Source organism: Pseudomonas sp. SYWMCR5 (assembly GCF_057197165.1).
The window spans coordinates 1-115,343 of sequence record NZ_JBXUNH010000001.1 but is presented as its reverse complement, the minus strand read 5'-3'; the positions used below and the strand labels follow the sequence as shown (position 1 = coordinate 115,343).

General features: G+C 62.8%; 95 protein-coding genes (1 of these 95 running past the window's edge). 62 read left to right on the top strand and 33 right to left on the bottom strand.

What is annotated here, in order from left to right:
- Window positions 1–1,303 carry the 5' portion of an electron transfer flavoprotein-ubiquinone oxidoreductase gene (locus AC2CGW_RS00475; protein ID WP_186666247.1) on the bottom strand. Its footprint begins 362 nt before the window's first position, so 1,303 of the gene's 1,665 nt are visible here — the first part of the coding sequence; its start codon is at window positions 1,301–1,303; its stop codon lies off the left edge, out of view.
- Window positions 1,304–1,843: 540 nt separating this feature from the next.
- On the opposite strand from AC2CGW_RS00475, the gene AC2CGW_RS00470 reads away from it, so the two are divergent.
- From AC2CGW_RS00470 to AC2CGW_RS00430, 9 genes are all read left to right on the top strand, one after another.
- Window positions 1,844–2,593, top strand: coding sequence for an electron transfer flavoprotein subunit beta/FixA family protein (locus AC2CGW_RS00470; RefSeq protein WP_186711010.1), 750 nt, complete (start codon window positions 1,844–1,846; stop codon window positions 2,591–2,593).
- Window positions 2,594–3,523: an electron transfer flavoprotein subunit alpha/FixB family protein gene (locus AC2CGW_RS00465; RefSeq protein ID WP_186666242.1), complete on the top strand. Its 930-nt coding sequence runs from the start codon at window positions 2,594–2,596 to the stop codon at window positions 3,521–3,523.
- An 83-nt stretch (window positions 3,524–3,606) separates the two neighbouring features.
- Entirely contained in the window at window positions 3,607–4,428 is an 822-nt protein-coding gene (locus tag AC2CGW_RS00460) for a substrate-binding periplasmic protein (RefSeq protein ID WP_186707975.1), read from the top strand.
- 9 nt (window positions 4,429–4,437) lie between these two features.
- On the top strand, window positions 4,438–4,791 hold the full coding sequence (locus AC2CGW_RS00455; protein ID WP_065864902.1) for a DUF4398 domain-containing protein: 354 nt from the start codon (window positions 4,438–4,440) through the stop codon (window positions 4,789–4,791).
- Entirely contained in the window at window positions 4,788–5,603 is an 816-nt protein-coding gene (locus tag AC2CGW_RS00450) for an OmpA family protein (RefSeq protein WP_186707977.1), read from the top strand. The genes AC2CGW_RS00455 and AC2CGW_RS00450 overlap by 4 nt, the downstream gene beginning before the upstream one ends.
- Before the next feature lie 179 nt (window positions 5,604–5,782).
- Window positions 5,783–7,225, top strand: a complete 1,443-nt coding sequence (locus AC2CGW_RS00445) for an aminotransferase-like domain-containing protein (RefSeq protein WP_186666236.1) — start codon at window positions 5,783–5,785, stop codon at window positions 7,223–7,225.
- Window positions 7,226–7,285: 60 nt separating this feature from the next.
- Window positions 7,286–7,738 carry a hypothetical protein gene (locus AC2CGW_RS00440; RefSeq protein ID WP_186720093.1) on the top strand — a complete coding sequence of 151 codons (453 nt, stop codon included), beginning with the start codon at window positions 7,286–7,288 and terminating at the stop codon, window positions 7,736–7,738.
- A 107-nt stretch (window positions 7,739–7,845) separates the two neighbouring features.
- Window positions 7,846–8,100 (top strand): YkgJ family cysteine cluster protein, encoded by a 255-nt coding sequence (locus tag AC2CGW_RS00435; RefSeq protein ID WP_186666234.1) that lies wholly within the window; start codon window positions 7,846–7,848, stop codon window positions 8,098–8,100.
- Between the two features lie 28 nt (window positions 8,101–8,128).
- On the top strand, window positions 8,129–8,737 hold the full coding sequence (locus AC2CGW_RS00430; RefSeq protein ID WP_426352170.1) for an START domain-containing protein: 609 nt from the start codon (window positions 8,129–8,131) through the stop codon (window positions 8,735–8,737).
- Window positions 8,738–8,808: 71 nt separating this feature from the next.
- Here AC2CGW_RS00430 and gltA read toward each other — a convergent pair whose 3' ends face one another.
- Window positions 8,809–10,098: a citrate synthase gene (gene gltA, locus AC2CGW_RS00425; RefSeq protein WP_054894257.1), complete on the bottom strand. Its 1,290-nt coding sequence runs from the start codon at window positions 10,096–10,098 to the stop codon at window positions 8,809–8,811.
- Between the two features lie 351 nt (window positions 10,099–10,449).
- On the opposite strand from gltA, the gene sdhC reads away from it, so the two are divergent.
- The 11 genes from sdhC (at window position 10,450) to AC2CGW_RS00370 (ending at window position 24,477) form a co-directional block, all read left to right on the top strand.
- Window positions 10,450–10,836 carry a succinate dehydrogenase, cytochrome b556 subunit gene (sdhC, locus tag AC2CGW_RS00420; RefSeq protein WP_023628897.1) on the top strand — a complete coding sequence of 129 codons (387 nt, stop codon included), beginning with the start codon at window positions 10,450–10,452 and terminating at the stop codon, window positions 10,834–10,836.
- A complete protein-coding gene (gene sdhD, locus AC2CGW_RS00415) occupies window positions 10,830–11,198 on the top strand; it encodes a succinate dehydrogenase, hydrophobic membrane anchor protein (RefSeq protein ID WP_054894255.1) in 369 nt (122 codons plus the stop codon). The genes sdhC and sdhD overlap by 7 nt, the downstream gene beginning before the upstream one ends.
- 3 nt (window positions 11,199–11,201) lie before the next feature.
- The gene (sdhA, locus tag AC2CGW_RS00410) at window positions 11,202–12,974 is read left to right on the top strand and encodes a succinate dehydrogenase flavoprotein subunit (protein WP_054894254.1); all 1,773 of its coding nucleotides are present in this window, start codon (window positions 11,202–11,204) and stop codon (window positions 12,972–12,974) included.
- Between the two features lie 11 nt (window positions 12,975–12,985).
- Window positions 12,986–13,690 carry a succinate dehydrogenase iron-sulfur subunit gene (locus AC2CGW_RS00405; RefSeq protein ID WP_012315348.1) on the top strand — a complete coding sequence of 235 codons (705 nt, stop codon included), beginning with the start codon at window positions 12,986–12,988 and terminating at the stop codon, window positions 13,688–13,690.
- Window positions 13,691–13,934: 244 nt separating this feature from the next.
- Entirely contained in the window at window positions 13,935–16,766 is a 2,832-nt protein-coding gene (locus tag AC2CGW_RS00400; RefSeq protein ID WP_186666232.1) for a 2-oxoglutarate dehydrogenase E1 component, read from the top strand.
- A 42-nt stretch (window positions 16,767–16,808) separates the two neighbouring features.
- Complete coding sequence (odhB, locus tag AC2CGW_RS00395; protein WP_426352169.1) at window positions 16,809–18,026, top strand: 2-oxoglutarate dehydrogenase complex dihydrolipoyllysine-residue succinyltransferase; 1,218 nt, start codon at window positions 16,809–16,811, stop codon at window positions 18,024–18,026.
- A gap of 95 nt (window positions 18,027–18,121) precedes the next feature.
- Window positions 18,122–19,558 (top strand): dihydrolipoyl dehydrogenase, encoded by a 1,437-nt coding sequence (lpdA, locus tag AC2CGW_RS00390; protein ID WP_054894251.1) that lies wholly within the window; start codon window positions 18,122–18,124, stop codon window positions 19,556–19,558.
- A 170-nt stretch (window positions 19,559–19,728) separates the two neighbouring features.
- Window positions 19,729–20,895: an ADP-forming succinate--CoA ligase subunit beta gene (sucC, locus tag AC2CGW_RS00385; protein WP_011534748.1), complete on the top strand. Its 1,167-nt coding sequence runs from the start codon at window positions 19,729–19,731 to the stop codon at window positions 20,893–20,895.
- Complete coding sequence (gene sucD, locus AC2CGW_RS00380; protein ID WP_016393102.1) at window positions 20,895–21,779, top strand: succinate--CoA ligase subunit alpha; 885 nt, start codon at window positions 20,895–20,897, stop codon at window positions 21,777–21,779. Before sucC ends, sucD begins: the two co-directional genes overlap by 1 nt.
- 388 nt (window positions 21,780–22,167) lie before the next feature.
- On the top strand, window positions 22,168–23,481 hold the full coding sequence (brnQ, locus tag AC2CGW_RS00375) for a branched-chain amino acid transport system II carrier protein (protein WP_054894250.1): 1,314 nt from the start codon (window positions 22,168–22,170) through the stop codon (window positions 23,479–23,481).
- 246 nt (window positions 23,482–23,727) lie between these two features.
- Complete coding sequence (locus tag AC2CGW_RS00370; protein ID WP_186707981.1) at window positions 23,728–24,477, top strand: DUF599 domain-containing protein; 750 nt, start codon at window positions 23,728–23,730, stop codon at window positions 24,475–24,477.
- A gap of 82 nt (window positions 24,478–24,559) precedes the next feature.
- On the opposite strand, the gene AC2CGW_RS00365 is transcribed toward AC2CGW_RS00370, so the two are convergent.
- Entirely contained in the window at window positions 24,560–24,835 is a 276-nt protein-coding gene (locus AC2CGW_RS00365) for a hypothetical protein (protein WP_054894248.1), read from the bottom strand.
- A gap of 155 nt (window positions 24,836–24,990) precedes the next feature.
- Here AC2CGW_RS00365 and AC2CGW_RS00360 point away from each other — a divergent pair, with 155 nt between their 5' ends.
- The 4 genes from AC2CGW_RS00360 (at window position 24,991) to AC2CGW_RS00345 (ending at window position 28,840) form a co-directional block, all read left to right on the top strand.
- On the top strand, window positions 24,991–25,467 hold the full coding sequence (locus AC2CGW_RS00360) for a PaaI family thioesterase (protein WP_186666228.1): 477 nt from the start codon (window positions 24,991–24,993) through the stop codon (window positions 25,465–25,467).
- Window positions 25,464–25,922: a PaaI family thioesterase gene (locus AC2CGW_RS00355; protein WP_186666227.1), complete on the top strand. Its 459-nt coding sequence runs from the start codon at window positions 25,464–25,466 to the stop codon at window positions 25,920–25,922. The genes AC2CGW_RS00360 and AC2CGW_RS00355 overlap by 4 nt, the downstream gene beginning before the upstream one ends.
- Before the next feature lie 88 nt (window positions 25,923–26,010).
- Window positions 26,011–27,918: a molecular chaperone HtpG gene (htpG, locus tag AC2CGW_RS00350; protein ID WP_054894245.1), complete on the top strand. Its 1,908-nt coding sequence runs from the start codon at window positions 26,011–26,013 to the stop codon at window positions 27,916–27,918.
- 196 nt (window positions 27,919–28,114) lie between these two features.
- Window positions 28,115–28,840 carry a dienelactone hydrolase family protein gene (locus tag AC2CGW_RS00345; protein ID WP_151925645.1) on the top strand — a complete coding sequence of 242 codons (726 nt, stop codon included), beginning with the start codon at window positions 28,115–28,117 and terminating at the stop codon, window positions 28,838–28,840.
- 125 nt (window positions 28,841–28,965) lie between these two features.
- Here the strand turns inward: AC2CGW_RS00345 and AC2CGW_RS00340 are convergent, their stop codons facing one another.
- Complete coding sequence (locus AC2CGW_RS00340) at window positions 28,966–29,829, bottom strand: pirin family protein (protein WP_186707985.1); 864 nt, start codon at window positions 29,827–29,829, stop codon at window positions 28,966–28,968.
- A gap of 118 nt (window positions 29,830–29,947) precedes the next feature.
- On the opposite strand from AC2CGW_RS00340, the gene AC2CGW_RS00335 reads away from it, so the two are divergent.
- Window positions 29,948–30,952, top strand: coding sequence for an amidohydrolase family protein (locus AC2CGW_RS00335; RefSeq protein ID WP_484573357.1), 1,005 nt, complete (start codon window positions 29,948–29,950; stop codon window positions 30,950–30,952).
- A 78-nt stretch (window positions 30,953–31,030) separates the two neighbouring features.
- Here AC2CGW_RS00335 and fabB read toward each other — a convergent pair whose 3' ends face one another.
- The 5 genes from fabB to AC2CGW_RS00310 all read right to left on the bottom strand — a co-directional run bounded on the left by fabB (window position 31,031) and on the right by AC2CGW_RS00310 (window position 37,907).
- On the bottom strand, window positions 31,031–32,251 hold the full coding sequence (gene fabB, locus AC2CGW_RS00330) for a beta-ketoacyl-ACP synthase I (RefSeq protein ID WP_484573356.1): 1,221 nt from the start codon (window positions 32,249–32,251) through the stop codon (window positions 31,031–31,033).
- 11 nt (window positions 32,252–32,262) lie between these two features.
- The gene (fabA, locus tag AC2CGW_RS00325) at window positions 32,263–32,778 is read right to left on the bottom strand and encodes a 3-hydroxyacyl-[acyl-carrier-protein] dehydratase FabA (protein WP_054894238.1); all 516 of its coding nucleotides are present in this window, start codon (window positions 32,776–32,778) and stop codon (window positions 32,263–32,265) included.
- 214 nt (window positions 32,779–32,992) lie between these two features.
- Window positions 32,993–34,909 (bottom strand): response regulator, encoded by a 1,917-nt coding sequence (locus tag AC2CGW_RS00320; protein WP_426352694.1) that lies wholly within the window; start codon window positions 34,907–34,909, stop codon window positions 32,993–32,995.
- Complete coding sequence (locus AC2CGW_RS00315) at window positions 34,906–35,796, bottom strand: ABC transporter substrate-binding protein (RefSeq protein WP_484573355.1); 891 nt, start codon at window positions 35,794–35,796, stop codon at window positions 34,906–34,908. Before AC2CGW_RS00315 ends, AC2CGW_RS00320 begins: the two co-directional genes overlap by 4 nt.
- The gene (locus tag AC2CGW_RS00310) at window positions 35,796–37,907 is read right to left on the bottom strand and encodes a TonB-dependent receptor plug domain-containing protein (RefSeq protein ID WP_186666665.1); all 2,112 of its coding nucleotides are present in this window, start codon (window positions 37,905–37,907) and stop codon (window positions 35,796–35,798) included. The genes AC2CGW_RS00315 and AC2CGW_RS00310 overlap by 1 nt, the downstream gene beginning before the upstream one ends.
- Before the next feature lie 238 nt (window positions 37,908–38,145).
- Here AC2CGW_RS00310 and AC2CGW_RS00305 point away from each other — a divergent pair, with 238 nt between their 5' ends.
- Genes AC2CGW_RS00305 through sixA form a run of 3 tightly spaced genes read left to right on the top strand, consistent with a single transcriptional unit; the run spans window position 38,146 to window position 40,011 of the window.
- Window positions 38,146–39,171 (top strand): NAD(P)H-dependent glycerol-3-phosphate dehydrogenase, encoded by a 1,026-nt coding sequence (locus AC2CGW_RS00305; RefSeq protein ID WP_186666218.1) that lies wholly within the window; start codon window positions 38,146–38,148, stop codon window positions 39,169–39,171.
- A 37-nt stretch (window positions 39,172–39,208) separates the two neighbouring features.
- A complete protein-coding gene (locus AC2CGW_RS00300) occupies window positions 39,209–39,556 on the top strand; it encodes a DUF4389 domain-containing protein (protein WP_411382926.1) in 348 nt (115 codons plus the stop codon).
- Window positions 39,553–40,011, top strand: coding sequence for a phosphohistidine phosphatase SixA (gene sixA, locus AC2CGW_RS00295; RefSeq protein ID WP_426352696.1), 459 nt, complete (start codon window positions 39,553–39,555; stop codon window positions 40,009–40,011). Before AC2CGW_RS00300 ends, sixA begins: the two co-directional genes overlap by 4 nt.
- 92 nt (window positions 40,012–40,103) lie before the next feature.
- On the opposite strand, the gene AC2CGW_RS00290 is transcribed toward sixA, so the two are convergent.
- Window positions 40,104–42,056, bottom strand: coding sequence for a hypothetical protein (locus AC2CGW_RS00290; RefSeq protein WP_426352697.1), 1,953 nt, complete (start codon window positions 42,054–42,056; stop codon window positions 40,104–40,106).
- 212 nt (window positions 42,057–42,268) lie between these two features.
- Between AC2CGW_RS00290 and AC2CGW_RS00285 the strand changes: the two genes are divergently transcribed.
- The 11 genes from AC2CGW_RS00285 to AC2CGW_RS00235 all read left to right on the top strand — a co-directional run bounded on the left by AC2CGW_RS00285 (window position 42,269) and on the right by AC2CGW_RS00235 (window position 55,476).
- The gene (locus tag AC2CGW_RS00285) at window positions 42,269–43,057 is read left to right on the top strand and encodes an alpha/beta fold hydrolase (protein WP_484573354.1); all 789 of its coding nucleotides are present in this window, start codon (window positions 42,269–42,271) and stop codon (window positions 43,055–43,057) included.
- Complete coding sequence (locus AC2CGW_RS00280; protein ID WP_186666208.1) at window positions 43,054–43,908, top strand: alpha/beta fold hydrolase; 855 nt, start codon at window positions 43,054–43,056, stop codon at window positions 43,906–43,908. The genes AC2CGW_RS00285 and AC2CGW_RS00280 overlap by 4 nt, the downstream gene beginning before the upstream one ends.
- 107 nt (window positions 43,909–44,015) lie before the next feature.
- Complete coding sequence (locus AC2CGW_RS00275) at window positions 44,016–44,810, top strand: DUF4892 domain-containing protein (protein ID WP_426352698.1); 795 nt, start codon at window positions 44,016–44,018, stop codon at window positions 44,808–44,810.
- Between the two features lie 12 nt (window positions 44,811–44,822).
- Window positions 44,823–45,869 (top strand): AI-2E family transporter, encoded by a 1,047-nt coding sequence (locus AC2CGW_RS00270; RefSeq protein ID WP_186666204.1) that lies wholly within the window; start codon window positions 44,823–44,825, stop codon window positions 45,867–45,869.
- A gap of 182 nt (window positions 45,870–46,051) precedes the next feature.
- Window positions 46,052–46,141 carry a K(+)-transporting ATPase subunit F gene (gene kdpF / locus AC2CGW_RS00265; RefSeq protein ID WP_426352699.1) on the top strand — a complete coding sequence of 30 codons (90 nt, stop codon included), beginning with the start codon at window positions 46,052–46,054 and terminating at the stop codon, window positions 46,139–46,141.
- 9 nt (window positions 46,142–46,150) lie between these two features.
- Window positions 46,151–47,845 carry a potassium-transporting ATPase subunit KdpA gene (kdpA, locus tag AC2CGW_RS00260; RefSeq protein ID WP_426352700.1) on the top strand — a complete coding sequence of 565 codons (1,695 nt, stop codon included), beginning with the start codon at window positions 46,151–46,153 and terminating at the stop codon, window positions 47,843–47,845.
- Window positions 47,846–47,855: 10 nt separating this feature from the next.
- Window positions 47,856–49,907 (top strand): potassium-transporting ATPase subunit KdpB, encoded by a 2,052-nt coding sequence (kdpB, locus tag AC2CGW_RS00255; protein ID WP_484573353.1) that lies wholly within the window; start codon window positions 47,856–47,858, stop codon window positions 49,905–49,907.
- Between the two features lie 13 nt (window positions 49,908–49,920).
- Complete coding sequence (kdpC, locus tag AC2CGW_RS00250) at window positions 49,921–50,484, top strand: potassium-transporting ATPase subunit KdpC (RefSeq protein ID WP_186720043.1); 564 nt, start codon at window positions 49,921–49,923, stop codon at window positions 50,482–50,484.
- Between the two features lie 147 nt (window positions 50,485–50,631).
- Complete coding sequence (locus AC2CGW_RS00245) at window positions 50,632–53,286, top strand: sensor histidine kinase (RefSeq protein ID WP_186666196.1); 2,655 nt, start codon at window positions 50,632–50,634, stop codon at window positions 53,284–53,286.
- On the top strand, window positions 53,283–53,984 hold the full coding sequence (locus tag AC2CGW_RS00240) for a response regulator (RefSeq protein ID WP_186666194.1): 702 nt from the start codon (window positions 53,283–53,285) through the stop codon (window positions 53,982–53,984). Before AC2CGW_RS00245 ends, AC2CGW_RS00240 begins: the two co-directional genes overlap by 4 nt.
- Before the next feature lie 139 nt (window positions 53,985–54,123).
- Window positions 54,124–55,476 carry a spinster family MFS transporter gene (locus AC2CGW_RS00235; protein WP_484573352.1) on the top strand — a complete coding sequence of 451 codons (1,353 nt, stop codon included), beginning with the start codon at window positions 54,124–54,126 and terminating at the stop codon, window positions 55,474–55,476.
- A gap of 95 nt (window positions 55,477–55,571) precedes the next feature.
- Here the strand turns inward: AC2CGW_RS00235 and AC2CGW_RS00230 are convergent, their stop codons facing one another.
- The 7 genes from AC2CGW_RS00230 to gloB form a co-directional block, all read right to left on the bottom strand.
- Window positions 55,572–57,179 (bottom strand): ABC transporter ATP-binding protein, encoded by a 1,608-nt coding sequence (locus AC2CGW_RS00230; RefSeq protein WP_484573351.1) that lies wholly within the window; start codon window positions 57,177–57,179, stop codon window positions 55,572–55,574.
- 1 nt (window position 57,180) lies between these two features.
- Complete coding sequence (locus tag AC2CGW_RS00225; RefSeq protein WP_186666185.1) at window positions 57,181–58,200, bottom strand: ABC transporter permease; 1,020 nt, start codon at window positions 58,198–58,200, stop codon at window positions 57,181–57,183.
- A 1-nt stretch (window position 58,201) separates the two neighbouring features.
- Window positions 58,202–59,275: a microcin C ABC transporter permease YejB gene (locus AC2CGW_RS00220; protein ID WP_186666183.1), complete on the bottom strand. Its 1,074-nt coding sequence runs from the start codon at window positions 59,273–59,275 to the stop codon at window positions 58,202–58,204.
- A 1-nt stretch (window position 59,276) separates the two neighbouring features.
- Window positions 59,277–61,118: an extracellular solute-binding protein gene (locus AC2CGW_RS00215; protein WP_288375975.1), complete on the bottom strand. Its 1,842-nt coding sequence runs from the start codon at window positions 61,116–61,118 to the stop codon at window positions 59,277–59,279.
- Window positions 61,115–62,944, bottom strand: a complete 1,830-nt coding sequence (locus AC2CGW_RS00210) for an extracellular solute-binding protein (RefSeq protein ID WP_186708006.1) — start codon at window positions 62,942–62,944, stop codon at window positions 61,115–61,117. The genes AC2CGW_RS00215 and AC2CGW_RS00210 overlap by 4 nt, the downstream gene beginning before the upstream one ends.
- A gap of 192 nt (window positions 62,945–63,136) precedes the next feature.
- Window positions 63,137–64,570 (bottom strand): lytic transglycosylase domain-containing protein, encoded by a 1,434-nt coding sequence (locus tag AC2CGW_RS00205; RefSeq protein ID WP_186708008.1) that lies wholly within the window; start codon window positions 64,568–64,570, stop codon window positions 63,137–63,139.
- A gap of 100 nt (window positions 64,571–64,670) precedes the next feature.
- Window positions 64,671–65,450, bottom strand: a complete 780-nt coding sequence (gene gloB, locus AC2CGW_RS00200; protein ID WP_186666176.1) for a hydroxyacylglutathione hydrolase — start codon at window positions 65,448–65,450, stop codon at window positions 64,671–64,673.
- An 86-nt stretch (window positions 65,451–65,536) separates the two neighbouring features.
- Between gloB and AC2CGW_RS00195 the strand changes: the two genes are divergently transcribed.
- From AC2CGW_RS00195 to AC2CGW_RS00180, 4 genes are all read left to right on the top strand, one after another.
- The gene (locus tag AC2CGW_RS00195; RefSeq protein ID WP_186666175.1) at window positions 65,537–66,295 is read left to right on the top strand and encodes a class I SAM-dependent methyltransferase; all 759 of its coding nucleotides are present in this window, start codon (window positions 65,537–65,539) and stop codon (window positions 66,293–66,295) included.
- A gap of 46 nt (window positions 66,296–66,341) precedes the next feature.
- Window positions 66,342–66,788, top strand: coding sequence for a ribonuclease HI (rnhA, locus tag AC2CGW_RS00190; RefSeq protein WP_186666174.1), 447 nt, complete (start codon window positions 66,342–66,344; stop codon window positions 66,786–66,788).
- A 97-nt stretch (window positions 66,789–66,885) separates the two neighbouring features.
- A complete protein-coding gene (gene dnaQ / locus AC2CGW_RS00185) occupies window positions 66,886–67,638 on the top strand; it encodes a DNA polymerase III subunit epsilon (RefSeq protein ID WP_288375970.1) in 753 nt (250 codons plus the stop codon).
- Between the two features lie 72 nt (window positions 67,639–67,710).
- The gene (locus AC2CGW_RS00180) at window positions 67,711–69,963 is read left to right on the top strand and encodes an Orn/Lys/Arg family decarboxylase (protein ID WP_411382917.1); all 2,253 of its coding nucleotides are present in this window, start codon (window positions 67,711–67,713) and stop codon (window positions 69,961–69,963) included.
- Here the strand turns inward: AC2CGW_RS00180 and AC2CGW_RS00175 are convergent.
- The gene (locus AC2CGW_RS00175) at window positions 69,947–70,165 is read right to left on the bottom strand and encodes a hypothetical protein (protein ID WP_054894341.1); all 219 of its coding nucleotides are present in this window, start codon (window positions 70,163–70,165) and stop codon (window positions 69,947–69,949) included. The genes AC2CGW_RS00180 and AC2CGW_RS00175 overlap by 17 nt on opposite strands.
- Window positions 70,166–70,321: 156 nt before the next feature.
- Between AC2CGW_RS00175 and AC2CGW_RS00170 the strand changes: the two genes are divergently transcribed.
- Complete coding sequence (locus tag AC2CGW_RS00170; RefSeq protein ID WP_288375965.1) at window positions 70,322–70,882, top strand: NADPH-dependent FMN reductase; 561 nt, start codon at window positions 70,322–70,324, stop codon at window positions 70,880–70,882.
- Window positions 70,883–70,966: 84 nt separating this feature from the next.
- On the opposite strand, the gene phnX is transcribed toward AC2CGW_RS00170, so the two are convergent.
- Window positions 70,967–71,794 (bottom strand): phosphonoacetaldehyde hydrolase, encoded by an 828-nt coding sequence (gene phnX / locus AC2CGW_RS00165; RefSeq protein WP_426352706.1) that lies wholly within the window; start codon window positions 71,792–71,794, stop codon window positions 70,967–70,969.
- Between the two features lie 35 nt (window positions 71,795–71,829).
- Window positions 71,830–72,936, bottom strand: a complete 1,107-nt coding sequence (locus AC2CGW_RS00160) for a 2-aminoethylphosphonate--pyruvate transaminase (RefSeq protein WP_186666168.1) — start codon at window positions 72,934–72,936, stop codon at window positions 71,830–71,832.
- Window positions 72,937–73,046: 110 nt separating this feature from the next.
- Between AC2CGW_RS00160 and AC2CGW_RS00155 the strand changes: the two genes are divergently transcribed.
- From AC2CGW_RS00155 to AC2CGW_RS00110, 10 genes are all read left to right on the top strand, one after another.
- Window positions 73,047–73,910: a LysR substrate-binding domain-containing protein gene (locus tag AC2CGW_RS00155; RefSeq protein WP_186708018.1), complete on the top strand. Its 864-nt coding sequence runs from the start codon at window positions 73,047–73,049 to the stop codon at window positions 73,908–73,910.
- Between the two features lie 85 nt (window positions 73,911–73,995).
- The gene (locus AC2CGW_RS00150) at window positions 73,996–78,468 is read left to right on the top strand and encodes an NEL-type E3 ubiquitin ligase domain-containing protein (RefSeq protein WP_426352707.1); all 4,473 of its coding nucleotides are present in this window, start codon (window positions 73,996–73,998) and stop codon (window positions 78,466–78,468) included.
- Window positions 78,469–78,537: 69 nt separating this feature from the next.
- On the top strand, window positions 78,538–79,575 hold the full coding sequence (locus AC2CGW_RS00145; protein ID WP_484573350.1) for an AraC family transcriptional regulator: 1,038 nt from the start codon (window positions 78,538–78,540) through the stop codon (window positions 79,573–79,575).
- A gap of 54 nt (window positions 79,576–79,629) precedes the next feature.
- Window positions 79,630–84,084 carry an NEL-type E3 ubiquitin ligase domain-containing protein gene (locus tag AC2CGW_RS00140; RefSeq protein ID WP_426352709.1) on the top strand — a complete coding sequence of 1,485 codons (4,455 nt, stop codon included), beginning with the start codon at window positions 79,630–79,632 and terminating at the stop codon, window positions 84,082–84,084.
- A gap of 101 nt (window positions 84,085–84,185) precedes the next feature.
- Window positions 84,186–88,640, top strand: a complete 4,455-nt coding sequence (locus AC2CGW_RS00135) for an NEL-type E3 ubiquitin ligase domain-containing protein (RefSeq protein WP_484573349.1) — start codon at window positions 84,186–84,188, stop codon at window positions 88,638–88,640.
- A gap of 139 nt (window positions 88,641–88,779) precedes the next feature.
- Window positions 88,780–90,426 carry an AMP-binding protein gene (locus tag AC2CGW_RS00130; RefSeq protein WP_186666158.1) on the top strand — a complete coding sequence of 549 codons (1,647 nt, stop codon included), beginning with the start codon at window positions 88,780–88,782 and terminating at the stop codon, window positions 90,424–90,426.
- A gap of 12 nt (window positions 90,427–90,438) precedes the next feature.
- Window positions 90,439–91,206: an SDR family NAD(P)-dependent oxidoreductase gene (locus AC2CGW_RS00125; RefSeq protein ID WP_484573348.1), complete on the top strand. Its 768-nt coding sequence runs from the start codon at window positions 90,439–90,441 to the stop codon at window positions 91,204–91,206.
- A 12-nt stretch (window positions 91,207–91,218) separates the two neighbouring features.
- The gene (locus AC2CGW_RS00120; protein WP_484573347.1) at window positions 91,219–92,412 is read left to right on the top strand and encodes an acetyl-CoA C-acyltransferase; all 1,194 of its coding nucleotides are present in this window, start codon (window positions 91,219–91,221) and stop codon (window positions 92,410–92,412) included.
- Between the two features lie 8 nt (window positions 92,413–92,420).
- Window positions 92,421–93,548, top strand: coding sequence for an acyl-CoA dehydrogenase (locus AC2CGW_RS00115; RefSeq protein WP_484573346.1), 1,128 nt, complete (start codon window positions 92,421–92,423; stop codon window positions 93,546–93,548).
- A 13-nt stretch (window positions 93,549–93,561) separates the two neighbouring features.
- The gene (locus tag AC2CGW_RS00110) at window positions 93,562–94,335 is read left to right on the top strand and encodes an enoyl-CoA hydratase (RefSeq protein WP_484573345.1); all 774 of its coding nucleotides are present in this window, start codon (window positions 93,562–93,564) and stop codon (window positions 94,333–94,335) included.
- A gap of 36 nt (window positions 94,336–94,371) precedes the next feature.
- On the opposite strand, the gene AC2CGW_RS00105 is transcribed toward AC2CGW_RS00110, so the two are convergent.
- On the bottom strand, window positions 94,372–98,901 hold the full coding sequence (locus AC2CGW_RS00105) for a hypothetical protein (RefSeq protein WP_484573344.1): 4,530 nt from the start codon (window positions 98,899–98,901) through the stop codon (window positions 94,372–94,374).
- A 371-nt stretch (window positions 98,902–99,272) separates the two neighbouring features.
- Here AC2CGW_RS00105 and AC2CGW_RS00100 point away from each other — a divergent pair, with 371 nt between their 5' ends.
- Both AC2CGW_RS00100 and AC2CGW_RS00095 read left to right on the top strand, forming a co-directional pair.
- Window positions 99,273–99,677 carry a TraR/DksA family transcriptional regulator gene (locus AC2CGW_RS00100; protein ID WP_186666151.1) on the top strand — a complete coding sequence of 135 codons (405 nt, stop codon included), beginning with the start codon at window positions 99,273–99,275 and terminating at the stop codon, window positions 99,675–99,677.
- Between the two features lie 187 nt (window positions 99,678–99,864).
- Window positions 99,865–100,059, top strand: coding sequence for a hypothetical protein (locus AC2CGW_RS00095; protein WP_186666663.1), 195 nt, complete (start codon window positions 99,865–99,867; stop codon window positions 100,057–100,059).
- Here AC2CGW_RS00095 and AC2CGW_RS00090 read toward each other — a convergent pair.
- Window positions 100,056–100,253 carry a hypothetical protein gene (locus tag AC2CGW_RS00090; protein ID WP_186666683.1) on the bottom strand — a complete coding sequence of 66 codons (198 nt, stop codon included), beginning with the start codon at window positions 100,251–100,253 and terminating at the stop codon, window positions 100,056–100,058. The two genes, AC2CGW_RS00095 and AC2CGW_RS00090, sit on opposite strands and share 4 nt — an antisense overlap.
- A 314-nt stretch (window positions 100,254–100,567) precedes the next feature.
- Here AC2CGW_RS00090 and AC2CGW_RS00085 point away from each other — a divergent pair, with 314 nt between their 5' ends.
- Together AC2CGW_RS00085 and AC2CGW_RS00080 are read left to right on the top strand one after the other, a co-directional pair.
- A complete protein-coding gene (locus AC2CGW_RS00085; RefSeq protein ID WP_186666150.1) occupies window positions 100,568–101,038 on the top strand; it encodes a hypothetical protein in 471 nt (156 codons plus the stop codon).
- Complete coding sequence (locus AC2CGW_RS00080) at window positions 101,035–101,247, top strand: hypothetical protein (RefSeq protein ID WP_186666149.1); 213 nt, start codon at window positions 101,035–101,037, stop codon at window positions 101,245–101,247. The genes AC2CGW_RS00085 and AC2CGW_RS00080 overlap by 4 nt, the downstream gene beginning before the upstream one ends.
- Window positions 101,248–101,277: 30 nt before the next feature.
- Here AC2CGW_RS00080 and AC2CGW_RS00075 read toward each other — a convergent pair whose 3' ends face one another.
- The 7 genes from AC2CGW_RS00075 to AC2CGW_RS00045 all read right to left on the bottom strand — a co-directional run bounded on the left by AC2CGW_RS00075 (window position 101,278) and on the right by AC2CGW_RS00045 (window position 108,430).
- A complete protein-coding gene (locus AC2CGW_RS00075) occupies window positions 101,278–101,643 on the bottom strand; it encodes a Na+/H+ antiporter subunit G (protein ID WP_186666148.1) in 366 nt (121 codons plus the stop codon).
- Window positions 101,640–101,918 carry a K+/H+ antiporter subunit F gene (locus AC2CGW_RS00070; RefSeq protein ID WP_054894322.1) on the bottom strand — a complete coding sequence of 93 codons (279 nt, stop codon included), beginning with the start codon at window positions 101,916–101,918 and terminating at the stop codon, window positions 101,640–101,642. The genes AC2CGW_RS00075 and AC2CGW_RS00070 overlap by 4 nt, the downstream gene beginning before the upstream one ends.
- Window positions 101,915–102,403 (bottom strand): Na+/H+ antiporter subunit E, encoded by a 489-nt coding sequence (locus AC2CGW_RS00065; protein WP_484573343.1) that lies wholly within the window; start codon window positions 102,401–102,403, stop codon window positions 101,915–101,917. The genes AC2CGW_RS00070 and AC2CGW_RS00065 overlap by 4 nt, the downstream gene beginning before the upstream one ends.
- Complete coding sequence (locus AC2CGW_RS00060) at window positions 102,400–104,076, bottom strand: monovalent cation/H+ antiporter subunit D (RefSeq protein ID WP_186666146.1); 1,677 nt, start codon at window positions 104,074–104,076, stop codon at window positions 102,400–102,402. The genes AC2CGW_RS00065 and AC2CGW_RS00060 overlap by 4 nt, the downstream gene beginning before the upstream one ends.
- Complete coding sequence (locus AC2CGW_RS00055; protein WP_186666145.1) at window positions 104,073–104,417, bottom strand: Na+/H+ antiporter subunit C; 345 nt, start codon at window positions 104,415–104,417, stop codon at window positions 104,073–104,075. Before AC2CGW_RS00055 ends, AC2CGW_RS00060 begins: the two co-directional genes overlap by 4 nt.
- Window positions 104,417–107,329 (bottom strand): monovalent cation/H+ antiporter subunit A, encoded by a 2,913-nt coding sequence (locus AC2CGW_RS00050; protein ID WP_484573342.1) that lies wholly within the window; start codon window positions 107,327–107,329, stop codon window positions 104,417–104,419. Before AC2CGW_RS00050 ends, AC2CGW_RS00055 begins: the two co-directional genes overlap by 1 nt.
- Window positions 107,330–107,479: 150 nt before the next feature.
- Window positions 107,480–108,430 carry a DMT family transporter gene (locus tag AC2CGW_RS00045; RefSeq protein ID WP_186708042.1) on the bottom strand — a complete coding sequence of 317 codons (951 nt, stop codon included), beginning with the start codon at window positions 108,428–108,430 and terminating at the stop codon, window positions 107,480–107,482.
- Window positions 108,431–108,513: 83 nt separating this feature from the next.
- Here AC2CGW_RS00045 and AC2CGW_RS00040 point away from each other — a divergent pair, with 83 nt between their 5' ends.
- Complete coding sequence (locus AC2CGW_RS00040; RefSeq protein WP_186666142.1) at window positions 108,514–109,077, top strand: helix-turn-helix domain-containing protein; 564 nt, start codon at window positions 108,514–108,516, stop codon at window positions 109,075–109,077.
- Window positions 109,078–109,086: 9 nt separating this feature from the next.
- Here AC2CGW_RS00040 and AC2CGW_RS00035 read toward each other — a convergent pair whose 3' ends face one another.
- Window positions 109,087–109,635, bottom strand: coding sequence for a cysteine hydrolase family protein (locus tag AC2CGW_RS00035; protein ID WP_484573341.1), 549 nt, complete (start codon window positions 109,633–109,635; stop codon window positions 109,087–109,089).
- Between the two features lie 85 nt (window positions 109,636–109,720).
- Here AC2CGW_RS00035 and AC2CGW_RS00030 point away from each other — a divergent pair, with 85 nt between their 5' ends.
- On the top strand, window positions 109,721–110,704 hold the full coding sequence (locus AC2CGW_RS00030; RefSeq protein ID WP_288375941.1) for a GlxA family transcriptional regulator: 984 nt from the start codon (window positions 109,721–109,723) through the stop codon (window positions 110,702–110,704).
- Here AC2CGW_RS00030 and soxR read toward each other — a convergent pair.
- Complete coding sequence (soxR, locus tag AC2CGW_RS00025) at window positions 110,674–111,165, bottom strand: redox-sensitive transcriptional activator SoxR (protein ID WP_186666139.1); 492 nt, start codon at window positions 111,163–111,165, stop codon at window positions 110,674–110,676. The two genes, AC2CGW_RS00030 and soxR, sit on opposite strands and share 31 nt — an antisense overlap.
- Window positions 111,166–111,252: 87 nt before the next feature.
- Here soxR and AC2CGW_RS00020 point away from each other — a divergent pair, with 87 nt between their 5' ends.
- Complete coding sequence (locus AC2CGW_RS00020; RefSeq protein WP_186666137.1) at window positions 111,253–111,633, top strand: antibiotic biosynthesis monooxygenase; 381 nt, start codon at window positions 111,253–111,255, stop codon at window positions 111,631–111,633.
- Window positions 111,634–111,792: 159 nt separating this feature from the next.
- Entirely contained in the window at window positions 111,793–113,601 is a 1,809-nt protein-coding gene (locus AC2CGW_RS00015; RefSeq protein WP_186666135.1) for an aminopeptidase P family protein, read from the top strand.
- 46 nt (window positions 113,602–113,647) lie between these two features.
- Here the strand turns inward: AC2CGW_RS00015 and AC2CGW_RS00010 are convergent, their stop codons facing one another.
- Both AC2CGW_RS00010 and rhtA read right to left on the bottom strand, forming a co-directional pair.
- A complete protein-coding gene (locus AC2CGW_RS00010; RefSeq protein ID WP_054894309.1) occupies window positions 113,648–113,929 on the bottom strand; it encodes a hypothetical protein in 282 nt (93 codons plus the stop codon).
- Between the two features lie 184 nt (window positions 113,930–114,113).
- Window positions 114,114–115,001, bottom strand: coding sequence for a threonine/homoserine exporter RhtA (rhtA, locus tag AC2CGW_RS00005; protein ID WP_186666133.1), 888 nt, complete (start codon window positions 114,999–115,001; stop codon window positions 114,114–114,116).
- Window positions 115,002–115,343 lie beyond the last annotated feature (342 nt).

The window sequence follows — 115,343 nt, the reverse complement described above, 5'->3', positions numbered from 1 at the left end:
TCAGGCAGGCGTAGTCCGGCTTGGTGTCGTGCAGGGTGAAGGGCAGCTTGCCGCCGAACCAGTTCTGGTCGATATAGTTGAACGCTGCTCCGAACAGCGGGCCGAACTTGTGCATGGCCGGGCCGAAGTTGCGGCTGGCGTACAGCTCCTCATACAGCCAGCTGGCCTTGAATGCCTCGACGTAGCTGTTGAGGGCGTCGCCGCCTTCGCTGCCGGCGAACAGGGCGTCGGCCACTGCATCGGCGGCCAGCATGCCGGACTTCATTGCAGTGTGGCTGCCCTTGATCTTGGCGAAGTTCAAGGTGCCCAGATCGCAACCGATCAGCGCGCCACCGTTGAACACCATCTTCGGCAGCGAGTTCAGGCCGCCCTTGCAGATGGCGCGGGCGCCGTAGCTGATGCGCTTGCCGCCTTCCAGATATTGGCTGATCACCGGGTGGTGCTTCAGGCGCTGGAACTCGTCGAACGGCGACAGGTAAGGGTTGGCATAGGAGAGGTCGACGATCAGGCCGACCACCACCTGGTTGTTCTCCAGGTGATAGAGGAACGAGCCGCCGGTGTTCTCGGCGCTGACTACATCCAGCGGCCAGCCGGCGGTGTGCACCACCAGGCCCTGTTCGTGCTTGCTCGGGTCGATCTCCCAGATTTCCTTGATGCCGATACCGTAGTGCTGCACATCGGCTTCGCTGTCCAGGTCGAAGCGCTTGATCAGCTGCTTGCCAATGTGGCCGCGGCAACCTTCGGCGAACAGCGTGTACTTGGCGCGCAGCTCCATGCCGGGGGTGTACAGGCCGTCCTTGGGCTGACCTTCGCGGTCGACACCCAGGTCGCCGGTGACGATGCCACGGACCACGCCGTTTTCGTCGAACAGCGCTTCCTGGGCGGCGAAGCCGGGATAGATTTCCACGCCCAGGTTCTCGGCCTGCTGGGCCAGCCAGCGGCACAGGTTGCCCAGCGAGATGATGTAGTTGCCCTGGTTGTGCATGGTCTTGGGCACGAACAGGTCCGGCACCTTGACCGAACTGCCCTGGTCCTTGAGCACATAGATGTCGTCGCGCTTGACCTCGGTGTTCAGCGGGGCGCCGAGTTCTTTCCAGTCGGGGAACAGCTCGTTCAGCGCGCGGGGTTCGAAGACCGCACCGGAGAGGATGTGGGCGCCGACCTCGGAGCCTTTCTCGACCACGCAGACGCTGATCTCGTTACCGGCTTCGGCGGCCTTCTGCTTCAGGCGGCAGGCGGCAGACAGGCCCGCCGGGCCTGCGCCGACGATGACCACGTCGAATTCCATGTATTCGCGTTCCACAGGTTCTCTCCTACTCAAGGCTCATCGCGTTGCTTGTCTTATGGGTGTCGGATGCCCGCTCACGGTCGGGGCAGCTGTAGCCGTGCCGGTGGCGGACTACACCGTTTTGTCTTGGCCGCGCATTATATCTACACCACTTGGCGGGTCCAATACAAACGTTTGTTTGAATTTGCCGCAGCCCAGTAAAATCACAGGAGGGCGGCTGGAGGCTGGCCAATTTGCCGTATTGACCGGATTGGGTGTTACGGTCAAGATACGAGCGGTTTTACGCTCGCCGTAGGCTGACCGTCGGGCGCAGGTGCACCTCTAAAAACCAGGCGTAGAGCAGGGAATACAGGCCGAAACCCTTTTTGTAGTGGAGTCTACACGCCACGACAGGAAATGACCCGCGGGTTTTGCCCCGCCAGTCCGCACAGGACTGATCGGTCATGGCAAATTTCGCTCGACCCGGAACGTTTTCAGAGGTGTCCTTGTACCCACGCGCATTCGCCGGGCACGCCCCAGGCGACATTCTTTTCACCGGAGAGTAACGAGGAATCCATGAAGGTTCTTGTAGCTGTCAAACGAGTGGTCGACTACAACGTCAAGGTTCGCGTCAAGGCGGACAACTCCGGCGTCGACCTTGCAAACGTCAAGATGTCCATGAACCCCTTCTGCGAAATCGCCGTGGAAGAAGCCGTACGCCTGAAAGAGAAGGGCGTTGCGACCGAGATCGTCGCCGTTGCCGTCGGCCCGACCGCTGCCCAGGAGCAACTGCGTACCGCCCTGGCACTGGGTGCCGATCGTGCCATCCTGGTCGAGACCGCCGAGGAGCTGAACTCCCTGGCCGTGGCCAAGGCGCTGAAGGCCATCGTCGATAAAGAGCAGCCACAGCTGGTCATCCTCGGCAAGCAGGCCATCGACAGTGACAACAACCAGACCGGCCAGATGCTGGCTGCGCTGACCGGCTACGCCCAGGGCACCTTCGCCTCCAAGGTCGAAGTGGCTGGCGACAAGCTGAACGTCACCCGCGAGATCGATGGCGGCCTGCAGACCGTCGCGTTGAACCTGCCGGCGATCGTCACCACCGACCTGCGCCTGAACGAGCCGCGCTACGCGTCGCTGCCGAACATCATGAAGGCCAAGAAGAAGCCGCTGGAGACTGTGACTCCAGACGCGCTGGGCGTATCCACCGCCTCCACCACCAAGACCGTGAAAGTCGAAGCGCCTGCTGCACGCAGCGCCGGTATCAAGGTCAAGTCGGTGGCCGAACTGGTCGAGAAGCTGAAGAACGAAGCGAAGGTAATCTAAATGACTATCCTGGTTGTCGCTGAACACGAGAACGGTGCCGTTGCCCCGGCTACCCTGAACACTGTCGCTGCTGCCGCCAAGATCGGTGGTGATGTACACGTGCTGGTCGCAGGACAGAACGTCGGTGGCGTCGCCGAGTCCGCTGCCAAGATCGCGGGCGTTGCCAAGGTGCTGGTTGCGGACAACGCCGCCTACGCCCACGCCCTGCCTGAAAACGTAGCGCCCCTGATCGTCGAGCTGGCCAAGGGCTACAGCCACGTGCTGGCCCCGGCCACCACCAACGGCAAGAACATCCTGCCACGCGTTGCTGCGCTGCTGGACGTCGACCAGATCTCCGAGATCGTCTCGGTCGAATCCGCCGACACCTTCAAGCGCCCGATCTATGCCGGTAACGCCATTGCCACCGTGCAATCGAGCGCTGCGGTCAAGGTCATCACCGTGCGTACCACCGGCTTCGACGCCGTGGCCGCCGAAGGTGGTTCGGCTGCGGTGGAAGCCGTGGCTGCTGCCCATGATGCTGGCAAGTCGGCCTTCGTCAACGAAGAGCTGGCCAAGTCCGATCGTCCCGAGCTGACCGCTGCCAAGATCGTCGTCTCCGGCGGCCGTGGCATGGGCAACGGTGACAACTTCAAGCACCTGTACGCCCTGGCCGACAAGCTCGGTGCTGCGGTCGGTGCTTCCCGTGCCGCCGTCGACGCGGGCTTCGTGCCGAACGACATGCAGGTCGGCCAGACCGGCAAGATCGTCGCGCCGCAGTTGTACATCGCCGTCGGTATCTCCGGCGCGATCCAGCACCTGGCGGGCATGAAGGACTCCAAGGTGATCGTCGCGATCAACAAGGACGAAGAAGCCCCGATCTTCCAGGTGGCCGACTACGGCCTGGTTGCCGACCTCTTCGAGGCGGTGCCGGAGCTGGAAAAGCTGGTCTGATCCGAGCGCTTCACTTATAAAGAAGCCCGACCCTCGTAACAGGGGTCGGGCTTTTTTTTGCATGGCTGGCAAGGAGTAGGGTAATGGCGTTTGGCAGAACGGGTCGGTTGCTGGCCTGCATGGTGGCCTTGGCATCCTCGCAGGCGATGGCCGCCGGCAAATGTGAAAAGCTGGTGGCCACCGGCAGCCCGGATGCACCGCCGTACTCCTGGCAGGACCCGAAAGACTCTCGGCACCTGATCGGTGCCAACGTCGACCTGCTGCGTCAGGTGGCGGACGAGTTGGGGGTGCGGGTCGAGGTGCTGCATGCCGGGCGCCGCGAGCAGGCGCTGGAAGAGGTGCGCAGCGGGCGGATGGACCTGTTGCTGGACACGCCGATGCAAGTCGGTCAGTTGACCGCGCTGGACTACATCCATCCACCCCTGCAGCTCAACGAGTACCTGGTCTGGACCCGCCACGACTCCGCACTGGATTTCGACGGTCCGGCGGATCTGGCCCGCTATCAGGGCAGCCTTTCGGAGAAGGCCCGGCTGACCCCGGCGTTCGAAGCGTTCGCCAAGTCCCAGCTCAAGCTGGTGCCTGCGCAGAATCTTACCCAGGCCTTCCAGAAGCTGGTGCTGGGGCAGGTCGATTACGTATTGGCGGGGCGCTATTCGGGGATGGCCATGACCCAGAGCCTGGGCATGAGCAACGACCTTGTCGCGCGCGGCCTGCCAGTGGATCGTCCGGGGCTGTACCTGGCTGTGTCGCACAATTCGGCCTGTAACGATGCCTGGCTGCGTGGGCAACTGGCTAAAAAGCTGACAGAATTGCCGATCTCTGGCGCCTCCGAGTCGGTGCTGCAGCGGAATGTGGAGCGCTGGAAAGCGCAGATGCAGATGACCGGGGACGCCCCCAAACAGTAGGAAGAATGCGTGAGAACCCAACCACTGATCCTGGTCCTGGCTTTTGCAGCCCTGGCCGGTTGTGCCAACGATCCGGCTCCTCATGAGCAGATGCGCCTGTCCGAGCAGGCGCTGGAGCAGGCCAAGGCTGTCGGCGCGACTGAGCAGGTCGAGGCGTTCAAGCTGGCCGAAGACAAGTTCGCTCGGGCCAAGACCAACATGGCCAGCGAAGATTTTCGTGATGCGCGCATGCGCGCCGAGCAGGCCGAGCTGGATGCGCGCCTGGCCGAGGCTCAGGTGTTGACCCAGAAAAGCGAAGAGCAGTTGAAGGTGACCGAGTCGCGGATCAAGCGCCTGCGCAAGCAGCTGGAGGTACAGCCATGAGCCGTACATTCAAGCCCGGCGCCGCCTTGGTCGTGCTGGCGTTGGCCGTCGGCCTGCAGGGTTGCGCGAGCCAGCGCAGCGAGTCGGCGCTGGACGATGCCACGGCTGCGTTCCAGAAGGTCAAGGACAACTCCGACGTGCTGCGCAGTGCGCCGCGTGATGTGATCCGTGCAGGTGAGTCGCTGGCGCGAGCAGAGCGCCTGGCCAGTTATGTCGGCAGTGGCACTGACGTACGCCACTATGCCTACCTCAGCCAGCGCTACAGCGAGATCGCCCGCGAGCACGCCAATCTGGCGCTGAACCAGGAACGCCTGGCCAAGCTCGACCTGGAGCGCCAACGTCTGCAACTGGCGCTGCGTGAAGCGAAGCTGGCCAGCGTGCAGCAGCAGGGCAAGTGGGTCGAATCGCAGATCGCCGCACTGGCATCGGAGCAGGCCGATCGCGGCCTGGTGATGACGCTGGGGGACGTGCTGTTCGACACCGGCGAGGCGGAACTCAAGAACTCCGCCAGTCGCACGGTGCTCAAGCTGGTGCAGTTCCTGCAGCTCAATCCGCGCCGCGTGGTACGAATCGAGGGCTACACCGACAGCACCGGGGCGGCTGAAGACAACCTGAAGCTGTCCCGTGACCGCGCGCAGTCGGTGGCTGACATGCTGGTCGACCTGGGCATCGACGAGAAACGCATCGAGGTCCAGGGGTATGGCGACCAGTACCCGGTCGAGGTCAACGCCTCGGAGCGGGGCAGGGCGCAGAACCGCCGTGTGGAGATCGTGTTCTCCGATGAGAAGGGCAAACTCGCGCCGCCGCGCTGAGGGCTGTTCGGGTGCTGCCTGGCACCCGTGCTGACGGTTCGTCTGTTCGCCGCTGTCAAGCAAGTGTAATGTCGACTATTCTCGGAACTGTCCCAGTACACTTTGCAACTGTTACGGTATTCTGTCTCGACTGTGAGTCGTACAAGAACAACGAACCCGTCCGCGCTTCGAGAATCACCATGACCAACCTGCTGTTGTATCAGCGCATTGCCCAGCAACTGGCCGATGACATCCGTCGCGGTGTCTACCAGCCAGGCGAGCGCGTGCCTTCCGTGCGCAAGATGAGCGCCCAGCTCAATGTCAGCCATGCCACGGTGCTGCAGGCCTACGCCAACCTCGAGGATCAGGGCCTGATTCGCGCCCGTCCGCAGTCTGGCTACTATGTCCACCAGACACCCGCCCTGACCGCGCAGACCCCGGATATCGCCCGGGTCGAACGCCCCGGGTTGGTTACCCGTGCCAGTATCATCCAGCAAGTACTCACTGAAGCACGCCGCGACGGTGTGTTCCCTTTCGGGGCTGCTGTTCCGCATGTGGACTACTTGCCGGTTCGAGCGCTGCACCAGCAGATCGCCAAGGTGACGCGGTTCCACAGCCCGCGTGCCTTCAGCTACATGTTCAGCCCGGGGTTCGAGCCGCTGCGTCGGCAGATCGCCATTCGCATGCGTGACGCTGGCGTGCTGGTCGACCCGCGCGAGGTGATCGTCACCCATGGCTGTGTCGACGCCCTGCAGATGGCGCTGCGCGTGTTGACGCGTCCTGGCGACCTGATCGCCGCAGAGTCACCGACCTACTATGGGCTTCTGCAGTTGGCGGACCTGCTGGGTCTGAAGGTGATCGAGATCCCCAGCGACCCGTCCACCGGCATCAGCCTCGAGGCGCTGCAACTGGCCGCCAACCAATGGTCGATCAAGGCCCTGGTGCTGACGGCGCGCCTGAGCAACCCTCTGGGCGGGACCATTCCGGAAGAGCGGCAGAAACAGTTGCTGCGCCTGGCGTCAGACTTCGATATCCAGATCGTCGAGGACGATATCTATGGCGAGCTGATGTTCGAGCAGGGGCGAACCAAGGCGCTGAAGGCGTTCGACCGGCTGGATCGGGTGATTTACTGTTCGAGCTTCTCCAAGACACTGTCGCCAGGGGTGCGCGTCGGCTGGATGATTCCTGGGCGCTACCAGGACGAAATCCAGCGCCTGCAGACCTTCACTACGCACTCGGCCTGCAGTGTCACCCAGATGGGCGTAGCGGCCTATCTCGAGAACGGCGGCTACGACCGTCACCTGCGCTTCATCCGTCAGGAGTACCGCAAGAACCTCAGTGCCTATCAGCTGGCGGTGCAGCAGCACTTCCCGGAAGGCACGCAGATGACTCGGCCTACGGGTGGGTTCATTCTCTGGGTCAGCCTGCCGGGGCGAGTCAATACTCAGGAGCTGCATGTTCGGGCGCTGGAGCAGGGCATCAGCATCGCGCCTGGCCTGATCTTCAGCAACACCGAGCAATTCAATCACTGCATCCGCCTCAATTGCGGGATTCCCTGGAGCAAGGAGGCTGAGCGGGCGGTGATGACCTTGGGGTTGCTGGCCCAACAATTGTGTCGAGAGTCTGCTGTCTCGATTTTGTAGCTTGTCATAAGGGCAGGGAACAGGGAGCATAAGCATTTTTATGCCATGCTCTTGATGCCCATGAATGCGTTTCGCCCTACTGCCCTGATGCTGTGTCTTGCGCTGTCCTGGTTGCCGGGGGCATCTGTGCAGGCTGCGCAGACGCATGCAAAGAGCGAAGTGTCCCAGGGCAAGACCGCCAAGCAAGCGGTAAAAACCCCGGCGAAGGCGGCCAGCAAGCCGGCAAGCAAGCCTAAGCCAAAGAGCAAGCCGGTCAGCAAGCCACTGCCCAATCCCAAGCTCGATCTCAGCCTGCCGAGCGAGATGGTGAAGAACCTCAAGCCGGATGTCGGCAATGCCCCGTTGACGCGCAAGCCCTTGCTGCCGTCGATGTTCCCCGAAAAACCCGCATCCGATGACAGCCCGTTCCAGCTCAATGGCCGGCTGATCAGCAACGAGATGCAGCTGCAGTTGCGCAACGACAGTCGCCGTGATGTCGAGGGTGCTGCCATCGATTTCGAATTTCGCAACTGACTACCGAGTCACTTCGGATTTCATCGGCTCGGTAATTTCAAACATATGTTTGAGCGGTTAGTATCCAGGGATGTCCGTCCCGTTCAGCTCCAGGGAGTCCAGTTGTCATGAAATGCCGTGAGGGCTGCGGTGCCTGCTGCATTGCCCCGTCCATCAGTTCGCCGATCCCCGGCATGCCCCAGGGCAAGCCGGCGGGCGAGCGTTGCCTGCACCTGTCCGTGGACAATCTTTGCGCCTTGTTCGGCAAGCCCGAACGGCCAAAGGTCTGTGGCGGGTTCAAGGCGGAGGTGGATGTCTGCGGTAGCGATCGCGACGATGCGATCAGGATCATTGGCTGGCTGGAGCAGATGACGGCGGCGTGACGTTTGGATCTTCGACAAAAGGAACAAGATGATGAGATCGATCAAGCGCGTTGTACTGCTGTGTGGCATGGGTGTATTGCTGGCGCCGACGGCCTGGGCTGAGAATTGGCAGGTGGCCAAGGACGAGGAGGGCATCAAGGTGTTCCTCAGCGAGGTGGCGGGCTCCAAGTACAAGGCCTACCGCGGGGTGATCGTCATCAAGGCGCCGCTGGCCAAGGTCAAGGCGTTGCAGGAGGATGTAGTCGGCGCCTGTGCCTGGGTGCATGAGTGCAAGTCGCAGAAGTTGCTCAAGCATGAAGGTGACCAGAGCTGGACCTACACCCAATTCAATACGCCATGGCCCGTGACGCCGCGCGATTCGATCCTGCATGTCACCACGGTGCAGGAGGCTGATGGCAGCCTTACCCGCAAGCTCGAGGGTGAGCCGAAGTACCTGCCGGAGGAAAAGGGCTTCGTGCGCGTGGCGCAGGTCGAGGGCTTCTGGAAGCTGGTGCCCAAGGGCGACAGTACCGAGGTGACCTATCAGGTGCACACCGAGCCGGGTGGTAGCGTGCCTTCGTGGTTGGCCAACAAGTTCGTGGTGGATGCGCCGTTCAATACGCTGAAGGGCTTGCGTGAGCGGGCCGAGAAGAACTGAGGTTCTTTCGTCTAAAGGCCCAATGAAAAAGGCTGCCCGAGGGCAGCCTTTTTGCGTTCAGCCTGGGCGGCTTACTTGCGGTCTTTCAGTGCGGTGATGTCGCGCTGCGGCTCGCCGGTGTACAGCTGGCGCGGACGGCCGATCTTGTACGGGCCAGAGAGCATTTCCTTCCAGTGCGAGATCCAGCCCACGGTACGTGCCAGGGCGAAGATCACGGTGAACATGCTGGTTGGAATGCCGATCGCCTTGAGGATGATCCCCGAGTAGAAGTCGACGTTCGGGTACAGCGAGCGCTCGATGAAGTAAGGATCGGTCAGGGCGATCTCTTCCAGGCGCATCGCCAGTTCCAGCTGCGGGTCGTCCTTGATGCCCAGCTCGCGCAGGACTTCGTCGCAGGTCTGCTTCATCACGGTGGCGCGCGGGTCGCGATTCTTGTAGACGCGGTGGCCGAAGCCCATCAGCTTGAACGGATCGTTCTTGTCCTTGGCCTTGGCGATGAACTTGTCGATGTTCGAGACATCGCCGATTTCATCGAGCATGGTCAGGACCGCTTCGTTCGCGCCGCCGTGGGCAGGGCCCCACAGTGCAGCGATACCGGCGGCGATACAGGCGAACGGGTTGGCACCCGAAGAGCCGGCCAGGCGCACGGTGGAGGTGGAGGCGTTCTGCTCGTGGTCGGCATGGAGGATGAAGATCCGGTCCATCGCCTTGGCCAGCACCGGGCTGATCGGTTTGATCTCGCACGGGGTGTTGAACATCATGTGCAAGAAGTTTTCCGCGTACGACAGGTCGTTGCGCGGGTACATCATGGGCTGGCCCATGGAGTACTTGTACACCATCGCTGCCAGCGTCGGCATCTTCGCGACCAGGCGCACGGCGGAGATTTCGCGGTGCTGCGGGTTATTGATGTCCAGCGAGTCGTGATAGAACGCCGACAGGGCGCCGACCACGCCGCACATGACGGCCATCGGGTGGGCGTCGCGGCGGAAGCCGTTGAAGAAGGACTTCAGCTGCTCGTGGACCATGGTGTGGTTCTTCACGGTGCTGACGAACTGGGCTTTCTGCTCTGCGTTCGGCAGTTCGCCGTTGAGCAGCAGATAGCAGGTTTCCAGGTAGTCCGATTGCTCGGCGAGCTGTTCGATCGGGTAGCCGCGGTGCAGCAGCACGCCCTTGTCGCCGTCGATGTAGGTGATCTTCGACTCGCACGAGGCGGTCGCCATGAAACCAGGGTCGAAGGTGAAGTGACCGGATGCCCCCAACCCGCGGACGTCGATAACATCGGGACCAACGGTGCCGGTTAAAATGGGCAGCTCTACGGGGGCTGCGCCCTCGATGACCAACTGCGCTTTTTTGTCAGCCATGTGGCCTCCTATTAATGCTTGAAATCATCAGACAGACCCCCCACGCAGGGCCCGCACCACTATAGAGGGATAAATTCGAATGTCAATTTGCCTAAAGGCTGGTTGAAACACCCTCCAAGCCCATGATTTTCACGAAATTGCCGCCCATTTACGCCTTTTGTTCGCTAAAGGCAATGCGCTATTCGGGCGAGCCCCTCACGTTGTCATAAGCAGCCTAACTGTCTATACTCGGCAGCCGACTCCCAGGGGCTTTCCAGCCCGCCCTGCTGGGTGTCGTGTTCTCTTCGGTGGTGGGTACCTGACCAGTACACTTACCAACAACTTTGCCCTGTTCGCTAGGGGCTCTTCAGTGTGAAAAAAGCCGTGAAAAGCCAACGACCTGTAAACCTAGACCTAAGGACCATCAAACTCCCGATCACCGCGTACACGTCCATTCTTCACCGTATTTCCGGCGTCATCCTGTTCCTCGGCCTTGCCATCATGCTGTACGCATTGGGCAAGTCGCTGGGTTCCGAGGAAGGCTTTGCCGAGGTGAAGGCGTGTCTGACCAGTCCGCTGGCCAAACTGGTGACCTGGGGCCTGCTGTCCGGCCTGCTGTATCACCTCGTCGCAGGTGTTCGCCACCTGATCATGGACATGGGTGTCGGTGAGACGCTGGAAGGCGGCAAGCTGGGCTCGAAAATCGTGATCGTCATCTCCGTGGTGCTGATCGTTCTGGCGGGAGTTTGGGTATGGTAACTAATGTCACGAACCTGTCGCGTTCGGGCCTCTATGACTGGATGGCGCAGCGCGTCTCGGCGGTCGTTCTCGCGGCTTACTTCATCTTCCTGATCGGCTACCTCGCGATCCACCCGGGCATCGACTATGCCCAGTGGCACGCTCTGTTCTCCAACAACGCGATGCGGATCTTCAGTCTGCTGGCACTTGTCGCGCTGGGCGCTCACGCCTGGGTCGGCATGTGGACCATCGCCACCGACTACCTGACGCCGATGTCGTTCGGCAAGTCGGCGACTGCGATTCGTTTCCTGTTCCAGGCGGTATGCGGCGTTGCGATGTTCGCTTACTTCGTCTGGGGTGTGCAGATTCTCTGGGGTATCTGATTCATGGCTAACATTCCAACCATTTCCTTCGACGCCATCATCATCGGTGGCGGCGGTGCGGGCATGCGCGCCGCACTGCAGCTGGCTCAAGGCGGCCACAAGACCGCTGTAGTCACCAAGGTGTTCCCGACCCGTTCGCACACCGTTTCCGCCCAGGGCGGCATCACCTGTGCCATCGCTTCGGCCGACCCGAACGACGACTGGCGCTGGCACATGTACGATACCGTCAAGGGTTCCGACTACATCGGTGACCAGGACGCTATCGAATACATGTGTCAGGAAGGCCCGGCTGCGGTCTTCGAGCTGGACCACATGGGCCTGCCGTTCTCGCGTACCGAAACCGGCCGTATCTACCAGCGTCCGTTCGGTGGCCAGTCCAAGGACTTCGGCAAGGGCGGCCAGGCCGCGCGTACTTGCGCCGCGTCCGACCGTACCGGCCACGCCCTGCTGCACACCCTCTATCAGGGCAACCTGAAGGCGGGCACCACCTTCCTCAACGAGTACTACGCCGTTGACCTGGTCAAGAACCAGGACGGCGCTTTCGTCGGTGTGATCGCGATCTGCATCGAAACCGGCGAAACCATGTACATCAAGTCCAAGGCCACCGTTCTGGCCACTGGCGGTGCGGGCCGTATCTACGCTTCCACCACCAACGCCCTGATCAACACCGGTGACGGTATCGGCATGGCCCTGCGTGCAGGCGTACCGGTACAGGACATCGAGATGTGGCAGTTCCACCCGACCGGCATCGCCGGCGCCGGTGTACTGGTCACCGAGGGTTGCCGCGGTGAGGGTGGCTACCTGATCAACGCCCACGGCGAGCGCTTCATGGAGCGTTACGCGCCGAACGCGAAGGACCTGGCTGGCCGCGACGTGGTCGCCCGTTCCATGGTCAAGGAAATCATCGCCGGCAACGGCGTGGGCCCGAACAAGGACCACGTACTGCTGAAGCTGGACCACCTGGGCGAGGAAGTGCTGCACAGCCGCCTGCCAGGTATCTGCGAACTGTCCAAGACCTTCGCCCACGTCGACCCGGTGGTCGCGCCGGTTCCGGTCGTACCGACCTGCCACTACATGATGGGCGGCGTTGCCACCAACATTCATGGCCAGGCCATCACCATGGACGCCGAAGGCAAGGATCAAATCATCCCAGGCCTGTTCGCTGTGGGTGAAGTGGCGTGCGTATCGGTTCACGGTGCCAACCGCCTGGGCGGCAACTCGTTGCTCGACCTGGTGGTCTTCGGTCGCGCTGCCGGCCTGCACCTGGAAAAAGCACTGAGCGACGGCGTCGAGTACCGCGACGCGAGCGACACCGATGTCGACGTTGCCCTGAACCGCCTGAACAAGCTCAACGAGCGTACCACCGGCGAAGACGTTGCAAGCCTCAAGCGCGAGCTGCAGAGCTGCATGCAGAACTACTTCGGTGTATTCCGTACTGGCGAATACATGCAGAAGGGTATCGAGCAGCTGGCCGGCCTGCGTGACCGCATTGCCAACGTCAAGATCAACGACAAGTCCCAGGCCTTCAACACCGCGCGTATTGAAGCGCTGGAGCTGCAGAACCTGCTGGAAGTTGCCGAGGCGACCGCCATCGCGGCCGAAGCCCGTAAAGAATCCCGCGGCGCTCACGCCCGTGAAGACTTCGAAGACCGTGATGACGAGAACTGGCTGTGCCACACCCTGTACTACCCGGGTGAGAAGCGCGTTGCCAAGCGCGGCGTCAACTTTGCGCCGAAGACAGTTCCTGCCTTCGAACCAAAAGTCCGGACTTACTAAGGGTGGCCGCTATGTTGAAAGTCGAAGTTTATCGTTACAACCCGGACACCGACTCGGCGCCCAAGATGGAGTCGTTCGACGTCGATACCGGTGGCAAGGACCTGATGGTGCTGGACGTACTGGCACTGATCAAGGAGAAGGACGAGGGCTTCTCGTACCGTCGCTCCTGCCGTGAAGGCGTTTGCGGTTCCGATGGCATGAACATGAACGGCAAGAACGGCCTGGCTTGCATCACCCCGCTGTCGGGTGTGGTCAAGGGCAACAAGCTGGTCCTGCGTCCGCTGCCAGGTTTGCCAGTCATTCGTGACCTGGTCGTCGATATGAGCATCTTCTACAAGCAGTACGAGAAGGTGAAGCCATTCCTGCAGAACGACACCCCGGCTCCGGCCATCGAGCGTCTGCAGTCGCCGGAAGATCGCGACAAGCTGGACGGTCTGTACGAGTGCATCCTGTGCGCTTGCTGCTCGACCTCCTGCCCATCGTTCTGGTGGAACCCGGACAAGTTCCTGGGCCCCGCCGCGTTGCTGCAGGCCTATCGTTTCCTGGCCGACAGCCGTGACACCAAGACGCAAGAGCGTCTGGCGTCGCTGGATGACCCGTTCAGCGTATTCCGCTGCCGCGGGATCATGAACTGCGTGAACGTCTGCCCGAAGGGTCTGAACCCGACCAAGGCGATCGGCCACGTACGTAACATGCTGCTGCAAAGCGGCACCTGATTCGAAAATGTTGCACCAGCAGTAAGCCGAAGCGCGGGTGGTGAGCCCGCGCCGAGGTAAAACCCGAGCAAGGGCCCAAAAAGCCCGCGCTCATTACCTATGAAGATATGAGACCAGCAGGGGCTTCCGGGCTGGTACCCGGAAAATCTGCAGGATCCAGGTGGCGTGGTTAGTCGCTGTGTTCGGACTTTTCCAGGTTTGCGTGGCTCTTGCCGATCCGTCCCCTAACCGAGGGTGACCAAGCATGCAAGAAAGCGTGATGCAGCGCATGTGGGAAAGCGCCCACCTTTCAGGTGGTAACGCTGCATATGTGGAAGAGCTCTACGAGCTCTACCTGCACGACCCTAACGCTGTGCCAGAAGAGTGGCGCACCTACTTCCAGAAGTTGCCCGCCGACGGCAGCACCGCTACCGACGTATCGCACTCTACGATCCGCGACCATTTCGTACTGCTGGCAAAGAACCAGCGCCGCGCCCAACCGGTTTCCGCCGGGAGCGTGAGCAGTGAACACGAGAAGAAGCAGGTTGAAGTGCTGCGACTGATCCAGGCCTATCGTATGCGCGGCCATCAGGCTGCCCAGCTCGACCCGTTGGGGTTGTGGCAGCGCCCTGCGCCCGTAGACCTGTCGATCAATCACTACGGCTTGACCAATGCCGACCTTGATACGACCTTCCGTGCCGGCGACCTGTTCATCGGCAAAGAGGAAGCGAGCCTACGCGAAATCTTCGAGGCGCTGCAGAAGACATATTGTCGCACCATTGGCGCCGAGTTCACCCACATCGTCGATTCCGAGCAACGCAGCTGGTTCCAGCAGCGCCTCGAAAGCGTTCGTGGCCGTCCTGACTTCTCCGTTGACGTGCAGACTCACCTGCTCGAGCGCGTTACCGCGGGCGAAGGCCTGGAAAAATACCTGGGCACCAAGTACCCGGGTACCAAGCGCTTCGGTCTGGAAGGCGGCGAAAGCCTGATTCCGATGCTGGACGAAATGATTCAGCGTTCCGGCTCCTACGGCACCAAGGAAGTCGTGATCGGCATGGCCCACCGTGGCCGTCTGAACGTGCTCGTCAACACCTTCGGCAAGAACCCGCGCGAGCTGTTCGACGAGTTCGAAGGCAAGAAGATGAACGAGCTGGGCTCCGGTGACGTGAAGTATCACCAGGGCTTCTCCAGCAACGTCATGACCCCTGGTGGTGAAGTCCACCTGGCAATGGCGTTCAACCCGTCCCACCTGGAAATCGTCTCGCCAGTGGTAGAGGGTTCGGTTCGTGCCCGCCAGGACCGCCGCAACGACACCGTTGGCGACAAGGTCCTGCCGATCTCGATCCACGGCGACGCGGCCTTCGCAGGCCAGGGCGTGGTCATGGAAACCTTCCAGATGTCGCAGACCCGCGGTTTCAAGACCGGCGGTACCGTGCACATCGTGATCAACAACCAGGTCGGCTTCACCATCAGCAACCCGCTGGACGCGCGCTCCACCGAGTACGCCACCGACGTGGCCAAGATGATCCAGGCGCCGATCCTGCACGTGAACGGCGACGATCCGGAAGCTGTGCTGTTCGTGACACAACTGGCCATCGACTACCGCATGCAGTTCAAGCGTGACGTGGTGATCGACCTGGTCTGCTACCGTCGTCGCGGCCACAACGAGGCCGACGAACCGAACGGCACCCAGCCGCTGATGTACCAGCAGATCACCAAGCAGCGCACCACCCGTGAGCTGTACGCCGACGCGCTGATTCAAGCCGGTCGCATCGACGCCGAGCGCGCCCAGGCCAAGATCGACGAATACCGCAACGCGCTGGACAACGGCCTGCACGTGGTCAAGAGTCTGGTCAAGGAGCCGAATCGCGAGCTGTTCGTCGACTGGCGTCCGTACCTGGGCCATGCCTGGACTGCGCGTCACGACACGCGCTTCGACCTCAAGACCCTTCAGGAACTGTCGGCCAAGCTGCTCGAGCTGCCAGAAGGTTTCGTCGTCCAGCGCCAGGTCGCCAAGATCTACGAAGACCGTCAGAAGATGCAGGCCGGTGGCTTGCCGATCAACTGGGGTTATGCAGAGACCATGGCCTACGCCACCCTGCAGTTCGAAGGTCACCCGATCCGCATGACCGGCCAGGACATCGGCCGTGGCACCTTCTCGCACCGTCACGCGGTGCTGCACAACCAGAAGGACGCCAGCACCTACGTTCCGCTGAAGAACCTGTTCCCAGGCCAGCCGAAGTTCGAACTGTACGACTCCTACCTGTCGGAAGAAGCCGTACTGGCCTTCGAATACGGCTACTCCACCACCACGCCGAATGCGCTGGTGATCTGGGAAGCCCAGTTCGGTGACTTCGCCAACGGTGCGCAGGTGGTGATCGACCAGTTCATCACCAGCGGCGAGCACAAGTGGGGTCGTCTGTGCGGCCTGACCATGCTGCTGCCGCACGGCTACGAAGGCCAGGGCCCCGAGCACTCCTCGGCCCGTCTGGAGCGTTACCTGCAGCTGTGCGCCGAGCACAACATCCAGGTGTGCGTGCCGACCACGCCGGCGCAGATCTACCACCTGCTGCGTCGTCAGGTCATCCGCCCGCTGCGCAAGCCGCTGATCGTGCTGACGCCAAAGTCGCTGCTGCGCCACAAGCTGGCCATCTCGACGCTGGAAGATCTGGCAGAAGGCTCGTTCCAGACAGTGATCCCGGAAATCGATGCCATCGATCCGGCCAAGGTCGAGCGCCTGGTGCTGTGCAGCGGCAAGGTCTACTACGACCTGCTGGAAAAACGTCGTGCCGAAGGCCGCGAAGACATCGCCATCGTGCGTATCGAGCAGCTGTATCCGTTCCCTGAGGACGACCTGGTCGAGATCCTGGCGCCTTACACCAACCTCAAGCATGCAGTTTGGTGTCAGGAAGAGCCGATGAACCAGGGTGCCTGGTACAGCAGCCAGCATCACATGCGCCGTATCCTGGGCCGCCACAACAAGGCGCTGGTCCTGGAATACGCCGGTCGCGACGCTTCTGCCGCGCCAGCCTGTGGTTACGCATCGAAGCACGCCGAGCAGCAGGAAAAACTGCTGCAAGACGCGTTCACTGTCTAACGCCTTCGCGCACCTGAAACCGAATTTAAGGAAACACTGATAATGGCTATCGAGATCAAAGCCCCAACCTTCCCGGAATCGGTTGCCGATGGCACCGTTGCCACCTGGCACAAGAAGCCGGGCGAAGCCGTCAAGCGTGACGAGCTGATCGTCGACATCGAGACCGACAAGGTCGTCCTGGAAGTTCTGGCCACCGCTGATGGCGTGCTGGGCGACATCGTCAAGGGCGAGGGCGACACCGTACTGTCCGACGAAGTCCTGGGTTCGATCGTTGAAGGTGGCGCCGCTGCTGCTGCGCCTGCTGCTGCCGCTGCTCCGGCTGCCGCTCCGGCCGCCGCCGATGCAGGTGAGGACGACCCGGTTGCCGCGCCTGCCGCGCGCAAACTGGCCGAAGAGAACGGTATCGACCTGGCCACCGTTTCCGGTACTGGCAAAGGCGGTCGTATCACCAAGGAAGACGTGGTGGCTGCAGTCGCCAACAAGAAGTCGGCCCCTGCCGCACCTGCTGCCAAGCCGGCTGCCGCTGCCGCTGCTCCGGTTGTCGTCGCTGCTGGCGATCGCACCGAGAAGCGTGTGCCGATGACCCGTCTGCGCGCCAAGATCGCTGAGCGTCTGGTCGAAGCCCAGTCGAGCATGGCCATGCTGACTACCTTCAACGAAGTCGACATGACCGAAGTCATGGCCCTGCGTTCGAAGTACAAGGACCTGTTCGAGAAGACCCACAACGGCGTACGCCTGGGCTTCATGTCGTTCTTCGTCAAGGCCGCCACCGAGGCGCTGAAGCGCTTCCCGGCAGTCAACGCTTCGATTGATGGCAACGACATCGTTTACCATGGCTACGCGGACGTCGGCGTTGCCGTCTCCAGCGACCGTGGCCTGGTGGTACCGGTGCTGCGCAATGCCGAGTCGATGTCGCTGGCCGAGATCGAGAACGGCATCGCCACCTTCGGCAAGAAGGCCCGTGACGGCAAGCTGTCGATCGAAGAGATGACCGGCGGTACCTTCACCATCACCAACGGTGGTACCTTCGGTTCGATGATGTCGACCCCGATCGTCAACCCGCCGCAGGCCGCGATCCTGGGTATGCACAACATCATCCAGCGTCCGATGGCGATCAATGGCCAAGTGGTCATTCGCCCGATGATGTACCTGGCGCTGTCCTATGACCACCGCCTGATCGACGGCAAGGAAGCGGTAACCTTCCTGGTGACCATCAAGAACCTGCTGGAAGATCCGTCCCGTCTGCTGCTGGACATCTAATCACGCAGCTGCACGCTGCAGGCGACAGGCTCCCGACCGGAGCAGGTCGCCTTGCCGCGTGCGGCTTGTAGCTTGAAGCTGATAAGGAATCTTTTATGACCCAGAAATTCGACGTAGTGGTGATTGGTGCGGGTCCTGGCGGCTATGTTGCTGCCATCAAGGCTGCCCAACTTGGTCTGAAGACTGCCTGTATCGAGAAGTACACCGACGCCGAGGGCAAGCTGGCCCTGGGCGGCACCTGCCTGAACGTAGGTTGCATTCCTTCCAAGGCGCTGCTGGACAGCTCCTGGAAATACAAGGAAGCAAAAGAGAGCTTCAACGTCCACGGCATCTCCACTGGCGAAGTGAAGATGGACGTCGCCGCGATGGTTGGTCGCAAGGCTGGCATCGTCAAGAACCTGACCGGTGGCGTTGCCACCCTGTTCAAGGCCAACGGCGTTACTTCGATCCAGGGCCACGGCAAGCTGCTGGCTGGCAAGAAAGTCGAAGTCACCAAGGCTGACGGTACCACCGAAGTCATCGAAGCCGAGAACGTGATCCTGGCCTCCGGCTCGCGTCCGATCGACATTCCGCCGGCTCCGGTCGACCAGAATGTGATCGTCGACTCCACTGGCGCCCTGGAATTCCAATCGGTACCCAAGCGCCTGGGCGTGATCGGCGCTGGCGTCATCGGCCTGGAGCTGGGCTCGGTCTGGGCTCGCCTGGGTGCTGAAGTGACCGTGCTGGAAGCGCTGGACACCTTCCTGATGGCTGCCGACACCGCCGTGTCGAAAGAAGCTCAGAAGACCCTGACCAAGCAAGGCCTGGACATCAAGCTGGGCGCGCGCGTCACCGGCTCGAAAGTCAACGGCGACGAAGTCGAAGTGACCTACACCAACGCCGAAGGCGAGCAGAAGATCGTCTTCGACAAGCTGATCGTTGCGGTCGGCCGTCGTCCTGTGACCACCGATCTGCTGGCTGCCGATAGCGGTGTGAACATCGACGAGCGTGGCTACATCTTCGTCGACGACTACTGCGCCACCAGCGTGCCGGGCGTCTACGCCATCGGCGACGTAGTTCGCGGCATGATGCTGGCACACAAGGCCTCGGAAGAGGGCATCATGGTCGTCGAGCGCATCAAGGGCCACAAGGCTCAGATGAACTACGACCTGATCCCGTCGGTTATCTACACCCACCCGGAAATCGCCTGGGTCGGCAAGACCGAACAAGCATTGAAAGCCGAAGGCGTTGAGGTTAACGTGGGCACCTTCCCGTTCGCGGCCAGCGGCCGTGCGATGGCTGCCAACGACACCGGTGGCTTCGTCAAGGTCATCGCCGATGCCAAGACCGACCGCGTCCTGGGTGTTCACGTGATCGGCCCATCGGCTGCCGAGCTGGTTCAGCAAGGCGCGATCGCAATGGAATTCGGCACCAGTGCCGAGGACCTGGGCATGATGGTCTTCAGCCATCCGACCCTGTCCGAAGCGTTGCATGAAGCAGCGCTGGCTGTGAATGGCGGTGCCATTCACGTGGCCAACCGTAAGAAGCGTTAATTATAAAAACCACGGCGGGCTGCCCGTCGTGGGTCTTGCGTGCAAGATCCACCGCGGAATGTCCGCCGGACCGGGCCACCGGAAAAATCCGGGGTTAACGGTCACAGGTGGCGCGGCTCTGGAAACAGCGCAGCGCCGAAGCGCAGTACCTAACGAAGACGGTAAAAAGCATGAATCTTCACGAGTATCAGGGTAAACAGCTGTTCGCTGAGTACGGCCTGCCAGTTTCCAAGGGTTTCGCTGTCGATACCCCTGAGCAAGCCGCAGAAGCCTGCGACAAGATCGGCGGTTCCGAGTGGGTTGTAAAAGCCCAGGTCCACGCTGGTGGTCGCGGTAAGGCGGGCGGCGTCAAGCTGGTTCGCAGCAAGGAAGACGCCAAGGCGTTCGCTGCGCAGTGGTTGGGCAAGAATCTGGTGACCTACCAGACTGACGCCAACGGTCAACCAGTCTCCAAGATCCTGGTCGAATCCTGCACTGACATCGCCAAAGAGCTGTACCTGGGCGCTGTAGTGGATCGTTCGAGCCGTCGTATCGTGTTCATGGCTTCCACCGAAGGTGGCGTGGACATCGAGAAAGTCGCTCACGAAACTCCTGAGAAGATCCTCAAGGCTACCATCGACCCGCTGGTCGGCGCTCAGCCGTTCCAGGGTCGCGAGCTGGCTTTCCAGCTGGGCCTGGAAGGCAAGCAAGTACAACAGTTCGCCAAGATCTTCGTAGGTCTGGCCAAGCTGTTCAAGGACCATGACCTGGCCCTGCTGGAAGTGAACCCGCTGGTGATCAAGGCCGACGGCGACCTGCACTGCCTCGATGCCAAGATCAACATCGACGCCAACGCCATGTACCGTCAGCCTAAGCTGAAGACCTTCCACGACCCGTCCCAGGACGACGCCCGTGAAGCCCACGCTGCCAAGTTCGAACTGAACTACGTAGCGCTGGAAGGCAACATCGGCTGCATGGTCAACGGTGCCGGTCTGGCCATGGGTACCATGGACATCGTCAACCTGCACGGCGGCAAGCCAGCCAACTTCCTCGACGTTGGTGGTGGTGCTACCAAGGAACGCGTTACCGAAGCGTTCAAGATCATCCTGTCCGACAGCAATGTCGCGGCCGTTCTGGTCAACATCTTCGGTGGTATCGTTCGTTGCGACATGATTGCCGAAGGCATCATCGGTGCAGTGAAAGAAGTCGGCGTGAAAGTACCGGTCGTTGTCCGCCTCGAAGGCAACAACGCCGAACTGGGCGCTAAAGTACTGGCAGAAAGCGGTTTGAACATCATTGCGGCAACCAGCCTGACCGACGCTGCTCAACAAGTTGTCAAAGCTGCGGAGGGCAAGTAATGAGCGTCCTGATCAATAAAGACACCAAAGTCATCTGCCAGGGCTTCACCGGCTCGCAGGGTACTTTCCACTCCGAACAAGCCATCGCCTACGGCACCAAGATGGTCGGCGGCGTCACCCCAGGCAAGGGTGGCACCACCCACCTGGGCCTGCCGGTGTTCAACACCGTCAAGGAAGCTGTGGAAGCTACCGGCGCTGACGCTTCGGTCATCTACGTTCCGGCTCCGTTCTGCAAGGACTCGATCCTGGAAGCGGCCTTCGGCGGCATCAAGCTGATCGTCTGCATCACCGAAGGTATTCCTACCCTCGACATGCTGGACGCCAAGGTCAAGTGCGACGAGCTGGGTGTCACCCTGATCGGCCCTAACTGCCCAGGCGTCATCACTCCGGGCGAGTGCAAGATCGGCATCATGCCAGGCCACATTCACTTGCCAGGCAAGGTCGGTATCGTTTCCCGTTCCGGCACCCTGACCTACGAAGCGGTCAAGCAGACCACCGACGCCGGCTTCGGCCAATCGACCTGCGTCGGCATCGGCGGCGACCCAATCCCAGGCTCCAACTTCATCGACATCCTGAAGCTGTTCCAGGAAGACCCGAAGACCGAAGCGATCGTCATGATCGGTGAGATCGGCGGTTCGGCTGAAGAAGAAGCTGCTGCCTACATCAAGGCCAACGTCACCAAGCCTGTCGTTTCCTACATCGCTGGTGTTACCGCTCCTGCGGGCAAGCGTATGGGCCACGCTGGCGCCATCATCTCCGGCGGTAAAGGCACTGCAGACGAGAAATTCGCTGCACTGCAGGACGCTGGCGTGAAGACCGTGCGTTCCCTGGCTGACATCGGCAAGGCCCTGGCCGAGCTGACTGGCTGGGAAGCCAAGAAGTAAGTAACACGCTATACCCCCCACGCGCACAAAGGCCACCTACGGGTGGCCTTTGTCGTTCTGGGTCGTCCCGCGATGGGCCCGGAAATGACAACTCAGATTATTCGATCGGGCCCATAGGATTTTTCCAGCAGACGATGGTTTCAATCCGAGGATAATCCAGCCATCCTCGGTCACGCAGACGTCAAACACATACACACATCGGACAACCAGCACCATTGCAGTGCGTTTGCCCGGCAAATTCTGTAACCTACGCGTTCACTCTGTGCCCGTACCCCAAAAGGGAACGACACGCTAAACGGGTCTGGCTCATCAAGCCGGGCAGCATTTCCCTCATCCATGTGGAAATCCCTTCTCGAATCCCGATTTCAGCAGTGTGGTACTTCCTTAAATGAAAGTGTTAAAAGGCCAGGATATCCTGGCGCTTGGCTTTATGACGTTCGCGCTTTTCGTCGGTGCGGGCAATATCATCTTCCCGCCTATCGTTGGCCTGCAGTCCGGTCCGCACGTGTGGATGGCGGCGCTGGGCTTCCTGGTCACCGCCGTGGGTCTGCCAGTCATTACCGTGGTTGCCCTGGCGAAGGTCGGTGGCGGGATGGATGCCCTGAGCAGCCCGATCGGCAAGTTCTTCGGCGGCCTGTTGGCGGCAGTCTGCTACCTCTCGGTCGGCCCGCTGTTCGCTACCCCGCGCACCGCGACCGTTTCGTTCGAGGTGGGTGTGGCGCCACTGACCGGTGAAAGCCCGCTGGCGCTGTTCATCTACAGCCTGGTGTACTTCGCTGTGGTGCTGGCCGTGTCGATGTATCCGGGCAAGCTGCTCGATACCGTCGGTCGCTTCCTGGCACCGCTGAAGATCATCGCCCTGGCGGTGCTCGGCATTGCTGCCTTCGCGCTGCCAGCGGGCTCGATTGGTGACGCGCAGCCGGCTTACGTCGCAGCTCCGTTCTCCCAAGGCTTCATCAATGGCTACCTGACCATGGATACCCTCGGTGCCCTGGTGTTCGGCATCGTCATCGTCAACGCCATCCGTTCGCGCGGTGTGGAGTCGCCCAAGCTGATCACTCGCTACGCCATCATCGCCGGCCTGATCGCCGGTGTCGGCCTGGCGCTGGTGTACATCAGCCTGTTCCGCCTCGGCGCCGGCAGCCATGAGATCGCTGCGAACGCGAGCAACGGTGCTGCGGTTCTGCATGCCTACGTGCAGCACACCTTCGGCTCGCTGGGCAGTGGTTTCCTGGCCGTGCTGATCGCGCTGGCCTGCCTGGTCACTGCCGTGGGCCTGACCTGTGCCTGTGCCGAGTACTTCAGCCAGATCCTGCCGCTGTCGTACCGTGCCCTGGTGGTGATCCTGGCGGGCTTCTCGCTGCTGATCTCGAACCTGGGCCTGACCAAGCTGATCATGTTCTCGATCCCGGTGCTGACCGCCATCTACCCGCCATGCATCGTGGTCGTGGGCCTGAGCTTCGTGAAGGACCTGTGGAACTCGCCGGTACGCATTCTCGCGCCGGTCATGCTCGTTTCGCTGCTGTTCGGCATGGTCGATGCGATCAAGGGCAGCAGCCTGGCGCACATCCTGCCGGACGCGGTGGCGCACTTGCCGCTGAGCGAGCAGGGCCTGGCCTGGCTGGTGCCTTCGGTGATCGCCCTGGCCGCCGCGGTGGTCTGTGATCGTCTGCTCGGCAAGCCACGCGAGGCGCTGGCCTGATGGGTGAAGCCTGCAGCGGGTGCTGGCCACAAGCCTATTGACACTTGCTGGATGTTTGAGCCCGAAGCCCCGTATCCGAAAGGATGCGGGGCTTTTTGCTGGCTACTGTTTCTGTAGGAGCGGGCTTGCCCGCGAACAGGCCCGCCCTGGCAAGATGGTTTTCACAACCTCAGTGTGCCTTTCATCGATAGCCAGCGTCGAATCCGCAGGCCAACCTCTTTATGCCCCGCCTTACGGAAACCCTGCATGACCTTCATCCAAAGCAATCTCCACAACCTGCTGGCCGTCGCCTGGTTTGCGCTGTGCTGGGGCGGCTACACCCGCTACGCCACCTGGAAGGGGCGCGACACTGCGTGCCTGGCCAGCGTCCTGCATCTCTACCGGGAAGATTGGATGCGTCGCATGCTGCTGCGCGACAACCGCATCGCCGACGCCAGCGTGATCGGCAACCTGGAGCGCAACGCGTCTTTTTTTGCCTCGAGCACTCTGATCATCCTGGCAGGCATCCTCACCGTGCTCGGCGCCTCCGATCGTGCGCTGTCGCTGTTAGCCGACCTGCCGCTGGTGCAGCAGGCCTCGCAGGGGATGTCGGAGATCAAGCTGCTGTGCCTGGCGCTGGTGTTCGTCTATGCCTTCTTCACCTTCAGCTGGTGCATGCGCCAATACAATTTCGCTGCGGTGCTGGTGGGGTCGGCGCCGATGATTGGTGAGCGGCAGGTCAGCGAGCTTGAGCGCAAGGCCTTCGCCTCGCGGGCGGCGCGGGTACTGTCGCTGGCGGCCAACCAGTTCAACCTTGGATTGCGTTCTTACTATTTCGGCATGGCCATGCTGAGTTGGTTCGTCAGCCCGTGGATGTTCATGCTGCTGAGTATCGGCGTCGTATTCATTCTGTACCGACGGGAGTTCCACTCCCATGTACTGGAAGTGATGGTCTTCACTCCCACCGAAAGTGTGCAGAGTGAAGCGGGCAAGGACACTTCGGTGAATATGAATTGATCAACGCTGACTGAAGCGTTTCATCGGTTAATTGCAGGTACAAAAAAACCCGACGCAAGTCGGGTTTTTCCGTTCAGCATAATTACTGCTTGGCAGGTTCGGCCGGAGCAGTGGAAGGCGCCGGGGTGGAAGGCTGGGCTTCCTCGGCGGCTTTCTGCTGCGCTTCGGCCTGATCTTTGGCGGCTTCGGCGTTTTCCTTGGCGGCCTCGTTCACTTTATCCTGAGCCTCGCCCATCTTCTCCTGGGCTTGCTCGGCATGTTGCTGTGCGTCCTGGGCTTTGTCTTCGCTCGCCTTGTCGCAAGCAGCCAGGCCCATGGCAGCGGCCAGCATCAGAGCAAAAGCAAAAGGTTTACGCATGGGGTGTTTCTCCTTGGTGGAATAACTTACTTGAAACCTTCGAGTCCATCCGCCAGCCATAAGTTCAACGCAGGTTGCAGATATATAACACCCCGTTCTATATCGACTTTTCCCTGGGTTTGTGAAATGTCGAGTCGGCAAGGAGTACGCGGACCATGAGTGAGACGGCCTTGATGGCGATGGCTGGACGTTTTCTTTCAGCGCTCAGGCATTGCCAGGTGTTGCAGATGCGTGTCCATCACGCTGATGCCGAGGGCATGACCCTGATACTGCCCTGGTCGGAAGCGATCGTTGGCAATCCACAGACTGGCGCCGTCCATGGCGGCGTGCTGACCACGCTGATGGACACCACCTGCGGCATGGCCACCCTTTGTGTACTGCCGCAGTTCGAAGTCTGTCCGACCCTGGACCTGCGTATCGACTACATGCATCCTGCGCAGCCTGGCAAGGACATCCATGGTCATGCCCAATGTTATCGCGTCACCCGTGATGTGATCTTCACCCGCGGTACGGCCTATCAGGACGACCCTGCTCAGCCGATCTGTCAGGTGGTCGGCACCTTCATGCGTCTTGGGCAGGAGGCCCGAGGTGGTATCCGTTTCGGCAGCGGCCTCAAGGAGGGCAGGGCATGATTCCCGAGGATGTTCGCAAGCAGCTGATTCAGGCCCATGCCCGCGGCGACTATGCACCGTTGCTGGCGCTGATTCCCTACGCCGCGCTTATCGGCATCGAATGCGAGCGCCAGGGCGATGACCTGCTGTTCCGCCTGCCGGCCAATCAGGACAACATCGGCAACCCCTTGCTGCCGGCCATCCATGGAGGTGTCATTGCAGGTTTCATGGAGCTTTCGGCGGCGCTCTATTTGTTGATCTTCAGCGAAAGCCTCAGTATTCCCAAGATCATCGACTTCTCCATCGACTACCTGCGCGCCGGGCACTACCGCGACACTTATGCCCAGTGCCAGCTATGGCGCCAAGGCCGTCGAGTGACCAACGTGGCGATCACCGCCTGGCAAGGCGATCGCGACTCGCCCATCGCCACCGCTCGAGCGCATTTCAAGATCGAACCGCATAAGCCCTTGAAATAGTCGGACATGCCCCCATCTGTTGAGCATCTGCCCGGCCACGCGCAATTGCCGTCGGGTGCAATGACCAACAGATCGGAGTTTGAAGACGATGAGTGTGGAGACTCAAAAAGAAACCCTGGGCTTCCAGACCGAGGTCAAGCAACTGCTGCACCTCATGATCCATTCGCTGTACTCGAACAAGGAGATCTTCCTGCGCGAGCTGATCTCCAACGCTTCCGACGCTGCTGACAAACTGCGTTTCGAAGCCCTGGCCAAGCCTGAGCTGCTCGAAGGCGATGCCGATCTGAAGATTCGCGTCAGCTTCGACAAGGACGCTGGCACCGTGACGCTGGAGGATAACGGCATCGGCATGAGCCGCGCCGATGTCATCGCGCACCTGGGCACCATTGCCAAGTCCGGCACTGCCGACTTCATGAAGAACCTCACCGGTGACCAGAAGAAGGATTCGCACCTGATCGGTCAGTTCGGTGTGGGCTTCTACTCTGCCTTCATCGTCGCCGACAAGGTCGATGTCTTCAGCCGTCGTGCCGGCGCACCCGCAGCCGAAGGCGTGCACTGGTCGTCCAAAGGCGAGGGCGACTTCGAAGTCGCCACCATCGACAAGCCGCAGCGCGGCACTCGCATCGTCCTGCACTTGAAGAAGGACGAGCAGGAGTTCGCCGACGGCTGGCGTCTGCGCAACGTGGTCAAGAAGTACTCCGACCACATTGCCCTGCCGATCCAGTTGCCCAAGGAGCAGGCTGCTGCCGCCGAAGGCGAAGAACAGCCGGCCGAGGAATGGGAAACCGTCAACCGCGCCAGCGCCCTGTGGACCCGTTCGCGTACCGAGATCAAGGACGAGGAATACCAGGAGTTCTACAAGCACATCGGCCATGACTTCGAGAACCCGCTGGCCTGGAGCCACAACAAGGTCGAAGGCAAGCTTGAGTACAACTCGCTGCTGTACGTACCGGCCCGCGCCCCCTTCGACCTGTACCAGCGCGAAGCGCCGCGCGGCCTGAAACTGTATGTGCAGCGCGTGTTCATCATGGACCAGGCCGAGTCGTTCCTGCCGCTGTACCTGCGCTTCATCAAGGGTGTGGTCGACTCCAACGACCTTTCGCTGAACGTGTCGCGCGAAATCCTGCAGAAAGACCCGATCATCGACTCGATGAAGTCGGCCCTGACCAAGCGTGTATTGGACATGCTGGAGAAGCTGGCCAAGAACGAGCCCGAGCAGTACAAAGGCTTCTGGAAGAACTTCGGCCAGGTGCTGAAGGAAGGCCCGGCAGAAGACTTCGCCAACAAGGAGAAGATCGCAGGTCTGCTGCGCTTTGCCTCCACCCACGACGACAGCGGCGAACAGAGCGTCAGCCTGGCGGACTACCTGGCCCGCGCCAAGGAAGGCCAGGACAAGATCTACTACCTCACCGGTGAGTCGTATGCGCAGGTGAAGAACAGCCCGCACCTGGAAGTCTTCCGCAAGAAAGGCATCGAAGTGCTGCTGCTGACCGATCGCATCGACGAGTGGCTGATGAGCTACCTGAGCGAGTTCGAAGGCAAGGGCTTCGTTGACGTCGCTCGTGGCGACCTGGACCTGGGCAAGCTGGATTCCGAAGAGGACAAGAAGGCCCAGGAAGAAGTCGCCAAGGACAAGGAAGGGCTGGTCGAGCGTCTGAAGAGTGCGCTAGGTGACAGCGTGGCTGAAGTCCGCGTTTCCCACCGCCTGACCGACTCGCCGGCGATCCTGGCCATTGGCGAGCAGGACCTGGGCTTGCAGATGCGCCAGATCCTCGAGGCCAGCGGGCAGAAGGTGCCGGATTCCAAGCCGATCTTCGAGTTCAACCCGACTCACCCGCTGATCGAGAAGCTCGACAACGAGCAGAGCGAGGACCGCTTCTCGGAGCTGTCGCACATCCTGTTCGACCAGGCGGCCTTGGCTGCCGGTGACAGCCTGAAGGATCCAGCGGCCTATGTACGTCGCTTGAACAAGCTGCTGGTCGAGCTGTCGGCCTGAGTTCGAGCTTCATGAAAAAACCCGCTTCGGCGGGTTTTTTTGTGCCCGTTCACACTTATCAATTGCAGGATCGCTTTTTTCTAATGTGACCTTTCTGGCAATCATGAAGATCGTCAGCATCGGCTAGCCTTTTGCACCGGGGTCCGTACACACTAGGGTCGTGATACCGAACAGTTCCAGGTTCAGGAGGAGTTTGATGAGCAAGGTAATCGTCGAGTCGCTGGTCTATCACGTTTCCGGCAAGGGCTATGAAAGCCGTCTGGTTTATGAGCCGGGGGCGCTGGGGCGGCCGGGGCTGGTGATGGCGCCGAATTGGATGGGCATCGGTGAGGGCGCCGAGCGAATCGCCAAGGAAGTGGCCGAGAAGGGCTATGTGGTGCTGATCGCTGATCTGTACGGCCAGGGCGTGCGTCCGTCGAACGCCGATGAGGCAGGTGCGGCGATGATGCCGTTGAAGAATGACCGGGCCGAGCTGCGCAAGCGCATGCAGGAGGCCCTGGCGCAACTGCTCGGGCAGTCCAAGGCGCTGTTGGCGCCGGGCAAGGTCGGTACTTTCGGTTTCTGCTTCGGTGGCTGCTGCGCCCTGGAGCTGGCGCGTACTGGCGCCGACCTGAAGGCGGCGGTGTCGTTCCACGGCACCCTGGACACGCCGAACCCTGAAGACGCCAAGCGCATCAAGGGCTCGGTGCTGGTGCTCCACGGTGCTTCCGACCCGCTGGTGCCCCGAGAGCAATTGCCGGCGTTCGAGGCTGAAATGAACGCGGCCAAGGTCGATTGGCAACTGTTGAGCTATGGCGGCGCGGTGCATTCGTTTACCGACCCGAATGCCAACGTGCCGGGCAAGATGCAGTACGACCGTCGTACCTCGGAGCGGGCCTTCCGCGCGATGCACAATCTGCTGGAAGAAGTGTTTACACACTGACAGCGTATTGGGGCTGCTATGCAGCCCTTCGCGGGCAAGCCCGCTCCCACGGGTGCGGCGCTGCTTGTCAGGGTTGCTCCATCCTTGTGGGGGCTTGCCCGCGAACGGCCGCAAAGCGGCTCAACCTATCGAGGTAGCTCGATCCGGGAGGTCTCCCCCGGCACCTGTGGCCAGTCACCTGCCGCCCAGCGTGCCCGGGCCTGTTCGATCAGCTGCGGATCGCTGGCAACGAAGTTCCAGTTCATCCGCCGAGGTCCGTCCAGCGGTGCGCCGCCTATCAGCACCAGCTGGCACTCGCCTTCGGCATACAGCTCCACTTCTTCGCCCTCCGGCAACACGACCAGGCTGCACGCCTCCACCTCCTTACCATCGAGCACCAGCTCGCCATCGAGCAGGTACAGTGCCCGTTGTGCGTGCTCGTTCGGCACGATCAACGAGGTTGCCGCCTGCATCTGCACCTGGGCGTAGAGGGTAGGAGAGAGCACCGGTACTGGCGACTCCAGACAGAATCCGGTGCCGGCGATCAGGCGGATGCGTACCCCGAGGTTGTCACTTACCGGCAAGCTGCTTGCGGGGTGGTGGCTGTAGCTGGGATCGCCCTGTTCGTGGGTCTTGGGTGATGCCAGCCAGACCTGCAGGCCGTGCAGTCGCGAGCCTTTGGCGAAGGCTTGTGCCGGCGTACGTTCCACATGTGCGACGCCGCGCCCAGCAGTCATCCAGCTGACGTCACCGGGTAGCACGCGCTGATCGGAGCCCAGGCTGTCCTTGTGCAGGATCTCGCCTTCGAACAGGTAGGTCAGGGTCGACAAGCCGATATGCGGGTGCTGGCGGATGTCCATGCCGCTGCCGGGGGCAAAGTCAGTATCCAGCATGTGGTCGAAGAATACGAAGGGGCCGACGCTGCGGCACTGAGCCGAGGGTAGCGGGCGCAGGATCGGTTGGCCCTCCACCGATTCGGCGCGTGGGCGGATGATCAGGGGGCTGCTCATGGTCGGGCTCCGGACGGGCAGGGGGTGCGCCTAGCATAGCGGGTCGCGGCGGCATGCTGAACCGTCTTGCAGGCGCGCGGGTCTACCCTGTTCCTGACTGGAACAAGGAAGCTGCTCCATGATTGCCAGAGTGCTGGCCTGCATTGTGTTATCCGGGTGCCTGTGCCAGGCGGCGCAAGCGCGCGACTATCGCTACAGTGACGCCCATCTGCATTACGTCGACTTCTTCCAGGAAACCGAAGGCATGCCTGCACTGCTGAAAGCCATGGATGAAGCCGGCGTCGAGCACGCGATGATTTCCGGTATTCCGGTGGCGAAGAAATGGCATGAGGATGAACCCAAGCGCCCACGCTATTACGCGGGTGACGACGCTGATGCCTACTGGTTCAGTGCTACCGATATCCATGTAGTGGCAGCGGTGCAGAAGTTGCCGGCCGAGCAGCAGAAACGCTTTCATCCGTTCCTGTCGGGTTTCAACCCGGTGGACAAGAACGCGGTCAGCCACATCGAGCGGATGCTCGAATTGCACCCAGGGTTCTGGCAGGGCATCGGTGAGGTGTTCACCCGGCATGATGACCTCACGGCGCTGACCAGCGGTGACACGCCGCGGGCCAACAACGAAGCAATGGCGCGCATTTACCATCTGGCGGCCGAGCGAGACTTGCCGGTGCTGGTGCATTCGAACATCACCTCCAAGCGCGAGCGTAACCCGCTGTACCTGGCGGAGATCGAAGAGCCGCTGCGCAATCACCCGCATACGCGTTTCATCTGGGCCCATGCCGGTACCAGCATGGAGATTCATCGTCACCAGACGCAGATGGACTTCATCCTGCCAACGCTGGAGCGCATGCTCGAGGCTTATCCGAACCTGTATATCGACCTCTCGTGGAGTGTGCTGCGGCCTTACCTGCTGGATGAGCGAGGCGCCCCGCGCAAGGCGTGGCTGGCGTTGGTCGAGCGCTTCCCGGAGCGGTTCATGCTGGGTTCGGATGTGGTCGGCAAGTTCGGCAGTGTCGGTGAGCAGATGCACGGATTCGAGCCGTTTCTGGACGCGTTGCCTGAGGCGGTTGCGCGCAAGGTGGCGCGGGATAATTTCCTTGCGGTACTGCCCAAGCAGCGTTGAGCTACCGGCTTTTTCGCGGGCAACACAAATGAAAACGCCCCGAACCAGTCGGGGCGTTTTCGTTGTCGCAGCAGCGTCTTACTTGCCAGTCCAGCGCTTGAGCACCAGGGTGGCATTGGTGCCGCCGAAGCCGAAGCTGTTGCTCATGACCGTATCGATCTTGGCGTTTTCTTCGGTTTTACGCAGTACCGGCAGGTCAGCGACCTCTGGGTCCAGTTCGTCGATGTTGGCGGAGCCGGCGATGAAGTTGTTTTCCATCATCAGCAGGCAGTAGATCGCTTCGTGCACGCCAGCGGCGCCCAGCGAGTGGCCAGACAGGCTCTTGGTCGAGCTGATCTTGGGTGCCTTGTCGCCGAACACTTCGCGCACGCCTTTCATTTCAGCGACGTCGCCGACCGGCGTCGAGGTGCCGTGGGTGTTCAGGTAGTCGATCGGGGTGTCGACGGTGGACAGCGCATGCTGCATGCAGCGGATCGCGCCTTCGCCGCTTGGAGCGACCATGTCGTAACCATCGGAAGTCGCGCCGTAGCCGACGATTTCGGCGTAGATCTTGGCGCCACGGGCCAGAGCGTGCTCCAGCTCCTCGACCACCACCATGCCGCCACCGCCGGCGATGACGAAGCCATCACGGTCGGCGTCGTAGGCGCGCGAGGCCAGCTCAGGGGTTTCGTTGCGCTTGGTCGACAGGGCGCCCATGGCATCGAACAGGAACGACTGGCTCCAGTGCTCTTCTTCACCGCCGCCGGCGAAGACGATGTCCTGCTTGCCCCACTGGATCTGCTCCAGCGCGGTGCCGATGCAGTGTGCGGAGGTGGCGCAGGCCGACGAGATCGAGTAGTTGATGCCCTTGATCTTGAACGGGGTGGCCAGGCACGCCGATACGGTGCTGCCCATGGTGCGGGTGACACGGTATGGGCCGACACGCTTGACGCCTTTCTCGCGCAGGGTGTCCAGTGCTTCCATCTGGTTCAGGGTCGAAGCGCCGCCGGAACCTGCAACCAGGCCGGTGCGCGGGTTGGACACCTGCTCTTCGGTCAGGCCTGCGTCCTTTATCGCGTCTTGCATCGCCAGGTAGGCGTAGGCGGCGGCGTGACCGACGAAGCGATAGACCTTGCGGTCGATCAGCTCCTCCAGGTTCAGGTCGATGGAGCCGGAAACCTGGCTACGCAGCCCCATTTCCTTGTATTCCGGGTTGTAACGGATACCCGGACGGCTGTTGCGCAGGTTTTCGGTGACGGTAGCTTTGTCATTGCCCAGGCACGAAACGATGCCCAGACCAGTGATAACGACGCGGCGCATGCGAATAACCCTTAGAAATTGTCAGTGGAGGTGAACACGCCGACCCGCAGGCCTTCGGCGGTGTAGATCTCGCGACCGTCGACGCTGACCGAGCCATCGGCGATGGCCATGTTCAGCTTGCCCTTCAGGACGCGCTTGATGTGGATGTTATAGGTGACTTTCTTGGCGGTAGGCAGCACCTGGCCGAAGAACTTCACTTCGCCCGAACCCAGTGCGCGACCGCGGCCCGGCAGGCCCTGCCAGCCGAGGAAAAAGCCAACCAGCTGCCACATGGCGTCAAGGCCCAGGCAGCCCGGCATCACCGGATCGCCTTCGAAGTGGCAGGCGAAGAACCACAGGTCTGGAGTGATATCCAGCTCGGCGACCAATTCACCTTTGCCGAACTTGCCGCCTTCCTCACTGATGTGGGTGATGCGGTCTACCATCAGCATGTTCGGGGCGGGCAGTTGCGCATTACCGGGGCCGAACAGCTCACCGCGACTGCAGCGCAGCAGGTCTTCCCGAGTAAAGGCGTGTTGTTTGGTCATGCGAGCTCCTCAATAACCCCCTGTGGCAGGGGATGAATCTTCCCGGCCGACCCGAAATCCTACAGATTCCAGGGCAGCAGCCTACAGGTAGACTATTGCGTTGTGGTGAAAGTCACAGCGCACCTGGCAAAAGAAGTACAGGTGTGCACTGAAAGTTTTATTCTCAAGGCCAACGACGGCCCTGTCCAGTCTTTAAGACTGCCGCACTTTATCATTAATCGCCAGTCGCGGCTGTCCGCCCGGGCAACCAGCGCTGCAGAATACGTTGCAGATCGGTGCGTTTGAACGGTTTGCTCAGGTAATCGTTCATTCCTGCCGCCAGGCAGCGTTCACGATCGCCCTGCAGGGCATTGGCGGTCAAGGCGATGATCGGCAGTTGTGCGCCGTGCTGGCGGATGCGGCGTGTGGCTTCGTAGCCGTCCATCTGCGGCAGGCGACAATCCATGAGGATTGCCGCAAAACTTTGCTGGCCCGCCATTTCCACCGCCTGCGCGCCGTCCAGTGCCACGCTGACCTCGAAGCCCAGACTGCGCAGCATGGCTTCGATGACGCTCTGATTGACCGGGTTGTCTTCCACCAGCAGGATCCGCTGGCCTTCGCCACCCGGCAGTGCGTCATGCTCGTGACCGAGCAGGCGCGCTGCTGGCTTGCTCGACAGCATCAGAGGAACTTCCAGGGTGAAGGTCGAACCCATGCCCTCGCGGCTTTCGCCGCGCAACTTGCCGCCCATGCGCTCGGCCAGGGTACGGGCGATGGACAAGCCCAACCCGGTGCCGCCGTAACGCCTTGAAATAGAACTGTCGGCTTGCTGGAAGGCGACGAACATCGTTTCCAGGCGATCGCTGTCGATTCCGATGCCGGTATCGCGCACCGCGCAGGTCAGCCAGAGCAGTTGGCGGTCGAGCATTTGCCAGCGGCTCTCGATCTCCACTTCGCCGCGCTCGGTGAACTTCAGCGCGTTGCCCACCAGGTTCAACAGGATCTGCCGAATGCGTGTCGGATCGCCGATCACCTGCAGGCGGTCCATGCCTGGCGGCAGGTGCAGGCGCAGGGCCAGGTTGCGCTGTTGGGCGCTGTGCTGGAACGACTGCACGCTGCTGGCAATCAGCTCGCCAAGGTTGAAATCGATGTGCTCCAGTTCCAGGCTGGTGCGTTCGATGCGCGAGAAGTCGAGGATGTCGTTGATCACCTTGAGCAGGTGGCCGGTGGACTCGCTGGCCACCGCCGTGTATTCGGCCTGCTCGTCGGTCAGTGTAGTGGTTTCCAGCAGCTGCAGCATGCCGAGTACGCCGTTCATCGGGGTCCGCAGCTCGTGGCTCATCATCGCCAGGAAGTCCGACTTGGCGCGGTTGGCCTGCTCGGCCTCTTCACGAGCCTGAGTCAACTGGGCGATGGCCTGTTTCTGCTCGTGGCTGGCCTGGTCAAGGGCGCTGGCAAGGTTGTTGATGTGCCGTGCCAGGTGACCCAGTTCGCTGTCGTCGACCACCGGCAATGGCGCGTTGAATTCACCCTGCTGGATGGCTTCGACCGCATGGCCCATGTCACTGATCGGCTTGGACAGGCTTCTGGCCAGGCGCCGGGCGAGGAGGAAGGTAAACAGCAAGGCGAACAGGGCGAGAATGCCGGCCTTGATCACGATCTCCTGCTGGCGTTCGCTGAAGGCGTCGTCGGACATGCCGACGATCACTCGCCCCAGGTAATCGTCGCCAATGCTGGGTGGCGTCTTGCCTTCCTGCAGGAAGTCGTTGTCCAGGCGGATCTGTTGCAGGCGAATGGGCGCCTGGAACACTTCGACGCGCTGGGCGCGGTTGATGCTTTCACCCGGCTGCTCGACGTAGACCAGGATGTGGTTGCGGCTGTCCTGCACCTCGAGAAAACGCACGTGCGGGATGCTCAGGGTCGCCCGCATCAAGCTTTCGAGCACCTCGTTGTTGCCTGAGATCACCCCGTATTCGGAGGCTGGCGCCAGTTGGTTGGCGATCAGTTGACCGGTGTGGTTGAGCTCCTGCCGCAAGTCCTGGATACGCACGAAGGTAAAGAAGCTGATCAGCAGCAGGGTCAGCAGCAGCGCGGGGCCCAGGCTGATGATCTGGGTGCGTGTGTGGATATCCCAACTCAGGCGCTTGGTCATGGGGTGGATTCTCCTTCGGCCAGGGCCAGGGCGGCGGCGTTCGGATCGATGGGTTCCAGGCCCAGGGCGCGGGCTACCTGCTGGTTGCCGCTGACCCCGTAGTGTTTGGGGTAGAGGCTGCGGGGCCAGTGTGTCGGCGGCTGGTCGAGCAAGTCGTCGAGCACCGCCAGCCAGTCGTCCTGATCGCTGTAGGTGCTGGCAAGGGCGCCAGCGCGAACGAAGCCGGCGTTGGGGCCAATCAGCGCCATCTGTCGGCCATAGCTGCTGAGCAGGACGTTCTTGGCAGTCTTGGAGTTGTACAGGTCGGGGTCGTCGATTCCCAACAGGACGTCGCTGCTGCCCAGCAGGTGCTGCAGCGGGCGACTGTCACGCAGGTCGGCCCAGTCCTGGGCGACGATCTCCAGGCCCAGGCCACGCGCAGCCTGGCGCAATTCGTCGATCAGAAAGCGGCTGCCGGGGCCGTACAGTACGCCAATGCGTCGCGCTTGCGGCAGCAGGTAGCGGGTCAGGCGCAGTTGCCGTGGTAGCGGCGGGTCGCTCCACAGCAGGCTCAGGTAGGAGGGGCGCGACTTTCCCAGGCGCTGCTCGGCCTGAACGCGACTGACCCGCATGGCAAGCGCCGCGGGACCTGCGGTTTCGCCCATGCGCCAGTCGAGTGCGGCGTTGTCCAGCAGGATCAGTCGGGTGTCGGGTTTGACCAACGCAGGGCGAGGCAGTTGCGCCACGGTCTGGAAGCGCACATGGTCGTGAGGGCGGCGGGCCTCCAGTGCGGCAACGAAACTGCGCACACCGGGCTGGTCTTCGGCACCCACCAGCAGAATTTCGCTGGCCGAAAGCGCGCCCATCGGCCACAGGCACAGCAGCAGCAGGCGCAACAGGCGCAACATCAGAATTCCAGCTCCGCGCTGAAACTCAGGCGGTGGCGGCTGTCGTAGCGGTTCTGCTCGACGGTGGTGGGCTGGTCATCCAGGCGTTGCTGCCACAGCGCCGCCAGCTCCAGCGAGCTGCCATACACCCGCAGGCGCTTGGCCACGCGCAGGTCGACACGCTCGTAGCGATACTGGTTGAGGGCGTCGTCGCCATAATAGAAGAGGGCACTCGACCATCCCTGGCCCCAGTCGCGCATCCACCCGGCCGAGCCACTGTTGCGAGCGCTGAGGCGGCGGTCGTCGGGGTTGCTGGCCCAGGCGTCGACGTAGGCATAGGTCAGGCGCAGGCGGTCGCGCATGCCCAGGCGCCAGTCCAGTTGCGTCTCGGTGCCGCTGAAGCGGGCCTTGTTGGCGTTGCTGGCGATGTACTGGTTGTTTTTCAGTGGCTCGCTGATCATCCCGGTGATTTCGTCGTAGAACAGCTTGACGTCCAGGCTCAGGTCGAGGTCGGCGAAGTAGCCGTTGTAGCCCAACTCGCGTGAACGCATGCGCTCCTGGTCGAGGTTGCCCGGGCCACGGGTCTTGACGAAGTATTCACCATTGTGCAAACCCAGCACGTTGGGCGTGAGGTTCTTGACCGTGTAGCTCCAGTTGACGTTGTTCTCGAACATGTCAGGCGAACGTACGGCCTCGGAGTACACCGCGCGCAGGCCGTGGCGCGGGGTGATCAGGTAGTTGACCGCCACGCGCGGGGTCAACGAGCTGCCGGACAGCTCGCTGTCCTCGAACATGGCCCCACCCTGGAGGATCCAGTGTTCGTCGGCGCGCCATTCGAGCTGCCCGAACAGGCGCCAGGTGCGGTCGTCGAGGCTGCCGTTGAAGTAGGTCTGCGAGTCGGCGCGGTCATAGCGGTAGTTGAAGCCGCTGAGCAGGCGCAGGGTGTCGGTGAGGCTGAGGGTATCCTGGATTTCCAGGTCGTAGCGGGTTTCGCGGGTGCTCTGGTCGACATCACCGCAGACCTCACGGTTACCGCCGCTGTCCCATTGACTCTTGATCTGGTTGCGCAAGCCCTGCAGCACTGGGTCGCTGTTGTTGGGCGGATTGTTGGCGTTGCGCGCGACCTGTTCGGCGTAGTCCGGGTTGAGCTGCCACAGCCGGGTCAGCTCGGGGCTGAAGGCCAGCGTCGCATCGCAGGCACGCCATACTTGCTGGCGGTCGAACTGTTGCGCCGAGCCCTGTACGTACAGGCTGTGTTCGGGGCTGAAATCGATGTTCCAGCGCACTGAGCCTGCGTAATCCTTGGCGTTGAGGTCGGCGTTGTCGCCGCGCCCGGTGACGAAGGGGAACACCGGGGTATAGGTGTAGGGGCGTTGGTTGCTGCCTTCCTTGGCCGCCAGTTGCCATTCGAGGGTCTGGTCGGGCGCCAGGGTGTGGCTGGCGCTGAGGTTGAAGCGCGTCAGCCGACGGCTGTCGCGGTAGTCCTGGCCGTATTGGTTCTTGTCGAAGCCATCGTCCTGCATGCCGGACATCGACAGGCGCAGATCGCCGCCTTCCCAGCCGAGGCCCTGGCTGGCGTAGAAATCATTGATGCCATCCTGGCCCTGGGTGATCTTCAGTCGCGTGCCGTGGCTGTCGGCGGGGCTGCGGGTGAGGATGTTGACCACGGCCATCAGGGCGTTGGCACCATAGCTGACGGTATTGGGGCCGCGGAACACTTCGATGCGTTCGATATCCTCGATCGCCAGCGGGATATCGCTCCAGTCCACGGTGGCGAGGCCTGCTCGATACACCGAACGGCCGTCGATCAGCACCTGCATGCGCCGGGCGTCGTTGACGTTACTGCCGTGGTAGTTGACGGTCGGCTGGTTACCGGCGCCGTAGCCGATCATCATGCCGGGCACCAGGCGCAGCAGCTCGGGGATGTCTCGTGCACCGCTGGCGCGGATCAGTTCGCTGTCGAGCACGGTCATGCTGCCGGGCACTGCCGCCGGGGATTGTTTCAGGCGTGTGGCGGTCAGAACCTGCGGCAGGTTCTGGTTGTCGATGAACAGGTCATCGGCCATGGCCGAACCACCGAGCAGGACGGTCAGCAAGAGCAGGCGAGGGGCAGGAGGCGTGCCTGGGAACACGTGACGGCCTTGTTTGCGGGATAAACCAGGCATGGTAACCGACCGTGGGGGTTTTTCCAGTGATCTGCGCTGGATTTGCCGCCCTCTTCTCGGATGAATCCCCTCTTGCGGGGCATACGTTCGTGCGCCATGCCGGCGGGTTTACCCGTGAAGAGCCGGTGCTGACACTGGTTCTGTCGCAGACGAGCCGTATAATGCCCCCGTCGCCACTCAACTTAATGGCTTTAACGGATTGAATATGACTGAACAGCAACCTGTTGCAGTTCTGGGAGGCGGGAGCTTCGGCACCGCCGTGGCGAACCTGCTGGCGGAAAACGGCAATCCAGTACGTCAATGGATGCGCGATCCCGAGCAGGCCGAGGCCATGCGCACCAACCGCGAGAATCCTCGCTATCTCAAAGGCATTCGCCTGCATGATGCTGTCGAACCGGTCAATGACCTGCTGGCGACCCTGCAATCGAGCGACCTGGTCTTCGTTGCGCTACCGTCGAGCGCCTTGCGCAGCGTACTGGCGCCGCATGCCGAGTTGCTGCGCGGCAAGTGCCTGGTCAGCCTGACCAAGGGTATCGAGGCGCAGACATTCAAGCTGATGAGCCAGATTCTCGAAGAGATCGCCCCCCAGGCGCGTATCGGCGTACTGTCCGGGCCGAACCTGGCCCGTGAGATCGCCGAGCATGCGTTGACCGCTACTGTGGTTGCCAGTGAGGACGAGGCGCTGTGCCAGCGCGTGCAGGATGTCTTGCACGGGCGTACCTTCCGCGTCTATGCCAGCGCCGACCGATTCGGTGTGGAGCTTGGGGGCGCGCTGAAGAACGTCTACGCGATCATCGCCGGCATGGCCGTGGCGCTGGAGATGGGCGAAAACACCAAGAGCATGCTGATCACCCGGGCGCTGGCCGAGATGACCCGTTTCGCCGTGAGCCAGGGCGCCAACCCCATGACCTTCCTGGGTCTGGCAGGGGTGGGCGACCTGATCGTCACCTGCTCCTCGCCCAAGAGCCGCAACTACCAGGTCGGGCACGCCCTGGGGCAGGGGTTGAGCCTGGAAGAGGCGGTCAGCCGCCTGGGCGAAGTGGCCGAAGGGGTGAACACCTTGAAAGTACTCAAGGCCAAGGCCCAGGAAGTGCAGGTCTACATGCCGTTGGTGGCCGGGCTGCACGCGATCCTGTTCGAAGGGCGAACCCTGGCCCAGGTGATCGAGCACCTGATGCGGGCCGAGCCCAAGACCGACGTCGATTTCATTTCCACCAGCGGTTTCAACTGAGCCGTAAGCGGCCTCTAATCAGAGCAAGGAGCGACACATGAACGATACGCCCGAGCGCGCCCAGCGCGAGTCGATCATCCTGCGGGTGCTGTGGATGCTGGTGTTCCTGGTGGTCTGGCAACTGGCCGAGTTGCTGCTTGGCGGGCTGGTGCTGGTGCAGCTGATCTACCGCCTGGTGTATGGCGCGCCGAGTGCCAGCCTGATGAACTTCGGCGACAGCCTCAGCCAGTACCTGGCGCAGATCGGCCGCTTCGGCACCTTCCACACCGACCAGAAGCCCTGGCCGTTTGCCGACTGGCCGACGCCCCGCGCGCCTGAGGGCGAAGCGCCCCACACAGTGGCTGCGGCGCCGCACCCGGTGCGTGACGAGGAGCCGAAACTGTGAAGCTGTGGATTCTGCGCCACGGCGAAGCGGAGCCGCGGGCCAATACCGATGCCGAGCGTCGTCTCACGGCCCATGGTCGCGAGCAAGTGCTGCACAGTGCTGCACATCTGCTGGGCCAGCCGCTGCAGGCGATCATCGCCAGCCCCTATGTGCGCGCCCAGCAGACCGCCGCCCTGGTGCACGACACCCTTGGCTTTGCCGAACCGGTGCGCACCGTGCCGTGGTTGACCCCCGAGAGCAATGTTCGGCAGGTGATCGGCGAAATCGAGCGTCTGGGGCTGGAGCATGTGCTGCTGGTCAGCCATCAGCCGCTGGTGGGGGCGTTGGTGGGAATGCTGGAGCATGGGCATCTGCAGCAGCCGGCACGGATGAGCACTGCGGACCTGGCAGAACTTGAAGGGGCGTTGTCACCTTTCGGTGTGATGACATTACTGAGCGCGAGCTTCAACCCCTGAGTTTATCTGCAGGTCTTGCGCTTGCGTGGTGGGAGGCCGATAGCAATGATGCAATCGGCCATCCGAGTATGCAGGCATGGATCAGCTGCGCCTCAGCGATTGAATATTCCCCAGCCCACAGCCGTATCTCCACCGATATTCGTTGCACGCAAGGAAACCCTGTTGCCGTTGGCAACGTCTATCGCATAGCGTCTACCTGTTCCCGCCGAGTCCGCACTCCACGCCCGATCACCGATGCCTGGGTTGTTGTTGTAGCTCGCGCGCATTGCATCCCATTCTCCAAGCGTAGGTAATGCTCCGCCTCTCTCTGCGGCCCGATCTCGGCACCAATACCACACATTGAACGAGCCCAGGCCTTCAACCCGCCTGACATTGGATACGGTCACCGGATAGCTGGCACTGGCACCAGCGGTATCGGTCACGATCACATTGGCCGTCCCGCTGCCATAAGACACCGCTCGCCCAGTGGAAGGGTTGACCTCGATCACGTTGCCGTTGCTCGTCGAGTAGGTGTAGGGCGGTTGGCCGCCGCTGGCGGTGCGCTGCACGAAAGCGTTGGCGGGGGGGTGGGTCACCGGGTTGCTGTTGCGGTGGATCACGCCATTGAGTGTTGCCGGTGAGGTATCGATGGTCAGGGGCGGCGTCAGTGCGTTGATCCGCAGGTTCACGACAGGCGAGGGGACCGCAGCCCCTCTCGAGCCTCGGGTGACCAGGTACTGCACGGTTACCGTTCTGCCAGCATTGGCGTCTACCTGAGTCTTGGGAACAGAAAACGTGAGCCGACTTACGCTGCCGACAGTCTGTGGGGAGCCAGCGATTCCCGCAAAAGTCACCGACACCACATCACCGATGGCCATACCGCCGTAGACCTCGACCAGGACGGGCAGGCCGGTGGACGGGACATCTCCAGGTGGTAGTACATCGCCTGGTGCCAGGGGAATCACCGGTTTTGCAAGGACCAGCTCCTGGACCCTGTGTACAGTCCATACATCGGATTCAGGATTGTCTGCGTAGCGCCCTCGGACTTTGAAATCGTAGGTTTTCACGCTCAAGTTTGTCCGAGTGCTTGTCCAGCTGCCGTTCGCTGCGACAGGCTCGGTACTTATCACGCTGGCGCCATCAAGTACCTCGACCTGCTGGTTGGCTGATGCCTGACCGCTCAACACCAGGCTTGGCGAGGTTGTCGAACTGCCGTTTGGCACCTCTGTTCCCTTGTCGTCTTTTACGGAAACGATAGTGGGCCTGACCACAATGATCTTCTCGAGCGTGTAGAGCGCGTTTGGGAATACTCGGGCCTGCCCCTCGTTACTGGTGGCGTCGAATGCTACCGAAACTTTCGCCGTGAGGCTGGAGCCGCTGCTGAGCTTCTCCAGCTCGGTGCGCGGCAAGACCAGGTCCAGCCCTGCTGTTACCTGTTCAGGGACGACCTCTGCGCCTCGGGCCAGGTAGACCGTATGGGCCGAGCCATTTTCGAGGGTCCCGTCCACACGGATCCACACCCGTTGACCCGCCGCTATCAATGGCCATGGTTCAACCTTGACCTGTGCATTGCCGGTGAAGTTGTTGAGGTCGAGTACCCTGGTGGTCGCGTTGGCCTGGGGAATCACAGGGGCAGGCAAATCGCTTTGCGCCAGGGTTCCCACCGCCAGCAGCATTGGCAAGGATAATCTTGCAGCCTGGCCACTGCGTGCTACTGCGTAGCGGAGGGTGACCGTCTTGCCCTGGCTGGCAGCCACCACGCTGACAGGCGCCTGGAAATCGACATAACCAAAGAGGCTTCCGGGTTGTTGGTCGCTCTGCCAACTGTCCGCAGCAGTGCTCCCGGACCAGTCTGCCGCCAGAGTGTCGCTGGGCAGCATGGCCGGATACTGTGCTCTTACGGTAGCGCCGTTGAGCGCGTCGATGGGGTCGAGCCTGTCGTCCGTTGCCTGCAGTACGGAAGGTGCGGGGTAATCTGTCTCAGCCCTGCGTGTGACCTTGAAAGTCAAAGGCTTCGAGACCAGGCCTTGTGCATGCAGTTGCTGCTCGTCCTCAGCGGTTGACATCGTCGACTCCTCAGGTTTCCAGGGGTTCATGGCGCAGTGTGAACGAGGCAGGAAACGAGTGAAACTGACAGAAATACCAGGTATTGCTCTGGCTCAGCGGGGTGTTGCGTCGCCTTGACCTGATTGCCCTCGCCGATGACCTTTCCGAACGTTGCCGCCAACCGGCAGGTTGCTGACAATGGGCTATCACTCTCCAGTCGGACCAGGCGGTCATGTCGCAGCAGATCTTCTTCGCCCATGCCAACGGTTTTCCTTCGGCCACCTACGGCAAGCTGTTCGCGGCCCTGGCCCCGGACTACCAGGTCTGCCACCTGGAGCAGCACGCCCACGACCCGCGTTTTCCGGTGGATGACAACTGGCAGAACCTGGTCGACGAGCTGCTGCATCATCTGGCGCAGCAGCCGGCCCCGGTCTGGGGTGTCGGTCATTCCCTCGGTGGTGTGCTGCACCTGCATGCCGCCCTGCGCCGACCCGAGCTCTACCGCGGTGTGGTGATGCTCGACTCGCCCGTGCTCACCCGTGCCGACCAATGGCTGATCCGCACTGCCAAACGCTTCGGTTTCATCGACCGCATCACGCCGGCCGGGCGAACCGAAGGACGGCGCGAGGCGTTTCCTGATCGCGACAGCGCGCGCAGTTACTTCGCCAGCAAGGCGCTGTTCCGCCAGTTCGATCCCGAGTGCCTCGAAGCCTATCTCGAGCACGGTTTGCAAACAGTGGATGAGGGGGTGCGTTTGCGCTTCGACCCCAGCACCGAAATGCGCATCTACCGCAGCATTCCCCATGTCAGTCCGGCCCCTGCGCGCCAGTTGCAAGTACCGCTGGCCATGGTGCGTGGCGATCGCAGCCGGGTGATCCGCAAGCACCACGCCCTGGCGGTGCGGGCGATGCCACGGGGGGAATATCACAGCGTCCCGGGCGGGCATATGTTTCCACTGGAGCGGCCCACCGATACTGCCAGTCTGATCAAGGGCCTGTTCGATCGCTGGAGCCAGGCATGAGCGCGCAGGTCGAGGAGATTCGTCTGAGTCTGGGCCATATCGAACTGGCCGCACACCTGTTCGGTCCTGCCGACGGCCTGCCGGTGATCGCTCTGCACGGCTGGCTCGACAATGCCAACAGCTTCGCCCACCTGGCCCCGCGCCTGAAAGGCCTGCGCATTGTCGCGCTCGACCTGGCCGGGCATGGCTACTCACAGCATCGTCCGGCCGGGGCGAGCTACAACCTGGCCGATTATGCCCATGATGTGCTGCGGGTTGCCGAGCAACTGGGCTGGGAGCGCTTTGGCCTGCTCGGGCATTCGCTGGGGGCGATCATCTCGGTGCAGTTGGCTGGCGCACTGCCCGAACGGATCAGCCATCTGGCGTTGATCGATGGCGTCATCCCGCCCACGGTCGCCGAGCAGGATGCCGCCGAGCGCCTGGGCATGGCGCTGCAGGCGCAGTTGCGCCTGGAGGGCAAGCGCAAGTCGGTGTACCCGACCCTGGAGGCGGGGGTGCAGGCGCGAATGAAAGGCATGGTTGCGGTCAGTCGCGAAGCTGCCGAACTGCTGGCCCAGCGTGGGCTCATGCCAGTGCCGGGTGGTTACAGCTGGCGCAGCGACAGCCGTCTGACCTTGCCGTCGCCGGTGCGCCTGAACGAAGCCCAGGCCATGGCGTTCGTACGGCGGGCGAGCTGCCCGGCCTGCCTGGTCGTCGCGGGGGATGGCATGTTGGCGCGCCACACAAGCCTGCTGGAGCAGCTACCCTTCGAGCAGGTGACCTTGCCCGGTGGCCACCACCTGCACTTGAATGACGAGCAGGGCGCGGCCCTTGTCGCAGACTGTTTCAATCGCTTCTTTGGCTTTGCTTGACTTGCACCGGACAAGTGTCGAGGCTTGGCGGGTTGAACAGGGAGACAACCATACATGCCAGACATTCACGATCTTCGCCACGGCGCCCGGCGCCGCAAGGATGGCCGATGAGCGCGCCGTTTTTCCTCCGCAGCGCCATCGCCGCCTGCTTCACACTCGCCAGCCCGCTGTTGTGGGCCGGCAGCCTGCCGGTGCCGGCTGACGCCAAGGTGGTCGACCAGCGCCCTGCCGTTGAGCAGGAACGGGTCTACCCGATGGGACCGATGCGCAAGATCAGCGGCCGCCTGCGAGTCGAGGGCAAGGTCGAAAGCCGTGGCCAGGTCAGTTCGGTCACCTATGAACTGCCGGTGGAGCGCACTGCCCGCGAGGCCTTTACCAGCGCCCGTGAAGAGCTGCAGCGCGACGGTGGTTATCCCCTGTTCTGGTGCCAGGGCCGTGACTGCGGCGAGGCCAGCATCTGGGCCAACGTTGTGTTCAACAATTCCCTCCTCAATGGCGGCGACGAGCAGCAGGCCTTCATTCTTTTGCGCCGCTCGGCCGAAGAGGCCGACACGCTGGTCGCCCTGTACAGCGTCACCCGCGGCAACCGCCGCGCCTACCTGCATGTCGAAGAGTTCGTCGCTGACAGCCCGCTGGGCGAAGTACTGCCGACGGCCGCCACGGTGCTGCGCGAGATGCGCGATACCGGCAAGCTCGACTACCCTGACCTGAGCGCGCCACAGCCTGCCTGGGTTTCGCTGTTGGCCCGCAGCCTGAACCTGGACAGCACCCTGCGCGCCAGCCTCAGCGGCCAGGCGGCGGAAGCCTGGCGCGAGCAACTGGTCAAGGCCGGTGTACGCAGTGCCCGTCTCGAAGTGGGTACGGCGCCTACCGATGGTCTGCATCTGGAACTGATTCGTTGAACGAGGGCCATCATGGCCAACAATGACCGTCTGCTGATCCAGATTCTGTTGCTGGCGCTGTTGGGCGCCGCCCTGTGGGTCATGGCGCCGTTCATCTCGGCGTTACTCTGGGGGGCGATCCTGGCCTTTGCCAGCTGGCCGCTGATGCGCTTGCTGACGCGTTGGCTGGGCGGGCGCGAAACCCTCGCGGCCAGCATCCTCACGACGGTGTGGATCCTGGTGGTCGCGCTGCCGCTGGTGTGGCTGGGCTTCAACCTGGCCGACCATGTGCGCGACGCCACCAACTTCGTGCGTGACGTACAGGTGGAGGGTTTGCCGGATGCGCCGGACTGGGTGCGTGGCATTCCCTTCATCGGCGAGCGCCTGGTCAACTGGTGGGAGTCCCTCGACCAGCAGGGCGCGGCCTTGATCGCGTCGGCCAAACCGTACTTCGGCCAGGTTGGCAATTGGTTCCTGGCGCGTAGCGCGCAGATCGGCAGCGGCGTGCTGGAACTCACGCTCAGTATCGTCTTCGTGTTCTTCTTCTACCGCGACGGTCCACGCCTGGCCGCGTTCGTGCAGCGCTTGCTGCAGCGCCTGGTCGGCGAGCGTGCCGAGTACTACATCGACCTGGTGGCCGGCACCGTGCAGCGGGTGGTCAACGGCGTAATCGGTACCGCCGCGGCGCAAGGGCTGCTGGCTCTGATCGGCTTTCTCATCGCCGGCGTGCCCGGGGCGATCGTGCTGGGCCTTGTGACCTTCATGCTCAGCCTGATCCCGATGGGCCCGCCACTGGCCTGGATTCCGGCCACCGGCTGGCTGGTGTGGAAGGGCGAGTACGGGATGGCGGTGTTCCTCGGGATATGGGGCACCTTCATCATCAGTGGCGTGGACAACGTGCTCAAACCGTACCTGATCAGCCGCGGTGGGAACCTGCCGCTGGTGATCGTGCTGCTCGGCGTGTTTGGCGGGTTGATCGCGTTTGGCTTCATCGGCTTGTTCATCGGACCGACCTTGCTGGCCGTCGGTTACAGCCTGTTGCTGGACTGGAGCCGGCATTCGGGGCAGGTCAAACCGTAAGCTGTTGCGGTCTCTTCGCGGGCAAGTCCGGGGCGCCGCGAAAAGGCCGCGACAGGCAGTCCGAAACCTGATCTTTACGCATTCTTTATGCCCTGACCCGCCCCCCGATCTCGTCTCTTTACGCCCCTCCCTCCGACAATTCCTCCAAAGCGGCCGACGCCGCAAGACGGGGAGATTCACAGATGAACATGCTCGACGGAGTGTCACTGCTGCTGGCAGTGGTGTTGTCCATTTACCTGCTGGTGGCGCTGCTGCGCGCCGATCGCAGCTAGGGAGCGGCCATGCACAGCTACGACTTCGCATTGCTGCTGGCGTTCCTGGCCCTGGTGCTGCTGCCAGCACCCTGGCTTGGGCGGTTCTACTACAAGGTCATGGAGGGCCAGCGTACCTGGCTGTCGCCGATCCTCGGCCCGGTAGAGCAGGGTTGTTACCGGTTGTCCGGGGTACGCGCCGAACAGGAGCAGAACTGGAAGCAATACACCCTGGCGCTGCTGGCCTTCAACCTGATGGGCTTCCTGGTGCTGTTCGCCGTGCTCCTGCTGCAGGGTTCGCTGCCGCTCAACCCGCAGCATCTGCCGGGCCAGGAATGGTCGCTGGCGTTCAACACCGCCGTCAGCTTCATGACCAACACCAACTGGCAGGCCTACAGCGGTGAGGCCTCGCTCAGCTACCTGAGCCAGATGATCGGCCTGACCGTGCAGAACTTCGTCAGCGCTGCCACCGGCCTTGCCGTGCTGGTCGCCCTGTGCCGTGGTATCGGCCGGCGCTCGACCCACAACCTGGGCAACTTCTGGGTCGACATGACCCGTGCCACCCTCTACGGCCTGCTGCCACTGTGCATCGTGCTGGCGTTGCTGCTGGTGTGGCAGGGTGTGCCACAGACCTTCGCCGACTACGCCCACGCCGTCACCCTGCAAGGTGCCGACCAGAGCATCCCGCTGGGCCCTGCCGCCAGCCAGATCGCGATCAAGCAACTGGGCACCAACGGCGGTGGTTTCTTCGGCGTCAACTCGGCGCATCCGTTCGAGAACCCCACGGCCTGGAGCAACCTGTTCGAGGTGGCTTCGATCATTCTGATTCCGGTGGCACTGGTGTTCACTTTCGGCCACTACGTCAAGGACCTGCGTCAGAGCCGCGCGATCCTGGCCTGCATGTTGGGCCTGTTCCTGATCGGCGGTGCGGTCGGCCTGTGGGCCGAGTACCAGCCCAACCCGGCCCTGGACAGCGCTCAGGTGCAGCAGGGCGCGCCGATGGAAGGCAAGGAAAGCCGCTTTGGCACCACCGCTAGCGTGCTGTGGACCGTGACGACGACCTCCGCCTCCAACGGTTCGGTCAACGCCATGCACGACAGCCTCAATCCGCTGACCAGCATGGTGGCGATGGTCAACATGATGGTTGGCGAGGTGATCTTCGGCGGCGTCGGCTCGGGCCTCTACGGCATGCTGCTGTTCGTGCTGATCGCGGTGTTCCTGGCCGGGTTGATGATCGGTCGCACACCCGAATACCTGGGCAAGAAGTTGCAGGCCCGTGAAGTGCAATTGTTGGTCGCGACACTGCTGGTGATGCCGGTTGGCGTGCTGGTGCTCGGCGCCATCGCCGCCAGCCTGCCGGGGCCTGCAGGCGCGGTGAGCAACCCGGGGGCGCATGGCTTCAGCCAGTTGCTGTATGCCTACACCTCCGGCACCGCCAACAACGGTTCGGCCTTCGGCGGCTTCGGTGCCAACACCGTGTTCCACAACCTGATGATCGGCCTGGCCATGCTGATCGGGCGCTTCGGCTACATCTTGCCGGTGCTGGCACTGGCGGGCAGCCTGGCCGCCAAGAAAAGCGCGCCGCAGGGCCAGAACAGCTTCCCCACCCATGGCCCGCTGTTCGCCGGCCTGTTGTTGGTGACCATCCTGCTGGTCGGTGGGCTGACCTTCCTGCCGACCCTGGCCCTGGGGCCGATTGCCGAACAGTTGAGCCTGGGTTTCTGAGGATCCGAACATGAACATGCCCATTTCTGAAGTGAAAGCTACCCGCGCCGTCGACCAGACCCGCTTCGCCGCGCTCTGGCGCCCGGCCCTGGTACAGGCCTTCGTCAAGCTCGATCCGCGCCAGCTCAAGCGCTCGCCTGTCATGCTGGTGGTCGCCCTGACGGCTGTGCTGACCACGGTCCTGTGTCTGGTGCCCGGCAGTGGTGTGAGCACCGGCGTGGCGGTGCAGATCGCCCTGTGGCTGTGGTTTACCGTACTCTTTGCCAACTTCGCCGAAGCCTTGGCGGAAGGCCGGGGCAAGGCCCGTGCCGACAGCCTCAAGGCCGGCAGCCAGGGCCTGACTGCTCAGCGCCGTGTGGCCAATGGCAGCTTCGAAACCGTCGCTGCCACCGCATTGCGCAAGGACGATGTGGTGCGGGTGGTGGCCGGTGAGCTGATCCCGGGCGATGGCGAGGTGCTCGAAGGCATCGCCGCCGTCAACGAGGCGGCGATCACCGGCGAGTCGGCGCCGGTGATCCGCGAGTCCGGTGGCGACCGTTCGGCGGTGACCGGCAATACCCGGCTGGTTTCCGACTGGCTGCTGATCCGCATCACCAGCAACCCTGGTGAGTCGACCCTGGACCGCATGATCGCCCTGGTCGAAGGCGCCAAGCGCCAGAAGACCCCCAACGAGATTGCCCTGGATATCCTGCTGATCGGCCTGACCCTGATTTTCCTGATCGTAGTGGTGACCTTGCAGCCGTTCGCCCATTTCGTGGGTGGCAGCCTGCCACTGATCTTCCTCGCCGCGCTGCTGGTGACGCTGATTCCGACGACCATTGGTGGCCTGCTGTCGGCCATCGGTATCGCGGGTATGGATCGCCTGGTGCGCCTTAACGTCATCGCCCGCTCCGGGCGTGCGGTGGAGGCTGCGGGCGACGTGCACACGTTGATGCTCGACAAGACCGGCACCATCACCTTCGGTAACCGCCGCTGCAGCGCCCTGCACGCAGCGCCCGGTGTTACCGCCAAGGAGCTGGGGGAGGGAGCCTTGCTTGCCTCGCTGGCCGACGATACGGCCGAGGGCAAGTCCATCGTCGATTACCTGCGCCAGTTGCACGACTTCGACGAACCCGCTGCCGCGCAGTACAGCGCCATTGCGTTCAGCGCCGAGACGCGTCTTTCGGGTATCGACTTCGGGCAGCGCCACTACCGTAAGGGCGCGGTGGACGCGGTGCTGGCGTTCGTCGGCCTGCAACGCCTGGAAATGCCGGCTTCGTTGGCCCGTGAAGTCGAGCGCATCGCCCAGAGTGGCGGCACACCCTTGCTGGTATGCGTCGACCGCCACCTGCTGGGGGTGATCCACCTCAAGGACGTGGTCAAGCCCGGCATCCGTGAGCGTTTCGCCGAGTTGCGCAAGCTGGGTATCCGCACCGTGATGGTGACCGGTGACAACCCACTGACCGCCGCAGCCATCGCCGCCGAGGCCGGTGTCGATGACGTGCTTGCCGAGGCCACCCCCGAGAAGAAGCTGGCGCGCATTCGCCAGGAGCAGAATGACGGCCGCCTGGTCGCCATGTGCGGCGACGGTGCCAACGATGCTCCGGCCCTGGCCCAGGCGGATGTCGGCATGGCCATGAACGACGGTACTCAGGCGGCGCGCGAGGCGGCCAACATGGTCGACCTGGACAGCGATCCGACCAAGCTGCTGGATGTGGTCCAGGTCGGCAAGGAACTGCTGGTGACCCGTGGTGCACTGACCACGTTCTCCATCGCCAACGACGTGGCCAAGTACTTCGCCATCCTGCCGGCGCTGTTCGCCTCGATCTACCCGCAACTGGGTGTGCTCAACCTGATGCGCCTGAGCAGCCCGCAAAGCGCAATCCTTTCGGCGATCGTCTTCAACGCGCTGATCATCATCGTGCTGATCCCCCTGGCCTTGCGCGGCGTGCGCGTGCAGGCGGCAAGTGCCGCGCACCTGCTGCGACGCAACCTGCTGATCTACGGCGTGGGTGGCATCCTGGTGCCGTTCGCCGGGATCAAGCTGATCGACATGCTGCTCACTGCCCTGCACCTGGTCTGAAGGAGAGACGAACATGAGCACCTACGTACGCCCGGCCGTGAGCCTGGTCCTGCTGATGACCCTGGTCACCGGCGCGCTGTACCCGCTGGCGGTGACCGGTATCGCCCAGGTCGCCTTCCCCGATCAGGCCAATGGCAGCCTGGTGCGCGATGAGCAGGGGCAGGTGCGCGGCTCGGCGTTGATCGCCCAGGAGTTCAAGGGCGACGGCTGGTTCCAGTCGCGTCCTTCGGCCGGCGCCTTCGCTACCGTCTCCAGCAGCGCGAGTAACCTGGCGCCAAGCAACCCGGCGCTGGCCGAGCGGGTCAAGAGTGATGCCGCCGCCCTGTACCAGCCTGAACTGGGGCCGGTGCCGCAGGCCCTGCTGACCACCTCCGGCAGCGGGCTCGACCCGCAGTTGCCGCCGGAGGCGATCGCCTACCAGCTGCCGCGTGTGGCGGCGGCCCGGCAGATCCCTATCGAGCGCTTGCAAGCGCTGGTGGATGAGGCCACTCTGCGGCCATTGGTCGGCCCGCCCGTGGTCAATGTGCTGGCCTTGAACCAGGCGCTGGAGCGGTTGGCGCCTGTTACTGATCGCTGATATCCAGACCATGTCGCGGCCATCGCGGGGCAAGCCCGCTCCTACAGGTTCACCGGTGTTCACGAGAACGGCGCAGTACCTGTGGGAGCGGGCTTGTCCCGCGATGGCCTGCGAAGCAGGCCCCGGCCCCTTACCAAAGGATCAAGCATGAGTGATTCCGCCCGCGCCGATGCGCTGTTGGCGAGCCTGCCCCGCAACGGTCGCGGCAGGCTTAAAGTATTTCTGGGCGCCGCTCCCGGCGTGGGCAAGACCTTCGCCATGCTCCAGGCCGCCCATGCCCAGCAGCGCCAGGGGGTGAAGGTGCTGGCGGCGGTGGTGGAGACCCATGGTCGTGCTGAAACCGAGGCGCTGCTCGGTGGCTTGGCGCAGCAGCCTCTGCTGCGCAGCGAGTACCGTGGCGTCACCCTCGAAGAAATGGATCTCGACGGCCTGCTCAAGGCTGCACCGCCCCTGGCGCTGGTCGACGAGCTGGCGCATACCAACGCCCCAGGTAGCCGCCACGCCAAGCGCTGGCAGGATGTTCAGGAACTGCTCGCTGCCGGTATCGATGTGTATACCACGGTCAATGTCCAGCACCTGGAAAGCCTCAACGACAAGGTTCGCGACATCACGGGCGTGCAGGTGCGCGAAACCCTGCCCGACTGGGTGCTGCAGGAAGCCTTCGAGCTGGTGCTGATCGACCTGCCGCCCCGTGAACTGCTCGAGCGCTTGCGCGAAGGCAAGGTCTACGTGCCTGAGCAGGCACGGGCGGCGATCGATGCGTTCTTCTCCCAGACCAACCTCACTGCCTTGCGCGAGCTGGCCATGCAGACCGCCGCGGCCCAGGTCGATGCCGACCTTGCCCATGGCTACCGCCAGCGCGGCGAGCAGGCGCCGACCTTGCGAGGGCGCCTGCTGGTCGGGGTCGATGGCGATGAGCAGGCCGAGCGCCTGGTGCGCCATGCCAGCCGCGTCGCCCAGCGGCGGCATCTGCCGTGGAGCCTGGTGCATGTCGACAACGGCAGGCTGCGTGACGAGGGCGCGCGTCAGCGCCTGCAGGCTGCGCAGCAGTTGGCCGAGCGCCTGGGTGGCGAAGTCGTGGTGCTCAGGGCCGGGGAGGTGGCGCGCACGCTCATCCAGCATGCGCTGGAACGGCGGGCGAGCCTGGTGCTGGTCGGCCAGTCTCGCGATCGCCTGCGCCGTCGCCTGTTCGGTGCGGGCGTCGCCGCACGCTTGCTGCGCGACAGCCGGGGGTTGGAGATCAACGTGCTCGACCGCGACGCTCAACCCGCAGCGACACGGGCGGTGGTCAAGCGCGCCTGGGTCTGGCGCCACTATTGGCTGGCGCTGCTGGCGACCGTACTGGCGGCGGGGCTGGCCTGGGCCGTGTCCAGCGTGCTGGCATTGCCGAACATTTCGCTGGTGTTCCTCGCGGCGGTGCTGCTGGTCGCGGTGCGCAGCAGCCTGGGGCCTGCGCTGGCCTGTGCGGCGCTGTCGTTCCTGACCTATGACTTCCTGTTCATCCCGCCGAACTTCTCGTTCAGCATCCAGCGTGAAGAGGATGTGCTGACCCTGGTGTTCTTCCTGCTCATGGCCGCCCTGACCGGCAACCTCGCCGCTCGCCAGCGCCGTCAGTTGCAGGCGCTGCGCGAAACCCAGGGCGAGACCCGGCAACTGCTCGACCTGTCGCGCCGCCTGACCGTGGCCACGGATCGCCAGGCGGTGTTCAGTGCCGCTGGCCAGCACCTGGACGATTGGCAGGATATCCAGATCTGCCTGCTCGAACGCGATACCGAGGGTTTGTTGCAGGTCGCCAGCGGCGGGCCGCAGGCTTTTACCGACAACGAGCGCGCCGCTGCCGAATGGGCCTGGCAACATGGCCAGGCGGCAGGGCATGGCAGCGATACCTTGCCCCATGGTCGCTGGTGGTGGTGGCCGCTGGCGGTCGACGAGTCTCCCATGGCCTTGCTGGGTGTGCAGCCCGCCGCGGGCGAGCCCTTGAGCGCTCAGCGCCGACGCCTGCTGACGGCGCTGGCCGAGCCGCTGGCCCAGGCCCTGGCCCGCGCACGCCTGGCCGAGCAGCTCGAAGCTGCGCGCCTGCATGGCGAAACCGAGCAGTTGCGCAGCGCCTTGCTTGCCTCGGTGTCCCATGACCTGCGCACCCCGCTGACCGCCATGCGCGGCAGCATCGACAGCTTGTTGGCGCTGGGCGATGCGATCCCGCCGGATGATCGTCGTGAGCTGCTCGAAGGCACCCGCAACGAAGCCGAGCGCCTGGATCGTTACATCCAGAACCTGCTCGACATGACCCGACTGGGCCATGGCGGCCTGAAGCTTGCGCGTGACTGGGTGTCGCCCGGCGATATCGTCGGCAGTGCCCTCAACCGCCTGCGCGCGGTGCTTGCACCGCTGCGCGTGGTCACCGAGGTGCCCGCCGAGCTGCCACTGCTGTTCGTGCATGCAGCGCTGATCGAGCAGGCGCTGGTCAACGTCCTGGAGAACGCGGCGCGTTTCTCGCCGGCCAATGGTCGCCTGGCGCTGCGGGTGGCGGTGCAGGACGAGCGCCTGTGCTTCTCGGTTGCTGACCAGGGCCCGGGCATCCCGGTGGCCGAGCGCGAGAAGATCTTCGACATGTTCTACACCGCTGCCCGTGGCGACCGCGGCGGGCAGGGCACGGGCCTGGGGCTTGCGATCTGCCAGGGCATGATCGGCGCCCATGGCGGCAGCATCCTGGTCGGCGAGGGCATCGATGGCCAGGGCACCTGCATCACTCTATGCTTGCCGTTGCCCCCTCAACCCGACAGCGACAGTGAAGCCCCATGAGCCAAGCCGCCACCCTTCTGGTCATCGACGACGAACCGCAGATCCGCAAGTTCCTGCGCATCAGTCTCGTGTCCCAGGGCTACAAGGTGATCGAGGCTGCGACCGGTGGCGAAGGCCTGGCCCAGGCGGCACTGAGCAAGCCTGACCTTGTGGTGCTCGATCTCGGCTTGCCGGACATGGACGGCCAGCAGGTACTGCGTGACCTGCGCGAGTGGAGCAGCGTGCCGGTGATGGTGCTCTCGGTGCGTGCCAGCGAGGTGCAGAAGGTCGATGCATTGGATGGCGGCGCCAACGACTACGTGACCAAGCCATTCGGTATCCAGGAGTTCCTTGCCCGGGTGCGCGCGCTGTTGCGGCACAAGCCCCAGGCGGGCTCCGGGCAAGCGGCCAGTGCCAGCTTCGGTGCGCTGGTGGTCGATTTCGCCTATCGCAAGGTCACCCTCGACGGCGTCGAGGTGGCATTGACGCGCAAGGAGTATGCGCTGCTGGCGCAACTGGCCGGACATCCGGGGCGGGTGATCACCCAGCAGCAGTTGCTCAAGGATATCTGGGGCCCGACCCATGTCGACGACACCCACTACCTGCGTATCGTGGTGGGGCATCTGCGGCACAAGCTGGGTGACGATCCGACCGCCCCGCGGTACATCATCACCGAGGCGGGGGTGGGGTATCGGTTGGTGGCGCCGCCATCGGTTTAAATGTTGCGGGCGATGCATCAGGCCGCAGCCCATCGAGGGATATAAGCCCGGTCAATGGTGGCAGACGTCTTGCACCTTACCCTCTAGATTTCGTCAGGCGTGCTGGAAGCCCTGAATAACGATAACGAGGGACCCGACCATGACCACCGCCCCCCAAGCGTCCAACGCCTGGCGCATCTTGTTCCTGCTGTTCCTGGCCAACCTGTTCAATTTCTTCGACCGCACCATCCCCGCGATCATCATCGAGCCGATCCGTCTGGAGTGGCACCTGAGCGACTTCCAGATCGGCCTGATCGGCACAGCCTTCACCTTGGTGTACGCCATCGCCGGCCTGCCGCTGGCGCGGATGGCCGATACCGGTTCGCGCGCCAAGCTAATGGGCTGGGGGCTGGCGGCCTGGAGCGGGTTGACGGCAGTCAACGGCATGGTCGGCAGCTTCTGGAGCTTTCTGCTGGTGCGCATGGGCGTGGGCATCGGCGAGGCCAGCTATGCACCCGCCGCCAACTCGCTGATCGGCGACCTGTTCCCGGCCGAGCGGCGCTCGCGTGCGATGGGCATCTTCATGCTCGGCCTGCCGCTGGGCTTGTTGCTGGCGTTCTTCACCATCGGTGCCATGGTCCAGGCGTTCGACAGCTGGCGCGCGCCGTTCTTCATCGCGGCGGTGCCCGGCCTGCTACTGGCGCTGTTCATCTTCATGATCCGCGAACCTGCGCGCGGCGCTGCGGAAACCGTGGCCATCTCCCAGGCACCGGTTGATCGTCCGCTGCGGCGGGTGCTGAGCGTACCCACGTTCGCCTGGCTGGTACTGGCGGGGTTGACCTTCAACTTCGCCTCGTACGCCTGCAACTCGTTCATGGTGCCGATGCTGCAGCGCTACTTCGCCTTGCCCTTGCACGATGCGGCCGTGGCAACGGGGATGATTGTCGGTCTGAGTGGCCTGGTGGGCCTCACGCTGGGTGGCTGGGTGGCCGACAAGGTGCATCAGCGCTTTGCCAATGGACGCCTGTTGTTCGCCGCGCTGAGCATGTTGGTGGCCACCCTTGCCACCGCCTGGGCACTGCACGCCGGGCGTATCGAGCTGGGGCTGTTCGTCGCGGTGTTCGGTGTCGGCTGGCTGTTCTCATACAACTTCTACACCTGCGTGTACACGGCGATTCAGGATGTGGTGCAGCCACGCCTGCGTGCGACTGCCATGGCGTTGTACTTCGCCGGGCTCTACCTGCTCGGCGGTGGCCTGGGCCCGGTGGTGGTCGGCGGGTTGTCGGATCATTTTGCCGTGTCGGCCATGGAGGCGGCGGGGCAGGGGGTGATGAGCGAGGCGTTCAAGGCCCAGGGGCTGCATGACGCGATGTACCTGATCCCGGTGGCGCTGCTGCTGACCCTGGTGTTTCTCCTGGCGGCGTCGCGTTGCTTTGTGCGTGATGCGCAGAAGATGCGCGAGGGGATGGTGCTCGAAGGCGAGGCAGTGACTGCCCGCGCCGCCGAAGCCTGAGCTCTAGCCGACTTGAGCCTGCTCACTCCTACCAGGGCTGAGCGGGCTCTTGGGTTTTGAACGAGTTAGTCGCTCTTTGTCATTGCACAAAGGCATTAACTGTTCGTCGCCTCCAGAAACGCTGCCTCCAGCAACTGACGCGTATACGGATGCTGCGGCGCATGGAAGATCTCCTGCGCATCGCCTTGTTCCACCACGTGCCCGTGCTTGATCACCATCAACTGGTGACTCAACGCCTTCACCACCGCGAGGTCATGGCTGATGAACAGGTACGTCAGGTTGTACTTCAACTGCAGGTTGCGCAGCAGTTCCACGACCTGCCGCTGTACGGTCCGGTCCAGCGCCGAGGTTGGCTCGTCCAGCAGGATCAAGGCCGGCTTCAACACCAGCGCCCGGGCGATCGCGATCCGCTGGCGCTGCCCGCCAGAGAACTCGTGTGGATACCGGTGCCGTGTACGCGGATCCAGCCCCACTTCCTCCAGCGCCGCAATGATCGCGGCTTCCTGCTCGGCGGGGGTGCCGATCTTGTGAATCCGCAAGCCTTCGCCAACGATATCGGCTACGCACATGCGCGGGCTCAGGCTGCCGAACGGGTCCTGGAACACCACCTGCATCTCGCGCCGCAGCGGCCGCACTTCCTGCTGGTTCATCCCTTCCAGCGACTGCCCGTGGAAGCGAATCCCACCCTGGCTTGCGATCAATCGCAAGATCGCCAGCCCCAGCGTTGATTTACCGGATCCGCTCTCGCCGACGATCCCCAGGGTTTGCCCCTGCGGAAGGCTGAAATTGATCCCATCGACGGCTTTCACATGATCGACAGTGCGACGCAGCAGGCCCTTCTTGATCGGGAACCACACCTTCAGGTCCTTGACCTCCAGCAGCGGTTTGCCGACCGCGTTCGCCGCCGGGCCGCCGCTGGGCTCGGCATTGATCAGCATCTGCGTATAGGGGTGCTGCGGGGCCTTGAACAGCGTCTCGCAGTCGGCCTGCTCGACGATCTTGCCGCACTGCATCACGCACACGCGGTGGGCGATACGCCGCACCAGGTTGAGGTCGTGGCTGATCAGCAGCAGCGCCATGCCCAGGCGTGCCTGCAGGGATTTGAGCAAATCGAGGATCTTGAGCTGCACGGTGACGTCGAGCGCGGTGGTGGGCTCGTCGGCGATCAGCAGTTCGGGTTCGTTGGCCAGGGCCATGGCGATCATCACGCGCTGGCGCTGGCCGCCGGAGAGCTCGTGGGGCAGGGCCTTGAGGCGCTTCTTCGGGTCGGGAATGCCGACCAGTTCGAGCAGCTCCAGGGTGCGGGCGGTGGCCTGCTTGCCGGTGAGGCCTTTGTGCAGCAGGAGGATCTCGTTGATCTGCTTCTCGATGCAATGCAGCGGGTTCAGCGAGGTCATCGGTTCCTGGAAGATCATCGCGATGCGGTTGCCGCGGATGCGCTGCATGGGCTTTTCGCCCAGGTGCAGGAGATCCTTGCCGCCATAGTGGATGGTGCCGCCGGGGTGGCGGGCGAGCGGGTAGGGCAGCAGGCGCAGGATCGAGTGAGCGGTGACCGATTTGCCCGAGCCGCTCTCGCCGACCAGGGCGAGGGTCTCGCCCTTGCGGATGTCGAAACTGATGCCATCGACCACACGATTGACCTGTTCGCCGGTGACGAACTCCACCGCCAGGTCGCGCACTTCGATCAGGGTGTCTTGGCTCATGTCATTTCCTTGGGTCGAAGGCATCGCGGGCGGACTCGCCGATGAACACCAGCAGGCTCAGCATCACTGCAAGCACGGCGAAGGCGCTGATACCCAGCCATGGGGCCTGCAGGTTGGACTTGCCCTGGGCGACCAGTTCGCCCAGCGACGGGGAGCCGGCAGGCAGACCGAAGCCCAGGAAATCGAGGGCGGTGAGGGTGCCGATGGCGCCGGTGAGGATGAATGGCATGAAGGTCATGGTCGAGATCATGGCATTGGGCAGGATGTGCCGGAACATGATCGGGCCGTTGCGCATGCCCAGTGCGCGTGCGGCGCGCACGTACTCGAGGTTGCGCCCGCGCAGGAATTCGGCGCGCACCACGTCCACCAGGCTCATCCACGAGAACAGCAGCATGATGCCGAGCAACCACCAGAAGTTGGGCTGTACGAAGCTTGCGAGGATGATCAACAGGTATAGCACCGGCAGGCCCGACCAGATTTCCAGGAAACGCTGGCCAGCCAGGTCCACCCAGCCGCCATAGAAGCCCTGCAGGGCCCCGGCGATGACGCCGACGATGGAGCTGGCGATGGTCAGCGTCAGGGCGAACAGCACCGAGATGCGGAATCCGTAGATCACCCGGGCGAGCACGTCGCGACCCTGATCGTCGGTACCGAGCAGGTTGTCGGTCGAGGGCGGCGCGGGGGCAGGGACCTTCAGGTCGTAGTTGATGCTCTGGTAGCTGAACGGGATTGGCGCCCACAGCACGAAGCTGTCCTTTTTTTCCAGCAGTTCGCGGATATAGGGGCTCTTGTAGTTGGCTTCCAGCGGGAATTCGCCGCCGAAGGTGGTTTCCGGGTAGCGTTTGAACGCCGGGAAATACCACTCGCCGTCGTAGCGCACGGCGATGGGCTTGTCGTTGGCGATCAACTCGGCACCCAGGCTCAGGCCGAACAGGATCAGGAACAGCCACAGCGACCACCAGCCGCGACGGTTGGCCTTGAAGCGCTCGAAGCGCCGGCGGTTCAGGGGAGAGAGGGCCATGTCAGTGCTCCCGGCTGGCGAAGTCGATGCGCGGATCGACCAGGGTATAGGTGAGGTCGCCGATCAGTTTCACCACCAGCCCCAGCAGGGTGAAGATGAACAGGGTGCCGAACACCACCGGGTAGTCGCGGTTGATGGCCGCTTCGAAACTCATCAGGCCCAGGCCGTCGAGGGAGAAAATGACCTCGATCAGCAGGGAACCGGTGAAGAAGATGCCGATGAACGCCGAGGGGAAGCCGGCAATCACCAGCAGCATGGCGTTGCGGAATACATGGCCGTAGAGCACGCGGTTACGGCTCAGGCCCTTGGCCTTGGCGGTGATCACGTACTGCTTGTTGATCTCGTCGAGGAAGCTGTTCTTGGTCAGCAGGGTCATGGTGGCGAAGTTTCCGATCACCAGCGCGGTGATCGGCAGCACCAGGTGCCAGAAGTAGTCCATCACCTTACCGGCGGTGGACAGTTCGTCGAAGTTGTTCGAGGTCAGGCCCCGGAGCGGGAACCAGTCGAAATAGCTGCCACCGGCGAACAGCACGATCAGCAGGATGGCGAAGAGGAACGCGGGGATGGCGTAGCCGACGATGATCGCCGAGCTGGTCCAGACGTCGAAGTGGCTGCCGTGGCGCACTGCCTTGGCAATCCCCAGCGGGATCGACACCAGGTACATGATCAATGTGCTCCACAGCCCCAGCGAAATCGACACGGGCATCTTCTCGGCGATCAGGTCGATGACCTTGGCATCGCGGAAGAAGCTGTCGCCGAAGTCGAGCTGGGCGTAGTTCTTGACCATGATCCACAACCGCTCGGGGGCTGATTTGTCGAAACCGTACATACGTTCGATTTCAGCGACCAGCGCCGGGTCCAGGCCTTGGGCCCCTCGGTAGTTGGAGCCGGCCACCGACACTTCGGCGCCGCCACCGGCGATGCGGCTGGTGGCGCCATCGAAACCCTCGAGCTTGGCGATCATCTGCTCGACTGGGCCGCCGGGGGCGGCCTGGACGATGATGAAGTTGATGATGAGGATGCCGAACAGGGTCGGGATGATCAGCAGCAGGCGGCGCAGAATGTAGGCAAGCATGTCAGTTTGCCTCGTCCACGAGTGGCACGCGTGCTTCGCTGATGGCAGGGGTCACGTCGGGCTTGATCCACCAGGTGTCGATGCCGATATCGTATTTGGGTGACACCTTCGGATGGCCAAGGTGGTTCCAGTAGGCGACGCGCCAGGTCTTGATGTGCCAGTTGGGGATGACGTAGTAACCCCACAGCAGCACACGGTCCAGCGCACGCGTGTGGGCGACCAGGCTCTGGCGCGAGTCGGCGTTGATCAGGTCTTCGACCAGTTGGTCGATGGCCGGGTCACGCAGGCCGATGGTGTTGCGGCTGCCCGAGCGGTCGGCGGCGGCGCTGGTCCAGTATTCGCGTTGTTCGTTGCCCGGCGAGTTGGATTGCGGGAAGCCGCCGACGATCATGTCGAAGTCGCGCGAGCGCAGGCGCGTGATGTATTGCGAGACATCGACGCGGCGGATGGTCAGGTCGATACCCAGGTCGGCCAGGTTGCGCTTGAACGGCAGCAGGATGCGCTCGAACTCGGTCTGTGCCAGGAGAAACTCGATCGACACCGGCTTGCCCTGGGCATCGACCATCTTGTCGTTCTCGATCTTCCAGCCGGCGTCCATCAGCAACTGGTAGGCCTTGCGTTGCTGCTCGCGAATCATGCCACTGCCGTCGGTGACGGGGTTGTGGAACACCTCGGTGAAGACCTGCTCGGGAATCTTGCCGCGCAGCGGTTCGAGGATCTTCAGCTCGTCGGCGGAGGGCAGGCCCGTAGCGGCCATCTCGGAGTTTTCGAAGTAGCTGCCGGTGCGGGTATAGGCGCCGTTGAACAGCTGCTTGTTGGTCCATTCGTAATCGAGCAGCAGGCTCAGGGCCTGGCGCACGCGGATGTCCTGGAACACGGGTTTGCGCAGGTTGAAGATGAAGCCCTGCATGCCGACCGGGTTGCCGTTGGGCAACTCTTCCTTGATCAGGCGCCCGTCGCGCACCGCCGGGACGTTGTAGGCGGTGGCCCAGTTCTTCGCGCTGACTTCCAGGGCATAGTCGAACTGCCCGGCCTTGAGCGCTTCGAGGGCGACGGCGGTGTCGCGGTAGGAGTCGAAGGTCATGGCGTCGAAGTTGAACATGCCGCGGTTGATCGGCAGGTCCTTGGCCCAGTAGTCCTTGACCCGCTCGTAACGGATCGAGCGTCCGGCCTTGACCTCGGCGACCTTGTACGGGCCACTGCCCAGGGGGATCTCGAGGTTGCCGCGGGTGAAGTCGCGGGTCTCGTACCAATGCTTGGGCAGCACCGGCAACTGGCCCAGGATCAGCGGCAGCTCACGGTTGTTGCTGTGCTTGAACTTGAACAAGACACGCAGCGGGTCCTCGACGATCACCTCCGAGACATCACCGTAGTACTGGCGGTACAACGGCGCACCCTGCTGGGTGAGGGCGTTGAAGCTGAACACGACATCTTCGGCGCGGATGGGATGGCCGTCATGGAAGCGTGCTTCAGGTCGCAAGTAGAAGCGTACCCAGCTGTTGTCGGGGGCCTTTTCGATCTTGCCGGCGACCAGCCCGTACTCGGTGAAGGGCTCGTCCTGGCTCTGGCGCATCAGGGTGTCGTAGATGATGCTGATGTTGTCGGCCGATACACCCTTGTTGATGAAGGGGTTGAGGCTGTCGAAGCCGCCGAAGCTGGACTGGCGGAAGGTCCCGCCCTTGGGGGCATCGGGATTGACGTAGTCGAAATGCTTGAAGTCGGCGGGGTACTTGGGCGGTTCGTCGTAGAGCGTCAGGGCGTGTTGCGGGGCGGCCAGCGCAGGTAGGCTCAGGCAGGCGAGCAACAGGCTGCAGGCCAGGCGCAGGCGAGGCGTCGGCATCATTTGGCTTTCTCCGAAGTCTTGAGCCACCAGCTGTTCAGGCCCAGGGTGTAGGGCGGCGTGGTGACGAAGGCGAACCGGTTGCGGTAGGCCAGGCGATGGTTGTCCAGGTACCAGTTGGGAATCATGTAGTAGTGCCACGACAGCACCCGGTCAAGCGCGCGTGCAGCGGCGACCTGGTCATCGCGGGTGCGGGCGGCCATGAGCGTGTCGAGCAGGTGATCGACCACAGGGTCCTTGATGCCCGCGTAGTTCTTGCTGCCCTTGACGGTGGCCTGGCTTGAGTGGAAGTACTGCCACTGCTCGAGTCCGGGGCTGAGGGTCTGGTTCAGGGTCATCAGGATCATGTCGAAGTCGAATTGGTCCAGCCGTTGTTTGTACTGGGCTCGGTCTACCGTGCGCAAGCGCGCGTCGATGCCGATGCTGGACAGATTTTCGACATAAGGTTGCAGAATGCGTTCCAGATTCGGGTTTACCAGCAGCAACTCCAGGCGCAACTGGCGGCCTTTTGCATCGACCAGGCGCTGCCCGTCGAGCTTCCAGCCGGCTTCGCCGAGCAGGCCCAGGGCTGTGCGCAAGGTCTGGCGGTCGATGCCGCGCCCGTCGGTCTGGCTGACCTGGTAGGGCTCGGTGAAGAGCTTGGCGGGCAACTGTTCGCGAAACGGTGAGAGCAGCAGCCATTCCTTGCCGGTGGGCAGCCCGCTGGCGGTGAATTCACTGTTGGGGTAGTAGCTGGTCGAGCGACGGTAGGCGCTGCTGAACAGGGCGCGGTTGGTCCACTCGAAATCGAGCATCAGCCCCAGGGCCTGGCGCACCTTCGGGTCGGCGAAGGCCTCGCGTCGGGTGTTCATGAACAGACCCTGGGTCTGGGTCGGGATCCGGTGCGGGATTTGCGCCTTGATCACATCGCCACGGCGGATTGCCGGGAAGTTGTAGCCATTGGCCCAGTTCTTGGCCTGGTGTTCGATGTAGATATCGAACTCGCCAGCCTTGAAGGCTTCGAAGGCCACGGTAGCGTCACGGTAGAACTCGAACTCCACGCGGTTGAAGTTGTACTTGCCGCGGTTGACCGGCAAATCCTTGCCCCAGTAGTTCTTCACCCGGCTGAACACCAGGCGCCGACCGGGCTGCACTTCGGTGATGCGATACGGGCCGCTGCCCAGCGGAGGCTCGAAGGTGGTGGCCTTGAAGTCACGGTCTTGCCAGTAGTGCTTGGGCAGCACTGGCATTTCGCCCAGGCGCAGGATCAGCAGCGGGTTGCCGGCGCGCTTGAAGACGAAGCGGATACGCAGAGGCCCCAGAATGTCGACGCGCTGCACTTCCTGCAGGTTGGTGCGGTACAGCGGGTGACCTTCCTTGAGCAGGGTGCGGTAGGAGAAGGCCACGTCGGCCGAGGTGATGGGGTGTCCGTCATGGAAACGCGCCTCGGGACGCAGGTTGAACACCACCCAACTGCGGTCTTCGCTGTATTCCACCGAGCGGGCGATCAGGCCGTAGCTGGAGGTCGGTTCGTCGCCTGAAGGATCGTACTGGCCGGTGCCGACCATCAGGGTCTCGTTCAGCTCGTTGACGCCGTACTGCTGGAAGTTCGGCGTCGAAACAGGGCTGGTGCCCTTGAAAGTGTAGGGGTTGAGCGTGTCGAAGGTGCCGAATGCCATGGCCCGCAAGGTTCCGCCCTTGGGCGCCTGCGGATTGACCCAGTCGAAATGGGTGAACGTGGCCGGGTACTTGAGCGTGCCGAACTGCGCATAACCGTGGCTTTCGGTCACGGTGGCGGCTGCGGGGAAGCTCAAGGCCAGGCTCAGTGACAGGAGGAGGGGTCTTATCAAGTCTGGGATCCGGTCAAGGCGGCGTTGGGCTTGGTCCGGCGTACAGTAACAGCTTGTCTGGGATGGAAAAAGGGTGGGGCGGGGGCGGTTGTGGGAGAGGGCTCGCCCGCGAAAAGTACACCGCAATGCATGGCGCCTGCTCTGCCGGTGTTCGCGGCGGTTCGCCGCCCTCCCAAGCCCGCGCCTACACAGTCAGCGCGTCAGGTAGACGGTGAGGGTCTGGCCGGGCTTGAGTGCCTGGCCGCTGCGCGGGTTCCAGCGCTTGAGGTGTTTCATCTCGACATTGAAACGTTTGGCAACCAGATAGTACGAGTCGCCCTTGCGCACCTTGTACTGGGTAGAGCGCTGCTTGGCTGCCGCGACACGGTTGGCCGCGGCGCTCGGGGCATTGCCACCGCGCAGGGCCAGGACCTGACCGACTTTCAGGCTGCTGCCCGAGAGACGGTTCCAGCGCTGGATGTCTTTGACCGACACACGGTTGGCCTTGGCGATGGCGCCCAGGTTGTCGCCGCGCTTGACCCGGTAACTGCTGGTCGCGGCCGGTGCCTTGGCTTCGGCGAGGGCAGCCTGGAACACGGCCTTGTTCGGTTGCAAGCTGACCAGTTGCTCGGGCTTGAGATTGGACAGGCTGCTGGTCAGCAGTTGCGCCTTGGCGGTGGGGACGAGCAGTTGCTGCGGGCCATCGACCGTCATGCGTTTCTTGAACGCGGGGTTGAGCTGGATGAGTTCGTCTTCGTCGATGTTGGCGAAGGCGGCGACGCGGGTCAGGTCGAGGCGATCGTTGATGGCGACGGCTTCGAAGTAGGGTTCGTTGGCGATGGGGCTGAGGTTGACGCCATAGGCCTGCGGTGTCAGGACCACCTGCGACAGCGCCAGCAGCTTGGGCACGTAGTCGCGGGTTTCCTGAGGCAGCGGCAGGTTCCAGTAGTCGGTCGGCAGGCCGAGGCGCTCGTTGCGCTCGATCGCCCGGCTGACGGTACCTTCACCGGCGTTGTACGCGGCCAGGGCAAGCAGCCAGTCGCCATTGAACATGTCGTGCAGGCGGGTCAGATAGTCCAGCGCGGCGTTGGTGGAGGCGGTGATGTCGCGACGGCCGTCGTAGAAGTTGGTCTGGCGCAGGTTGAAGTGGCGCCCGGTGGACGGGATGAATTGCCACATGCCCGCCGCGTGGGCGCGGGAGTAGGCCATCGGGTTGTAGGCGCTTTCAATGGCCGGCAGCAGGGCCAGCTCAAGCGGCATGTCGCGTTCTTCGAGGCGCTCGACGATGTAGTGCAGGTAGAGGCTGCCACGCTCGCCGGCGTTCTCGAGGAAGCTCGGGTTGCTGGCGAACCACAGGCGCTGTTGCTCGATGCGCGGATTGACGTCGATGCCATCTTGCAGGGCAAAGCCCTGGCGCATGCGTTCCCAGACATCCTCGGGGGCTTTCTGCTCGGCCGGCTTGATCATCAGCGGCGCCGGTTTGTGCTTGATCCGGGCCTGGTAGTTGTGCGCGCGAACGCTGTCGGATTCGTCGACCTGACGGGTGCTCTGGCAGCCCACGAGGGTGGCGGCCAAAGCGAGTGCGCTGACCTGGGCCAGGCGCGTCAGGGCGGCGGAATGAGCGGTGCGGCGGCTACGGGAAGACATCGGCGGACACGGTTTTCCGGGCAAAAAATTTCGGCGATTCTAGAAACCGCATCCGGTTGGGTCAACCTTGGATGTCCTCCTGCGATATATCGTGAGGTTATCAGAAGCCGTCTTTCCAAGACCTCAAGGCAGCAAAAACAGCGGGTTGGGATTCGTTTGAATGTCCCTTCCATTCGTCTGCTTTTTGTTTAACGGATGTTTCAGTTGTGCGAAGAAACGGATTGGTCTGCCGCTCCAGGCCGATGGTCGAGGGCAGGGTGATGCGATTGTCGGCACGCAGGCGGGTAACCTCGTTGAAACGCTGGAGAACATCCTGGTTCTCCGGCTCTACGGCCTTGGCAAAACGCAGGTTGCTCAGGGTGTATTCGTGGGCGCAGTACACCTCGGTCGCCTCCGGCAGCTCGGCCAGGCGCTGCAGGGCAGGTTGCATCTGTTCGGGTGTGCCTTCGAACATTCGCCCGCAGCCGGCGGCGAACAGGGTGTCGCCGCTGAACAGCAGCGGGGTCGGATTCTGTGCGCTGTAATAGGCGATGTGGCCGAGGGTGTGGCCAGGTACGGCGAGCACCTCGAAGGTCAAGCCCAGTGCCGTCACGCTGTCGCCGTCGTCCAGCGCCACGTCACGGGCCGGAATGCGTTCGTTGGCCGGCCCGTAGACTTTGGCGCCGGTCGCCTGCTTGAGCTTCTCGACGCCGCCGACATGGTCGTTATGGTGGTGAGTGATGAGGATATCGGTGAGCGTCCAGCCGGCATGGGCCTCGAGCCATTGCAGCACCGGGCCGGCGTCGCCGGGGTCGACCACCGCGCACTGGCGTTTGGCAGTATCCTGTAACAACCAGATGTAGTTGTCGGAGAAAGCGGGAAGGGCATCGATCTGTATCATGGCGCGGATCCGAATCATCTGGCGTGGGACATGAAGGCATCTTAGCCGCGATGGCGTGGCCGGAGAAACCTTCGAGGGAGAATGCAATGACCGACCAAGCCTTTGCCCAGGCCGACCCCGAGTGGTTGGAGCTGATCAGCCTGGCCCGCGACTGGTTCGCCGGGCCCATCGGGCAACTGATGCTCAAGGAAGAAGAGAAACTGCTCGAAGAGGAGCTGGGCCGCTTCTTCGGTGGGTTTCTCGTGCACTATGGGCCGAGCGCCGAGACGCCGCCCAGTGCCCCGCAGGTGCAACGCACGGTACGCCTCGGCGCGCCATTGCCCGGAGTGGAGATCGTCTGCGAGGAACAGGCCTGGCCGCTGTCCGAGCATGCGGCCGATGTGGTGGTGCTGCAGCATGGCCTGGATTTCAGCCTCTCGCCCCACGGTCTGTTGCGCCAGGCTGCCAGCGCAGTACGCCCGGGTGGGCACCTGTTGATCGTTGGCATCAATCCTTGGAGCGCCTGGGGCGCGCGGCACTTTTTCGGCCGTGGAGCGCTACGCAAGGCGCGCTGCATCTCGCCGTCGCGGGTTGGCGACTGGCTCAACCTGCTGGGGTTCGCGCTGGAGAAACGCCGCTTCGGGTGCTATCGTCCGCCGCTTTCCTCCCCTGTCTGGCAACAGCGCCTGGCGGGGTGGGAGCGGATGGCCGGGGGATGGCAGACCGCAGGCGGGGGTGTTTACCTGCTGGTGGCGCGCAAGATGGTAGTAGGCCTGCGACCTCTGCCCATGGAGCGTCGCGAGCCGATGGGCAAGCTGTTGCCCCTGCCGCTGGCCAAGGTCAATCGTCGTCACAGCGAGCCCTGACCACGCCGTCCGCGATCGATAACCTGCAAGCGAACGAAGGCGGTACATGAGCGATAGCGTCGAGATCTACACCGATGGTGCCTGCAAGGGCAATCCTGGCCTGGGTGGCTGGGGCGCCCTGATCGTCTATAAGGGCGTCGAGAAGGAACTGTGGGGCGGCGAGCGCGACACCACCAACAATCGCATGGAGCTCATGGCCGCGATCTGCGCGCTGATGGCGCTCAAGCGCGAATGCGACGTGGTGTTGACCACCGACTCGCAGTACGTGATGAAAGGCATCACCGAATGGATGGGCAACTGGAAGAAACGTGGCTGGAAGACCGCCGCGAAGGAACCGGTGAAGAATGCCGACCTGTGGAAGTTGCTCGATGAACAGGTCAACCGGCACAAGGTGACCTGGAAGTGGGTGCGCGGGCATATCGGGCATCCGGGTAACGAGCGGGCCGATCAGCTGGCCAACCGCGGGGTCGATGAGTTGCGCGCGCAGGGGTGATGCAGCCTCACCTTGAACGCATCCCGCGCGCTGGAAAGTCTGAAACCCGTTTGATGTATACTCGTCCCCTTTCCCAGAAGTCGCTTGGAGCCCCCGCGTGGAGCAGCAGAACACCCGACTGATCGTCCTCGATACCGAAACCACCGGTATGCCGGTCAGCGAAGGCCACCGGATCATCGAGATCGGTTGCGTCGAGGTCATCGGCCGGCGCCTGACCGGGCGCAACTTCCACGTCTACCTGCAGCCGGACCGCGAGAGCGACGAGGGCGCCATTGGCGTTCACGGCATCACCGACGCCTTCCTGCTCGACAAGCCGCGCTTCGCCGATGTCGCCGAAGAATTCTTCGAGTACATCCAGGGCGCGCAACTGGTCATCCACAACGCGGCGTTCGACGTTGGCTTCATCAACAACGAATTTGCCTTGATGGGCCGGCAAGACCGCGCCGACATCTCCCAGCACTGCACCATCCTCGACACCCTGATGATGGCGCGCTCGCGCCATCCGGGCCAGCGCAACAGCCTCGATGCGCTGTGCAAACGCTACGGCATCGACAACTCAGGCCGCGACCTGCACGGCGCGCTGCTCGACTCGGAACTGCTGGCCGACGTCTACCTGGCGATGACCGGTGGCCAGACCAGCCTGTCGCTGGCCGGCCAGGGCGCTGAAGACAACGAAGGGCAGGGCGGCAATGGTAGCGAGATCCGCCGTATCGTCGGGCGTCAGCCGGGGCGGGTGATCATGGCCAGCGAAGAGGAGCTCGAGGCACATTCCGAGCGTCTGGCGGCGATCGCCAAGTCGGCAGGGGCACCGGCAATGTGGCAGGCACTGACCGAAACGCCAGCAGGCTGACACTGCCCATACAGTTGCCCTGAGGCTCGACTACCCTGAAATGGACACGCGTCCTTCGGAGGTAGCAGCCTGATGTACAAGGACCTCAAGTTCCCCATCCTCATCGTCCACCGTGCGATCAAGGCCGACAGTGTCGCCGGTGAGCGCATACGGGGTATCGCCGAGGAGCTCAAGCAGGATGGCTTCGCCATCCTCGCCGCCGCCGACCATGCCGAAGCGCGTCTGGTCGCCGCCACCCACCACGGCCTGGCCTGCATGCTGATCGCCGCCGAAGGCGTCGGTGACAATATCCATCTGCTGCAGAATATGGCCGAGCTGATCCACCTGGCGCGGCTGCGTGCACCGGATCTGCCGATCTTTGCCCTGGGCGAGCAGGTTACCCTGGAAAATGCACCTGCCGAGGCGATGAGCGAGCTGAACCAGTTGCGTGGCATCCTCTACCTGTTCGAAGACACTGTGCCGTTCCTGGCCCGACAGGTGGCGCGGGCTGCGCACAATTACCTCGACGGCCTGCTGCCCCCTTTCTTCAAGGCGCTGGTGCAGCACACTGCGCAATCGAACTATTCCTGGCACACGCCCGGCCACGGTGGTGGCGTGGCGTATCGCAAAAGCCCGGTGGGCCAGGCCTTTCACCAGTTCTTCGGCGAAAACACCCTGCGTTCGGATCTCTCGGTCTCGGTGCCGGAGCTGGGGTCGTTGCTCGATCACACCGGGCCGCTGGCCGAAGCCGAGGCCAGGGCTGCGCGCAATTTTGGTGCCGATCATACGTTCTTCGTCATCAATGGCACCTCGACCGCCAACAAGATCGTCTGGCACGCCATGGTCGCGCGTGACGACCTGGTGCTGGTGGACCGCAACTGCCACAAATCGGTGGTGCATGCGATCATCATGACCGGTGCCATCCCGTTGTACCTGTGCCCGGAGCGCAACGAACTGGGCATCATCGGGCCGATCCCGCTCAGCGAGTTCAGCCGCGAGTCGATCGCGGCCAAGATTCAGGCCAACCCCCTGACCCGTGGTCGTGCGCCGCGCATCCGCCTGGCGGTGGTGACCAATTCCACCTATGACGGTCTGTGCTACCACGCCGGCCAGATCAAGCAGGCCCTGGGTGCGAGTGTCGAAATACTGCATTTCGACGAGGCCTGGTTCGCCTACGCTGCTTTCCACGATTTCTTCAGCGGGCGCTATGCCATGGGCACCGCCCGCGAGGCCGACAGCCCGCTGCTGTTCAGCACGCACTCTACCCACAAGCTACTGGCTGCCTTCAGCCAGGCCTCGATGATCCACGTGCAGGACGGCGCCCTTCGCCAGCTTGACCGCGATCGCTTCAACGAGGCGTTCATGATGCATATATCGACCTCGCCCCAGTACAGCATCCTGGCATCGCTGGATGTTGCCTCGACAATGATGGAAGGCCCGGCCGGGCGATCACTGTTGCAGGAGATGTTCGACGAGGCCCTGAGCTTTCGTCGCGCGCTGGCCAACCTGCGCGCGCACATTGCGACCGATGATTGGTGGTTCAGCATCTGGCAGCCGCCGGCGGCCGAAGGTATCCAGCGCCTGGACGCGCAGGACTGGTTGCTGGAGCCCGGCGCCCAGTGGCACGGCTTTGGCGACGTGGCACAGGACTATGTGCTGCTCGATCCGCTCAAGGTGACCCTGGTGATGCCAGGGCTGACCGCCGAGGGCGTGCTCGGCGAGCATGGGATTCCAGCGGCGGTGGTGAGCAAGTTCCTCTGGGAACGTGGGTTGGTGGTAGAGAAGACCGGGCTGTACAGTTTCCTGGTGCTGTTCTCCATGGGGATCACCAAGGGCAAGTGGAGCACGCTGCTGACCGAATTGCTCGAATTCAAGCGCCACTATGACGCCAATACGGCCCTGCAGCTGTGCCTGCCCAGCGTCGTGGCCGTCGCACCGTTACGATATCAGCGGCTGGGCCTGCGCGACCTGTGCGAGCAATTGCACGACTGCTACCGTGCCAATGCCACGGCCAAGCAGCTCAAGCGCCTGTTCACCCGCTTGCCGGAAGTGGCCATGAGCCCGGGGCAGGCGTACGACCGGATGGTCAAGGGGGAGGTCGAAGCGGTGCCGATCGAGCAATTGCTCGGGCGCATCTCGGCGGTGATGCTGGTGCCTTATCCGCCAGGTATTCCGCTGATCATGCCGGGCGAACGCTTCACCGAGGCGACCCGTTCGATCCTCGACTACCTGGCCTTCGCCCGAGCCTTCGACAGGGGCTTTCCCGGCTTCGTTGCCGATGTCCATGGCCTGCAGCATGAAGGCGAGGGGCCCTACACGGTGGATTGCCTCACGGAATGCGGATGATCTCGACGCCGCTCTGGGCCAGTTCGAAGCGGTCTTCACCCAGGTAATTGACCCGGTCGCCGATGGCCAGGCGATAGGTGGTGATCGGCGCGCCAAGGGTGCTGCCGTCCGCCTGCAAGGTCGACTCCTGGAATTCATGCACCGGGTAGATGCGGCCTTCGGCGTCGCGGGCGTGGAATTGGCCGACCAGTACTGCTGCCATGTAGGTTGAAACCTCTGAAATATGGAGAAATATCTGCAGACATAGACCAGCGAAGGGGGCGGGAAGTTTTCTTGTTACGGAAAAAAACCTCGAGGGTGAAGAAGGGTCATCTATAACTACACAGTTCCCCTTTCCCAGCAGAGGATGCAAATCGCCATGAGCCAGGTCTATTCGGTAGCGGTCGTTGTCGGCAGCTTGCGCAAGGACTCCTACAACCGCAAGGTGGCCCGCGCCCTTTCGGAGCTGGCGCCGTCCAGCCTTAGGTTGAAAATCATCGAGATCGGTGATCTGCCGTTGTACAACGAGGATGTCGAGGCCGCGGGCGTGCCGGCACCCTGGCAGCGTTTTCGCGACGAGATCCGCCGCAGCGATGCAGTGCTGTTCGTCACCCCGGAGTACAACCGCTCGGTGCCGGGGGCGTTGAAGAACGCCATCGATGTTGGCTCGCGACCTTACGGGCAGAGTGCCTGGGGCGGCAAGCCGACGGCGGTGGCCAGTGTGTCGCCGGGGGCGATCGGTGGCTTTGGTGCCAACCATGCATTGCGCCAATCGCTGGTCTTTCTCGACATGCCCTGCATGCAGATGCCCGAAGCCTACATCGGAGGCGCGGAGACACTGTTCGACGAGGCGGGCAAGCTCAGCGACAAGACTCGGCCGTTCCTGCAGGCATTCATTGACCGGTTTGCCGCGTGGGTGAAGCTGAATCGGGCGGTCTGATAGCGCTCGTTATCCTTTTCGCGGGCAAGTCGCAGTGGCTGTTCGCCGCTGCGACGTGCCCGCGAATGCGTCATTGCCCATCCATCACACGCCTTGCGGCATTTCCCCCTTGGCCAGCCGCCGATTGATATCGGCAACCACCTCCGGTAGCTTGTTGATGGTGTCGATCAGGTAGTGCGGTCGCGAACCCTCGAACAGCGTATGAATGCGCTTGCGCTCCTGCTCCAGTTGCTCGGCGCTCAGCGCCTGGTATTGCTCCCAAGTCAGCCCCAGCGCATTGCCCGAGCACACCAGCGCCACTGTCCACATCCCGGCACGACGGCCTTCCAGAATGCCCGGTACGGTGTCGTCCACCTTCACGCACGCGGCGACATCGTCGATGCCCAGGGCAATGACGTTGGCCAGGGCCTGGGCCGGCCATGGGCGACCGTTGGGCGTTTCGTCGGTGGCCACCACGTGATCGGCGACATAGCCATTGCGTGCTGCCAGCTCTACCACCTTGTCCATCACCACTTTCGGGTAGCCCGAACACGAGCCGATCTTCAGGCCCTCGTTGCGCAGCCCGGTGAGAGTGTCCAGTGCACCGGGAATCAGCGCCGAATGCACGGCGATCTTCTCGATCTGCAGGGGCATGAAACGTTCGTAGATGGCCGTGACGTCATCATCGGTCGGGGTACGGCCAAATACCTTGCGGTAACGCTCGGCGATTTCCGGCACATCGCACAGAGTGCGGATATGGTCCCACTTGCCCATGCCCATCGGCCCGCGGGCCTCATCGATGGATACCTCGACATCGAATTCGGCAAAGGCCTCGACGAAGATCTGGGTCGGGGCGAAGGAGCCGAAGTCGACGACGGTGCCGGCCCAATCGAGGATGGCGGCTTGCAGCTGGGTGGGGTTGCTGTAGTTCATGTGCGCGATTTCCTTCAATGAGGTGGGCAAAGGGGTCAGATATCCAGCACTTCCATTTCCCGCAGCACCTGTGCCACGGCATCGACGGCGGCCTGCATGCCCGCCGCACCGACCACACCGATGCAGCCGACGCGGAAGGTCTCGACCTGGGTCAGCTTGCCGGGATAGAGAATGAAACCCTTGGCCTTGACCCGCTCGTAGAAGTCCTTGAACTGGTAACGGGCGTCCGTGGGGGCGTGGAAGGTGACGATGATCGGTGCCTGGATGTCGGTGGGCAGGAAGCTGCGCAGGCCGATCCTGGCCATGCCGTCGAGCAGGGTCCGGCAGTTGTTGGCGTAGCGTTGATGGCGCGCTGGCAGGCCGCCTTCTTCAGCGTACTGTTGCAGTGCTTCGTGCAGTGCCGCGACCACGTGGGTCGGCGGGGTGAAGCGCCACTGGCCGGTCTTGGCCATGTAGGTGTGCTGGTCGTGAAGGTCCATGGCCAGCGAGTGGGCGTTGCCTTCGGCAGCGGCCAGGGCATTTTTCTCGGCGAAGACGAAGCCCATCCCGGGCACACCCTCCAGGCATTTGCCGGAGGCGGCGATCAGTGCTTCGAACGGCACTTCACGGGCATCGATGGGTAGCGCGCCGAAGGAACTCATGGCATCGATGATCAGGCGTTTGCCGTGGTGCTTGACGACCTGGGCGATTTGGTCGAGCGGATTGAGAATGCCGGTGCTGGTTTCACAGTGAATCAGTGCCACGTGGGTCACGGCCGGGTCGGCGGCGAGCAGGCGATCGACGTCGGCGGCGGTGGTCGGTTGGTCTTCGGCGGTTTCGAAGGTGCTGTAGTTGCGGCCCAGCACCTTGCAGATCTTCGCCAGGCGCTGGCCATACGCACCGTTGATCAGTACCAGGACCTTGCCATCACGCGGCACGAGGGTGCCGATGGCCGCTTCCACGGCAAAGGTGCCGCTGCCTTGCAGGGGCACACAGTGGTGGCTGGCGCTGGCGTCCAGAATCGCCAGCAATTGCTCGCAGACGCTGGCGGTCAGTTGGTTGAAGTCACGGTCCCAGGAGCCCCAGTCCACCAGCATGGCCTGGCGGGTGCGGATCGAAGTGGTCAGTGGGCCGGGGGTCAGCAGAATCGGGGCGCTGGTCATTGCGGGGCTTCCTCGCAGGCAGTGGGCTGAAACGACGGGGCTAGGTTGCAATTCGCTCAGTCATCAATCAAATTGTTTGTTGTTATGCCAACCATAAGTCAGGCCGATAAATGAACCTGTTCCAACTCCGTGCCTTCGATGCCGTTGCCCGCGAGGGCAGCTTCACCCGTGCTGCGGCGCGCCTGTTCATCAGCCAGCCGGCGGTGACCGGGCACGTCAAGGCGCTCGAGGAGCATTATCAGATCACCCTGCTGCGCCGCACCGCACGGCGTGTCGAGCTGACCGAGGAGGGTACGCGTCTGGCGGCCATTACCCGGGCCATGTTCGGCCTGGCCGAAGAGGCCCAGGCGATGCTCGAAGCGAATCGTCAGTTGCTGACCGGGCGTCTGGAGGTCGCAGCAGACGGGCCGCACCGGGTCATGCCGATGCTGGCGCTATTGCGCGACCGCTACCCTGGCATCACCGTCAACCTGCGCCTGGGCAATGCTCAGGAAACCCTGGCGGCGTTGCTGTCCGAGCATGCCGATGTGGCGGTGCTGACCGAGGTGGAGCCGCGCAAGGGCCTGTATCTGCAGAGCCTGGGCGAGTCGCGTCTGTGCGCCTTGCTGCCGGTCGGTCATCCCTGGGCCGCCGAGCCGGGGGAGCTGGCGCTGAGTGCCCTGGACAAGCAGATCATGGTGCTGCGTGAGCCTTCGTCGATCACGCGGCAAACCTTCGACCAGGCGTGTGCCCAGGCCGGGGTGCAGCCGCGCGTGCTGCTGGAGCTGGACAGCCGAGAGGCTGTGACCGAGGCTGTGGCGGCCGAACTGGGCATCGGTATCGTTTCGTCGGTGGAAGTGGCGCACGATCCACGGGTGGTGGCGCGGCCCATGCTTGGCGAGGGACTGCTCAACCGGCACATGATCGGCTGTCTGGAGCGTCGCCGTGAGTTGCGCCTGATTCAGGCATTTCTAGGATTGGCCGTAGCGATTTGAGGACGAGCATTTGCGGTAGCTTTTCCTGCTGAACCTTGAGTGGCGTCTTGTCGATGGTATGGCCATTACCCAAGGAGTCATGCCCATGCCTGCTGCTGAACAGAGCGTCGATATGCTCGACGAATTCATCGCGGAAAACCTTCCTGATTGGCTAAGCAAGGCGTCTGTGGAGGAGATCACTGCGCTGCGCGCAGCCTACGCAGAGCACCGGGCCAGCGAAGAGTTGCTGGTCCAGTCCTTTGCCGATGTGCAGCCACCCCATACATTCGCCAAGACGTTGCTGCAGGATGCAATCAGGGAGCGTACCGGAAAGACGCTAGATCTGGACCATGCGCTGTGGCGGGAGCGCTGGCAGAACTACAGCCTTCTGGGCGGTGAGGAACTGATCGTTCACCACAGCTTCGAACCGGCGCTTGATCACCTGATGCAGAATTTCGTCGAGAATCAATCCTTCGATGGCCACAGCGGACTGATCCACGCCGCGCCGGGTCAGCCCCTTGACACGGCGCCATTGTTGATCGACAGCAAGATCCTGTCAGGTATTTGCCGCAGCGTAGACGTTGGCAAACACTACCAGGCACTCCTCGACAAGGTCGTGGACGGTGCGCTCAGCCTGGAACTGCGCGAAGAAAAGCGCCAACGGTTGGCGCTTGCAGTGGCGCTTGCCGTCGTCAAGAAACAGTTGAGCGCCGCAGACGTGGCCATGCTGCGCCAGGTGCTGGCTGGTGTGTCACCTTCCCATCCCGACAGCGCTTCAGTAAGTGTGAAACGCTTGCGGATACTGGGTTGCAGCTTGGCCACGGGCGTGACGTTCGAGTTGCTAGGCACCCCGCCGGGCAGTTTGCCTGCCGATGCTACGCGCACCGTTGGCATCATTCTGTACTTGGCCCATCGGCCCCTGCAGCGGTTCGCCTCGTGGGGCGACCTCAATACCTACTGCCAACAATTGCTGGCAGACCCACAGGGCCTGACACAGATACTGTACAGCCTTCAGATGAAGGATCGTGCCTCCTTCCTGACCTTGTTGCGCAAACGTCTGAAAGATCCCAAGCCCGACCTCGAAGTGACAGGCCATGCCCTGAGCAATGGGTTGTTCAACGACCTGACCTCATTGCATATCGCACAGTTACGGGCCGATTCGGCGTACCTGCTGGTATCGAACGCTACTGCGGATGAAAACAACAAGCGGTCGCGCTTGGATACCTTGGAGTCGGTGGGTAGCAGCTTGCTGCAAATGGCCAGCTTCTTCGTGCCTGGACTCAACGAATTGCTGCTGGCGCAGATGGTGGTCGAAACCCTGACGGAGGCCTATGAAGGCGTCACGGATTGGCATCGGGGGCATCAGCACGAAGCGCTCGAGCACTTGCTCGGGGTCGCCGAGACGGTGGCGGTCAACGCCGTCCTCGTCGCTGGCGGTAAGGCAGTGGCACAGGGTTTCAAGCGCAGCGCCTTCGTTGAAGCGATGGTGCCTGTTCAAACCAGCGCCGGTGGGCGTCTTTGGGTACAGGATCTGGAGCCCTATCGCAGTACAGACAAACCGGCGAACACCAAGTGCGGTCACGACGGTCTGTATCGCCATGGTGACCGTGCGTGGTGGCGGTATCAGAACCACGATTATGAAGTGCGCAACGATCCTCAGCGCGCGCAGTGGCATATGGTGCACCGTGCCGGCAACCGCAGGTTCAACCCTGGCCTGCAGTGGAATGGCGAGTGTGGCTGGCGGCTTGCCTGGCAAAAGCCGCAGCAATGGCAGGGCGCGCGGGTGCTGCTGGAGCACCTGTGGCCTCAAGCCTCGGAGTTGGATGCACAACAGTGTTCACAGGTCCTGACCATCGCCGACATCGACGAGGACGGCTTGTACGAGCGTGTCGCGCAGCAGCAGCGGCTCCCGGTGGCGCTACGCGATACCCTCGAGCGCTATGTGCTGGATAAACGTATAGACACCTTCTTCGCGGCCCTGCACAAGAATCAGCCGGCAGGTGACGAAGCGCTGATGCAGGCGTGTATCGATCAGCTGCCTGCCGAGGACCGAGTGGCTGCACGTCGTCGGCAGTCCATTCTGGACCGGGAGCACGAGTTGCGTGCCTGGGTGATGGACAAGCTTTCTGGCGATTATCTGCAGCGCGACGCCTTGATGGTGATCGTGACCAAGGATTTCCCGCGGTTGCCCGATGTCTATGCCCACGACATCGTGCAGCAGGCAAGCGTCGACCAGCGGCAACACATGGCGTTGAAGCTCGCCTTGCCGCTGGCATTGTCCGAGCAGGCGCGACAAGCGCTGGTAACGTCGCGTGTTTGCCGAATGCTGCAGGGCCTGTATCTGAAGAATGCCTATTCCGACCACTTGCCGGATCTGGTGTTCGCGTTATTGCGACGTGTCACGACATGGCCGTCGCGGACCAATTTCGAAGTGCGCCGCGACTCGCTGAGCGGGCATGTGCTCAGTCGCATGCACACCCTCGACCCTGCCTACCCGCCTAAGGTTCTGGTCCACCACCTTGGCCAGATGCAGGTGTACGAGGGTGGCCGTCGTCTGTTCACCGACGGGCAGCCGGCGCCTGGCGGCCTGCTGGAGACCTTGCTGCACTTCCTTCCCAAAACCGAATGCGAGCGCTTGGGCTGGACCGGCAGCGAGGCCATCGCCAAGATGCGCGCCGATCTGCAGGCCCGCCTGCCAGAAGGCCGCGGCCACCTGCTGGCGATGATGGGTATCAGCACCACGAAGCCCCGTTTCACAGCGCCGCGGCGCGTGTCAGGGGGGCGCTTCGGTTATCTGCTCAGTGGCCGGGGCGATGCCAGCCGTCTTGTCGAGCGCACGCTACAGGACCGTTTGCGCAGCTTGTACCCAGGCTTCGATGCCCAACAGCTCATGGCTCACTTGAGCTCGCTGGAGCGTCAGCCCGGTTCGACGTTCAGTGCTTTGCTGCGTGAGGAGGAAAGCTTTCGCCAGCTCGACCAGACACTGAATATCTGGTCCGAGGCAGCGAGCAGTGCGGTGCAAAGGCCGATTCGTCGCGTCGTTGCCGATGAACTGCGTCGTTGTTGGCGCAGGCAGGGTGTGGTGGCTCGCAACCGTGCAGATGGCCAGCCAGGTATGGCGCTGGTGCTGACCGGCCTCGGCGTGCGGGAGCTCCCTGCGCTGGCGACACAGATGGGTTTTCTCCATATAACCGAAATGACGCTGGTGAACATGCAGTTGCAGACGGTGCCTGCCGAGTTCCTACGACCGTTTGGCGAGCTATTGACCTTGAACCTGGACAACAACAACCTGACGACCTTGCCGAGCGGGCTTGCGCATCTGGGACAACTGCGTGAACTGACCATGGCCGGCAACCGCTTGCAACTCACTGCGGATGACTACACGACGCTGGCCGGCCTGCAGCAGTTGCGCGTCCTGGACCTTGGCAACAACCCGTTGTCGACGTTCTCTCTCGGCCTGGCAGGCCTGCCGCGCCTGCGTCAGCTTGGCTTGCGCGACACCTCGTTGACTGAGATCCCCGAATCGCTGGGCCTGGGGGTCTCGTTAGACTATGTCGATCTACGCGACAACTTGATCGATACCTTGCCACAAGGGCTGGGCGACTCCCGTATTTCGTTGCGTCGTGGGCTTGCCTTGCATGGCAATCCATTGCCGCTGGACTACCAGCAGCGTTGGTTGGGAATCCAGACCCCCTCTGAAAGCGATGCGAGCCTGGAGGGCGAGCCTGGCTCGATGCAGGTCTGGCAGGATGGACTCTTGGGGCCTGAGCGTGTGTCTCGCGCCATACAGTGGGACAGATTGAGCGACGAGCCGGGCAGCGGCGATTTTTTCCAGTTGCTGCATGATTTGGCGCGTACCAGTGATTTTCGCGTGGCGCGCTCGAATCTGCAGGAGAGGGTCTGGTCGGTGTTCGATGCGCTGGAGCAGAACACAGCGCTACGAAGGGAGTTGTTCGAATTGGCAAGCCTGCCGCGCTCCTGCGTCGACAGCGTCATTTCCTCGTTCGGGGCCTTGGAAGTGCTTGCACTGTCCTCCACGGCCGTGAGTGATATGACCAACGTTGGCGAGGCGCAATTGTTGAGTCTGGCTCGCCGCCTGTTTCGTCTGGACCGCGTCGAGGCCTATGCCCGCGAAGATATGCAGCGCCGCCGCAACGATGGGCGCGATGTCGATGAGGTGGAGGTCAGCCTTGCCTACCGGGTTGGCCTGGCGAGTGCGTTGGATCTGCCGGGACAGCCGAGCAGTATGCAGTTCGAAACGGTCGCTGGAGTGTCAGAGAGCGATCTGGCTGCTGCACGTGCGGCGGTCCAGGAGTCCGAGGCAGGCGAGGCGCTGATCACCTACATCAGTGAACGGGACTTCTGGTCCCGCTATCTGCGCCAGCAACATAGCGATAGCTTCGACGCGCTCGAGACGCCGTTCTGGGAGCGCATGGAAGCGCTGGATGCCCAGCGAAGTACCATGGACGACCAGACGTACCTGACGAATGTCAGCAAGCTTGCGAGCGAGCGTGAGCAGGTCGTGATCGGCGAGGCCAAGCGCCTGACCCGCGAGGCTCTGGCCCGGCTGGCAAACTGAGTGGCGCCCGGCACTGGCGTTTTTCGCCTGGCGGCCTAAGATGGCCGCTGGGCGAGCCCGGGACAACTGATGACCGAGAAAGACACCATCTCCATGCAACTGGTGCGCGAAGCACTCTTGCAGACCTGCCCGCAGGGCATGGGCGATCCTGTGTTGCTGGCGCGTGCTGGCATCGACCCGCAGCAACTCGACCAGCCTCATGCTCGGGTCGGTGCCGACGCCTATGCGCGCCTGTGGCGCCTGCTGGCGCGGCGCTGCAACGATGAGTTCTTCGCCATGGACCCGCGTGGCCTGCGCAGCGGCAGCCTGGCCTTCCTCTGTCGGGCAAGCATGGCGCAGCCCACGCTCGGCGCCGGGCTGGAGACTGCCTTGGGGTTTCTCTCGTTGATGCTCGAAGACCTGCAGCCGGGGTTGGTGCGCCAGCAGAGCCTGGCCGAGATCGCGATCAACGAACCGCGCGATGAGCCCCGGCGTGCCTTCACCTATTTCACGTTCTGGATGATCGTCCATGGCGTCGCCTGCTGGCTGGCGGGCCGCCGCATCCCCATCCTCGCCATCGACCTGCGCTGTGCCGAGCCGCCGTTCTGCGACGACTATCGGGTGATGTTTTCCGAGAACCTGCAGTTCGAGCGCCCGCGCACGCGCATGATCATTGCCGCCGATTGCCTTGACCTGCCCCTCAGGCGCACGCCCGAGGAATTGCAGAAGTTTCTCGCCGAGGCTCCGGGCAACATCCTGGTCAAATACCGTGACCCTGAAAGCCTCGCCCGGCGCGTGCGTCGCATCCTGGGCCAGCTCGACCCCGGCCAGTGGCCCGAAGCCGAACGCATGGCCCGCGACTTGTGCCTGTCGTTATCGACCTTACGCCGTCGTTTGGCAGAGGAAGGGCAGACTTATCAGGGGCTCAAGGATAGCGTACGCCGACAGCTGGCGATCGACTGGCTGAGCGAGGGCTCGCTGGCGATGAGCGATATTGCCGAACGCCTGGGGTTTGCCGACGCCAGTTCGTTCTATCGCGCGTTTCGTAAATGGTTTGGCTGCAATCCTGGCGGGTATCGAGCCTTCGTATTGGGGGGCGCGCAGGTACAAGGCAAGGATTCCGGCTGAATACCGGGTGTCGCCTGCACCAAGGTGGAGGTTCCCAACATGAGGACACCTTCGATGACCACCCCTCTGGCGGCACCCAAAGCAGACCCTGTCGATGAGTTCATCGGCGAAAACCTGCCCGAATGGCTAAGCAAGGCGCCGCCGGCGCGGATCACGGCTCTGCGAGAGGGTTTCGCCGCCCATCGTCGAACCGAGCAAGGCCTGGCAACAGCCTTGCAGCGCCTGGTGCCTCTGCAAGCGTTTGCCCTGCCATTGCTGCAGCAGGCACTGGAGCGCGATCTGGGCCTGAAGATCGACCTGCTGTCGGTGTTGTGGCGTGAGCGTTGGACCAAGTTTTCGTTGCCGGGAAACCAGGCGTTCGATACCTACCAGTCTCATCACCCGGCCCTCTACCACTTGTTGCAGAATTTTCCCGACGATGCCGAGTTTGGCGAGGGCAGTGGGTTCGTCGCCAAGCAGTCCGACGACCGCAATGTCCCGCTGTTGTTCGCTGACGCCAAGGGAGTGGCTCAGGCTTGCAACCGCTTGGACATCGGCAAACGCTATCAGGCCCACCTGACGGAGGTGTTCGACCCGTCCACCCTTGCGCTGTTGGTCGAAGACAAGCGCCAGCGCTTCGACCTCGCCATCGAAATTGCCGCGTTGAAAAAATCATTGGTGCGAGCCGACCTGGATCTACTGCGCTTGGTCAGTGCCGGCAAGCCCGTTTTTCACGTCAGCTACGACATCGTCAAGGTGCGGCAATTGGCATTGCTCGGCTACCCGCTGGAGGGAGCCTTGACCGTCGAATTGGGCAACGTCTGGCCGCCACGGGTGGTGCCGGCGAGCTTGCGCGTCGAGGCTGTGTTGCTGTACCTGCCAGACCAGCCGCTATGCCGATTCGACTCTTGGCGTGCATTGCAGGATGCACTGGTGACGCGCCTGCAGAGCCCCACGATCCAGGCGAAGCTCATCGAACGCATGGCCCTCAAGGATCGGGCGAGTTGTCAGCAACGCCTGAGTGTCCGTCTGAAAGATGCCAAACCCGACCTGGAGCCCAAGGGCGAGCTACTGACAGGCAATGTCTTCGTCGCCCTGGCCGACGCGCAGGTGAACAGGCTGCGCAGCGATGCGCGCTATCTTGCGGTTCCGACCCAGCACGTCAATGACGATCGCAAATGGGCCAAGCTCCGAGCCCTGGAGCGCGTGGGTGAAACCTTTGTGCAGTTGGCGGGGTTGTTGGTTCCGGCGCTCAATGCGGTGTTGATCGGCGCACTGGTGGTGCAAGTGCTCGAGGAGGTGTTCGAAGGTGTCGATGACTGGACACGCGGTCACCAGCATGAGGCACTGGAGCACCTGTTCGGGGTGGTCGAAAGCGTGGCGGTCAATGCCGCGCTGGCGGGTGCGGGGCATTACGTCGCGCGGACCTTCAGCCGCAGCGCTTTCGTCGATGAGCTGGTGCCGGTGTCTACCCAGGCGGGCACCCACCGCCTGTGGCATGAAGATCTGTCACCTTTTCGAGTGCAGACGTTACCCGCCGGGGCGGTGCTGGGCGAGAACGGTCTGTACAGCGATGGGGTGAATCACTGGTGGCAGCAGGAGGGATACTTCCATTCAGTGCATCAGCCCGAAACGCTCGGTGAGTGGCAACTGCGCCGTATCGATGGTCATGCGGGTTTTGCACCTTCGCTGTTCGGTAATGGCAAAGGCGCCTGGCACCTGGCTTGGCAACGACCAAGAGAGTGGCAGGGGGCGCGCACCCTGCTGACGCACTTGTGGCCTTGGGCAGTGGAGCTCGATGACCTGAAGACCGCGCAGGTTCTGCGGATCTGCGGTATCGACGAGGCCGCTTTGCGAGGGTTCGCCGTGGAGCGGCGACCTCTGCCCGCTGTGCTTCGCGATACGTTGCTGCGCTTCACGGCCAGTGCACGCATCGATACGTTCTTCAATGCGCTCGAGCAAGATGTCGCACACGGCGCGGACACGTCGTTGTTCGACTACTGCCTGGAGCAATTGGCGGATCCGGCGCTGGACGTCGAGAAACATGCTGGACAGATGATCGACGATGCGCCGCGGCTGCGTCAGGCGCTGATGACGCACCTGTCTACGCCAGCGTTGCCGGACGGTGCAGACCTGAGCCTGATCCGACGTGACTTTCCCGGATTGCCCGAGGCCTATGCGCTCGATCTGCTGTCTCAGGAAAATGCCGCGCTCGTCGAGCAGATGAACAGCCGCAAGCGCATTCCGCTGGCTCTCGCCGAGCAGGCGCGTGAAGCCTTGCAGTCGGCACGTATTGCCCGGGCGATCGAGGCACTGGTGCTCGGCAACAGCTACAGCGATGATTTGCCTGAGCTGGTGTTTGGCCTGCTGCGTCGCCATGCAGGGTGGCCTATGCAGATCAACTTCGAAGTGCGTGAGGGCAGCGCCTTCGGCCGCTTGACCAGTCGCCTGTTTCCCTCCGCTGCGACGGGTGAACTGAGGACGCTGGTCTGGAAAGAGGGGACGCTGCGTGTCTACCAGGATGGCATCGACGCGGACGGGGCACCTGAGCCGCCCAGCGATCTGTTTGCCAGCCTCCTGGCCTTCCTGCCCGGCGAGCACCTCGAGCGCCTGGGATGGTCTGGCGAGACCGGGACCACAGTCATGCGCACCGATCTGCTCGGCTGGTTGCCTGCCTCGCATGACGAGGTGGCGACCCTGTTGGGAATGACGGCTATTCGTCCCAGGTTTCGTCCTGGCAGACGCATGCCGGATGGTCGTTTTGGTTATCCGCTCAGTGGTCGCGGCAGCGCTGGCTCGCCGGCGGCGCGAACCTTGCGCACCCGTATACGGGCACTGTATCCGGGCTTCAGCGACCAGCAGGTTGAAACCTATGCCGAGCTGCTCGAGGGCCAGGGTTCCGCATTCGCAACCCTGCTTGGCGAGGAGCTGGAGTTTCGACGCTTGGACCGAGCCTTGCGAACCTGGATTCAAGTCCCGGGGCTGGCCCCGGCGAGGGCGGCACGACAGGTGGTAGCCGATGAGCTGCTGCGGATCTGGCGTACAGAAGGCCCGGTCGTACACCACGGGGGCGATGCAGGCATGCGTTTGAGCCTGGTTGGAGTACCGGTCGGTGAGCTGCCGACCTTACCAGTGAATACCAATTTCCGGCATGTCCAGGAGTTGGACCTGGTCAACCTGCGACTCTCTTCATTGCCTGCAGGGTTCCTCAGGTATTTTGGCCGACTGCGCAGCCTCAACCTCGCTAACAATTCACTCTCCAGTCTGCCGGGGGAGTTGGAGCGTTTGAGCAGCTTGCGCATTCTCAACCTGTCACGCAACAACTTGCGGTTGGGGGCGTCGGCGTACGGGGCGCTGGGGGGGCTGCGGCATCTGCGCGTCCTGGACCTCAGCCGTAATCCGCTAGGGTCGTTCGCCCTGTCGCTGCGCTCCTTGCAGCGGCTTCACGAGCTCGATCTGCGTGCGACCCAGCTGACGGTGTTTCCTGCGGGGCTGGAGCAGGCCGAATTGCTGGAGAGTGCCGATTTGCGTGACAACGAAATCAGCGCACTCCCCGATGGCGTGCTGCAAGCGCCCACTGTGCTGCGCCAGGCTTTGCGGCTTGAAGGCAACCCCTTGCCCGACGATTACTCCCAACTTCTATTGGGAGCACAGAGCCAGGCCGGGGCGTCGGCTCTGGATGCTCGCACGCTCTGGCTTGAACACTTCGAGGATACCGAGCGTGAGCGTCGCGCGGCACAGTGGGACCGGCTGCTCGAGGAGGACGGCAGTGAGGAACTGTTCGCGTTGCTCGGGCGTTTGGTGCAGAGCAGCGACTTCCGCTTGGCCCGAACCAACCTCGAACAGCGTGTCTGGACGCTGCTGGACGCGATACAGGGCGATACGCAACTGCGTGAAGACATCTTCAACCTTGCAGCAAACCCTACCACTTGCGTCGACAGCGTGGCTTCCTGCTTCAGCGCCCTGCAGGTCCGGGCGTTCGTTGCCAGCGGTTTGCGCGATGTGCCCGCAGCGCAAGCGCAAAGTACCCGACTGATGCTGGGGCGCAGGCTGTTTCGTCTCGACAGGGTCGAGCAGTACGCCCGTGCCGACATGATGCAGCGAGTCGCGGATGGGGCCGGGGTCGATGAGGTCGAGGTGAGTCTGGCCTATCGGGTGGGGTTGGCCCGCGACCTGGACCTTCCCGGTCAGGCTCGGAGCCTGCAGTTCGAGACGATTGCCGGCGTGACCCGCGCGGATCTCGATGCCGCGGCGGCACGGGTACGTGAAGCCGAGGCCAGTGACGAGCTGGCCCAATTCATCAGCGAACGCGACTTCTGGCTCGATTACTTGCGAACAACCGAGCCTGCACAGTTTGCGGCCATCGAAGAACCCTCGGACGATCAGATGTCGGCACTCGACGACCGCAGGGACGGGCTGACCGACCTGGAGTACCTGGCCGAGGCCAAATCGTTGAAGCAGTCGCGTGAAGCCGAGTTGCAGGCATTGGCGTTGCGCTTGACCCGCGATGCTCTGGGCGCGGGTCGCTAGATCGCTCGGTTGCAGGCCATGGTTGGAGTTCATTCCTCCTGCCGTGGCTTGAGGGGGGCCGGCGATAGTGCATGGCGAAGTTTGCGAAAGGAGCCTATCCCATGACATCTGTTTCTCCCCCGACCGTCGGCAAACCCAGCGTTGCCGAGGCAGTCGATGACTTTATCCGCACCGGGTTGCCCGACTGGCTCAAGCGCGCCTCGCCGGCCCAGATCAACCGCCTGCGGGACCGCTTCAAGAGCAGCCGGGCCAGCCAGGACAAGGTACGTGCGGCAACGCTCGACCTGATCCCGCTGCACACCTTCGCACTCGAGCAGTTCACGGCCTTGCTCGGCGGCCGGTTGCCGAAGGGCAGTACGCTCGATCAGTTGCAATGGCTGGATGTCAGGCGCGAGTTTGGCCTGGTTCCGGGCGTGCATTGGCCGTTCTATCGACCGGATTACAAGCGCCAGCCAGGGTTGTTGCGACTGATGCAGAACTTCCACGCCGATGACGCCGTACTCGAGGGCAGCGGGCTTGTGCATCCGGGGGCCGATGTTGTGCTGTCAGGCCCGGCGAGCGATCTGGCACGCGACTGTCGCAAGAAAAACGTCGGCAGCCTTTACCAGGCGCAGTTGGAAAAGGTTTTCAGTGCGTCGAACTGCGCGCTGCTGGCCGAGGACAAGCGCTCGAGCTTGAGCCTTGTGATCGAGATTGCAGCGCTCAAGGGGGAGATATCGGCGCTTGAGCAGGTCGCCCTGCAGGATATCGCCCAAGGTCGACCCGAGCAGCACGAGACGCTGCTGCGAGGCTATCCCGGCATGCTGACGGTGTTGGGATACCGTATCGTCGATGGCTTGACTATCGCTCTGCGCGACGCTGCCGGTGTGAGCAAGGGCATCATCCTGTACCTGCCCAGCGACCCACAGCATGCCCTGCGTCGCTACGACTCGTGGGAAGACTTGTGTGCCGCCCTGATCACTGCGCTTGGGGACAAGACCTACCTGGTGTTCTTCAGTGGCCTGATTGCGCTGGAGCAGCGCCCGGCGTTCCTGCAGACACTGGGCAAACGCTTGGCCGATGCCAGCCCGGACTTGCAGATCGAAGGCAGTACAGCGCAGGGCGAGCTGTTCGCGGAACTGGTGGCACAGCAGGTCCGACGGGTGAAGTCCGACGCGCGTTACCTGTTGGTGCCGACTGCTGATGCTGATCATGCTGCGACCCAGTCACGCCTGCAGGCGTGGCAGTCGGTCGGGCTTGGCCTGGCCAATCTGGCGGGGCTGTTCATTCCAGCGATCGGGGCGATGCTGTTTGGCCAGTTGGTGGTGCAGACCCTTTCGCAGGTGTTCGAAGGGGTGTTGGACTGGACCCGTGGTCATCAACACGAAGCCCTTGAGCATCTGTTCGGGGTGGCCGAGACCGTTGCTGTCACGGCTGCGGTGGCGGGAGGCGCAGCGGTGGTTGCGCGCGGGTTCACCCGCGCCAGTCATGTCGATGGCCTGGAACCTGTCGCTGTGCCGGGCGTCGGCATGCGTCTGTGGTCAAACTCGCTGGCCCCTTATGTTGCCGAGCCGCAACAGCCGCGCCTGCAGGATGATGGGCTTTATAGCAGTGCCGACACGCGCTGGCTGCGGGTTGGCAAACGTTTCTTCGCAGTGCACCAACCCTCGGCTGAAGGTGGCTGGCGCGTGCGTCATCCGCTGCGTGTGGCTGCCTATGGGCCGGCACTGGAAACCCTTGGCGAGCGTGGCTGGCGGCTGCACCTGGAGCGACCGCTGGAGTGGTCGGACGAGGCACGGATGCTGCAGAGCCTGTGGCCCCAGGAGCCGCTGTTGACCCGCACCGAGGCGATGGCCGTTCTCGACATGGCGGACATGAGCGTCGAAGAACTGCGTGGCTTGCTGGTGGACAACCGTGAGCTTCCGGCCAATCTGCGCGAGACGTTGCGACGCTTCGACGCGGACCGGCAGGTCTCGGCATTCTTCACGGCGTTGGCCGCGGATCAGGCACCCGCGGACGATGCGCGCATCGAGGCGTGGTGCCTGGCATTGCCAGGTTCGCGCAAGGCGGACAAGGCCACGCTGCGCACGACCTTGCTGGCGCAGGGATCCGCGCTGCGCCACGATCTGTTCCGGTATCTGGTGGCCGAGAACCTGCCTGCAGACCCGTTGTGTACGCTGTTGCAGCGCGACTTTCCCGGGTTGCCTGCCCGCTATGCCCAGCAGGCAACTGCCAGGGTGTCGAGCCATCTGCGCAAGATCGCCCTGGCTGAATCACGTGTGCCGTTGGATGTGGCGAACGACGCCCGCGGCCTGTTGCAGCTGGCCCGCCTGAACCGCGCTTGCGAATCGCTGTACCTGGACAATGTATACAGCGACGAGGGCGCCGAGCTGATCCTGGCGCTGGCGGCACGGCTACCCGGGTGGCCACAGGCGTTACGCCTGGTGCTGCGCGAAGGAGCCCTTGATGGGCGGGTGGTCAAGGCTATCGGACCGGTTGCCGACGCTGCCTCCCAGGTCACATTGGTGCACAAGGACTGCCAGTTCCAACGCTATGACCATGACGCACGGAAGCAGGGTGAACCTGCGATGTCCCTGGGACAGGCGCTGATCGACGCGCTGTCGGTCGAGGTGCGGACCGAACTGGGACTGGCAGGTGCAAATGCAGATTTGCTGTTGCGCACGGCGTTGCGTGCACAACTGCCGGGCACACGCAGTGAGCGTGTGCACCTGCTGGGCTGGACCCTGGGGAAACCGTGGTTCAACCCCGGACGGCGCATGGCCGATGGGCGTGTCGGGTATCCGCTCAGTGGGCGTGGGCAGCCCGGCTCGTCCTGGCAGGCGCTGCTGGATCGTCTACGCGCGATCTACCCGGATCTCTTGCCCGCCCAACTCGAGGCACGGCTGAGCCAGATGCAGCAGGTGTCCGGGTCTGTGTACCGGCGACTGGCCGAGCTTGAGCATGATTACGAACGGCTGGAGAGTGCACTCACGGGGTGGCTCAGCGCCGGGCTTGGCGGCAGCAGCCACGCCGCTCGCGTCCAGGCTGCCGAGCGCATGCGCCAGGCCTGGCGCCTTCAGGAAGGGCAGCAGACCCTGGTGCTCAGTGGCGCACAATTGCAAACCCTGCCCGCTTTCGCCCAATCGACTACGTTCGACAACGTTACCACGCTGGTGATCAGCGACACCTCGCTCAACCATATACCGTCCGATTTCCTGCGTTGCTTCAGTGCCCTGCGCGAGCTGGACCTGGGGGGCAATCATCTGCTGGCGGTGCCGCGAGGTATCGCCTGTCTGGTTGAGCTGCGTCGCCTGCGCCTGGCAAGCAACGCCATTCGTCTCGATGAGGCGGGTATCCAGGCGTTGACCGGCCTGCCACATTTGAGCCAGTTGGACCTGAGCAACAATCCGCTGGGGGCGTTGGTCCTGCGCTTCAATCACTTGCCGCAACTGCGCGAGGTCAGTGTGCGCCATTGTCGATTGGGCGCCTGGCCGGACGGTCTGGAGCAGTGCGGGTTTCTCGAGCGCGCCGACCTGCGCGACAACCAGATTCGTGTTGTGCCAGCGGCCGTCCTGCAGATGCCGAATGTTTTTCGCCGCGGCTTCATGGTCGACGGCAATCCTTTGTCGAACAGTGAGCTGCAAGGGCTCTATGGCCTCGACACGATCCAGGAGCACCTGCACCTTCCCGAGCGAATGGCCCGGCAGAATATCGACACCGTGCGCGCCGCGTGGTTGGACAGGGTCGATGCGGAGTTGCACAACGCGCGGCTGTTCCAGTGGAACACGCTGCAGGCGATGCCCGACAGTGACGGGTTCTTCCAGTTGCTGGGTTGGTTGACGCTCACCCAGGACTACGCCCAGGTGCCTGAGGTGCTGTCGACGCGGGTGTGGTCGGTGCTCGATGCCATCAGCGCCGACGCTGACCTGCGCAACCGGCTGTACGCGCTGGCCGATGAGAACCTGACCTGCCTGAATGCGGTCAGTGATCGTTTCAGTGACTTGCAGCGCTATGTAGCGATTGCCCGTGCCGATGCCAACACCTTGCATGAGCGGGGCGTTGAGCTGATCACGCTCGGTCAGGGGCTGTTTCGCCTGGACCGGCTGGACCTGTTCGCCCGTGCCGACATCCGTCGCCGGGTCGAGGCCCGTGACAGTGTCGACCAGCTTGCGGTGCGCCTGTACTACCGCGTGAGCCTGCGGGAACGCCTGAGCCTGCCTTTCACTTCGCGGTTCATGGCCTATGCCTCGGCGGCCGAGGTGACAGATAGCCAGCTTCAGGATGCGTTGGTGGCGGTGAGGGCCGCGGAGTCGATCGAAGCCTTGGGTGAAAGCCTGAGCCAGCGTGCGTTCTGGCGACGCTATATGCTCGAGCGCCATGCTGCGGTCTTCGACGGCGTCGAAACGGCCCATCAGGCGCGGTTGGTGGCGCTGCAGGCCAGGGCTGACCAGCTTTCGGCCGAGGACCTTGCCCTGGAGATCGAGGCGCTGGGGGGGCAGCGGGACGTCGAGGAACTCGAGATGATCCGTGAGATGACCCGGCAAATGCTGAAGGGCAGGGAGCGAGGGCTTGGCTGAATGCTCTGGGCGCTGACGCCACAGTGACCAAACCGATCATGCCTGATGAGCGCTTTTGCCATTGTCCGCAAGCTCAGGCAGCGCGACTATCGTCGGACCAAGGGTTCAACTCCAACAACAAGAAACCAGGAGTCCGACGATGCGTGATTACGCCGAGGCCGCGCGAGCATTCGAATATGCCCGGGTTGCCGCAGCCGCCTTGCAGGGCAACCTGCAGGCACTCAATGCCTGTGTCGAGTGCTGTGACCGGCATGTAGGAGGCAACCTGCCTGCGCTGATCTGTGAAGACCAGGAGGGTAACGGCGCACGCTACAGTTTCGAGCAACTGCAGGCCATGGCGGCACGCATGGGCAATGTCCTGAAGGATCAGGGCGTGGGGCCCGGGGACCGGGTCGCCGGCCTGATGCCACGTACCGTCGAACTGCTGGTGACGATTCTGGCGACCTGGCGCTTGGGGGCGGTGTACCAGCCGTTGTTCACCGCGTTCGGCCCCAAGGCCATCGAGCACCGCCTGGAGCAGTCCCATGCCCGGGTGGTGGTCACTGATCGCAACAACCGCCCCAAGCTGGACGATGTCAGCGGATGCCCGACGATCATCACGGTCGGTGCCGCAGCGCACGAGCTGGATTTCCAGCAGGCGTTGGCGGCAGCGAGCGATCACTGCGAGCCGGTAATGCGCAGCGGCGACGACCCCTTCCTGTTGATGTTCACGTCCGGCACCACAGGGCCGGCCAAACCGCTCGAGGTCCCGCTGCGCGCGATTATCGCCTTTCAGGGCTACATGCGCGATGCCATCGACCTGCGCCCCGACGATACCTTCTGGAACCTGGCCGATCCGGGTTGGGCCTATGGCCTGTACTACGCTGTCACCGGCCCACTGGCGCTGGGACATGCCACCACCTTCTACGATGGTCCGTTCAGCGTCGAGAGCTGTGCACGGATCATCGACAAGCTGGGCATCAGCAACCTGGCCGGCTCGCCTACCGCCTATCGCCTGCTGATCGCAGCCGGTGAGGCGTTCTCGGCACCGATCCAGGGGCGCCTGCGGGTGGTCAGCAGTGCCGGTGAGCCGCTCAATCCCGAGGTGATCCGCTGGTTCGCCGAGGCCTTGAACGTGACCATCCACGATCACTATGGCCAGACCGAGTTGGGCATGGTGTTGTGCAACCACCATGGCCTGGTGCATCCGGTGCACTTGGGATCGGCTGGTTTCGCCATCCCCGGGCATCGCATCGTGGTGCTGGACGAAGCCGGCAACGAGCTGCCGGCCGGTCAGCCAGGGATACTGGCAGTCGACCGCGAGCAATCGCCGCTGTGCTGGTTTGGCGGTTACCACGGCGTCCCCACCAAGGCGTTCATCGGCAAGTACTACCTTTCCGGCGATACCGTCGAGCTCAACACCGACGGCAGCATCAGCTTCGTCGGTCGCAGCGACGATGTGATCACCACCTCCGGCTACCGCGTCGGCCCGTTCGATGTGGAGAGCGCGCTGATCGAACACCCGGCGGTGATCGAGGCGGCGGTGGTGGGCAAGCCTGACCCGCAGCGTACCGAGCTGATCAAGGCCTTCGTGGTGCTGGCTGCAGACCATAGCGCCAGTCCCGAGCTGGAAGAGGCCCTGCGCCAGCATGTGCGCCAGCGCCTGTATGCCCACGCTTACCCGCGTGAAATCGAATTCGTTGGCGAGCTGCCCAAGACTCCGAGCGGCAAGCTGCAACGCTTCATCCTGCGCAATCAGGAAATCGCCAAGCAACGCGCTGCGCAGGCCACCCCTGCTGGCGCCTGAAGGAAAACCTCCATGAACGCTCAACGCAAAAGTTTCATCGTCACCGGCGCCGCCTCTGGGCTGGGTGCCGCTACCGCACACATGCTGGTCGAGGCCGGCGCCCGTGTGATGCTGGTCGACCTCAACGCCGAGGCGGTCGAAGCCAAGGCGCGGGAGCTGGGTGATAACGCCCGTTTCGCAGTGGCCGACATCAGCAACGAGCAGGCCGCCCAGGCGGCGGTCGAGGCTGCCGTCAACGCCTTCGGCGGCCTGCACGGGCTGGTCAACTGCGCCGGTATCGTCGGCGCCGAAAAGGTCTTGGGCAAACAGGGACCGCATGGCCTCGCAAGCTTTGCCAAGGTGATCAACGTCAACCTGGTCGGCAGCTTCAACATGCTGCGCCTGGCCGCTGCGGCCATGGCTGAAGGGCCTGCGGACGAGGGGGGGGAGCGGGGCGTGATCATCAATACCGCCTCCATCGCCGCCTATGACGGGCAGATCGGCCAGGCGGCCTATGCCGCCTCCAAGGGCGCGATTGCCAGCCTGACACTGCCGACCGCCCGTGAACTGGCGCGCTTCGGTATCCGCGTGATGACCATCGCCCCCGGCATCTTCGAAACACCGATGATGGCGGGCATGACCCAGGAGGTGCGTGACTCGCTCGCCGCAGGCGTTCCCTTCCCACCACGCCTTGGGCGCCCGCAGGAGTACGCCGCGCTGGCCCGCCACATCATCGAGAACAGCATGCTCAACGGCGAGGTGATTCGCCTCGACGGCGCACTGCGCATGGCTGCCAAGTAAGGAGAAATACCCATGACCCTCGCCAACGATCCGGTTGTCATCGTCAGTGCCGTGCGCACGCCCATGGGTGGCCTGCAGGGCGACCTGAAAAGCCTCACCGCACCGCAACTGGGCAGCGTGGCGATCCGTGCTGCAGTCGAGCGGGCCGGCCTCGATGCCGGCAGTGTCGAGCAGGTGCTGTTCGGTTGCGTGTTGCCCGCCGGACTCGGCCAGGCACCGGCGCGTCAGGCGGCGCTGGGTGCAGGCCTGGACAAGCACACCACCTGCACCACCCTGAACAAGATGTGCGGTTCCGGCATGCAGGCGGCGATCATGGCCCATGACCTGCTGCTGGCCGGCAGTGCCGATGTGGTGGTGGCAGGTGGCATGGAAAGCATGACCAACGCCCCGTACCTGCTGGACAAGGCTCGCGGTGGCTATCGCATGGGCCATGGCAGGATCATCGACCACATGTTCATGGACGGCCTCGAGGATGCCTACGACAAAGGCCGCCTGATGGGCACCTTCGCCGAAGATTGCGCCCAGGCCGGCGCCTTCAGTCGCGAGGCCCAGGATAACTTCGCCATTGCCTCGCTGACCCGCGCCCAGGACGCGATCAAGAATGGCCGCTTCAGCGCCGAGATCGTGCCGGTTGAGGTCACCGAGGGCAAGGAGAAAAGGGTTATCAAGGACGACGAACAGCCGCCCAAGGCCCGTCTGGACAAGATTCCCCAGCTCAAGCCGGCCTTCCGCGAGGGGGGCACGGTGACCGCTGCCAACTCCAGCTCCATCTCCGACGGCGCCGCGGCCCTGGTACTCATGCGCCGCAGTGAAGCCGACAAGCGTGGCCTCAACCCGCTGGCGGTGATCCACGGTCACGCAGCCTTCGCCGATACGCCTGCGCTGTTCCCGACCGCGCCGATCGGCGCCATCGACAAGCTGGTCAAACGCACTGGCTGGAGCCTGGCGGATGTGGACCTGTTCGAGATCAACGAAGCCTTTGCCGTGGTCACCCTGGCCGCGATGAAGCACTTTGACCTGCCCCACGACAAGGTCAACATCCATGGTGGCGCCTGTGCTCTGGGCCATCCGATCGGCGCTTCCGGCGCGCGCATCCTGGTGACGCTGCTGTCGGCCCTGCGCCAGAACAACCTGCGCCGCGGGATCGCGGCCATCTGCATCGGCGGCGGCGAAGCCACGGCGATCGCGGTCGAATGCCTGTACTGAGGTGAGCCATGCTGGTAACTGACGAGCAACAACAGATCGCCGATGCGGTGAAGGACTTCGCCCAGGAGCGCCTCAAGCCGTTTGCCGAGCAATGGGACAAGGCGCATCGCTTCCCGCGCGAGGCCATCGATGAGATGGCCGGGCTTGGCCTGTTCGGGATGCTGGTGCCGGAGCAGTATGGTGGCAGCGACACCGGCTATGTCGCCTACGCCATGGCCCTGGAAGAGATCGCCGCCGGCGACGGGGCCTGCTCGACCATCATGAGCGTGCACAACTCGGTGGGTTGCGTGCCGATCCTGAAGTTCGGCACCGAAGCGCAGAAGCAACGTTACCTGGTGCCGTTGGCCAGCGGCGCGATGCTCGGTGCCTTCGCCCTCACCGAGCCCCAGGCGGGCTCCGATGCCAGCTGCCTGAAGACGCGTGCGCGCCTGGAGGGCGATCACTACGTGCTCAATGGCAGCAAGCAGTTCATCACTTCCGGCCAGAACGCCGGGGTGGTGATCGTCTTCGCGGTCACCGATCCCGAGGCGGGTAAGCGCGGGATCAGTGCGTTCATCGTGCCCACCGACACGCCGGGCTATCAGGTGGTGCGGGTTGAAGAAAAACTCGGCCAGCACGCCTCCGACACCTGCCAGATCGTCTTCGATGATGTGCGGGTGCCGGTGGCCAATCGCCTGGGTGAAGAGGGGCAGGGCTACAAGATCGCTTTGGCCAACCTCGAGGGCGGACGTATCGGCATCGCTTCGCAGGCCGTCGGCATGGCCCGTGCGGCGTTCGAGGTCGCGCGTGACTACGCCAAGGAGCGCCAGAGCTTCGGCAAGGTACTGGTCGAGCACCAGGCCGTGGCCTTCCGTCTGGCCGACATGGCCACGCGCATCGCCGTGGCCAGGCAGATGGTGCTGCATGCGGCAGCCCTGCGCGATGCCGGGCGCCCGGCATTGGTGGAAGCGTCGATGGCCAAGCTTTTCGCCTCGGAAATGGCCGAAAAGGTCTGTTCGGATGCCTTGCAGACGCTCGGCGGATATGGCTATCTGAAGGACTTCCCGCTGGAGCGCATCTATCGCGATGTGCGGGTTTGCCAGATCTACGAAGGCACCAGTGACATTCAGCGCATGGTCATTGCGCGCAATTTTTGAAGGAGCAGCTTGCATGGCATTCGAAACAATCCTGCTGGACATCCATGGCAAGGTCGGCCTGATCACCCTCAACCGTCCCCAGGCGCTCAATGCCCTGAACGCGCAGATTGTGGCCGAGATCAACCAGGCCCTGGATCAGCTCGAGCGTGATCCGAACATCGGTTGCGTGGTCCTGACCGGTTCTGCCAAGGCCTTCGCCGCGGGCGCCGACATCAAGGAGATGGCCGAGCTCAAGTACCCGCAGATCTATGTCGACGACCTGTTCAGCGACGCCGACCGCATCGCCAATCGGCGCAAACCGATCATCGCCGCGGTGTCGGGTTTTGCCCTGGGCGGTGGCTGCGAACTGGCGATGATGTGCGACTTCATTCTCGCCGGGGACAACGCCAAGTTTGGCCAGCCGGAGATCAACCTCGGCGTGCTGCCGGGCATGGGCGGAACCCAGCGCCTGACCCGCGCCGTGGGCAAGGCCAAGGCCATGGAGCTGTGCCTGACTGGCCGTCTGATGGGCGCAGAGGAGGCCGAGCGGGCAGGGCTGGTGGCGCGCGTGGTGCCCCAGGCCGAGCTGCTGGAAGAGGCGCTGAAGGTGGCGGCGACCATCGCCAGCAAGTCGATCCCGGTGAGCATGATGGTCAAGGAAAGCGTCAATCGTGCTTTCGAGGTGAGCCTGAGCGAGGGTGTGCGGTTCGAACGTCGCGTGTTCCACGCGGCGTTTTCCACGGAAGATCAGAAGGAAGGTATGGCAGCGTTCATCGCCAAGCGCGAGGCGCAGTTCAAGGGCTGTTGAGGTCGAGGGGCAGCGCCAGGGCGCTGCCCCGCTGTTTCAGTCCGTGAAGAAGTATTTTTTCGCGTCGGCCAACGAGATCGGGCTGCGGTACACCTCTTCCTGATTCAGCGTCTGCGGGCTGGTGACCGTCTTGCCCTGGGCAAAGCGTTGACTGGCCAGCTTCAGATGGCCGGCAACGAAATCCACCTTGGCGGCGGTTTTCGAGCGATAGTGAAAGTGGGCGTACCAGATCGCCTGCTCGTCGTGCTGCACGACATATTCGTCGAGGAAATCAGCAGGCCTGCCCTTGACCTTGGTCAGGGCTTTGCGCGTGCCAACAGGGCTGATCGTCACCTGGTTCTGCTTGATCAGGAATTGCAGCTCACCCATGCGCGGTTTTTGCTTGAGTGCCGCTTTGGTACGCAGCCTGAGGCTTTCGGTCGTGAGCTGTGCCGCAAGGTCCTCGATCTCCTTGATGACGATCGCCGCGTCGCTGTCTGCGCTGGCCTCATCGGTGGCATTGTCCGCAGTGAGACGGCGTTCTATGGCCTCGCGGGCGCTGTCGAGGCTGGCGCGATGGTCCGTGAGAATTTCCTCTATCTCTACCGGCAGGTAGTCGTTCGAGTATGACTTGCCGAGGTGTACCAGCTCCTTGCGTGCCGCAGCCATGCACGACTTGCCGTTCTTGAGCAGGCGCTTGAGCTTGGGCGGTTGTGCCGGAACAGGTGCTGCCTCGCGCGCTGCTACTTCCAGCTCGACCCAGCGATCGTCCTGGAGTGTGTAGCTGCGAGAGGGTGTCTCACTTGCGGGGGTGGGGATGTCGACGATGTTCGGATTGCCTTCACGTACTGTACCTAGCAGGATGCCATGCTCCTGTGTCTCGATCAGCCCGGGCAGTTGCGCTCGCAGTTGCTGGACCGTGCTGACCGGGATGAACTCAGGCAGCTCGTCGGCCTCCTTGGTCACGTCGTTCGTGAACGCATCGAAATCCTGCTCCATGCGCTTTAATTCATCATGGCTGCGCTCTGGGTCCATATGGCTGATCAGATTGTTCAGTTGTCGCCGAGCCGTTCTGAGCTGGCCGGTGATGCTGTGCAGAACCCTGGCGATAACTTCCTCTCCAGGGCTCTTCAACCTGGCCAGTTGCAGGTGCTGGGTGATGCTCATCTGCAGGTTGTTCCAGGCGCGCTTCATCCAGAAGGAGCCTTCCTCATCCAGTTGCTGGAGCATGGTCAGGCGGTTGGTGCAGGCCTCGATACGCATCCAGCGCAGTACCAGGTTAGAGGCAGGCTTGATGCCACCTTTGTCCACCACCTCGATGTAGCCACTAATCTCGGTCTGGTGTTCGCTGCGCAGCTTTTCGAGTTGTGCTCTTTGCTCGGTGAGCAGGGAGCCGTGCTCTACCATCTGGTCCAGCAGCAACAGTATCTTCTCAATGCATTCGGTAAGGGTGGTGGCCTCTGCAGGGGTTATCTCATGGCCACTGTTCTGCCGATCGTACATTTCGAGCATCCGAGCGCGCAGTGGTTCATGCAAGCGATTCAGTGCACGGAAGACCTCCTGTTCGCAGCGCACATGCTGGCTGAGGGCAAACGCTCGGCGGATCTTGTACTTCTCCAGTACTGCGCGCTCGTTGCGTTGTCTGAGGTGCTCCAGGTGTTGCTCCCAGAACGTCGAGCATTCCTTGGCGGTCCCCAGGTACTTATGCAACGACGCTTCATCCTCCTTGCCCCCGACTTCCTTCACTGCATCGACCAGCATCTGCTGACGGCTTTGAGATTGCGCGCGTTCCTCGATGATTGTCGCGTTCAGCGTTGCCAGGGCCTTTGCGTTCTCGGCCCTGAGCTGTGTGATTCGCTTGCCCAGGGGCATGCCACCCTTGAGGTGCAGACGCAGGTCCAATCCCCAGCGGCCATCCTCCTCGCGGCGAATCCAGGGGCCCAGCTTGTCCGGGTTGGCGGTGTCGATGATGCGCTGACGCTGTGCGACAGGATCCAGTTGTACCTCGTAGACACTGCCGCCGAGTGAGACCCAGGTGCGTGCGTCATGCAGGAACAGGCCCTGCAATGCACCCTGAGGTATCGGAGGCCCCAGTTCGTCGATCTCATAGGGCGCCCGCAGCGCCAGCAGCGACTGACGCTGGGCACTGTCGAGCTTGAACAAAGGATTGCTCCAGGAGAAATCGGCCAGAGGATCGGCGCTCCCGTTTACCAGCGTCGGCAACTGATCGCGGTTGGGCGTGGCCAGCGGGTCGACGATAGGGGGCTCCAGCGGTCGTTGTAGGTCGATCCTTCGACGAGCATGGGCGAACAGCAGTGTGGCGAGGTTCAGCAACAGTTCCACCAGGCTGGCGGCACGGTCACTGGTGTCCTGTGGCCGGTCGCTGGTTGCCTGGAGGAAAGTGGTTTCCATCTGCACGATCCAGCCCGCAGTAGCCACGGATTCGGGCGCGAAAGGCAGTACCGTATTGAGCAGCAGCCAACCCAGTGTCTGCCAGCGTGCCCAACGTGCCTGTTCGCTGCTTTGCGCATGGCTGCTGAATTGCGCAATGGTTTCCTCTACGCAGGCCTTGTACAGCGCTGATGCGGGGTCTGGGCAGGGTGGTTCGATCGACAGCGACGCAGGGGCGGGCTTGCCGAACGGCACCGCCCAATCGTCCTCTCCTGGATGAAACAGGTGCGGTTCGCGAAAACCGCCGTAGGCGTATACCTTGCGCGCCTGTTCCGGGAGCCGTTGCAGGATGTCGTCCTGCAGGTCGCCAGGTGTGGCGAGCGCCTCGAACAGCGCCATGCGGTCCTGGAAGTACGACAGGGGGGTGGCCAGCAGCGGGCGATAGAGCAGGCATGGGCCCCCATTGTAGGCATTCTGCTCGATCAGCCAGGTATTGCTCACAGGATCAGGGCTGGCATCGAGGCTCGACAGCAACGCGAAGGGTCGAAGGTACCACTGAGCCGACTGGGTCGGCGGGGTGGCAAACACTTCGGCGATCTCTCTGGAGAGGTCGGGGCCCGAGGTCAGGCCGCGCAGGTTCAGGTCCATGACCAGCAGCGGCAACTGGCTGCGCAACTGTTTGCGCAGCAGCGCTGTGCGACGCTGTGCGGCTTGCGGGTCCTCGAGCAACTTGGCGCGCAGCATTTGCGGGTAGTGCTTTGCGATGTCCGCCTGGGTGATCAGTGCGCGTAGGTAGGATTCGTCGAACCATGCCGGCACGTCACTGCCATCGATGGATTCGACCACCACTTTGCCAGGTTGCAGCAGGCCCAGGTTGGCAATGGCCAATTGCGCGAGATCGAATCGTTCGACGTGAATGCTGCCACTGGTTACCAGGGAACCTGCCCCGGGTATTGCGACGGCAGTGACCTGATGGTTCGCGACGCGCAGTTGCTTGAGGTCAAGGTCGAAATCGGGATGGTTTTTCAGGATGCATTGGTAAAGCTTGGCATAGGCAAATGCCTGTGCGTCGAGAATACCGTCCAGCCAGCCCTTCCTGCCGGCGCCTTCGTAGGTCTGTGCGATATCGGTCAGTACCAGGGCATAGCGCTGCAGTTGCTCCGGTTGTGCGTTGCGTAACCACACCGGCAACTCCGCGGCCAGGCGGTCATGGGCTGCAGTGTCGTCGATACCGCATAGGCTCAGCATCGAGGTGATGCGGTCGAGCGCCAGTGCGAGTTCGTTGGGGCGTTGAAGTCGGTCGGGTATCGAAGTGACAGTGAGTGAGCCATGCAACTGTTGCTGTAACAGGCCGCTGGCCTGGTTGTCGAACGGTCGACCGGGGATTCCGATCAGGCGCATCATTTTCAGTGCAGGCGGTAATACGGCGGGTAGACGCCGCCTGGCCCGGGCCAGCATCGCGTTACGGCTTTGATACTGCAGTAATCGACCACTGGTGGTGAACAGCAAGGTGACCGCCTCTTTATCTTCAGAGGCCGGGCTTTCGATCAACAAGGCACTGGCAAGGTCCGGGTCGAGTTGCCAATTGTCCAGCATATCCAGGCGCACGTTGTGCAGAACGGGATCCTGAGTATCCGAGGTGCCGTCCAGCAGTTGTTGGGCAACCGCCAGCGTCCTGTCGTCCATCCACTGCTCCTTGCGGTGCTCGTCCAGTGCTTTTTTGTAGCGCTCACGCAGGTATTGGCTGCACCATTGCCAGGGCGACTTGCCGTCATGTTTGTCTGCATCCACCCAATAGTCAGTCAGCGCCTGGCGATATTCCTTTAGTAGAAACGGTGCGGTTTCGTTGATCAGGGCCTCGATCGGGTGCAGTGGGGTTTCCAGTGTCTTGTCGTCAAGGCCTGGCTGAGTTTGGACCAGTGTGTCTTGCAGTGGTGTGAGGTTGAGGGTCGTCTTGAGGATGTGGCGCTGTATCAGCATGCTGGTCAGGGAGTGCTGGTAGGGGGCTGTACCGGCCTTGCCTGTGCTGCGAATGGACAAGGTCGCAGGATCGAGTGAGGGATCCAGTTTGCAGGCCAGCCATTGCTGCTTGAGCATACGACTGGCTACATCCTGAAGCGAGGGTCTTGTCTGGAAGTGCTTGGCAATCTCGCAATCCAGGTCACCGACCTGTGGGTGGGGGCTAGAAAGGCTCATGGCCGAGGTTCCTTTATGAAGGGGAACCCCAGATGATCATCGTCGACAGGTGGGGTAGAGGTAGCTTGTCACTACCTGGAGCGGGGCGTTCGGCGTTGCAGCTGCAGGCTGACAGCATGGCGCTGTTGCTGCATATTATCGGGGCGTGCGTTGCCATCCGTGCTGGTGCCCACCCCCGGGTATGATCCTGGGGTAATCCGTCCGATTCGGCAGATTCCTCTGTCATTTCTGTTGCCCCACGGGGCCGCGCACCTTAGACTGCCGCCCCCTGTAAAAGAGTGCCGGTTGGCGCTTGAAGAATTCCGTTGCCTGCGAGCCATCGCCGGTGGCACCCGAATCGCCCAAATGCACATTTTTTCATAGAGAAATCGATGACCAAGGAACAGTTGCTGGCCATGTCGGCCGATGACTACATGAATGCCGATCAGCTCGGGTTCTTTAGCGCGCTGCTGCAAGCGATGAAAGTCGAGACCCATGAGCGCATCGAGCTGAGCCGCGCCACCATCGAAAGCTTGGACACGCCTTCTGATCCGGCCGACGTGGCCTCGGTCGAAGAAGAGCGTCATTGGCTGGTCAATGCCATCGAGCGCGATCAGCGCCTGCTGCCGCAGCTGGAGATGGCCCTGGGCCGTATTGCTGACGAGAGCTTTGGCTGGTGCGATGACAGCGGCGAGCCGATTGGGCTGCAACGCTTGCTGATCAGCCCGACCACCAAATACTGCATCGAAGCCCAGGAGCGTCACGAGCAGCTCGACCGCCACCAGCGGCAGATCTGAACGGACACACTCGGCGCAAGGCCCTGCGGAGCAATCCGCGGGGCCTTTCGCGTTTCCGTAGGGGCTGAAAACATGTCGATTTGTTGCGATTGATGCAATACAGCTCTACGGGCGAGTGCTTTTTCTCGGCTTTGGAGGATCGTATTCTACCCATGTAGTTAGCTTGCTAATTAAGTGGAGAGAAATGATGCAATCCCGGGTCAATGTGGCAGTGATGATAGGTTCCGGCGTACCTGCGATGCTGCGGGCCCGAGGGCAACGGGCGTGCTGGGTGGTGTTGGTCGATGGCGAGCGTCGTGGTACTGCCTTCGCCAGCCGGGCTGAAGCGTTGGAGTGCCAGGCCGCCTGGTTGCAGCAACTGGCGAAGGGATATGCGGCTTAGCGGTCCAGGCTTCGCGCCAGCTCGCAGGCTGCCAGGTGGCTGCGGCGAAACCCCATGACCCGGCCAGTGGTACGCTCGGTGATGTGGAAGAACGCGACGCCGGCGGGAATTACCACGAAACGTGCGACGTTGCGTAGAGGTCGGATGTAAGAAATGTTCGAGACCTCTCGACGGATTTCGGTGTTTTCGTGCATATTCTTTCCCCTGTAAATGCATGGACGAATATCGGACCCATTCTGCCGAGGGGCCTGGCTTTATCTATTGCATCTTTTCTGGCGGCATTGTTGTCAGACAAAACTGTTCCCCATGCGGGATCTATGCCGAGTGTTCTCCAGGGGTTTTGTTGGCGTGCGAGTGTAAAAAATCCTACTTGCCGTATCGATGAGCCCCGCAGACGCTTCAAGCATTGTGTCACTAACCTTTCAGACATCACTTTGAAATGGCCGCCGCGTCACGCCTTCACGACTTCGTGTGGCGGCGGGAAACAACCGGTTCGAGGATCACTTCATTGGCAGTCAGTACTCTGGATACCCACGCCCTGTTCGCTTTGGGCGACTTGCGGGCCAAGTTGGTCAAGCTCTTTCAGGGCCGTTTCATCTACGTCACCGAGCAGAACCCCGATGGCCTTTACATGGCCGAGATCGATACCGACAACGCGATGGTTGTCGATGACAAGCAACGTCTGGAACTGAAGGTCGGGGATCACTTCCGTGCCGCCGTCCTGCCCAGCCGCGAAGGTGGCAAGCTCGAGCTTCGTTTTCGCGAGATCAAGTTCAATGTATATGGGGTGGGTGACTATGCGTTCGTCTCGGTGCCCGAGGGCGACGGCATTGTCTTCCGTGACGGGCAGGGCGTGATGCTTGTGTTCGCTGCCCAGTCCCAGGTGGCGGAAGGCCTGGGCAAACTGCTCAAGGCGGTGACCGGCAAGGTCGCCAAATGGCGCAAGGGCGAGCTGACCACTTTCAAGGCCAGTGAATGAGTGGCGACGATGCGTTGCCTGCGGGGCGCGCCGAGTTTCACCAGCGTCACAAGGCGCAAGCCATTCGGGACGCCGAGCGCCTGATCGCCCATCGAGCACAGTTGAAAGAAGGCTGGCTGGCCTGGGTAGCGGGTGAGCTCTATCGGCTCGGCCCGCCTCCTTATGTGGCCATGGTGCGGCGCGAGCTGCAGCGCCTGACCCAGCACTGACAGCGTTGACCATTCAGATCCGACTGGCGCTCAGTTGCCCCGGTCGCCACCGCTGCTGACCTCATCCGGCACCTGCTCTCCAGACATGCGTTTGCGGAACAGGGCGGCCCGCGCGAGCAACAGCGTAGTCACCGGCACGGTAATCGACAGCAGGATCGGTATCAGCCAGGCATGCAGCACCGGCCCCTGCTTGAGACCGGAAAAGTACAGGATTGAGGCGAGGCTGACGCACCAGGCGCCGATGGTCGAGGCCAGTGCCGGGGGATGCATGCGTTGGAAGTAATCCTTCAGGCGCACCAGTCCGATTGCACCGACCAAAGCGAACAGGCTGCCTGTAAGCAGCAGTACGGCCGTGGCAAGCTCCAGCCAGAACGGTAGTTCGACAGTCTGGATCATTCGATCACCTCTCCGCGCAGCAGGAACTTGGCCAGGGCAAAGGAGCCGACGAAACCGAACAGGGCGATCAGCATCGCGCCTTCGAAGTAGGTATCACTGGCATAGCGGATGCCCAGTACCAGCATCATCAGCATGGCCAGGATGTACAGGTAGTCCAGCGCCAGGACCCGGTCCTGCGCCGAAGGGCCGCGGAACACCCTGACCAGCGCCAGGGCCATGGCGATGATGAAGATGAACAGGCTGGCGAGAATGGCGTTGGCGAGCAGGCCAGTCATTCGAAGATCTCCATCAGCGGGCGTTCGTAGGTGTGCTTGAAGTGTTCGATGAAGGCGGCTTCGTCGTCCAGGTCGAACACATGCAGCAACAGGATGCTGCGATCCAGGGCCAGCTCTGACCAGACCGTGCCGGGCACCACTGTGGTGATCATCGACAGGGCGGCCAGGCCATGGGCGTCGCGCAGCGACAGGGGGATATGCACGAAGGCAGAACGTGGTGGATGGCTGCTGCCTCGCAGCACGCCTCGGGCAACCTGCAGGTTGGAGAGGATCACATCCAGGCCCACACGGCCGATCAAGCGTGCAATCACCAGCGGGCGGCGGATATGGGCGTGTTGCGGGCGCAATGGCGCCATCAGCACGGGTGCAAGGATGCCGAGGGCGGCGCCAAGCAGCAGATTGCCAGGGCTGACGGAAAGGTTCAGCACCAGCCACAGCACGAACAGCGCCAGTGACAGTAGCGGGGCGGGGAACAGCCGGTTCATGGTTGTACCTGCGTCATGGTGGTCGGCCCAGGCACGGGGCGGGTGGACATCACCGCTTGGATATAGGCGTCGGGTGCCTGCAGGCCAGCGGCGGTGTCCTGGGTGTAGCGCAGCAGCGGCTCGGCCTGGATGCTGAGGGCAATGCACAACCCCAGCAGTAGCACGATCGGTACGCATTCATAGCGGCGCAGCAATGGCGATGGCCGCTCCTCCGGTTTCCAGAAGCGCTGGATGCCCACGCGGCCGAAGGCGATCAGCGATGCCATGCCCGATAGTAGCAACAGGGCTACCAGGCACCAACCCGCCGCTGACAGGGGCTGCTCGGGTGGCATGCCCAGGCCTTGCGGGTTGAACAGTGCGCTGATCAGGTTGAGCTTGCCGATGAAGCCGGACAGCGGCGGCATGCCAATGATCAGCAGTGCGCAGGCGATGAAGCTCAAGCCTAGGAAGGCCATGGTCCAAGGAATGATCTGACCGATCACTGCCTTCTGCTCGTCGTCGAGGTTGATGCCCTTGGGTGGGTGCAGGGACTCGAGCGGCGGCGGGATGGCGTCCTCTTCGTCGTCCAGGGGCGCTTCGTTGGCCGAGCGCGAGCGCTCGATCAATTCGGCCAGCAGGAACAAGGCGCACAAGGCCAGGGTGGAACTGGTGAGGTAGAACAGTGCCGCGCCGGTGAGGGCCGCCTGACCAAAACCGACCGAGGCCAGCAACGTGCCAGCCGAGACCAGGATGCTCAGCGCGGCGAGACGCTCCAGGCGCTGGGCGGCGAGGATCGAGACGGCAGCCACCGCGAGGGTGACGAGGCCGCCATACACCAGCCATTCCCCACCGAAATTCGCCGAGGCGCCTGCCTGGCCCGAGAACAGTAACGTCCACAGACGCAGCACTGCGTACAGGCCGACCTTGGTCATGATGGCGAACAGTGCAGCGACCGGTGCGCTGGCCGAAGAGTAGGCAGGCACCAGCCAGAAGTTCAGCGGCCAGACACCGGCCTTGACCAGGAATGCCATGGCCAGGATCGCCGCTCCGGCGTGCAGCAAGCCGCGATCGGCCTCTGCAACCAGCGGGATCTTAAGTGCCAGGTCGGCCATGTTCAGTGTGCCCGTCACGCCATAGAGCATGGCCGCGCCGACCAGAAACAGCGACGAGGCGAACAGGTTGATGGCGATGTAGTGCAGCCCGGCCCTGACCCGCGCGCGTCCCGAACCGTGCAGCAACAGACCGTAGGACGCCGCCAGCAGTACCTCGAAGAACACGAACAGGTTGAAGAGATCGGCGGTCAGGAACGCGCCGTAAAGGCCCATCAGCTGAATCTGGAACAGTGCGTGGAAGCTGGCGCCGGCACCGTCCCAGCGGGCACGGGCGAACAGCAGGGCGCTGACGCCGATGACTCCGGTCAGGGTAAGCAGCAGTGCGGACAGGTGATCGAGTACCAGCACGATACCGAACGGCGCCGGCCAGTTGCCGGGCAGGTAGACGCCGATGGACTCGGCCTGGCCCTGGCCGCGTACCCACATCAGCAGCGTCACGGCGATACCCAAACCGATCAGGCTCGACAGCAGGTTCAGGCGCGCCTTGAACTGGCGGTGCTTTTCGCCGATCAGCAGCATGATCGCAGCGGTTACCAGTGGTAGCAGGATCGGGGCGACAATCAGTTGATTCATCCAGCTCATTCCTCACGCTCCCGGCCATCGACATGGTCGGTGCCGGTCAGGCCACGCGAGGCCAGCAGGACCACCAGGAACAGGGCAGTCATGGCGAAGCTGATGACGATGGCAGTCAACACCAGTGCCTGCGGTAGCGGGTCGGTGTAGTTCAGCAGGTCCTGTGGGACGCCGTCCTTGATGATCGGCTCCTTGCCGATGAACAGGCTACCCATGCTGAAGATGAACAAATTGACGCCGTAGGAGAGCAGGCACAGGCCCATGATGACCTGGTAGGTCCGTGGGCGCAGTACCAGCCAGACTCCGGAGGCGGCCAGTACGCCGATGGCGACTGCGATGACTTCTTCCATCAGGCGGCTCCTGTCTGGCTGGATTTAGGATGGCCTGGGCGATAGGCACGTACCGATTGGTGTGCCAGGGCGGTCAGGATCAAGAGCGTGGAGCCGACAACCACGGTGTACACGCCGATATCGAAGAACAAGGCGCTGGCGACATGGATGTCACCGAGCAACGGCAGCTGCAGGTGCGCAGTGTGGGTGGTGAGGAACGGATAACCCAGCAACATGGCGACCGCGCCGGTGAGCGTGGCGCACAGCAATCCGGTGCCCATCCAGCGCAGCGGCCGTAGGCTCATCTGAGCCTCGACCCACTGGGTGCCCGCGACCATGTACTGCAGGATGAACGCCACCGACATCACCAGCCCGGCGACGAAGCCGCCGCCTGGTTGGTTGTGGCCACGCATGAACAGGTACATCGAGACCAGCAGGGCGATCGGCAGCAGCAGACGTACCAGCACCGCAGGCACCATCATGAAACCCAGTGCGGTGTCGGTCACATGCCGTGGGTTGACCAGGTCGGTGATCACGTCCGGCGCCAGTTGGCGCTGCTGTGTCGGCAACTGCATGCTTTCTTTCGGCGGGCGGAAGCGGCGCAGCAGGGCGAAGACCGTTAGCGCCACTGCGACCAGCACAGTGATTTCACCCAAGGTATCGAAGCCGCGGAAGTCCACCAACATCACATTGACCACGTTGGTGCCGCCGCCTTCGGGGAGTGCGCGGCTCAGGTAGAACGATGAGATGTCGTTGGGCGTGGGGCGCGTCAGCATGGCGTACGACAGCAGCGCCATACCGCCGCCGACCAGCACTGCAAGTAGCAGGTCGCGCAGGCGTCGCAGGCGTGCACGCTCCTGGCTACCAGGCAGGGGCGAGACACCTTCGATTCGGCGCGGCAGCCAGCGCAGGCCCAGCAGGATCAGCACCGTGGTGACGACTTCGACCACCAGCTGCGTGAGTGCAAGGTCAGGAGCAGAGAACCAGACGAAGGTGATGCAGGTCATCAAGCCGCAGACGCTGACCATGATCAGCGCCGCCAGACGGTGGTACTTAGCCTGCCAGGCTGCGCCGATGGCGCAGGCAATTGCTATCAGCCACATGGCGACGAATACACCGGACCCGGGGATCTTGGGGCGGTCCCCCCAACTTATGCCGCTGTACAGCATGGGCGTCAGCCCGGCGAGGAAGGCGGCAACGACCAGCATGAACAACTGGGTCTGCAAGCGGCGGCTGGTCAACAGCCCTTCTAGGTGCCGGGCCAGCAGCATCAAGCGTACCAGTCCATGCTCGAACAGCCGCTTGCCATTGAAGCGTTCGATCAGCGGCGGGTAGGGGAAGCGGCCCAGGCGCAATTGTTTGCGCAGTAACAGGTAGAGCACTACGCCGCCGCACATGGCGATCAGGCTCATGATCAAAGGCGCGTTCCAGCCGTGCCAGATGGCCAGGCTGTATTCTGGCAGGGTGCCGCCTACCACCGGCAACGCTGCGGCAGCCAGCAGCGGGCCGACCGACTGGGCAGGGAAGATGCCAACTACAAGGCAGGTCAGGACCAGCAACTCGACCGGAGCGCGCATCCAGCGCGGTGGTTCGTGCGGTGTATGCGGAAGGTCCTGGGCGGTCGGACCGAAGAATACGTCGACCGTAAAGCGTAGGGCGTAGGCAACACTGAACGTGCCTGCGAGGGTGGCGATCACCGGCAAGGCGGCCTCGACCCAGGCACTGGAAGTAATGAATACGGTTTCGGCGAAGAACATTTCCTTGGAAAGGAAGCCGTTCATCAGAGGCACGCCGGCCATGGAGGCACTGGCGACCATGGCCAGGGTGGCGGTATAGGGCACCAGGCGTATCAGTCCGCTGAGACGGCGGATGTCGCGGGTGCCACTTTCATGGTCGATGATGCCGGCGGCCATGAACAGCGAGGCCTTGAACGTGGCGTGGTTGAGAATGTGGAACACCGCCGCAACTGCTGCAAGCGGGCTGTTCAGGCCCAGCAACAGGGTGATCAGGCCCAGGTGGCTGATGGTCGAATAGGCCAGCAAGCCCTTGAGGTCATTCTGGAACATCGCCGCGAAGGCACCGAGCAGGAGGGTACAGGCGCCTGCCCCGCCGACGATCCAGAACCACTCCTCGGTGCCCGACAGCGTTGGCCATAGGCGTGCCAGCAGGAATACCCCGGCCTTGACCATGGTCGCCGAATGCAGATAGGCCGAGACTGGCGTGGGAGCAGCCATGGCATGCGGTAGCCAGAACTGGAAGGGAAATTGCGCACTCTTGCTCAGGGCACCGATCAGGATCAGCGGTAGCAACACAGGATAGAGCGCGTGCTGGCGGACGGTTTCGCCAGCGGCCAGGACCTTGTCCAGGTCATAGCTGCCGACCACATGGCCGAGCAGCAAGGCGCCGACCAGCAGGCACAAGCCACCTGCGCCCGTGACCATCAGCGCCATGTAGGCACCGCGGCGGGCATCGCTGCGGTGGTGCCAGTAGCCGATGAGGAGGAAGGAGAACAGGCTGGTCAGCTCCCAGAAGAACACCAGCTGAATCAGGTTGCCGGAAATCACCAGCCCGAGCATTGCGCCCATGAAGGCCAGGAAGAAGGCGAAGAATCGGGGCACGGGGTCTTGGGGCGACATATAGTAGCGCGCATACAGCGACACCAGCGTACCGATACCCAGCACTAGCAGCGAGAACAGCCAGGCGAAGCCATCCATGCGCAGCACGAGGTTGAGCCCGAGGCTGGGCAGCCAGAGGAATTCTTCGCGGATCACGCCGCCATGGGCGATCTGCGGGTACAGCAGCGCTACCTGGACAGTGCCGACCAAGGCCACGAGCCCGGCGAGAATGGACTCGGCGTTACGCGCATTGTGCGGCAGCACGGCTGCCAGGCAACTGCCGATGAAGGGCAGAAGCAATAGCACTATCAAAGACATAGCGTTCTAATCTACAGAGGTTTGCCATGGATCATACGTGCCACGCTGGTGATCACCAACACGCAAGCTGTGGCAGAATCCTACAAAAGCGCTGTGACAAGCTGTTTTTTTATAACAGTTTTTTTCAGAGCATAGCCGCTGATCAGGAGTTCAACGCCCTGTCTCGCTTTCGCTTGGCGTCAGGCCTTGCGGCTCTGGAAGGGGATCGCGATCGCGGCGAATCTTCAGTTCGCTGACGACTACGGCGATCACGATCAGCAGGCCACCAATAAGCGCCACACCTGGCAAGCGGTCCCCTGCGATACGGCCAACGATGCCGGCCCAGACGGGTTCGCCGGCATAGATCAGTGTGGCGCGGGTTGGCGAGACGGATTTCTGCGCCCAGTTCATCGCTACCTGGATTACCGCGCTCATGGCACCCAGGCCAAGGGCACTGGCCAACAGCAGCCAGGAAAAGTCCGGAATGCGTTCCTGGGTCGGAACGATCATCAGGAATGATAGCGCCGAGGCAGTTGCCAGTTGCACCACGGTGACCCGGCGCACGTCGACCTTGCCGGCATAACGACTGATCAGGATGATCTCGCCGGCGATGGCCACGGCGCTGACCAGGGTCACGATTTCGCCTTCGCTGAAATGCAGCGCACCGCCCTCAGGGCCGGCCAGCAGCATCAGTCCGACGAAGGCCAGGCAAATGCCGATGCTTGGCATCAGGCCGGGCCGACGCCCCAGCACCAACCACTGCAGCAGCGGCACAAAAGGCACGTAGAGTGCCGTGATGAAGGCCGATTGGCTGCTACTGATGGTTTGCAGGCCCATGGTCTGCAAGCCATAGCCGAGCATGATCGATACACCGATCACCACGCCAGCTTTCAACTCGGTGAACGTCAGGCCCGAGAGCGCTCTCGCCGATACCAACCCGACGAAAAATGCCGCTGCCGCAAACCGCAGGCCGACGAAGAACATCGGTCCGCTCACGGCCATGACGTTGTGCACGATCAGGAACGTGCCGCCCCAGAGCATGGTGATGAACACCAGCACCCATTCGGCTTTGCTCAGGCGGAAGGATACGGACGGCCGTTGGCTGCTGGTGGTTTGGGTCATGGTCTTGCGCACTCGGAAGGGGCGGCGCACAATCGCCGCAAAGTGGGCAGTATACTGCGCAATCCCTACCAGTGAGCAATATAGTGCACAAAGATTCTTCGCACCGTGCTTCGGTGCTGCAGCACGTCAGTCAGAACATTCGCCGCTTGCGTAACGACAAAGGGCTTAGCCAGACTGCTCTGGCTGAACACTCTGGTGTGAGTCGGCGCATGCTGGTCGCCATCGAGGCGGGCGAGAAGAACGTCAGCCTCACCACCCTCGACCTGATCGCCGAAGCGCTGGGGGTGGCGTTCAGTACGCTGATCCAGGCGCCCGAGCAGCGCGATCCTGCACGCATCAACGAGCTGGCCTGGGCCGGCGAGCAGCCTGATAGCCGCGCAGTGCTGCTGGGTAGCAGCCCGGCGCGGCGCGAGGTCGAGCTCTGGGAATGGACCCTGGCACCGGGCGAGCACTATGCCAGTGAGGCTGACGCCGAGGGTTGGAGCGAGCAGATCTATGTGGCCGAGGGCTGCCTGACGCTGTTGATCGAAGGGGGTGAACTGCACCTGCGCGCTGGGGAGTTCCACATCTTCCCCAGCGACTGCCGCTATGCCTACCGCAACGACGGCGACCAGCCCACGCGCTTCGTGCGCAATGTGGTGATCTGAATCCCCCGCCTACCTGGCCAGCAGCGTGTCGGTACTTTCGACAGTGGCAAAGGCGAAGGCCAGCGCTGCCATGGCCGAGTCGTGCACATGCGATGCGGGCACCGTCTGTCCATTGAACTCCAGGGCCAGCGTGGCGCAGGCGTCGTGCGCCACCGAGACCTGGTAGCCGAAGTCAGAGGCGGCGCGGGTGGCCGAATCGATGCACATGTGGCTCATGGCGCCGACGATGGTCAGTGCTTTCACCTCATGCTTGTCGAGCAGCGATTTGAGCTCGGTGTCGCGAAACGCGTTGACCTGATGCTTGAGTACCACCGGCTCGTTGCTGACCGGCAGCACCTTGGCGTGGATCTCGGCGCCTGGCGAGCCGGGGGCGAAGAACGGCGCATCGGCTGATTCGAACTCGTGACGCACATGCACGACCAGGTCGCCGCGCTTGCGGGCAGCGGCGAGCAGGCGGGCAGCGTTGTCGGCCGCCGCGACGGCGCCATCGAGAGTCCATTTGCCACCGGGGAAGTAATCGTTCTGGATATCGATGAGAATCAGGGCCTGTTTGTTCATGTCGCGTGCCTCCTTGGGCGTGGTCGTGGTGTGACGATAGTTATAGGCTTGAACGAACTACATGAGGATTGGCGCGATCGACACAATGAAGGCAAAAACTGACATCGGCGTAGGCCTGGAAATCGGCGTGCTGGTCTATCCCGAGGCGCAACGTGCCGCCGTGCATGGATTGACGGATCTGTTCACGGTCGCCAGTCGGGTCGCCTGCGAACTCGGTGGTGGGGAGCAGCTGCGGATCCGCGTCAGCCACTGGCAACTGGATCAGGCCGGCGAACTCTGCGAGGTTTACGACAGCCTGCCGGGCGTGCCCCATGATCTCAAGGTATTGGTAGTGCCGCCCAGTCTTGGTCCGGCACCTGCACCTGCGCTGCTCGAGCGGCACCGCGCGCACTTGTGCCAATGGCATGCACGCGGCACGGTGCTCGCGTCGGTGTGCATCGGCGTGTTCTTCATCGCGGCCAGTGGCCTGCTGGACGGGCGCTCGGCGAGCACCCACTGGAACTACGCCCAGACCTTGGTCGAGCGCTATCCCCAAGTACGTGCCGACGCCAGCGTATCGGTACTGGACGACGGTGACATCATGACGTCGGCCGGCCTGATGGCCTGGACCGAACTTGGGCTGCGCCTGCTGGAGCGTTTCCTTGGTGCGACTCTGGCGCGCGAGACCGCCCGCTACCTGGCGGTCGATCCGGTACCGACCCCGCTGCCCGGTGCGTTGTTCGCGCCGAGGCTGGATCACGGCGATGAAGCCGTGCTGAAGGTGCAGCACTGGCTGCAGGGGAGTGGCGCGCAAGAAGCCAATCTGGCAAGCATGGCCGGATGTGCCGGGCTTGAAGAGCGCACATTTCTGCGACGCTTTCGCGCGGCGACTGGGCTGCGTCCTACGCAATACTGCCAGCAGGTCCGGGTAGGGCGTGCCTGCCGCCTGCTGGAGTTCACCCGGCGCAGCGTCGACCAGATTGCCTGGGGCGTGGGCTACCAGGACCCCGGTGCCTTCCGTAAGGTGTTCCAGCGCATCACTGGCCTTACACCCAGTGACTACCGGCGACGTTTCGCTGTGGTTGCCTGAGCGTCCGCGCCTAGCGGGTGAGGCCCAGGACCTTGCTCGGCGAGACGGTCGTGGTGGTTGCGCAGCGGACATTCCTTCAAAGACATACAGCCGCAGCCGATACAACCATCCAGCTGGTCGCGCAGCATCATCAGTTCTTCGATGCGGTGGGTCAGGTCTTCTCGCCATTGCGCGGAGAACCGCTGCCAGTCTTCGGCGGTCGGTGTGTGCCCTTTGGGCAGTGTATTGAGCGCCTCGGCGACGTGTGCCAGCGGCACCCCGAGGCGCTGCGCCATCTTGATCACCGCTACCCGGCGCAGCATGGCCCGTTCGAAGCGGCGCTGGTTGCCGTTGTTGCGGGTGCTGTGGATCAGTCCCTTGCTTTCATAAAAGTGCAGCGCGGTCACCGCGACGCCGCTGCGCGCCGCCAACTGGCCTACGCTGAGCAGGCGCTCCGGTGCCGCCACAATCTGGCTGGGCATGTCGAAATATTCCTTGACCTTGACTTAACTCGAGGTTTTACCCTGCTCGCCATCACGCTGCAAGTACCCCGAGCAAGGAGACTGTTCATGGCGGCCACCCCCCATTCCCTATGGTTTACCCAGATGATCGAGTACGAAGTGCCGGCGATTCGGCAACAGGCCCTGGCCGAGGCTTTGGTCCTGCGGGCCGAGGAGATCGCCAGCCGTTGCGATGGTCTGCTGGGTGTCAGCATTCAGGCCAGTGTCGATGGCAGCCGAGTGCTGCAGTACCTGCAATGGCAATCGCGCCAGGAGTGGGCGGCTGCCGCGTCCTGTTTCGTCGAAGAGCCGTTCCTCGACCTGTTGCAGCGTCACCAGGCGCGCGGCGTCAACTTCACGGCCTACCAGACCCTGCGTAGCCTGGTGCGGGGCCTCGATGGCGGCTTGCACTGCGAGGTTGGTGAGGCCCAGGTTCATCAAGGGGCGTAGTACTGCATGCCATTAGCGGCCAATCCTGTTGTTCGCGGGATTGGCAGGGGGCAGTCCGGGCAATCGCAAGGCTGTTGCGGACGATCCGATTGCGGGCGCTGACGGCGTGTTCCATTATCCCGATCTGGAACCGTCCAAGATGTGATCGCAGGAGAGCGCATGAACAGTCTGAACCCCCTTCAAAAATCCATACCGGCACGCCTGGCGCGTGTGCGCGAGGTCATGGTCAGGGAGGGTATCGATGCCCTGTTGGTGCCCTCAGCCGACCCACACTTGTCCGAGTATCTGCCCGGCCATTGGCAAGGGCGCCAATGGCTGTCTGGCTTCCAGGGCTCGGTCGGCACGCTGGTGGTGGCCGCGGGGTTCGCCGGGTTGTGGGTCGATAGCCGCTATTGGGAGCAGGCAGAGAAGGAGTTGGCGGGCAGTGGCATCGAGCTGATGAAGCTGCTACCGGGCCAGCCAGGTGCATTGGACTGGCTGGGTGAGCAGGTTGCCAGCGGCGGTGCTGTGGCAGTTGATGGTGCGGTCATGGCGCTGGCCTCTTCCCGTCAATTGGCAGAGCGCCTGAGCGCGCGCAATGTGAGGCTGTTGACCGATCGGGACCTGCTTGGTGAGGTCTGGAGTGATCGTCCGGCCTTGCCCGGCAACCCCGTCTATCAGCACCTGCCTCCCCAGGCTACGGCCAGTCGCGCGCAGAAGCTCGTTGAGCTGCGTCAGGCCCTCGACAGCAAGGGCGCTGACTGGCATTTCATCGCTACTCTGGACGACATCGCCTGGCTGTTCAATCTGCGTGGTAGTGATGTTTCGTACAACCCGGTGTTCGTTTCCTTCGCCCTGATTAGTCGTGATCAAGCCACGCTCTTCGTCGGTCAGGACAAGATCAATAGCCATCTGCGTCAAGTACTGGCTGCCGACGGTATCCAGGTGCGTGACTACGCGGAAGTTGGTCAGGCACTTGCGGGTCTCGTTGGCGGCACTCGCCTGCTGGTCGATCCGGCGCGTGTCACCCATGGCCTGCTGGACAATCTCGACGAGCGAGTCGTGCTGGTCGAGGGCATCAATCCGACCACGCTGAGCAAGTCGCGCAAGAGCGAGGCGGATCTGGTTCATATTCGCCAGGTGATGGAGCAGGACGGTGCAGCCTTGTGCGAGTTCTTCGCCTGGTTCGAGGCGAACCTTGGGCGCGAGACCATCACCGAACTGACGGTCGATGAGCAACTGAGCGCGGCACGTGCACGGCGTCCTGACTTCGTCTCGCTGAGCTTCTCGACCATCGCGGCGTTCAACGCCAATGGTGCCATGCCCCATTACCGCGCCACCGAGCAATCGCATGCGGTGATCGAGGGTAATGGCCTGCTGCTGATCGACTCGGGCGGCCAGTACCTGGGCGGGACCACCGACATTACCCGGATGGTGCCCATCGGTACACCCAGCCTGGAGCAGAGACATGACTGCACGCGGGTGCTCAAGGGAGTGATAGCGCTGTCGCGGGCGAGTTTCCCGCGGGGCATTCTTTCGCCGTTGCTCGATGCCATCGCCCGGGCACCGATCTGGGCCGATCAGGTCGACTACGGCCATGGCACCGGGCATGGCGTGGGCTACTTCATGAATGTGCACGAGGGGCCGCAGGTCATTGCCTATCAGGCGGCAACTACGCCGCAGACGGCCATGCAGGTCGGGATGATCAGTTCGATCGAGCCGGGCACATACAGACCTGGAGCCTGGGGCGTGCGAATCGAGAATCTCGTAGTCAATCGGGAGGCGGGCAGGAGCGCTTTTGGCGACTTCCTGGCCTTTGAAACCCTGACGCTTTGCCCGATCGACACACGGTGCTTGCTGCCCGAGCTGCTCGATGTTTCGGAGCGCCTATGGCTCAACCGTTATCACGAGACCGTGCGTGAGCGATTAGCGCCCCTGTTGCAAGGCGACGCACTGACTTGGTTGAGACTGCGTACGCAACCGGTCTGATCGACCGACTCGAACGAGAAAGGGCAGCCTGAGGCTGCCCTTTCGTTTATTTGCAGATGACGATCATGCTTCGGCTGGTGTAGCCGGCGGGGTTGATCCCGAACACGTAGTCGCCCGGTTCTTCGTCGCTGTCGCTGGAGCGAGCGATCACCTTGTACCCCTTGCTGCCGCAGGACGCCTGTGCATTGGCGTAGCACTTGTCCCAGGATGATGAAAGGCCGGAGCAGTTGATGTGCAGGCCTTTCTTCCCCCGCTTCACCTCGGTCTTGGCTGTAGCGGCACACCCAGCAATGGCCAAGATGGCCAGGATGAGAAAAATACGTTTCATTCCTGTCCTTATCTGGGCGGTGAGTAGTGTCCGCCCTTCTAGTGATGACTCGTTCTTCCTGAAATTCCCCTGCTTCCGTGCCCGGTTCAGTAGATCGTCTGAAGATGATGATGCCGTGACAGCTTAAACAGCCTGGCAGACAGGTACAAGGCTGAAGCTGTTCCAAATGAAAGTATTTCTCAAATCAGTCAGCCGCTACGGGAGGGCTGCTTTCCTTGCGCATCGAGAGTGTGGCCCCTACCGAGGCTGTAATGATTGCCAGGATCGCCAGCCACTGGGTCAGGCTGAGAACTTCACCAAGGAACAAAAGCCCCGACAATGCGCCGAATGCGGGCTCGATACTCATCAGTGTGCCGAAGGTTCGCGCGGGCATCCGCGTCAGTGCGACCATTTCCAGGCTGTAGGGCAGGGCGGTAGAAAGGATTGCCACCGCAAGTGCGACCGGAATCAGCGCAGGGGTGAGCAAGGCGCTGCCGGCATGGGCGATGCCGATGGGAGCAACGAACAGCGCCGCGATCAATACGCCCAGGGCCGCAGTCTGAATGCCGTTTTCCGCGCCGGCGCGCTGGCCATATAGAATGTAGAGCGCCCAGCAGACGCCGGCACCCAAGGCGTAGGCCGCGCCGGTCAGGTCGAGGGATGCTCCCGTCTGGCCTGTCGGGATGAGCAGTAGCAGGCCGACGATGGCGAGCGCGATCCAGAGAAAGTCCAGGGCCCGGCGCGAAGCGAAGATCGCTACTGCCAGCGGACCGGTAAACTCCAGTGCCACGGCGATGCCTAGCGGAACGCTGCGCAATGACATATAGAAGAGGAAGTTCATCCCGCCCAAGGCCAGCCCATAGATGATGACGCTGCGCAGGGTGCTGGCATTGAACCTCGCGCGCCACGGACGCAGCAGCGCGAGCATGATGATGCTCGCAAAGATCAGGCGCAGTGTTGTGGTGCCCTGGGCGCCGACAACCGGAAACATGCTCTTGGCCAGTGATGCTCCGGACTGGATGGAGGCCATGGCAATCAACAGCAGGCCGATAGGGAACAGCGTAGCGGCCAGGCTGCGGGGCTGGGTGTTCATTTGGGGGAGACTGTCCTAATAAGAAGAAAAGGTGATCTGCGCAATATAGTGCGCAAATCCCGGTGGCGGGTGCAACTGCTCTTGAGGTATGCGCAGGCTAAGCCATTCATTCTGATTAAGATTTTGTGAAATAAAAGGTTGACGGCCTCTCAGATCCCCTTATAATGCGCCCCACTTCCGCAGCAAACGGAACGCAAAACTCCTTGATAATCAAAGAGTTAAGTGAGTTTGATGCAGCGTGAAGGGCTTCGATCATCTGATCGGCAGCGGTGAAAAAGGCAGTTGACAGCATCTTCGAGTGCTGTATGATTCGCCTCCCGCTACGAGAGATCGCAGCGAGTC

Coding starts and splice junctions, on each gene's coding strand:
- AC2CGW_RS00470 (WP_186711010.1), top strand. CDS start 1,844: ATGAAGGTTCTTGTAGCTGTCAAACGAGTGGTCGACTACAACGTCAAG.
- AC2CGW_RS00465 (WP_186666242.1), top strand. CDS start 2,594: ATGACTATCCTGGTTGTCGCTGAACACGAGAACGGTGCCGTTGCCCCG.
- AC2CGW_RS00460 (WP_186707975.1), top strand. CDS start 3,607: ATGGCGTTTGGCAGAACGGGTCGGTTGCTGGCCTGCATGGTGGCCTTG.
- AC2CGW_RS00450 (WP_186707977.1), top strand. CDS start 4,788: ATGAGCCGTACATTCAAGCCCGGCGCCGCCTTGGTCGTGCTGGCGTTG.
- AC2CGW_RS00445 (WP_186666236.1), top strand. CDS start 5,783: ATGACCAACCTGCTGTTGTATCAGCGCATTGCCCAGCAACTGGCCGAT.
- AC2CGW_RS00440 (WP_186720093.1), top strand. CDS start 7,286: ATGAATGCGTTTCGCCCTACTGCCCTGATGCTGTGTCTTGCGCTGTCC.
- AC2CGW_RS00435 (WP_186666234.1), top strand. CDS start 7,846: ATGAAATGCCGTGAGGGCTGCGGTGCCTGCTGCATTGCCCCGTCCATC.
- AC2CGW_RS00430 (WP_426352170.1), top strand. CDS start 8,129: ATGATGAGATCGATCAAGCGCGTTGTACTGCTGTGTGGCATGGGTGTA.
- gltA (WP_054894257.1), bottom strand. CDS start 10,098: ATGGCTGACAAAAAAGCGCAGTTGGTCATCGAGGGCGCAGCCCCCGTA.
- sdhD (WP_054894255.1), top strand. CDS start 10,830: ATGGTAACTAATGTCACGAACCTGTCGCGTTCGGGCCTCTATGACTGG.
- sdhA (WP_054894254.1), top strand. CDS start 11,202: ATGGCTAACATTCCAACCATTTCCTTCGACGCCATCATCATCGGTGGC.
- AC2CGW_RS00405 (WP_012315348.1), top strand. CDS start 12,986: ATGTTGAAAGTCGAAGTTTATCGTTACAACCCGGACACCGACTCGGCG.
- AC2CGW_RS00400 (WP_186666232.1), top strand. CDS start 13,935: ATGCAAGAAAGCGTGATGCAGCGCATGTGGGAAAGCGCCCACCTTTCA.
- odhB (WP_426352169.1), top strand. CDS start 16,809: ATGGCTATCGAGATCAAAGCCCCAACCTTCCCGGAATCGGTTGCCGAT.
- lpdA (WP_054894251.1), top strand. CDS start 18,122: ATGACCCAGAAATTCGACGTAGTGGTGATTGGTGCGGGTCCTGGCGGC.
- sucC (WP_011534748.1), top strand. CDS start 19,729: ATGAATCTTCACGAGTATCAGGGTAAACAGCTGTTCGCTGAGTACGGC.
- sucD (WP_016393102.1), top strand. CDS start 20,895: ATGAGCGTCCTGATCAATAAAGACACCAAAGTCATCTGCCAGGGCTTC.
- brnQ (WP_054894250.1), top strand. CDS start 22,168: ATGAAAGTGTTAAAAGGCCAGGATATCCTGGCGCTTGGCTTTATGACG.
- AC2CGW_RS00370 (WP_186707981.1), top strand. CDS start 23,728: ATGACCTTCATCCAAAGCAATCTCCACAACCTGCTGGCCGTCGCCTGG.
- AC2CGW_RS00365 (WP_054894248.1), bottom strand. CDS start 24,835: ATGCGTAAACCTTTTGCTTTTGCTCTGATGCTGGCCGCTGCCATGGGC.
- AC2CGW_RS00360 (WP_186666228.1), top strand. CDS start 24,991: ATGAGTGAGACGGCCTTGATGGCGATGGCTGGACGTTTTCTTTCAGCG.
- AC2CGW_RS00355 (WP_186666227.1), top strand. CDS start 25,464: ATGATTCCCGAGGATGTTCGCAAGCAGCTGATTCAGGCCCATGCCCGC.
- htpG (WP_054894245.1), top strand. CDS start 26,011: ATGAGTGTGGAGACTCAAAAAGAAACCCTGGGCTTCCAGACCGAGGTC.
- AC2CGW_RS00345 (WP_151925645.1), top strand. CDS start 28,115: ATGAGCAAGGTAATCGTCGAGTCGCTGGTCTATCACGTTTCCGGCAAG.
- AC2CGW_RS00340 (WP_186707985.1), bottom strand. CDS start 29,829: ATGAGCAGCCCCCTGATCATCCGCCCACGCGCCGAATCGGTGGAGGGC.
- AC2CGW_RS00335 (WP_484573357.1), top strand. CDS start 29,948: ATGATTGCCAGAGTGCTGGCCTGCATTGTGTTATCCGGGTGCCTGTGC.
- fabB (WP_484573356.1), bottom strand. CDS start 32,251: ATGCGCCGCGTCGTTATCACTGGTCTGGGCATCGTTTCGTGCCTGGGC.
- fabA (WP_054894238.1), bottom strand. CDS start 32,778: ATGACCAAACAACACGCCTTTACTCGGGAAGACCTGCTGCGCTGCAGT.
- AC2CGW_RS00320 (WP_426352694.1), bottom strand. CDS start 34,909: ATGACCAAGCGCCTGAGTTGGGATATCCACACACGCACCCAGATCATC.
- AC2CGW_RS00315 (WP_484573355.1), bottom strand. CDS start 35,796: ATGTTGCGCCTGTTGCGCCTGCTGCTGCTGTGCCTGTGGCCGATGGGC.
- AC2CGW_RS00305 (WP_186666218.1), top strand. CDS start 38,146: ATGACTGAACAGCAACCTGTTGCAGTTCTGGGAGGCGGGAGCTTCGGC.
- AC2CGW_RS00300 (WP_411382926.1), top strand. CDS start 39,209: ATGAACGATACGCCCGAGCGCGCCCAGCGCGAGTCGATCATCCTGCGG.
- AC2CGW_RS00290 (WP_426352697.1), bottom strand. CDS start 42,056: ATGTCAACCGCTGAGGACGAGCAGCAACTGCATGCACAAGGCCTGGTC.
- AC2CGW_RS00285 (WP_484573354.1), top strand. CDS start 42,269: ATGTCGCAGCAGATCTTCTTCGCCCATGCCAACGGTTTTCCTTCGGCC.
- AC2CGW_RS00280 (WP_186666208.1), top strand. CDS start 43,054: ATGAGCGCGCAGGTCGAGGAGATTCGTCTGAGTCTGGGCCATATCGAA.
- AC2CGW_RS00275 (WP_426352698.1), top strand. CDS start 44,016: ATGAGCGCGCCGTTTTTCCTCCGCAGCGCCATCGCCGCCTGCTTCACA.
- AC2CGW_RS00270 (WP_186666204.1), top strand. CDS start 44,823: ATGGCCAACAATGACCGTCTGCTGATCCAGATTCTGTTGCTGGCGCTG.
- kdpF (WP_426352699.1), top strand. CDS start 46,052: ATGAACATGCTCGACGGAGTGTCACTGCTGCTGGCAGTGGTGTTGTCC.
- kdpA (WP_426352700.1), top strand. CDS start 46,151: ATGCACAGCTACGACTTCGCATTGCTGCTGGCGTTCCTGGCCCTGGTG.
- kdpB (WP_484573353.1), top strand. CDS start 47,856: ATGAACATGCCCATTTCTGAAGTGAAAGCTACCCGCGCCGTCGACCAG.
- kdpC (WP_186720043.1), top strand. CDS start 49,921: ATGAGCACCTACGTACGCCCGGCCGTGAGCCTGGTCCTGCTGATGACC.
- AC2CGW_RS00245 (WP_186666196.1), top strand. CDS start 50,632: ATGAGTGATTCCGCCCGCGCCGATGCGCTGTTGGCGAGCCTGCCCCGC.
- AC2CGW_RS00240 (WP_186666194.1), top strand. CDS start 53,283: ATGAGCCAAGCCGCCACCCTTCTGGTCATCGACGACGAACCGCAGATC.
- AC2CGW_RS00235 (WP_484573352.1), top strand. CDS start 54,124: ATGACCACCGCCCCCCAAGCGTCCAACGCCTGGCGCATCTTGTTCCTG.
- AC2CGW_RS00230 (WP_484573351.1), bottom strand. CDS start 57,179: ATGAGCCAAGACACCCTGATCGAAGTGCGCGACCTGGCGGTGGAGTTC.
- AC2CGW_RS00225 (WP_186666185.1), bottom strand. CDS start 58,200: ATGGCCCTCTCTCCCCTGAACCGCCGGCGCTTCGAGCGCTTCAAGGCC.
- AC2CGW_RS00220 (WP_186666183.1), bottom strand. CDS start 59,275: ATGCTTGCCTACATTCTGCGCCGCCTGCTGCTGATCATCCCGACCCTG.
- AC2CGW_RS00215 (WP_288375975.1), bottom strand. CDS start 61,118: ATGATGCCGACGCCTCGCCTGCGCCTGGCCTGCAGCCTGTTGCTCGCC.
- AC2CGW_RS00205 (WP_186708008.1), bottom strand. CDS start 64,570: ATGTCTTCCCGTAGCCGCCGCACCGCTCATTCCGCCGCCCTGACGCGC.
- gloB (WP_186666176.1), bottom strand. CDS start 65,450: ATGATACAGATCGATGCCCTTCCCGCTTTCTCCGACAACTACATCTGG.
- AC2CGW_RS00195 (WP_186666175.1), top strand. CDS start 65,537: ATGACCGACCAAGCCTTTGCCCAGGCCGACCCCGAGTGGTTGGAGCTG.
- rnhA (WP_186666174.1), top strand. CDS start 66,342: ATGAGCGATAGCGTCGAGATCTACACCGATGGTGCCTGCAAGGGCAAT.
- AC2CGW_RS00180 (WP_411382917.1), top strand. CDS start 67,711: ATGTACAAGGACCTCAAGTTCCCCATCCTCATCGTCCACCGTGCGATC.
- AC2CGW_RS00175 (WP_054894341.1), bottom strand. CDS start 70,165: ATGGCAGCAGTACTGGTCGGCCAATTCCACGCCCGCGACGCCGAAGGC.
- AC2CGW_RS00170 (WP_288375965.1), top strand. CDS start 70,322: ATGAGCCAGGTCTATTCGGTAGCGGTCGTTGTCGGCAGCTTGCGCAAG.
- phnX (WP_426352706.1), bottom strand. CDS start 71,794: ATGAACTACAGCAACCCCACCCAGCTGCAAGCCGCCATCCTCGATTGG.
- AC2CGW_RS00160 (WP_186666168.1), bottom strand. CDS start 72,936: ATGACCAGCGCCCCGATTCTGCTGACCCCCGGCCCACTGACCACTTCG.
- AC2CGW_RS00155 (WP_186708018.1), top strand. CDS start 73,047: ATGAACCTGTTCCAACTCCGTGCCTTCGATGCCGTTGCCCGCGAGGGC.
- AC2CGW_RS00150 (WP_426352707.1), top strand. CDS start 73,996: ATGCCTGCTGCTGAACAGAGCGTCGATATGCTCGACGAATTCATCGCG.
- AC2CGW_RS00145 (WP_484573350.1), top strand. CDS start 78,538: ATGACCGAGAAAGACACCATCTCCATGCAACTGGTGCGCGAAGCACTC.
- AC2CGW_RS00140 (WP_426352709.1), top strand. CDS start 79,630: ATGACCACCCCTCTGGCGGCACCCAAAGCAGACCCTGTCGATGAGTTC.
- AC2CGW_RS00135 (WP_484573349.1), top strand. CDS start 84,186: ATGACATCTGTTTCTCCCCCGACCGTCGGCAAACCCAGCGTTGCCGAG.
- AC2CGW_RS00130 (WP_186666158.1), top strand. CDS start 88,780: ATGCGTGATTACGCCGAGGCCGCGCGAGCATTCGAATATGCCCGGGTT.
- AC2CGW_RS00125 (WP_484573348.1), top strand. CDS start 90,439: ATGAACGCTCAACGCAAAAGTTTCATCGTCACCGGCGCCGCCTCTGGG.
- AC2CGW_RS00120 (WP_484573347.1), top strand. CDS start 91,219: ATGACCCTCGCCAACGATCCGGTTGTCATCGTCAGTGCCGTGCGCACG.
- AC2CGW_RS00115 (WP_484573346.1), top strand. CDS start 92,421: ATGCTGGTAACTGACGAGCAACAACAGATCGCCGATGCGGTGAAGGAC.
- AC2CGW_RS00110 (WP_484573345.1), top strand. CDS start 93,562: ATGGCATTCGAAACAATCCTGCTGGACATCCATGGCAAGGTCGGCCTG.
- AC2CGW_RS00105 (WP_484573344.1), bottom strand. CDS start 98,901: ATGAGCCTTTCTAGCCCCCACCCACAGGTCGGTGACCTGGATTGCGAG.
- AC2CGW_RS00100 (WP_186666151.1), top strand. CDS start 99,273: ATGACCAAGGAACAGTTGCTGGCCATGTCGGCCGATGACTACATGAAT.
- AC2CGW_RS00095 (WP_186666663.1), top strand. CDS start 99,865: ATGCAATCCCGGGTCAATGTGGCAGTGATGATAGGTTCCGGCGTACCT.
- AC2CGW_RS00090 (WP_186666683.1), bottom strand. CDS start 100,253: ATGCACGAAAACACCGAAATCCGTCGAGAGGTCTCGAACATTTCTTAC.
- AC2CGW_RS00080 (WP_186666149.1), top strand. CDS start 101,035: ATGAGTGGCGACGATGCGTTGCCTGCGGGGCGCGCCGAGTTTCACCAG.
- AC2CGW_RS00075 (WP_186666148.1), bottom strand. CDS start 101,643: ATGATCCAGACTGTCGAACTACCGTTCTGGCTGGAGCTTGCCACGGCC.
- AC2CGW_RS00070 (WP_054894322.1), bottom strand. CDS start 101,918: ATGACTGGCCTGCTCGCCAACGCCATTCTCGCCAGCCTGTTCATCTTC.
- AC2CGW_RS00065 (WP_484573343.1), bottom strand. CDS start 102,403: ATGAACCGGCTGTTCCCCGCCCCGCTACTGTCACTGGCGCTGTTCGTG.
- AC2CGW_RS00060 (WP_186666146.1), bottom strand. CDS start 104,076: ATGAGCTGGATGAATCAACTGATTGTCGCCCCGATCCTGCTACCACTG.
- AC2CGW_RS00055 (WP_186666145.1), bottom strand. CDS start 104,417: ATGGAAGAAGTCATCGCAGTCGCCATCGGCGTACTGGCCGCCTCCGGA.
- AC2CGW_RS00050 (WP_484573342.1), bottom strand. CDS start 107,329: ATGTCTTTGATAGTGCTATTGCTTCTGCCCTTCATCGGCAGTTGCCTG.
- AC2CGW_RS00045 (WP_186708042.1), bottom strand. CDS start 108,430: ATGACCCAAACCACCAGCAGCCAACGGCCGTCCGTATCCTTCCGCCTG.
- AC2CGW_RS00035 (WP_484573341.1), bottom strand. CDS start 109,635: ATGAACAAACAGGCCCTGATTCTCATCGATATCCAGAACGATTACTTC.
- AC2CGW_RS00030 (WP_288375941.1), top strand. CDS start 109,721: ATGAAGGCAAAAACTGACATCGGCGTAGGCCTGGAAATCGGCGTGCTG.
- soxR (WP_186666139.1), bottom strand. CDS start 111,165: ATGCCCAGCCAGATTGTGGCGGCACCGGAGCGCCTGCTCAGCGTAGGC.
- AC2CGW_RS00020 (WP_186666137.1), top strand. CDS start 111,253: ATGGCGGCCACCCCCCATTCCCTATGGTTTACCCAGATGATCGAGTAC.
- AC2CGW_RS00015 (WP_186666135.1), top strand. CDS start 111,793: ATGAACAGTCTGAACCCCCTTCAAAAATCCATACCGGCACGCCTGGCG.
- AC2CGW_RS00010 (WP_054894309.1), bottom strand. CDS start 113,929: ATGAAACGTATTTTTCTCATCCTGGCCATCTTGGCCATTGCTGGGTGT.
- rhtA (WP_186666133.1), bottom strand. CDS start 115,001: ATGAACACCCAGCCCCGCAGCCTGGCCGCTACGCTGTTCCCTATCGGC.